The 115,343-nt window shown below is 52.4% G+C and carries 100 protein-coding genes, 1 tRNA gene and 4 pseudogenes (2 of these 105 cut by a window edge); 43 read left to right on the top strand and 62 right to left on the bottom strand.

Translation table 11 applies throughout. From position 1 onward, the window contains the following. On the bottom strand, positions 1-165 hold the 5' end (the start) of the coding sequence (locus GUC46_RS08095) for a cation diffusion facilitator family transporter (protein WP_032936644.1). 789 nt of this gene lie to the left of the window's left edge; the window shows 165 of its 954 coding nt (coding positions 1-165); the start codon lies at positions 163-165; the stop codon falls past the left edge of the window. Between the two features lie 556 nt (positions 166-721). On the opposite strand from GUC46_RS08095, the gene GUC46_RS08090 reads away from it, so the two are divergent. Further along, complete coding sequence (locus tag GUC46_RS08090) at positions 722-1,336, top strand: recombinase family protein (protein WP_032936643.1); 615 nt, start codon at positions 722-724, stop codon at positions 1,334-1,336. A 546-nt stretch (positions 1,337-1,882) separates the two neighbouring features. Here the strand turns inward: GUC46_RS08090 and GUC46_RS08085 are convergent. Together GUC46_RS08085 and GUC46_RS24030 are read right to left on the bottom strand one after the other, a co-directional pair. Next, positions 1,883-2,131 (bottom strand): hypothetical protein, encoded by a 249-nt coding sequence (locus GUC46_RS08085; RefSeq protein WP_032936641.1) that lies wholly within the window; start codon positions 2,129-2,131, stop codon positions 1,883-1,885. A gap of 972 nt (positions 2,132-3,103) precedes the next feature. Next, a pseudogene (locus GUC46_RS24030) lies at positions 3,104-3,543 on the bottom strand (hypothetical protein); the annotation flags it as partial. Positions 3,544-4,249: 706 nt separating this feature from the next. Here GUC46_RS24030 and GUC46_RS08080 point away from each other — a divergent pair. Continuing rightward, entirely contained in the window at positions 4,250-4,843 is a 594-nt protein-coding gene (locus GUC46_RS08080; protein WP_032936639.1) for a hypothetical protein, read from the top strand. A gap of 2 nt (positions 4,844-4,845) precedes the next feature. Here the strand turns inward: GUC46_RS08080 and GUC46_RS08075 are convergent, their stop codons facing one another. Continuing rightward, positions 4,846-5,124 carry a YkgJ family cysteine cluster protein gene (locus GUC46_RS08075; protein ID WP_071681929.1) on the bottom strand — a complete coding sequence of 93 codons (279 nt, stop codon included), beginning with the start codon at positions 5,122-5,124 and terminating at the stop codon, positions 4,846-4,848. Between the two features lie 235 nt (positions 5,125-5,359). On the opposite strand from GUC46_RS08075, the gene GUC46_RS08070 reads away from it, so the two are divergent. Continuing rightward, positions 5,360-6,451 carry a DUF4236 domain-containing protein gene (locus GUC46_RS08070; RefSeq protein WP_032936638.1) on the top strand — a complete coding sequence of 364 codons (1,092 nt, stop codon included), beginning with the start codon at positions 5,360-5,362 and terminating at the stop codon, positions 6,449-6,451. A gap of 35 nt (positions 6,452-6,486) precedes the next feature. Here the strand turns inward: GUC46_RS08070 and GUC46_RS08065 are convergent. Next, positions 6,487-6,570: pseudogene (locus GUC46_RS08065) on the bottom strand (YkgJ family cysteine cluster protein); the annotation flags it as partial. Positions 6,571-6,727: 157 nt separating this feature from the next. On the opposite strand from GUC46_RS08065, the gene yeiP reads away from it, so the two are divergent. After that, complete coding sequence (yeiP, locus tag GUC46_RS08060) at positions 6,728-7,300, top strand: elongation factor P-like protein YeiP (RefSeq protein WP_003027452.1); 573 nt, start codon at positions 6,728-6,730, stop codon at positions 7,298-7,300. Positions 7,301-8,015: 715 nt separating this feature from the next. Here yeiP and torD read toward each other — a convergent pair. Genes torD through torC form a run of 3 tightly spaced genes read right to left on the bottom strand, consistent with a single transcriptional unit; the run spans position 8,016 to position 12,279 of the window. After that, positions 8,016-8,648, bottom strand: coding sequence for a molecular chaperone TorD (torD, locus tag GUC46_RS08055; protein WP_044711469.1), 633 nt, complete (start codon positions 8,646-8,648; stop codon positions 8,016-8,018). Beyond that, complete coding sequence (gene torA / locus GUC46_RS08050; protein WP_102190540.1) at positions 8,638-11,136, bottom strand: trimethylamine-N-oxide reductase TorA; 2,499 nt, start codon at positions 11,134-11,136, stop codon at positions 8,638-8,640. Before torA ends, torD begins: the two co-directional genes overlap by 11 nt. Positions 11,137-11,145: 9 nt before the next feature. After that, positions 11,146-12,279: a pentaheme c-type cytochrome TorC gene (torC, locus tag GUC46_RS08045; protein ID WP_044711474.1), complete on the bottom strand. Its 1,134-nt coding sequence runs from the start codon at positions 12,277-12,279 to the stop codon at positions 11,146-11,148. Between the two features lie 164 nt (positions 12,280-12,443). Here torC and GUC46_RS08040 point away from each other — a divergent pair, with 164 nt between their 5' ends. Continuing rightward, positions 12,444-13,916 carry a PLP-dependent aminotransferase family protein gene (locus GUC46_RS08040; RefSeq protein ID WP_003845160.1) on the top strand — a complete coding sequence of 491 codons (1,473 nt, stop codon included), beginning with the start codon at positions 12,444-12,446 and terminating at the stop codon, positions 13,914-13,916. A 45-nt stretch (positions 13,917-13,961) separates the two neighbouring features. Here the strand turns inward: GUC46_RS08040 and uxuA are convergent, their stop codons facing one another. After that, entirely contained in the window at positions 13,962-15,152 is a 1,191-nt protein-coding gene (gene uxuA / locus GUC46_RS08035) for a mannonate dehydratase (RefSeq protein ID WP_003845159.1), read from the bottom strand. A 202-nt stretch (positions 15,153-15,354) separates the two neighbouring features. Between uxuA and GUC46_RS08030 the strand changes: the two genes are divergently transcribed. From GUC46_RS08030 to yejF, 9 genes are all read left to right on the top strand, one after another. Further along, a complete protein-coding gene (locus tag GUC46_RS08030; protein ID WP_044701134.1) occupies positions 15,355-16,821 on the top strand; it encodes a mannitol dehydrogenase family protein in 1,467 nt (488 codons plus the stop codon). 119 nt (positions 16,822-16,940) lie between these two features. Continuing rightward, positions 16,941-17,927: a GTP-binding protein gene (locus GUC46_RS08025; protein ID WP_016150669.1), complete on the top strand. Its 987-nt coding sequence runs from the start codon at positions 16,941-16,943 to the stop codon at positions 17,925-17,927. Between the two features lie 34 nt (positions 17,928-17,961). After that, positions 17,962-18,675 carry a phosphatase PAP2 family protein gene (locus tag GUC46_RS08020; RefSeq protein WP_003840063.1) on the top strand — a complete coding sequence of 238 codons (714 nt, stop codon included), beginning with the start codon at positions 17,962-17,964 and terminating at the stop codon, positions 18,673-18,675. Positions 18,676-19,088: 413 nt separating this feature from the next. Next, a complete protein-coding gene (mepS, locus tag GUC46_RS08015; protein WP_003027474.1) occupies positions 19,089-19,658 on the top strand; it encodes a bifunctional murein DD-endopeptidase/murein LD-carboxypeptidase in 570 nt (189 codons plus the stop codon). A 172-nt stretch (positions 19,659-19,830) separates the two neighbouring features. Beyond that, positions 19,831-21,390, top strand: a complete 1,560-nt coding sequence (locus GUC46_RS08010; protein ID WP_003840059.1) for a cyclic di-GMP phosphodiesterase — start codon at positions 19,831-19,833, stop codon at positions 21,388-21,390. Between the two features lie 100 nt (positions 21,391-21,490). Next, on the top strand, positions 21,491-23,305 hold the full coding sequence (locus GUC46_RS08005; protein ID WP_048232405.1) for an extracellular solute-binding protein: 1,815 nt from the start codon (positions 21,491-21,493) through the stop codon (positions 23,303-23,305). Beyond that, entirely contained in the window at positions 23,306-24,400 is a 1,095-nt protein-coding gene (locus GUC46_RS08000; protein WP_003834575.1) for a microcin C ABC transporter permease YejB, read from the top strand. It abuts the gene before it with no gap. After that, positions 24,400-25,425, top strand: coding sequence for an ABC transporter permease (locus tag GUC46_RS07995; protein WP_160180064.1), 1,026 nt, complete (start codon positions 24,400-24,402; stop codon positions 25,423-25,425). Before GUC46_RS08000 ends, GUC46_RS07995 begins: the two co-directional genes overlap by 1 nt. Before the next feature lies 1 nt (position 25,426). Next, positions 25,427-27,016: a microcin C ABC transporter ATP-binding protein YejF gene (gene yejF / locus GUC46_RS07990; RefSeq protein ID WP_044711482.1), complete on the top strand. Its 1,590-nt coding sequence runs from the start codon at positions 25,427-25,429 to the stop codon at positions 27,014-27,016. A gap of 3 nt (positions 27,017-27,019) precedes the next feature. On the opposite strand, the gene GUC46_RS07985 is transcribed toward yejF, so the two are convergent. From GUC46_RS07985 to rsuA, 3 genes are all read right to left on the bottom strand, one after another. Continuing rightward, entirely contained in the window at positions 27,020-27,364 is a 345-nt protein-coding gene (locus GUC46_RS07985; RefSeq protein ID WP_085951589.1) for a YejG family protein, read from the bottom strand. Between the two features lie 333 nt (positions 27,365-27,697). Continuing rightward, positions 27,698-28,888, bottom strand: a complete 1,191-nt coding sequence (locus GUC46_RS07980; RefSeq protein WP_003027494.1) for a Bcr/CflA family multidrug efflux MFS transporter — start codon at positions 28,886-28,888, stop codon at positions 27,698-27,700. 15 nt (positions 28,889-28,903) lie between these two features. Continuing rightward, entirely contained in the window at positions 28,904-29,611 is a 708-nt protein-coding gene (gene rsuA, locus GUC46_RS07975) for a 16S rRNA pseudouridine(516) synthase RsuA (protein ID WP_003027496.1), read from the bottom strand. A 150-nt stretch (positions 29,612-29,761) separates the two neighbouring features. Here rsuA and GUC46_RS07970 point away from each other — a divergent pair, with 150 nt between their 5' ends. After that, on the top strand, positions 29,762-31,522 hold the full coding sequence (locus GUC46_RS07970; RefSeq protein WP_044701147.1) for a DEAD/DEAH box helicase: 1,761 nt from the start codon (positions 29,762-29,764) through the stop codon (positions 31,520-31,522). Positions 31,523-31,646: 124 nt separating this feature from the next. Further along, positions 31,647-31,931: a 50S ribosomal protein L25 gene (rplY, locus tag GUC46_RS07965; protein WP_003027502.1), complete on the top strand. Its 285-nt coding sequence runs from the start codon at positions 31,647-31,649 to the stop codon at positions 31,929-31,931. Between the two features lie 120 nt (positions 31,932-32,051). Here the strand turns inward: rplY and yejK are convergent, their stop codons facing one another. Next, positions 32,052-33,059: a nucleoid-associated protein YejK gene (gene yejK, locus GUC46_RS07960; protein ID WP_003027504.1), complete on the bottom strand. Its 1,008-nt coding sequence runs from the start codon at positions 33,057-33,059 to the stop codon at positions 32,052-32,054. Between the two features lie 134 nt (positions 33,060-33,193). Here yejK and GUC46_RS07955 point away from each other — a divergent pair, with 134 nt between their 5' ends. The 4 genes from GUC46_RS07955 (at position 33,194) to narP (ending at position 36,219) form a co-directional block, all read left to right on the top strand. Continuing rightward, a complete protein-coding gene (locus tag GUC46_RS07955) occupies positions 33,194-33,421 on the top strand; it encodes a YejL family protein (protein WP_003027506.1) in 228 nt (75 codons plus the stop codon). Positions 33,422-33,452: 31 nt separating this feature from the next. Then, a complete protein-coding gene (gene yejM / locus GUC46_RS07950) occupies positions 33,453-35,213 on the top strand; it encodes an LPS biosynthesis-modulating metalloenzyme YejM (protein WP_003027509.1) in 1,761 nt (586 codons plus the stop codon). A gap of 74 nt (positions 35,214-35,287) precedes the next feature. Continuing rightward, a tRNA-Pro gene (locus tag GUC46_RS07945) sits at positions 35,288-35,364 on the top strand. Positions 35,365-35,571: 207 nt separating this feature from the next. Further along, positions 35,572-36,219: a nitrate/nitrite response regulator protein NarP gene (narP, locus tag GUC46_RS07940; protein ID WP_003027518.1), complete on the top strand. Its 648-nt coding sequence runs from the start codon at positions 35,572-35,574 to the stop codon at positions 36,217-36,219. A gap of 101 nt (positions 36,220-36,320) precedes the next feature. On the opposite strand, the gene GUC46_RS07935 is transcribed toward narP, so the two are convergent. From GUC46_RS07935 to GUC46_RS24225, 16 genes and pseudogenes are all read right to left on the bottom strand, one after another. Continuing rightward, positions 36,321-37,370: a cytochrome c-type biogenesis protein CcmH gene (locus tag GUC46_RS07935; RefSeq protein WP_160180062.1), complete on the bottom strand. Its 1,050-nt coding sequence runs from the start codon at positions 37,368-37,370 to the stop codon at positions 36,321-36,323. Further along, positions 37,367-37,924, bottom strand: coding sequence for a thiol:disulfide interchange protein DsbE (gene dsbE, locus GUC46_RS07930; RefSeq protein WP_003027524.1), 558 nt, complete (start codon positions 37,922-37,924; stop codon positions 37,367-37,369). Before dsbE ends, GUC46_RS07935 begins: the two co-directional genes overlap by 4 nt. After that, on the bottom strand, positions 37,921-39,876 hold the full coding sequence (locus GUC46_RS07925) for a heme lyase CcmF/NrfE family subunit (RefSeq protein WP_160180059.1): 1,956 nt from the start codon (positions 39,874-39,876) through the stop codon (positions 37,921-37,923). The genes dsbE and GUC46_RS07925 overlap by 4 nt, the downstream gene beginning before the upstream one ends. After that, positions 39,873-40,352 carry a cytochrome c maturation protein CcmE gene (gene ccmE, locus GUC46_RS07920; protein ID WP_032949674.1) on the bottom strand — a complete coding sequence of 160 codons (480 nt, stop codon included), beginning with the start codon at positions 40,350-40,352 and terminating at the stop codon, positions 39,873-39,875. Before ccmE ends, GUC46_RS07925 begins: the two co-directional genes overlap by 4 nt. Then, entirely contained in the window at positions 40,349-40,561 is a 213-nt protein-coding gene (ccmD, locus tag GUC46_RS07915; protein ID WP_003027536.1) for a heme exporter protein CcmD, read from the bottom strand. The genes ccmE and ccmD overlap by 4 nt, the downstream gene beginning before the upstream one ends. Beyond that, a complete protein-coding gene (locus GUC46_RS07910) occupies positions 40,558-41,295 on the bottom strand; it encodes a heme ABC transporter permease (protein ID WP_008785297.1) in 738 nt (245 codons plus the stop codon). Before GUC46_RS07910 ends, ccmD begins: the two co-directional genes overlap by 4 nt. A 76-nt stretch (positions 41,296-41,371) precedes the next feature. Then, positions 41,372-42,031 (bottom strand): heme exporter protein CcmB, encoded by a 660-nt coding sequence (gene ccmB, locus GUC46_RS07905; protein ID WP_003027542.1) that lies wholly within the window; start codon positions 42,029-42,031, stop codon positions 41,372-41,374. Further along, the gene (ccmA, locus tag GUC46_RS07900; protein ID WP_003027545.1) at positions 42,028-42,648 is read right to left on the bottom strand and encodes a cytochrome c biogenesis heme-transporting ATPase CcmA; all 621 of its coding nucleotides are present in this window, start codon (positions 42,646-42,648) and stop codon (positions 42,028-42,030) included. Before ccmA ends, ccmB begins: the two co-directional genes overlap by 4 nt. 20 nt (positions 42,649-42,668) lie before the next feature. Beyond that, positions 42,669-43,271 carry a cytochrome c-type protein NapC gene (napC, locus tag GUC46_RS07895; RefSeq protein ID WP_003027548.1) on the bottom strand — a complete coding sequence of 201 codons (603 nt, stop codon included), beginning with the start codon at positions 43,269-43,271 and terminating at the stop codon, positions 42,669-42,671. Positions 43,272-43,280: 9 nt separating this feature from the next. Continuing rightward, positions 43,281-43,730 (bottom strand): nitrate reductase cytochrome c-type subunit, encoded by a 450-nt coding sequence (gene napB / locus GUC46_RS07890; protein WP_003839442.1) that lies wholly within the window; start codon positions 43,728-43,730, stop codon positions 43,281-43,283. Beyond that, positions 43,727-44,590, bottom strand: a complete 864-nt coding sequence (napH, locus tag GUC46_RS07885; protein WP_003027552.1) for a quinol dehydrogenase ferredoxin subunit NapH — start codon at positions 44,588-44,590, stop codon at positions 43,727-43,729. Before napH ends, napB begins: the two co-directional genes overlap by 4 nt. Continuing rightward, positions 44,577-45,272, bottom strand: coding sequence for a ferredoxin-type protein NapG (gene napG / locus GUC46_RS07880; RefSeq protein ID WP_003027555.1), 696 nt, complete (start codon positions 45,270-45,272; stop codon positions 44,577-44,579). The genes napH and napG overlap by 14 nt, the downstream gene beginning before the upstream one ends. Before the next feature lie 6 nt (positions 45,273-45,278). Then, positions 45,279-47,765: a nitrate reductase catalytic subunit NapA gene (gene napA / locus GUC46_RS07875; RefSeq protein ID WP_003027558.1), complete on the bottom strand. Its 2,487-nt coding sequence runs from the start codon at positions 47,763-47,765 to the stop codon at positions 45,279-45,281. Next, a complete protein-coding gene (napD, locus tag GUC46_RS07870) occupies positions 47,762-48,025 on the bottom strand; it encodes a chaperone NapD (RefSeq protein WP_003027560.1) in 264 nt (87 codons plus the stop codon). Before napD ends, napA begins: the two co-directional genes overlap by 4 nt. Next, entirely contained in the window at positions 48,015-48,506 is a 492-nt protein-coding gene (gene napF, locus GUC46_RS07865) for a ferredoxin-type protein NapF (RefSeq protein ID WP_003027564.1), read from the bottom strand. Before napF ends, napD begins: the two co-directional genes overlap by 11 nt. Positions 48,507-48,880: 374 nt before the next feature. Then, positions 48,881-48,940: pseudogene (locus GUC46_RS24225) on the bottom strand (hypothetical protein); the annotation flags it as partial. Here GUC46_RS24225 and eco point away from each other — a divergent pair. After that, positions 48,919-49,416, top strand: a complete 498-nt coding sequence (gene eco / locus GUC46_RS07860) for a serine protease inhibitor ecotin (protein WP_044711545.1) — start codon at positions 48,919-48,921, stop codon at positions 49,414-49,416. The pseudogene GUC46_RS24225 and the gene eco sit on opposite strands and share 22 nt — an antisense overlap. A gap of 92 nt (positions 49,417-49,508) precedes the next feature. Here eco and mqo read toward each other — a convergent pair whose 3' ends face one another. Further along, positions 49,509-51,170 (bottom strand): malate dehydrogenase (quinone), encoded by a 1,662-nt coding sequence (gene mqo, locus GUC46_RS07855; RefSeq protein WP_121540258.1) that lies wholly within the window; start codon positions 51,168-51,170, stop codon positions 49,509-49,511. Between the two features lie 278 nt (positions 51,171-51,448). Here mqo and GUC46_RS07850 point away from each other — a divergent pair, with 278 nt between their 5' ends. Then, positions 51,449-52,696, top strand: coding sequence for a SulP family inorganic anion transporter (locus GUC46_RS07850; protein WP_121540780.1), 1,248 nt, complete (start codon positions 51,449-51,451; stop codon positions 52,694-52,696). Here the strand turns inward: GUC46_RS07850 and mgtE are convergent. The 6 genes from mgtE to GUC46_RS07820 all read right to left on the bottom strand — a co-directional run bounded on the left by mgtE (position 52,659) and on the right by GUC46_RS07820 (position 59,982). Then, positions 52,659-54,095, bottom strand: a complete 1,437-nt coding sequence (gene mgtE, locus GUC46_RS07845) for a magnesium transporter (RefSeq protein WP_003027576.1) — start codon at positions 54,093-54,095, stop codon at positions 52,659-52,661. The genes GUC46_RS07850 and mgtE overlap by 38 nt on opposite strands. A gap of 105 nt (positions 54,096-54,200) precedes the next feature. Beyond that, positions 54,201-55,844, bottom strand: a complete 1,644-nt coding sequence (locus GUC46_RS07840) for a multidrug ABC transporter permease/ATP-binding protein (protein WP_160180057.1) — start codon at positions 55,842-55,844, stop codon at positions 54,201-54,203. Between the two features lie 75 nt (positions 55,845-55,919). Continuing rightward, positions 55,920-56,570, bottom strand: coding sequence for a DNA oxidative demethylase AlkB (gene alkB, locus GUC46_RS07835; protein WP_160180055.1), 651 nt, complete (start codon positions 56,568-56,570; stop codon positions 55,920-55,922). Further along, positions 56,570-57,634, bottom strand: coding sequence for a bifunctional DNA-binding transcriptional regulator/O6-methylguanine-DNA methyltransferase Ada (ada, locus tag GUC46_RS07830; protein ID WP_160180006.1), 1,065 nt, complete (start codon positions 57,632-57,634; stop codon positions 56,570-56,572). The genes alkB and ada overlap by 1 nt, the downstream gene beginning before the upstream one ends. 79 nt (positions 57,635-57,713) lie before the next feature. Further along, a complete protein-coding gene (apbE, locus tag GUC46_RS07825; RefSeq protein WP_160180004.1) occupies positions 57,714-58,766 on the bottom strand; it encodes an FAD:protein FMN transferase ApbE in 1,053 nt (350 codons plus the stop codon). A 115-nt stretch (positions 58,767-58,881) separates the two neighbouring features. After that, the gene (locus GUC46_RS07820; protein WP_057101391.1) at positions 58,882-59,982 is read right to left on the bottom strand and encodes a porin OmpC; all 1,101 of its coding nucleotides are present in this window, start codon (positions 59,980-59,982) and stop codon (positions 58,882-58,884) included. A gap of 738 nt (positions 59,983-60,720) precedes the next feature. On the opposite strand from GUC46_RS07820, the gene rcsD reads away from it, so the two are divergent. Together rcsD and rcsB are read left to right on the top strand one after the other, a co-directional pair. Continuing rightward, entirely contained in the window at positions 60,721-63,390 is a 2,670-nt protein-coding gene (rcsD, locus tag GUC46_RS07815) for a phosphotransferase RcsD (RefSeq protein ID WP_003845134.1), read from the top strand. 16 nt (positions 63,391-63,406) lie between these two features. After that, entirely contained in the window at positions 63,407-64,057 is a 651-nt protein-coding gene (gene rcsB / locus GUC46_RS07810) for a response regulator transcription factor RcsB (RefSeq protein ID WP_003027592.1), read from the top strand. A gap of 112 nt (positions 64,058-64,169) precedes the next feature. Here the strand turns inward: rcsB and rcsC are convergent, their stop codons facing one another. Further along, on the bottom strand, positions 64,170-67,016 hold the full coding sequence (gene rcsC, locus GUC46_RS07805) for a two-component system sensor histidine kinase RcsC (RefSeq protein ID WP_160180001.1): 2,847 nt from the start codon (positions 67,014-67,016) through the stop codon (positions 64,170-64,172). A gap of 121 nt (positions 67,017-67,137) precedes the next feature. Further along, positions 67,138-69,774 carry a DNA topoisomerase (ATP-hydrolyzing) subunit A gene (gene gyrA / locus GUC46_RS07800; protein ID WP_003027598.1) on the bottom strand — a complete coding sequence of 879 codons (2,637 nt, stop codon included), beginning with the start codon at positions 69,772-69,774 and terminating at the stop codon, positions 67,138-67,140. A gap of 158 nt (positions 69,775-69,932) precedes the next feature. Here gyrA and ubiG point away from each other — a divergent pair, with 158 nt between their 5' ends. From ubiG to GUC46_RS24025, 5 genes and pseudogenes are all read left to right on the top strand, one after another. After that, a complete protein-coding gene (ubiG, locus tag GUC46_RS07795; protein ID WP_003027601.1) occupies positions 69,933-70,661 on the top strand; it encodes a bifunctional 2-polyprenyl-6-hydroxyphenol methylase/3-demethylubiquinol 3-O-methyltransferase UbiG in 729 nt (242 codons plus the stop codon). A 488-nt stretch (positions 70,662-71,149) separates the two neighbouring features. Further along, complete coding sequence (gene nrdA, locus GUC46_RS07790) at positions 71,150-73,435, top strand: class 1a ribonucleoside-diphosphate reductase subunit alpha (protein ID WP_048215880.1); 2,286 nt, start codon at positions 71,150-71,152, stop codon at positions 73,433-73,435. Between the two features lie 110 nt (positions 73,436-73,545). Next, positions 73,546-74,676, top strand: a complete 1,131-nt coding sequence (gene nrdB / locus GUC46_RS07785; protein WP_003027605.1) for a class Ia ribonucleoside-diphosphate reductase subunit beta — start codon at positions 73,546-73,548, stop codon at positions 74,674-74,676. After that, the gene (yfaE, locus tag GUC46_RS07780; RefSeq protein ID WP_003027609.1) at positions 74,676-74,930 is read left to right on the top strand and encodes a ferredoxin-like diferric-tyrosyl radical cofactor maintenance protein YfaE; all 255 of its coding nucleotides are present in this window, start codon (positions 74,676-74,678) and stop codon (positions 74,928-74,930) included. Before nrdB ends, yfaE begins: the two co-directional genes overlap by 1 nt. A gap of 21 nt (positions 74,931-74,951) precedes the next feature. Beyond that, positions 74,952-75,041, top strand: a pseudogene (locus tag GUC46_RS24025) (hypothetical protein); the annotation flags it as partial. Positions 75,042-75,103: 62 nt separating this feature from the next. Here GUC46_RS24025 and glpQ read toward each other — a convergent pair. After that, on the bottom strand, positions 75,104-76,171 hold the full coding sequence (gene glpQ, locus GUC46_RS07775) for a glycerophosphodiester phosphodiesterase (protein WP_003839410.1): 1,068 nt from the start codon (positions 76,169-76,171) through the stop codon (positions 75,104-75,106). Positions 76,172-76,174: 3 nt separating this feature from the next. Further along, complete coding sequence (glpT, locus tag GUC46_RS07770; RefSeq protein WP_003027615.1) at positions 76,175-77,533, bottom strand: glycerol-3-phosphate transporter; 1,359 nt, start codon at positions 77,531-77,533, stop codon at positions 76,175-76,177. 270 nt (positions 77,534-77,803) lie between these two features. On the opposite strand from glpT, the gene glpA reads away from it, so the two are divergent. The 4 genes from glpA to GUC46_RS07750 all read left to right on the top strand — a co-directional run bounded on the left by glpA (position 77,804) and on the right by GUC46_RS07750 (position 82,387). Next, a complete protein-coding gene (gene glpA / locus GUC46_RS07765) occupies positions 77,804-79,432 on the top strand; it encodes an anaerobic glycerol-3-phosphate dehydrogenase subunit A (protein ID WP_003845117.1) in 1,629 nt (542 codons plus the stop codon). After that, positions 79,422-80,681, top strand: coding sequence for a glycerol-3-phosphate dehydrogenase subunit GlpB (glpB, locus tag GUC46_RS07760; RefSeq protein ID WP_102190544.1), 1,260 nt, complete (start codon positions 79,422-79,424; stop codon positions 80,679-80,681). Before glpA ends, glpB begins: the two co-directional genes overlap by 11 nt. Next, positions 80,678-81,868 (top strand): anaerobic glycerol-3-phosphate dehydrogenase subunit GlpC, encoded by a 1,191-nt coding sequence (glpC, locus tag GUC46_RS07755; RefSeq protein ID WP_003027620.1) that lies wholly within the window; start codon positions 80,678-80,680, stop codon positions 81,866-81,868. Before glpB ends, glpC begins: the two co-directional genes overlap by 4 nt. Before the next feature lie 318 nt (positions 81,869-82,186). After that, positions 82,187-82,387 (top strand): hypothetical protein, encoded by a 201-nt coding sequence (locus GUC46_RS07750; protein ID WP_072324107.1) that lies wholly within the window; start codon positions 82,187-82,189, stop codon positions 82,385-82,387. A 38-nt stretch (positions 82,388-82,425) separates the two neighbouring features. On the opposite strand, the gene GUC46_RS07745 is transcribed toward GUC46_RS07750, so the two are convergent. Both GUC46_RS07745 and GUC46_RS07740 read right to left on the bottom strand, forming a co-directional pair. After that, positions 82,426-83,622, bottom strand: coding sequence for a nicotinamide mononucleotide deamidase-related protein YfaY (locus GUC46_RS07745; RefSeq protein WP_102190545.1), 1,197 nt, complete (start codon positions 83,620-83,622; stop codon positions 82,426-82,428). A 79-nt stretch (positions 83,623-83,701) separates the two neighbouring features. Further along, positions 83,702-84,244 carry a YfaZ family protein gene (locus tag GUC46_RS07740; RefSeq protein WP_016150689.1) on the bottom strand — a complete coding sequence of 181 codons (543 nt, stop codon included), beginning with the start codon at positions 84,242-84,244 and terminating at the stop codon, positions 83,702-83,704. A 317-nt stretch (positions 84,245-84,561) separates the two neighbouring features. Between GUC46_RS07740 and nudI the strand changes: the two genes are divergently transcribed. The 8 genes from nudI (at position 84,562) to arnF (ending at position 92,647) form a co-directional block, all read left to right on the top strand. Beyond that, complete coding sequence (nudI, locus tag GUC46_RS07735) at positions 84,562-84,987, top strand: nucleoside triphosphatase NudI (protein WP_003027643.1); 426 nt, start codon at positions 84,562-84,564, stop codon at positions 84,985-84,987. A gap of 283 nt (positions 84,988-85,270) precedes the next feature. Continuing rightward, positions 85,271-86,410, top strand: coding sequence for a UDP-4-amino-4-deoxy-L-arabinose aminotransferase (arnB, locus tag GUC46_RS07730; protein ID WP_102190546.1), 1,140 nt, complete (start codon positions 85,271-85,273; stop codon positions 86,408-86,410). A 2-nt stretch (positions 86,411-86,412) separates the two neighbouring features. Next, positions 86,413-87,396, top strand: a complete 984-nt coding sequence (arnC, locus tag GUC46_RS07725) for an undecaprenyl-phosphate 4-deoxy-4-formamido-L-arabinose transferase (protein WP_003027648.1) — start codon at positions 86,413-86,415, stop codon at positions 87,394-87,396. After that, the gene (arnA, locus tag GUC46_RS07720; RefSeq protein ID WP_049002879.1) at positions 87,393-89,375 is read left to right on the top strand and encodes a bifunctional UDP-4-amino-4-deoxy-L-arabinose formyltransferase/UDP-glucuronic acid oxidase ArnA; all 1,983 of its coding nucleotides are present in this window, start codon (positions 87,393-87,395) and stop codon (positions 89,373-89,375) included. The genes arnC and arnA overlap by 4 nt, the downstream gene beginning before the upstream one ends. Next, entirely contained in the window at positions 89,372-90,274 is a 903-nt protein-coding gene (gene arnD / locus GUC46_RS07715; protein ID WP_003027653.1) for a 4-deoxy-4-formamido-L-arabinose-phosphoundecaprenol deformylase, read from the top strand. The genes arnA and arnD overlap by 4 nt, the downstream gene beginning before the upstream one ends. Further along, positions 90,271-91,929 (top strand): lipid IV(A) 4-amino-4-deoxy-L-arabinosyltransferase, encoded by a 1,659-nt coding sequence (gene arnT, locus GUC46_RS07710; protein WP_106107090.1) that lies wholly within the window; start codon positions 90,271-90,273, stop codon positions 91,927-91,929. The genes arnD and arnT overlap by 4 nt, the downstream gene beginning before the upstream one ends. Continuing rightward, a complete protein-coding gene (arnE, locus tag GUC46_RS07705; RefSeq protein ID WP_130714488.1) occupies positions 91,926-92,261 on the top strand; it encodes a 4-amino-4-deoxy-L-arabinose-phosphoundecaprenol flippase subunit ArnE in 336 nt (111 codons plus the stop codon). Before arnT ends, arnE begins: the two co-directional genes overlap by 4 nt. Beyond that, complete coding sequence (arnF, locus tag GUC46_RS07700) at positions 92,261-92,647, top strand: 4-amino-4-deoxy-L-arabinose-phosphoundecaprenol flippase subunit ArnF (protein WP_057101400.1); 387 nt, start codon at positions 92,261-92,263, stop codon at positions 92,645-92,647. The genes arnE and arnF overlap by 1 nt, the downstream gene beginning before the upstream one ends. A 2-nt stretch (positions 92,648-92,649) precedes the next feature. Here the strand turns inward: arnF and pmrD are convergent, their stop codons facing one another. From pmrD to GUC46_RS07655, 9 genes are all read right to left on the bottom strand, one after another. Further along, the gene (gene pmrD, locus GUC46_RS07695; protein WP_003839377.1) at positions 92,650-92,913 is read right to left on the bottom strand and encodes a signal transduction protein PmrD; all 264 of its coding nucleotides are present in this window, start codon (positions 92,911-92,913) and stop codon (positions 92,650-92,652) included. 95 nt (positions 92,914-93,008) lie between these two features. After that, on the bottom strand, positions 93,009-94,433 hold the full coding sequence (gene menE / locus GUC46_RS07690; RefSeq protein WP_058842314.1) for an o-succinylbenzoate--CoA ligase: 1,425 nt from the start codon (positions 94,431-94,433) through the stop codon (positions 93,009-93,011). After that, positions 94,430-95,392 carry an o-succinylbenzoate synthase gene (gene menC / locus GUC46_RS07685; RefSeq protein WP_003027669.1) on the bottom strand — a complete coding sequence of 321 codons (963 nt, stop codon included), beginning with the start codon at positions 95,390-95,392 and terminating at the stop codon, positions 94,430-94,432. The genes menE and menC overlap by 4 nt, the downstream gene beginning before the upstream one ends. Then, positions 95,392-96,249 carry a 1,4-dihydroxy-2-naphthoyl-CoA synthase gene (menB, locus tag GUC46_RS07680; protein ID WP_003027671.1) on the bottom strand — a complete coding sequence of 286 codons (858 nt, stop codon included), beginning with the start codon at positions 96,247-96,249 and terminating at the stop codon, positions 95,392-95,394. Before menB ends, menC begins: the two co-directional genes overlap by 1 nt. Positions 96,250-96,263: 14 nt before the next feature. After that, positions 96,264-97,022: a 2-succinyl-6-hydroxy-2,4-cyclohexadiene-1-carboxylate synthase gene (menH, locus tag GUC46_RS07675; protein WP_088903242.1), complete on the bottom strand. Its 759-nt coding sequence runs from the start codon at positions 97,020-97,022 to the stop codon at positions 96,264-96,266. After that, the gene (gene menD, locus GUC46_RS07670) at positions 97,019-98,689 is read right to left on the bottom strand and encodes a 2-succinyl-5-enolpyruvyl-6-hydroxy-3-cyclohexene-1-carboxylic-acid synthase (protein ID WP_130714487.1); all 1,671 of its coding nucleotides are present in this window, start codon (positions 98,687-98,689) and stop codon (positions 97,019-97,021) included. Before menD ends, menH begins: the two co-directional genes overlap by 4 nt. 84 nt (positions 98,690-98,773) lie before the next feature. After that, positions 98,774-100,072 carry an isochorismate synthase MenF gene (gene menF, locus GUC46_RS07665; protein ID WP_160179999.1) on the bottom strand — a complete coding sequence of 433 codons (1,299 nt, stop codon included), beginning with the start codon at positions 100,070-100,072 and terminating at the stop codon, positions 98,774-98,776. A gap of 104 nt (positions 100,073-100,176) precedes the next feature. Beyond that, on the bottom strand, positions 100,177-100,482 hold the full coding sequence (gene elaB, locus GUC46_RS07660; protein ID WP_003027683.1) for a stress response protein ElaB: 306 nt from the start codon (positions 100,480-100,482) through the stop codon (positions 100,177-100,179). A 63-nt stretch (positions 100,483-100,545) separates the two neighbouring features. Beyond that, positions 100,546-101,007, bottom strand: a complete 462-nt coding sequence (locus GUC46_RS07655) for a GNAT family N-acetyltransferase (protein ID WP_003845092.1) — start codon at positions 101,005-101,007, stop codon at positions 100,546-100,548. Between the two features lie 67 nt (positions 101,008-101,074). Here GUC46_RS07655 and rbn point away from each other — a divergent pair, with 67 nt between their 5' ends. Continuing rightward, entirely contained in the window at positions 101,075-101,992 is a 918-nt protein-coding gene (gene rbn, locus GUC46_RS07650; RefSeq protein WP_032949697.1) for a ribonuclease BN, read from the top strand. Positions 101,993-102,056: 64 nt separating this feature from the next. Further along, positions 102,057-103,061 carry a chemotaxis protein gene (locus GUC46_RS07645; protein WP_003839364.1) on the top strand — a complete coding sequence of 335 codons (1,005 nt, stop codon included), beginning with the start codon at positions 102,057-102,059 and terminating at the stop codon, positions 103,059-103,061. A 60-nt stretch (positions 103,062-103,121) separates the two neighbouring features. On the opposite strand, the gene nuoN is transcribed toward GUC46_RS07645, so the two are convergent. The 11 genes from nuoN to nuoC all read right to left on the bottom strand — a co-directional run. Further along, positions 103,122-104,579, bottom strand: a complete 1,458-nt coding sequence (gene nuoN / locus GUC46_RS07640; protein WP_003027689.1) for an NADH-quinone oxidoreductase subunit NuoN — start codon at positions 104,577-104,579, stop codon at positions 103,122-103,124. Positions 104,580-104,585: 6 nt separating this feature from the next. Next, the gene (gene nuoM / locus GUC46_RS07635; protein ID WP_003027692.1) at positions 104,586-106,115 is read right to left on the bottom strand and encodes an NADH-quinone oxidoreductase subunit M; all 1,530 of its coding nucleotides are present in this window, start codon (positions 106,113-106,115) and stop codon (positions 104,586-104,588) included. 183 nt (positions 106,116-106,298) lie between these two features. Further along, a complete protein-coding gene (nuoL, locus tag GUC46_RS07630; RefSeq protein WP_003027695.1) occupies positions 106,299-108,140 on the bottom strand; it encodes an NADH-quinone oxidoreductase subunit L in 1,842 nt (613 codons plus the stop codon). Then, the gene (nuoK, locus tag GUC46_RS07625; RefSeq protein ID WP_000612644.1) at positions 108,137-108,439 is read right to left on the bottom strand and encodes an NADH-quinone oxidoreductase subunit NuoK; all 303 of its coding nucleotides are present in this window, start codon (positions 108,437-108,439) and stop codon (positions 108,137-108,139) included. The genes nuoL and nuoK overlap by 4 nt, the downstream gene beginning before the upstream one ends. Continuing rightward, entirely contained in the window at positions 108,436-108,990 is a 555-nt protein-coding gene (gene nuoJ, locus GUC46_RS07620; RefSeq protein ID WP_003028059.1) for an NADH-quinone oxidoreductase subunit J, read from the bottom strand. The genes nuoK and nuoJ overlap by 4 nt, the downstream gene beginning before the upstream one ends. 11 nt (positions 108,991-109,001) lie before the next feature. Beyond that, positions 109,002-109,544: an NADH-quinone oxidoreductase subunit NuoI gene (gene nuoI, locus GUC46_RS07615; RefSeq protein ID WP_003028062.1), complete on the bottom strand. Its 543-nt coding sequence runs from the start codon at positions 109,542-109,544 to the stop codon at positions 109,002-109,004. A gap of 14 nt (positions 109,545-109,558) precedes the next feature. After that, positions 109,559-110,536 (bottom strand): NADH-quinone oxidoreductase subunit NuoH, encoded by a 978-nt coding sequence (gene nuoH, locus GUC46_RS07610; RefSeq protein WP_003028063.1) that lies wholly within the window; start codon positions 110,534-110,536, stop codon positions 109,559-109,561. Continuing rightward, positions 110,533-113,259, bottom strand: a complete 2,727-nt coding sequence (gene nuoG / locus GUC46_RS07605; RefSeq protein ID WP_061550093.1) for an NADH-quinone oxidoreductase subunit NuoG — start codon at positions 113,257-113,259, stop codon at positions 110,533-110,535. The genes nuoH and nuoG overlap by 4 nt, the downstream gene beginning before the upstream one ends. An 80-nt stretch (positions 113,260-113,339) precedes the next feature. Beyond that, positions 113,340-114,677, bottom strand: a complete 1,338-nt coding sequence (gene nuoF, locus GUC46_RS07600) for an NADH-quinone oxidoreductase subunit NuoF (RefSeq protein WP_003839356.1) — start codon at positions 114,675-114,677, stop codon at positions 113,340-113,342. Beyond that, positions 114,674-115,174, bottom strand: coding sequence for an NADH-quinone oxidoreductase subunit NuoE (gene nuoE, locus GUC46_RS07595; protein ID WP_003028069.1), 501 nt, complete (start codon positions 115,172-115,174; stop codon positions 114,674-114,676). The genes nuoF and nuoE overlap by 4 nt, the downstream gene beginning before the upstream one ends. A 2-nt stretch (positions 115,175-115,176) precedes the next feature. Then, positions 115,177-115,343, bottom strand: the final stretch of a protein-coding gene (nuoC, locus tag GUC46_RS07590; RefSeq protein ID WP_003028072.1) for an NADH-quinone oxidoreductase subunit C/D. The gene runs 1,636 nt beyond the window's last position; 167 of the gene's 1,803 nt are visible here — the last part of the coding sequence; the start codon falls outside the window, past its right edge; its stop codon occupies positions 115,177-115,179.

Genomic DNA, 115,343 nt, shown 5'->3' with positions numbered 1-115,343 from the left:
ACCATCCGCGATAAGCCCCTGAGATCCGGAAAATACACCAGTAATCACTTGCCCGGATGTCAGAAAACAATTAACAAGCACACTAACCCATGTGCTTTTACGGGCAGCGAGGAAACGCTCATGAGAACTAATATCAATATCATCCGTAAGTTTGTTTACCTGCACCTGAAACTCCTTATAACAGCATCAACAGTTAATACTAAACAGACTATCCTTCCCGAACAGGTTCTGTGGTGAAAATATAATAATTGGTGAGATTTATTCCTGTAAAGGACGTGCCATGTTTGCGATGACATTCATTTATCATAATTTTTAAACATTAATTTATTCTTAACAGAATATGAAAAAATTGACAGTTACCACAACTATACGCTGACGTTCAGTGTATACGTATTCGGCAAACTAAAATTATTTTACAGGTTATTATGGCAGATGATAAAAACTGGTTATGTAGATGCTAGACTATTCAGGTCCCCAGTAGTGGCTCGCTGTAATTGATAAAGACCTACTGAAATGCAAACTGAGTGGTTCAGTTACAGGAACTGACTACATCGTATACCCCGAGCAAGATCTGAGAACATTCAGTACAATATCTCTTTTATGTATACCTGATAAAGACCATGATACATAGTATCAATAGGGTTAAATTTGACTCTATTGACAACAAAAGCACGCGCCGTATCATATGGGTATCGATTTAATATTTAAAAGAGAATCCATAATGAATGTCCGTATCTACTGCCGTGCATCTACTGAAGGCCAACATGCCGATCGTGCTTTGGTTAGTCTGCGTGAATTTGCACGAAGCAAAAACTGGCAGGTTGCCGGAGAATACATTGAGAATGCCAGCGGTGCGAAGCTGGAGCGTGTGGAACTAATGAATCTCCTTGCAGAAGCACAACCCGGCGATCTGCTTCTTATTGAAGCGATTGATCGTCTCAGTCGTCTTCAACATGAAGAATGGGCTGAACTCAAAGCCACGCTGAACAGTAAAGGACTGGTTATTGTATCAATGGATTTGCCAACAAGCTGGCAGATGGTTGAAATGTCCGGTAATGACCTGACCAGCGGCATTCTGCGAGCAGTCAATACCATGCTGATCGATATCCTCGCGACAATGGCACGACAAGATTATGAAACCCGGCGTAAACGCCAGGCACAAGGGATCGCAAAAGCAAAACAGGCAGGTTTGTATACGGGGAAAGAAAAAGATATGGAAGCCCGTGAGACGGTTCGAGAAATGCTGGCGCAGAACGTTAAACCAACCCACATTATGAAAGCGGCTGATATAAGTCGCGCAACGTACTACCGAATCAAGAAAGAGTTAGCAAGCTAATTATATTTGCATTAGCTCGGACTCGAGCTAACAGTTTCCGCAGACAGAATGCAATCGAATCTTGCCGTCCACTTTGAGCGAAAAGCGGATCTCCTGTGCAGCAGCCCTTCTGTGCTTGTGGTGAAATCATTTTACGTGCTCAATATTGAATCGCCTAATGTTGTATTTTTCTAACGAGTGTAAAACTTATAAGAGGATTTAAAGGTTGGATACTAAAAGAAGATTAAAGCGAGCATTAAGCGCTATCGATGATGCTATGTCAACATTACGACGTGCTCGTTCTAAAGTAGAAGAAGGTCGCTCAGATATATCACGAGCTTTAAATGAGTTAGATGACGCTGAGACGAATATACGTAAAGCCATTCGTGAACTACCGGATAATATATAGATATAGAATATATGGTCGCCACATTGCGACCATTCTGTTAATATTTTCACGTCTCTCCGCACTGGTGGTCAGAGTTATATAGCAATTCCGACCGACATAGCTAAGATCGACTGATGCCAAGAAGGTGTATACTTCTACACACCTTCTAATTTTCATTCCTATTTTGCATCAACTGCTCTTACCAGCAGCTTCCAGGTATTGTTTTTGTGACTTTTTTTCTCACAATTGCTGCATGGTGGAAGTTTGGTACATTGCCGATTAATTAAATCCTCGTAACCGCATGCTTGGCAGCGATAGATACCTGCCCAGTCAGGGTTTTCTCCTGGTTTCCAGATCTTCTCATATTTTGGATTTCCTTCTTTTCTTTCATTTTTCATGACGTGCTCACTATCAATGTACCATGCCATTCTGTTTCTCCTTGAGTTAGATGGGGTAGTTATCCATATACAATGTGTGTGTAAATGTATTGGTTTTCAATAGGAGTTCAGATCTTTTATTCGCTTCTGACCAATAGCAGACCTGCGGGGCTTTATTAGCACATACTCCATGCACGTTATCGATCAGCATAATTTTTATTGGTTTCCAAATTTAGATGAGTACGCTACAATTAAAAATTAATCAATAATCATACTCAGCATGCGTTACCAGAAGCTCTAAACACGATTCTCAGCGTTTTTTATTGCACGGGTAAGGGTTCTACTATCTGTAGGAGAAAAACGCTCTACGGGCTTCCTAAGCAGGATTCTGTTACTCAGCTTTGATGTTGAATAGGTCCGTGAACCTTTTCCTGTCTGAAACTCACTTTTTTCTTTTGCCAGATAGGATAACCAAAATATCGGGCCTGCAAGTGATTTGTTACCAACGGTGCGAATCTGAGCTAATACATTTTATTATTCGGTTCTGACCGTACAGTGATCATTGAACAAAACATTCTGCGGGTTGTGAATACATAACACACTCACTACGTTCGTATCCTTCGCTTCAAATGTTGAAGTGATATCGCGAATCACGAGCAAAGCGAGTTCCGTCAAGCGAAGCGAAGATGGATAGTTTACAACTGGTTAAAAACCAATCCCAAAACTACATTTTTCTCTATATATAAAATATAATAATATAATTATGTAGTTCTATAGTTTAGTTGCTAACACTCACTACGTTCGTGTCCCTCGCTTCGCTCGGAATTTTGAAGTGTAATGTATGATTCTATAGGCAAAGCAATTATCGTTCAGTCATCAAGCACATAACCGAAGCATAAAGTTAATCAGGTATTAATCATGCCCTAAAACGCTCTGAGATAGGCTGTAAGCGATTTTCAAAAAATTGGCAATGCGAATAATATCTTGCAAAGAAAACCGCTCTACGGGCTTCCTGTGCGATATTTACGAATTCAGTGCTTCACTACTCAATTTTGATGTTGAATACAAACGCGTTCCCTTCCCTGTTTGCGACTTCCCGCATTCTTTTGCCAGGTAAGAAAGCCAGAATACCGGGTCATCAAGTGATTCAGGAGTATCTCGATGAATGACGTAGTGATCGGGATAAGCTTTAGTGGCTTTAGACAAGTTACCAGCGTTGCTTCACCACCAGTCAGTTTGATCCAGATCTCAGTAATAACACCTGCAATCCCTCTTTCTGGCGTTCCAAACCATCTTACCAGTCGATGTGGAAGCGCAATCCAACAGTGGTAATGAGGCTGTGAAGCCTTTTCCTGTTCACATACCCAACCGTAAGCAAAGTCGATGATAGGTTCTGATAAACCGTTGTTTCCAGGCTCCAGGCGGGCACGTAATCGTTTGAACAGGTTGCGTATGTATTCGTTAAAGCGAAAAGGTTTATCCAGTCGAAGACTGTATCCTCTTTGAAACTGGGGAGCACAGCAATGAAACGATACAGGAAAACCGGTGTGTAAGACCTGGAAGGGTTATGAATCACGAACGAAGAACATTACATCTTTAAACAAACACAATTAACGTATATTCAGATCACTATCTTTTACCATACCAAATCTACCGACCTAATTATTACCCACGAGTCGCGTAGCGACGAAGTATCACGAGGCGAAGCCGAAGTGACACACAGCATTTTTGAATGTTAACAGTAAGACCATCACTTGTTCGCTTCGCTCACTGCGTGATACTTCGTCGCTACGCGACTCGTAGTAGTTATATTATGTTATTAAAAGATCTGATCAGGTGATCCCTGTCATCCGTTCGCTACGCTCACGTCTGAACTCGCTTCGCTCGAGTTCTTTCAGAATTATTGCTTGGGTATGATTTCAACGAGGCGCAGCCGAAGTTGCTATATATAATAACGCAAAATTAAAATACTAAAAAACAATAACATACAACAATAGATGTCCTTTGCATGTCTCATTCAAGGGTTTTAACGCAAATAAAAAACCATATATATCAACACGTTATAAATACATGTCTTTATATGTCACGACTTATGGGACATACAAATTTTGATTGTCCGTGAAAGACGATAAATAATGGCATCAACAACAAATCCAAGTGGATGTAACCATGAAATTGTACTTTACAATCTTTCCCAAAAGAACAGAAAGCGAATCTTATTTTCTTCGCGATTCCAACGTAAAACTGAACCGAGTTGACAATAAAGAAGTTGATTTACATCTCGATTTTGAGCGTTCTTTCTCAACCATAGCCCAAAGACGGGGACTCGATAAAAGCGAAGTAGATCGAGTAAGAAAGATTAAACAACGTCTTCCTCAGCACAAACACATAGGCGTTGCTCGCCTGAGCATAACTATATTAAAAAATCGCCAATTAGCGTTGTGCTACCTTTTCGTCTGTGAAGGCAACGTAGCATACCTGTCAGCACCTGAAATGGTTTTCTGTGGCGAGTCTATGTTCATAAGCTCAACAAAAAGATGCTCGGTTTATGAAACGACCTACAAGGTCACCAAACCCGATTCGAAGCATAGTTACGTTAACCTGCGTTTTGATTCTGAATATAAACTTGTCACGAAAAGACGCGGGCCATCGAAGATTAAAAAATCGTCGCTAACTGCAGCTTCCGACGCCTCCTTATTAGAGGAAGTTCAAACTTTGCGCAAAGAAAATGAGAGGTTAAAAAAACAAAACAATGTCACATAAAATTATAGGTGGACGCCGTTCTCATCCGAAGGTGCTGTTGCCTCTTCCAACTGTATAAGGTAAATCATAGCCTCATCGCGGTTCGTAGCACACATTTCTATTGATGGTTTAAGACTACTGCATATTTTTGGGCGTAGGGGCGACCCAAAGATGCTACACAGGTTATCTTCAGATAACTGAACACATCTTACATTAGCAGGCTTACCCTGCGACATTCCTGGGATTGGGCTTGAAATCGATGGGGCAGTACAACAAGCCCCACAATCGGTACGACATTTCATTACTGATTCCTTGCTCATCGTCCATTGGTCATTGACAGTAACAGAATGTCTTACTGGCTGATAGTCTGCCGTATATATCCAAATTTTAAAGTAATGTGACTATTCATTTTCAATGTATTGAAAATATGGGAATAGAAGCATAAATACCCCCATATGCTTTTCTTAACCTCTTCATTTTTTCAGTGTAAAATCTTGCTCAGATGCATTTTCATGCAACTTATTACATGGAGTTACTATGGGCTTTTATGTTAAGAAGAGCATTCGCGTTGGACCGATGAGATTCAACCTATCCAAATCAGGAGTCGGTGCATCTATTGGTATAAAAGGACTGAGGTTTGGTACTGGCCCAAGAGGAAATTACATCCACATCGGTGCTGGCGGGGTCTATTATCGTGCTTCGCTTTCACCAAGTATGATCCCACAGGACGGTAAGAAGGTTCAACGTTTACCTGATGAATCCCCTGTAGAACATGACAATACGCATGCACCTCTTGAGGAAATCGAGTCATCTCATATCTCGGAAATCGTTGATTCCAGTTCCCGAGAACTGCTTGAAGAGTTGAATAACAAACGTAAGAAGTTACAAATATGGCCCTTCGCTATTTTCCTTTCGATTGCAATTGTACTTTACGGTTTTTCACAGGCATGGCCTGAGTGGTGCCTGGCAATAGGATTTATCGCAGGGGGAGCTGTTTCCGTTTTTGCTTACATGTACGATCAGCTAAGAAAGACCACTGTTCTTTTTTATGACTTTGATGACGAAATGATGGCATGTTACCAGCAACTTCATGATAGTGGGGCTATGCTTGCAAGCTGCTCAAAGGTATGGCATGTAGAAGCTTCTGGAGCTGTTTATGACCCTAAATATCATGCCGGAGCAAGTAACTTGCTACGTAGAAAAACAACCTCTATCAGCAAATCAAAGCCTCCCTTCGTTAAAACAAATATTGAGACGATTGCCATCAAAGTAGGTCGTCAAACATTACATTTCTTTCCAGATAGAGTACTCGTTTTTGACCGTGACGGTGTCGGTGCTGTTAGTTATGACCAACTATTCATTAACGTTGGTAATAGTCAGTTCATTGAAAGCGAAAGTGTGCCCGGAGATGCCTTAGTCGTTGGCAGGACATGGAAATATGTTAACAAATCGGGTGGTCCTGACAGACGATTTAAAGACAATACAGAAATTCCTATATGTCTATATGAAAATCTTTCGTTCACAAGTCATTCTGGACTAAATGAGTTATTACAGCTGTCTAAAATTGGGTATGGTGAATGTTTTTCACACGCAATTGAAACACTTAGCAAGAAAGTCATATCTTCTTAGTTAAGCCGTTTTTATACTGTGAATAATTGACTGTTGGGCTTGCCATCAGGCATGCCAGGGATGGGACTGGAGATTGAAGGCGCGGTGCAGCATGCACCACAATCCGGACGGCATTCCATACAGTACTCTCTTTATCGTAAACCATCGGATTGTGCGGGAAGCGCACAGTACCACCTTTTTGGCACCAGCAAAAGCATCAATTCCGCTTGCCTGAATGCCCCGGCGCGAGTAGTTTTACGCGATATTTTAGACACTCCTCACTACAGGATTTATTCGATGCCAAGAGCGAACGAAATTAAAAAAGGTATGGTACTGAACTACAACGGCAAGTTGCTGATTGTAAAAGATATCGATATTCAATCACCGTCCGCACGTGGTGCAGCTACGCTGTACAAAATGCGTTTTTCTGATGTGCGTACCGGTCTGAAAGTTGAAGAGCGCTTCAAAGGCGACGATATCGTGGATACCGTCACCCTGAGCCGCCGCGGGGTTGATTTCTCCTACGTCGATGGCAACGAATACATCTTTATGGATAAAGAAGACTATACCCCGTATACCTTCACCAAAGACCAGATTGAAGAAGAGCTGCTGTTCATGCCGGAAGGCGGTATGCCGGATATGCAGGTACTGACCTGGGACGGCCAACTGCTGGCGCTTGAACTGCCGCAGACCGTAGACCTGGAAATCGTTGAAACCTCACCGGGTATTAAAGGTGCTTCAGCGAGTGCGCGCAACAAGCCAGCAACCCTGAGCACCGGTCTGGTGATCCAGGTTCCTGAGTATTTGAGTGCGGGTGAAAAAATCCGTATTCATATCGAAGAGCGTCGCTATATGGGCCGTGCAGATTAATCTCCTGTCGTTACAGGTGAACCAAAGATAATGGCATGTTATCTCTGGCAAAATGTTCCGTTCACTTTAGTGGTATCACTTCTCTGAAACCATACTGCCTGTGAACGTGTTAAGGGTACTATCGCCGTACCCTTAACAATCCCGGCTCCCGGCGGGAAAATTGCCACTTCGTGGTTCCCTCCGCTTATTCCTCCAGGCTACCGGGCCGGGCGCGAGGTAGCGTCCCTGCAAAACGCGCCCTGAACCCGCATCCATGCGGGTTCTCCCGGCCTTACGGAAACACGTCGGCAATTTTCAGCCGGACCAGCCCACACCTGACCACCTGCGTTTTTTGTTTAAACAGCAAAACAGATTTAGCTGGAAGCCAGAGCGTTAAAGCGATGACCCCGGTCCGGCTGAAAATCGATGAGGCGTTGACGGCTGACCGGGGCTGCCCGCAGGGATGCGGGCAGAGGGGACGGCCTGCAAGGATGCAGGCTCGGCACCGACCCGACAGGCAGACGGCATAAGACGAATAACTCGCGCAGCGACGATTTTCCCGCCGGGAGCCTGGGATGCAAGGGAGGCGGCGGTGAGCCTCCCTTGCACGTTCACGGGTAACGGCGTTTCAGAGAAATGACTCCACTGAGGTGAACGGAACCCTATGCCGCAATCAAATATTCTCCATAATGCTTTACTGACTGGCATTACAGCGCAGGCTGTCCCTTTGTCATTTTCAGCGCTGACTGCTGAAATAAAAATCATCCATCAGCAGCGACTCCAGATACTGTTCATCCTCTTGCATAAAACGCACTATCAGATTAACCGCCTGAGGATAAAACCCCTCGTTATCCCGCACCAGACAAGCGTCGCGAAATAACGGTGCCCAGCACAGAATATGATGATGCAAAAAGTAATACTGCGCGGAGAATTTCTCCTCTTTAGCAACCATCCTCGCCATTAATGCCAACTGTACGGCAATATGATCGGAGGGTTCATTCTCCCGAGCCGCCAGCCCTTGCTCAACCAGCAGCACATTCATTTGCCGACGTTCTTCTGCCGCTGTCGTGTGTGGATAGTGCCCCGCATAGGGAGAAACACTAGCCGGCGGGGCCAGCAGAAACAACGAGGCAAAATCTGCGGCCAGCTCCAGCTGTCGGGAGTCGCGCCGCAGAACCCGGCCCAGGCTACGCTCAAAACGTTTAACATTGGCAGATAATCCGGGGATCGCCTCGAGTGAGGCAATCCATGCCTGGCTATTACCATTTTCCAGACTGGCGAGCTGTTTTTCATCCAGCTCACGAAATAACAGTTGCGAAAACCACTGGTACACAGCCGCCCGCTGCTGATGAATTTGATTATGCTGCACTGGTCCCCTCCTCTTTCACAATCTGCGGACCACCGAAAGCCGTCACCTGCGGGGCTTTCTGCTGATAACGCTCGACCTCCACCAGCACGGTATGTGCTGAAGGCCCCTGGGCCAGCTGTGAAGTACCGATATCCGCACTCAGCACGTTCGGGTCGCCATAGGTGCATAATGTCCCGGCTTTCCCCCCTTCCTGCGGGGAGTACCACGCGCCTTCATGAATACGGACCACGCCAGGGGTAAAATCCGGACTGATTACCACGCCAGCCAGTACCTGACCACGAGCGTTAAAAACGCGGGCGATATCACCGGCTTTTAAGCCACGAGTGGTGGCATCCTGTTCGCTGATATAAAGCGGCTCTCTTCCGGCAACTGCATAGGTGTTGCGAAACGCCTCGCTTGAGCACAACTGGGAATGTAGACGTTTATCCGGATGGCAGGATTGCAAATGCAGCGGGTATTTATCTTTTTTGCCGCTATGGGTACGCTCAAAGGGTTCCATCCACACCGGATGCCCCGGACAATCCTCATAGGCAAAGCCTGCGATGGTTTTGCTGTAGATTTCAATAAGACCTGACGGCGTTCCCAGCGGATTCAGGTCTGGCTGCTCACGAAACTCGCCGTGACGTACCCACGGCTGACCCGGCGGATATTCAATATATCCGTCACCCTGCCAGAACGTTGTGAAGTCCGGTAAGGTAACACCGAGCGACGCCCCCATCTTCACACCTTCGTCATAAAGCGCCTGTATCCACTGCATTTCATTCCGGTTTTCACGGTACACCGCTTCCTTATCAAATCGCTTACACAGCCCGGCAAAGATGTCAAAATCATGCCGCGCTTCGTATTGCGGTTTAACAATCTGATGCAGCGCCATCAGCCCTTTATTCGAATGCGTGCCGAACTGCTCAATATCGTTACGTTCAAAACGGGTGGTCACAGGCAGAACGATATCGGCAAAACGGCACGACGCGGTCCATTGGTGATCTAACACCACCACGGTTTCCAGCTTTTTCCACGCGTCGATCATGCGGTTCCTGTCCTGCTGCGCATGGAAGGGATTGGCCGCACTGTAGATCGCCATTTTGATGTCAGGATACGTTAACGTCTCACCGTTGAAGGCAATCTTGTTGCCTGGCGCAAGCAGGCAGTCAACGATACGCGAAGTGGGGATATGCTCCGATGCGCCGCGAAAATCCGCTTTGTACTTCGCCTGCGGGGGATTAGTAATACTCCCCAGCCCGGAGAGCACTGGCCCGGTCGATGTTACCGTCCCACCCCCGTTATAGTGCCAGCCAAATCCGACCCCGCCGCCGGGCAAACCAATTTGACCGACCATGCTGGCCAGTACCACCAGCATCCACGGATACTGCTCACCGTGGTGCATGCGTTGTACGCACCAACCGCCCATAAACTGTGTCCGGCCTTTCACCAACAGGCGGGCGAAGTCTCGGATCTGCTCTGCTGTCAGCCCGCAGATTTCTGCCGCCCATTCGGCATTTTTCGGCTGTTTATCACTCTCGCCCAGCAGGTACGGTAAAAACTGTTCAAAGCCGACGGTGTAATCGGTAATAAACGCCGTGTCATACAGTTTTTCTTCGTACAGGGTATGCGCCAGTGCCAGCATTAACGCGACATCGGTTTGTGGCCGCAACGCCAATTGCTCGCAGCCAAGATAGTTTTGAGATTTGCTACGCACTGGATCAACGCTGATAACGCGCATCTTATTCTGCGCTACCGCCTCTTTAATCTGCTGCCAGTAGCCAAACGCATCGTGATCGGGAACCAAAAACTCGATCTGCAAGTTCTTGATCGGATCGCAGCCCCACAACACGATGGTATTGCTGTTTTGAATCACCAGCGGGAGTGACGTCTGCTGCTCATAAACTTCCAGTGAACCAATCACATGCGGTAAAATGACCTGGGCCGCTGCCGCAGAATAGTCGCCGACAGTTGTCACATAGCTACCATGCAGACCAAGTCCCCGGTCCATTGCCCCGCCCGCTTTATGGTATTTGCCTACCATTTGCCAGTCAGCAAGCCCGGTAAATACGCCTGATGAACCATAAGTTTTTTGCACCCGCTCCAGCTCTTCGTACAACAAATCCAGCGCCTGATCCCAACTGACCCGTACAAAACGGTTATCTCCGCGCTGGCTGCGATCCGACTCCTCACGTTTAAGCAGCCAGTCCAGACGCACCATCGGGTAGCGCACCCGCGACGGGTTGTAGACCACTTCACGCACCGCGTTCAGCATATCGCAGGGATATTTGTCATGTTTGAACGGACGGGTTTCGGTCCACTCACCGTTGACCACTTTGGCTTCAAAAGCGCCATAGTGCGAACCTGATTGAATCCACTGTTCGGGATTTTCCCCCGCTGCCCACACTTTTGATATCAGCGGATTAGGCGCCAGTACGCTGGCAGCACCCACCGCCAACATACCGCTGAGAAAACGGCGGCGGGACGGATTAAAGTCATGAATATCCATACATTATCCTTACTTTTTGTTGGTGTCAGACACATCGCTGGCGTGGGTCTGGAGGTATTTCAACAACGTACGTTCCTCCACCGGATTAAGCCGGTAATAGGTCGACATGGCTTTCAATCCAGCGATCCAGCCATTAGCGGTATATCGGGTCGTAGGAGGAGTGCTATGACAGGCGCTACAGGTGGATTGCAGCATTTGATCTGAGTACTCCCAGATTGGCGCAAGTGTGCTGATAAAGTCCTGATCGGTGGTCCAGGCGGTGACGCTCACCTGCTGCCATTCCTGATGTGAATCAGGATCGACCTGGGTTTGTAGCACTTTTACGTTCGCCATCAGGGGCTCATCGAGCACGGCGGAGAAAACGCGTTTCCCCATATACTGGGTGATCACCCGTCCACGCCCTTTGCTTTCACGCCAGCCCGTAATTTCGAGCTGGACGTTACTGCCTTCTTTTTTCAGCACCTTGGCCTCGGTGGCGGGAAATAACAGCGCCTTCCCTGCCGGACTCTCTGCCGTTGCCGCCAATGATTTTTCGCTTAATGAGAACAGTGTGGACGCATCCGTTGGCGTATATCCCTGACGCTGTAGCTGCTTAAAGCGATCGCGAAAACCGCTGCTCATATCGGGTTTGTGATGGGCTATTCCTTTGTGGCAATCGATACAGTTACTGTCTTTTGCTGCCGCCGCGCTCATTTGCGCCGCCGCATTTGCCGATTGCTTGCCATGATCCATTGCCTCATAGCTATGGCAGGATTTACACGCCGCTGAATTATTCGCGCTCATGCGCGCCCACTCCCGTTGGGCCAGCTCCGAGCGTTTGGCAGCAAACTTTTCCGGAGTGTCGATAGAAGGAGAAATAAAGGTGTGATAGAGATCGTTTAAGGCTTCAGTTTTACGAATAAGCGTTGGCACAACGCCCGGTGGAATATGACAATCCTTACACTCAGCCCGCACGCCAGACGCGTTGCGAAAATGCACGCTGGTTTTATATTCCTCTCCAGCCGTGCGCATCGAGTGACACGATAAACAAAATTCGGTGGTACTGGTGTAATGAACGCCTTGCCACGTTCCCCAAATAGCCAAGGCCATTACTACCGCCCCGACGAATGCGCACCACAATGCGTTCTTTCTTATCCACGACATGCTTGCCTCCATTTTTTAATAGCGACACGCTAAGGGATAATAAAAATCAAAAATAGAGACAGCGAACGCAGATTATAGGAACAGCATCCACTCTATGAGGTGAGTCAAATAGTAAAGATCAGAAATTCGTAATATAGTGACCATCTGTAAATAAGGAATTTCTTATGCTAACACTGACGCTCAATAGAGAAAGCCGTACTCCGCTGCAACTGCAGATATTTCAATTTTATTTCCAGGCAATTCAGCAGGGTGATTTGCTTTGTGGAGACAAACTCCCCTCTATTCGTGAGCAGGCTCAGGTATTGCACGTTGCTAAAATAACGGTAGTGATGGCCTATGATAAGCTGATGGCGGCTGGGTTAATCAAGAGCCGACACGGCATTGGCTATGAAGTGATATTCACCACGCCTGTACGTATAACCCCAACTCATGTGCCCGTAACCCAAGGCTCCCCACCGGTAAAACCTAAAGCTGCCGGGGTCTCTACCGATGTTTACGCCGAGCCTGGACGAGAGTGCTACTGCCGGATGGGCGTCCCCGACCCCAACGCTTTTCCCTGGTCAAGCTGGCGGAAATGGAATAATGCTCCAAGCATACTTAAAGAACAATTATTTACCCGGTACCATTCACCAAATGGATTATTTTCACTACGTGAGCAACTGGTCAGATACCTTAATTTATCCCGCGGAATTAATACCCGAGCAGAGAACATCATCATTACCAACGGGATTCAGGAAGGATTATCACTGCTCAGCCAAATATTTATTATTCATCATGCTGTCAGTCAGCAAAAAAAGTGCCATATTGTGACCGAATCCCCTTGTTATTCTGGCGCATGGCATCTTTTTAATTATTACGGTGCAGACATTACGTCAATTGCCGTAGATAACCACGGGCTGCAAACAGATAATTTACCCGAGTATGAAACCCAGCTTTGTTATGTTACTCCAGCTCATCAGTATCCGATGGGAAGTGTGCTTTCGCTGGAGCGCCGTCAGTCATTATTAACGTGGGCGCAACGCGTCGGCGCTTACATCATAGAAGACGATTACGATGCCGTTTTTACCTATGGGGACAATCCCCTTCCCGCGCTGAAAGCCATGGATTATCACAACCGGGTTATCTATATGGGGACATTTTCTAAAACGCTGGGGCCAGGCGCACGGCTTGGCTATCTTATTTGCCCTGATGAACTGCTTCCGGCGGTACAGAATATGAAAGCGCTCAATAACAACGGCAGTCAGTGGTTGTTGCAGCAATTTTTAGCCGAACTGATGCAAAATCAGGTTTTTTATACGCATATCAGCAAGCTGGCCTGCAGCTATGCGACGCGCCTCACTCTGTTACGCGATGGCCTGTCCACTCTGTTTCCCGAAGGGAAAATCGCTGGCGCAACGGCAGGTCTGCACCTCTCGTTACGCATTGCCAGACATACCGAATTCATCGCCAGGTTGCAACAAAGCTGCCTGTTGGCTGGGATCCGTTTCGACACTCTGTCGGATATAGAAAATGGATCAGAAGCCGCATGGCGCAAAGAAAACAGCGATGCTGTTATGTTTTTTGGATTTGGTGGATTGCAGATACAGCAGATCAATAAAGTGCTGACAGTGCTGGAGCAGGCGCTCGCGCAGCCTTGATGAACAACAGGGATTGCACCTGTAGCGCAATCCCTGTTGTTAGACTTACAGCAGGTCGCGGAACTGCGTTTGTTTCAGCGCCAGCTCAACGCCGCGGACTTCTGCCAGTCCTTTCAGGCGACCAATCGCCGAGTAGCCCGGATTGGTTTTCTTGTGCAGATCGTCAAGCATCTGGTGTCCATGATCCGGACGCATCGGGATAGGACGCAGGTCGCCCGCCTTTTTACGCCGCTGCTCTTCGCTCAAAATGGCAGCCACCACCGATACCATATCCACATCACCCTGCAGGTGCGCACCTTCATGGAACGTTTTCGGGTTATCTTCACGACAGGTCGAGCGCAGGTGCGTGAAGTGGATACGATCGCCAAAGGTTTCGATCATTTTCACCAGATCGTTATCAGCGCGCACGCCGTAAGAACCGGTACACATGGTGAAACCATTATTAATACTGTCGACGGTTTCTTTCAGCCACTGCATATCTTCGATAGTCGAAACGATACGCGGCAGACCGAGGATCGGGCGCGGCGGATCGTCAGGATGCACGGCCAGACGCACGCCGACTTCTTCTGCCACTGGCACAATCGCCCGCAGGAATACCGCCATATTTTCGCGCAGATCGTCTTTACTGATGCCGTCATATTCAGCAAGGCGCGCACGAAACTGATCCAGCGTATAGCCCTCTTCTGCACCAGGCAGGCCAGCAATGATATTGCGTGTCAGCTTTTCAATTTCTGCATCGCTCATAGCATTGAAGTAGTCCAGCGCCTGGCGTTGTTCTTCGTCGGTATAATCCGCTTCAGCTCCCGGGCGTTGCAGAATGTGCAGCTCGAAAGCCGCAAAGGCAATCTGGTCAAAACGCAGCGCTTTGGAACCATCCGGCAGCTGATATTCGAGGTCGGTACGCGTCCAGTCGAGGATCGGCATGAAGTTATAGCACACGGTATCGATGCCGCAGGTCGCAAGATTACGGATACTCTGCTGATAGTTGGCAATCCACGTTTGATATTGACCTGAACGCGTTTTGATATCTTCGTGGACAGGGATACTTTCCACCACCGACCAGGTCAGCCCTTTTTCAGCCAGAATGGCCTGACGCTGTTGAATTTCTTCTACCGGCCACACTTCACCGTTAGGAATATGGTGCAAGGCGGTTACAACACCCGTTGCGCCAGCCTGACGCACATCATCAAGCGATACCGGATCGTTAGGTCCGTACCAACGCCAGGTTTGTTCCATTGTTTTACCCCACAAGTTGTTATACCAAATTAAATCACCTTAATGACGACTACCATACAGGCATCCGTTAGATGATCAACACATTGCCGGTGATTGGTTGATCAAGCTCACATTCCCCGGATAAATGAGGCACACCAATTCAATTTGCTGTCATATAACTTTATACTGCCATTGTTAATTAATGGTTAATCAGGTGTATTTAATGAAAACTATTGCCTCAGCGCCACTGGCGGAAAATGTCATGATGCCGCAGTACGACCGCCAGCAATTAAAAACGCGGATTGTACATTTTGGTTTCGGTGCTTTTCACCGCGCCCATCAGGCGTTACTCACCGACAGGGTGCTGAATGCGCAGGGTGGAGACTGGGGTATTTGTGAGATCAGTCTGTTCAGCGGCGATCGACTGATGAGCCAACTGCGCGAACAGGATCATTTATTTACCGTGCTGGAGAAAGGGGCCAACGGCAACCAACCGATTGTTATCGGCTCCGTCAACGAATGTCTCAACGCCAGGCTGGATTCACTGGCGGCTATTATTGAAAAATTCTGCGAGCCTCAGGTGGCTATTGTCTCGTTAACCATTACGGAAAAAGGCTACTGCATCGATCCGGCTACAGGCTCGTTAGACCTCAGTAATCCACGTATTGCTCACGATCTGCAAACACCGACTGAACCGCACTCTGTCCCAGGAATTATTGTTGAAGCGCTACACCGCCGACGTGAACGCGGGCTACAGCCGTTTACCGTCCTCTCTTGCGATAATATCCCGGACAATGGTCATGTGGTAAAAAACGCCGTACTGGGAATGGCGGAAAAACGTTCACCAGAACTGGCAACCTGGATTCAGGAGCATGTCAGCTTTCCGGGTACCATGGTGGATCGCATTGTTCCTGCCGCTACCGAAGAGTCACTGGCTGAAATCGCACGCGAGCTGGGCGTTGCCGATCCTTGCGCAATCAGCTGCGAACCGTTTATCCAGTGGGTGATTGAAGATAATTTTGTGTGTGGCCGCCCAGAATGGGAAACGGCGGGCGTCCAGATGGTCGAAAACGTCTTGCCGTGGGAACAAATGAAACTGCGGATGCTGAACGGCAGTCATTCGTTTCTGGCTTATCTCGGTTATCTGGCCGGGTTCCAGCACATCAGCGACTGCATGCAGGACAGCGCATTTCGTGAAGCCGCCTACCGTCTGATGCTCAACGAACAGGCGCCTACGCTGCAAATTATCGACGTTGATTTAGACCAGTATGCCCTTAGCCTGTTGGAGCGTTTTGCCAACCCAGCGTTGAAACATAAAACCTGGCAAATTGCGATGGACGGTAGCCAGAAATTACCCCAGCGCATGTTGGAAGGGATCCGCGTACATTTAGCCCGCCAAAGCGAATGGCCGCTGCTGGCGCTCGGTGTCGCAGGCTGGATGCGTTATGTGAGCGGCGTGGATGACTCAGGCGCAGCAATTGATATTCGTGACCCACTAAGTGAGAAAATTGCCGCTCTGGTTAAACAGAGTACTGAATCAGAACGTGTCAGCGCCCTGCTTTCGCTGCGCGAAATTTTCGCTACCGATCTCGTCCAGAATCCGCAGTTTGTCGCGGCCATTCAGCAGGCCTGGCAACGCATTGCCCAATACGGTGCGCATCAGGCTGTCATTGATACGTTAAAAAGTTAACGATTTCTGCCATTAAACAGGACGAAGCGCGTCTTCGTCCTCTCACCCCTTCTCTTTTTCACCGTTTTTCGCCAGGATTGTTAAATGCCATTACGGTAATTTATGATTCTGGAGTAAATGTGACTAAAACCAATCTCATCACCGGTTTTCTCGGCAGTGGCAAAACCACCTCTATTCTTCATTTATTGGCAAACAAAGATCCTGCTGAGAAGTGGGCCGTGCTGGTTAATGAGTTTGGCGAAGTTGGCATTGATGGCGCGCTACTGGCTAACAGCGGTGCGCTGTTAAAAGAGATCCCCGGCGGCTGTATGTGCTGCGTTAACGGTCTGCCGATGCAGGTTGGTCTCAATACGCTGCTGCGTCAGGGAAAACCTGACCGTCTGCTCATTGAACCCACTGGCCTCGGCCACCCTAAACAGATTCTGGATTTACTCACCGCACCGGTTTACGAACCGTGGATCGATCTGCGTGCGACCCTCTGTATTCTTGACCCGCGGCTGTTACTGGATGAAAAAAGCGTCGCCAATGACAATTTCCGCGACCAGCTGGCCGCCGCAGATATCATTGTTGCCAACAAAACCGACCGTGCCACGACGGAAAGCGAAGACGCCCTGCAAAGCTGGTGGCAACACTATGGAGGTAATCGCCAGTTAGTTCATGCCGACCATGGACAAATTGACGGACAGCTACTGGATTTGCCCCGACTAAACCTGGCAGAGCTTCCTGCAAGCGCGGAGCACGCCCATAGTCATGCCGACAAAAAGGGGCTAGCAGCGTTGAGTCTACCCGCACAGCAGCGCTGGCGTCGTAGCCTGAACAGCGGACAGGGCCATCAGGCCTGCGGTTGGATTTTTGACGCCGATACTGTGTTCGATACTATCGGTCTGCTGGAATGGTCGCGTCTTGCTCCTGTTGGACGAGTGAAGGGGGTAATGCGTATTAAAGAAGGACTGGTACGCATTAACCGCCAGGGAGACGACTGGCATATAGAGACGCAAAACGTCGCGCCACCAGATAGTCGTATTGAACTCATCGCCGATACCGAGACCGACTGGAATGCGCTACAGAGCGCATTGTTGAGACTTCGTTTAGGCGCTAGCGCGTAAGGTTGCCTTCGTTTTTTAGCAATGGTAAACGACGATGAAAACCCGATACCCTCTAATCCTCCTGCTTAATATTGTGGGCCTGGCACTGTTTCTGTCCTGGTATATTCCAGCCGGGCATGGGTTCTGGTCTTCACTGGATACGGGCGTTTTCCGCTTCTTTAACCATAAACTGGTGGAAAGCCCGCTGTTCTTATGGGTTGTTGCTATAACCAATAACCGGGCATTTGATGGCTGCTCATTGCTGGCAATGGGCGCATTGATGCTGCACTTTTGGCTCAAAGAGACATCGGAAGGTCGCCGACGCATTGTGGCTATCGGTTTGGTTATGCTGCTTACCGCAGTGATATTAAATCAGCTGGGCCAGGCGCTTATTCCCGTTAAACGTGCCAGCCCAACCCTGATGCTGGATAATATTTATCGCGTCAGCGAACTGCTGCATATTCCGACCAAAGATGCGTCGAAAGACAGTTTTCCTGGCGATCACGGCATGATGTTGCTTATTTTTTCCGCATTCATGCTGCGTTATTTCGGAAAAGTCGCAGGAATAATCGGCCTTATTATCGCTGTGGTTTTTGCCTTCCCACGCGTAATGATTGGCGCCCACTGGCTCACCGATATCGTGGTTGGTTCCATGACGGTGGTCTTGATTGGCCTCCCCTGGTGGCTAATGACGCCATTAAGCGACCGATTAGTCACTCTGTTCGTGAATTATCTACCCGGCAAAAACAAACAATTTTTAAACAAATAACGCAGAGTAATTAACATCATCAGGGATACTTCTGATTCCCTGATGATGCCTGGCAATATTTCATCATTCTGATTGTCATTCTCCTGTCATCTTATTCATGTTTAAAATGAGTAAGTTGCGTGTTTTTTACCCTGATTGTTCTTAATTTAGACAATGCCGTTTATTCACTTTCTGTATCAATTTTTCTTATAAGAAATCACGTAAAATCACTCGCATTGACCGGAACGATCGGGTAATCTCGAACACGTTTTGCCTCGCGGGATAATTATTCCCTTTCAGAATAAATTTGTGCGTTCTGCCACAGATTTGACCTTAAGGAATTGTCTCATCGTGCGATGGTAATTAGTCTCGTCACGTTTGGCATTTTTTATAACGATATTTATCGTTAAGGACTTCAAGGGAAAACAAACAAAATGGTCAAATCTCAACCGATTTTGAGATATATCTTGCGGGGCATACCCGCGATAGCAGTTGCGGTTCTGCTTTCTGCATGTAGCACAACGAACACCGCCAGGAATATGCATTCTGAGACGCATGCTGTGGGCAATGGAGATAACTCTTCACTGCAAGCCTCTCAGGATGAATTTGAAAATATGGTACGTAATATCGATGTTAAATCACGTATTATGGACCAATATGCTGACTGGAAAGGCGTGCGTTACCGCCTTGGCGGCAGCACCAAAAAAGGCATTGATTGTTCAAGCTTCGTACAGCGTACGTTTCGTGAGCAATTTGGTTTAGAGCTTCCTCGCTCAACCTATGAACAACAGGAAACGGGTAAATCCGTTTCGCGCACTAATCTGCGTACAGGCGATCTGGTTCTGTTCCGTGCTGGCTCTACTGGCCGACACGTCGGTATTTATATCGGCAACAACCAGTTCGTACATGCCTCGACCAGCAGTGGCGTTATCATTTCCAGCATGAACGAGCCTTACTGGAAAAAACGTTACAACGAAGCTCGCCGGGTTCTGAGCCGCAGTTAATTTCGTTTGGCAGCTATCCCTTGGCTATCCTGATGAGACATATAAAAAAGCACTGCTGCGGCGGTGTTTTTTTTTGCTTTGCCCTTGTGACTAAGAAAAATCTCACAACATGAGTCATTTCAGGTTATATTCATACAGGATAAGTGGTTACTTCAGGTAAACATAAGGAACTATGTTAAGGCGCTCCTCTTCTTCCGATCGGAAACTCCTGCTCACCTGTGTTATAACGGGGATAGTCGTCGCGTTACTCGTCAGCTCACTGCAGTTTTTTATGTCATGGCATCAACGAAACGCAAAGTACGACACGCTAACGTCTAACATACAAAACTATATTGAAAGTTTCTTCGCTGACCTTGAAACCACCACCAACACACTGCAACCTCTGGTAAAAGACACCTGCTCGCAAGCTTCAGCTCAACTCACTTCCAGCGCCGCGTTTAGCCTGAATGTGCGGGCCTTTTTGCTGGTAAAAGACGGTATCGCTTTCTGCTCTTCAGCAACCGGTTCAATGAATACGCCTCTTCAGCAATTGGTTCCCGTGCTGGACATGACGAAAGATATCGATATGGATCTCCAGCCCGGTACGCCAATGATGCCGAATAAACCGGCAATACTCATTTGGTATCGCAATCATTCATTACAGAACAGCGGCGTTTTTGCCACCCTGAATGTTAACCTGGCACCCTATCTTCTCTATAACGCCCGGCAAGATGATTTCAACGGTGTGGCACTCATCGTCGGGAAGACGGCTATCACCACGTTTTCCAAACAATTAATCCCCGTGTCTGAACTCCCTGCTCTCCCATCATATAATGCAGCCTTGTCTACATTCCCGTTGGAGGTGCGTTTTTACGCGGATCGGTGGACGTATAAAGATGTTGGATACGCCATCATGCTCGGATGCATGGCCGGGATCATGACCGCTCTCCTTCTCTGGTACTACATCTATGCCGTCCGTTTACGCCCGGGGAAAGATATCCTTAACGCCATCAAACACAATCAGTTTTATGTGGTGTACCAGCCCGTGGTAGAGGTGCAAACGCTGGAGGTGAAAGGCGTTGAGGTACTATTACGCTGGCATCACCCGACCACCGGTGAGATCCCCCCGGATGCCTTTATTCATTACGCAGAATCACAGAAAATGATTGTGCCGCTAACCCAGCACCTCTTTAAGCTGATAGCCCAGGACGCGCCGATGCTGCAAAAAGTGTTACCCGCTGGCGCAAAATTGGGGATCAATATCGCGCCAACGCACTTACACGGCGAGACGTTTAAAGATGATATTCAACGCCTGTACGCCTGCCTTCCCGCGAACTATTTTCAACTGGTGCTGGAAATCACCGAGCGGGATATGCTGCATCAAAACAAGGCAATCGAGCTATTTGAATGGCTGCATTCAGCAGGTTTTGAGATTGCCATTGATGATTTTGGCACCGGTCATAGCGCACTTATTTATCTGGAACGCTTTACCGTTGACTACCTGAAAATCGATCGCGGCTTTATTAACGCCATTGGGACGGAAACCCTGACCTCTCCGGTTCTGGACGCCGTGTTGACACTCTCTAAACGTCTTAATATGCTGACGGTTGCTGAAGGGGTAGAAACACCTGAGCAAGCCCGTTGGCTGCGCGAACGTGGAGTACATTTTTTCCAGGGATACTGGATTAGCCGCCCATTAAAGCTTGCTGATTTCGTGCGTTGGATGGCGCAGCCCAATAAGCCGACGTGGTGATCGCAGTATGCGATTCATATATTCTCACTCGCCGCTACATCCCTTATCTTTCAGGCATGATGCCCGTCGGGTTGTGGCAGGAAAAGGAAATCGCTTTTACATGATCCCTCGCGTATTGCTTCTGTTTATCACCCTCATCGGGTTTAGCGCCCAGGCGCAATCCATCAAAGAAAGCTATGCTTTTGCCGTGCTGGGTGAACCGAAGTACGCGTTTAACTTTAATCACTTCGATTATGTTAATCCCGCAGCCCCTAAAGGTGGTCAAATCACCCTCTCCGCCATTGGCACATTTGACAACTTTAACCGCTATGCAATGCGAGGTAATCCCGGTGCACGTACCGAAACGCTTTACGATACGCTGTTTACAACCTCTGACGATGAGCCTGGTAGCTATTACCCGCTCATTGCCGACAGCGCACGCTATGCTGACGACTATTCCTGGGTAGAAATTGCCATTAATCCACGAGCGCGTTTTCACGATGGATCACCCATTACCGCCCGCGACGTCGCATTCACCTTCCACAAATTTATGACTGAAGGCGTGCCGCAGTTTCGTCTGGTCTACAAGGGAACAACGGTAAAAGCCATCGCGCCATTAACCGTACGCATTGAATTAGCCAAACCGAGTAAAGAGGACATGCTCAGCCTGTTTTCATTACCTGTGATGCCAGAGAAGTACTGGAAAGATCATAAGCTCAGCGATCCCTTATCATCGCCACCGCTCGCCAGCGGCCCTTATCGCATTACCAAATGGAAGATGGGCCAGTATATTGTCTATTCGCGCGTCAAAGATTATTGGGCTGCTAATCTGCCCGTCAATCGTGGACGCTGGAACTTCGATACCATCCGCTACGACTATTATCTGGATGATAACGTCGCCTTTGAAGCGTTTAAGGCCGGTGCGTTTGATCTGCGTCTTGAAAATGATGCCAAAAACTGGGCGACGCGTTATACCGGGAAAAATTTCGCGAATCATTACATCATCAAAGATGAACAAAAAAATGAATCCGCCCAGGATACGCGCTGGCTGGCCTTTAATATTCAGCGTCCGGTGTTCAGTGACCGACGGGTGCGGGAAGCCATCACGCTGGCCTTTGATTTTGAATGGATGAATAAAGCCCTGTTCTATAACGCCTGGAGCCGGACCAACAGCTATTTTCAGAATACCGAATATGCTGCGACAAATTACCCCGATGCAGATGAGCTGGTGATACTCGCGCCCTTGAAAAAAGATCTCCCTCCTGAGGTCTTCAGCCAAATCTATCAGCCGCCAAAATCAAAAGGCGATGGCTACGATCGTGAGAACTTGCTGAAAGCCGATACCTTACTGGAACAAGCCGGATGGGTACTCAAGGGGCAGCAGCGCGTAAACAGCGTCAGCGGTAAACCTCTGAGCTTTGAACTATTGCTCCCGGCGGGCAGCAACAGTCAGTGGGTGTTGCCGTTCCAGCACAACCTGCAACGCTTAGGCATTACCATGAACATTCGCCAGGTTGATAACTCACAAATCACCAACCGCTTACGCAGTCGCGACTATGACATGATGCCAAGGTTGTATCGCGCAATGCCGTGGCCGAGTTCAGACCTGCAAATTCTGTGGGCTTCTCAATATATTGACTCCAGCTATAACGCCCCCGGTGTGCAAAGCCCGGTTATCGATAAGCTGATCGGTCAAATCATTGCCGCGCAAGGTGATAAAGCCAAACTGATCCCACTCGGCCGGGCACTGGACAGAGTTTTAACCTGGAATTACTACATGTTGCCGATGTGGTTTATGGCCGAGGATCGTATCGCCTGGTGGGACAAATTTTCGCATCCGGCTATTCGCCCAATTTATACCATTGGCCTCGACAACTGGTGGTATGACGTCAACAAAGCGGCGAAACTGCCCGCAGCCAGACGGCAGGGAGAATAGATGGGCGCTTATCTGATTCGACGTCTGCTGCTGGTGATCCCAACGCTTTGGGCCATCATCACCATCAACTTTTTTATCGTGCAAATTGCCCCCGGCGGTCCGGTTGAACAGGCCGTCGCCGCCATTGAGTTCGGGCAAAGCGGGGCATTACCTGGCGCGGGTAGCGAAGGCGTTCGCGCCAGCCATGCGCAAACCGGCGTTGGTAACATCAGCGACAGTAATTATCGCGGCGGCCGGGGTCTGGACCCGGAAGTCATCGCGGAAATCACTCGGCGCTACGGGTTCGATAAGCCCATTCATGAGCGTTATTTCAAAATGCTTTGGGACTATATTCGTTTCGATTTCGGCGACAGCCTGTTTCGTAGCGCCTCTGTGCTGACGCTTATCAAAGACAGCCTGCCGGTTTCCGTTACGCTGGGCCTATGGAGTACGCTCATCATCTATCTGGTGTCGATACCCCTTGGGATCCGCAAAGCGGTTCACAACGGCAGCCGGTTTGATGTCTGGAGTAGCGCATTTATTATTATTGGCTATGCCATTCCGGCCTTTCTGTTTGCCATTTTGCTGATCGTCTTTTTTGCCGGGGGCAGCTACTACGACCTGTTCCCGCTGCGCGGGCTGGTTTCCGCCAATTTTGACTCCCTGCCCTGGTATCAGAAAGTGACCGACTACCTTTGGCATATTACCCTGCCGGTGCTGGCGACGGTAGTTGGTGGGTTTGCCGCGCTGACTATGCTGACCAAGAACTCATTTCTGGATGAGGTGCGCAAACAGTATGTCGTCACCGCACGCGCTAAAGGGGTCAGCGAGAAAAATATTCTGTGGAAACATGTGTTTCGCAATGCCATGTTGCTGGTGATCGCCGGCTTCCCGGCGACGTTTATCAGCATGTTTTTTACCGGTTCGCTGCTGATTGAGGTGATGTTCTCGCTTAACGGTCTGGGACTACTGGGGTATGAATCCACCGTATCGCGCGACTATCCGGTAATGTTTGGCACACTCTATATCTTCACCCTGATCGGTCTGCTGCTGAATATCCTCAGCGACATCAGCTATACGCTGGTCGATCCCCGTATTGATTTTGAGGGACGCTAATGTCGCGATTAAGCCCCGTCAATCAGGCCCGCTGGGCGCGCTTTCGCCACAACCGTCGCGGCTACTGGTCGCTGTGGATTTTTCTGGTGCTGTTCGGTCTTAGTCTGTGTTCAGAACTGATTGCCAATGATAAGCCGTTACTGGTGCGCTACGACAATAGCTGGTATTTCCCCCTGTTCAAAAACTACAGTGAAAGCGACTTCGGCGGACCGCTGGCGACCCGGGCTGATTATCAGGATCCGTGGCTACAGCAGCGCCTGGAAAACCAGGGCTGGATCCTGTGGGCACCAATACGCTTCGGGGCGACCAGCATTAACTTTGCCACCGATAAGCCCTTCCCTTCCCCGCCTTCTGCACAAAACTGGCTGGGAACAGACGCCAACGGCGGTGATGTACTGGCACGGATCCTCTACGGCACACGTATTTCTGTCTTATTTGGCTTAATGCTCACCCTGTGTTCGAGCGTGATGGGCATTATGGCTGGCGCAATGCAGGGCTATTATGGCGGCAAGGTGGACCTGTGGGGGCAACGATTCATTGAAGTTTGGTCCGGTATGCCAACGCTGTTTCTCATCATTCTACTGTCGAGCGTTGTCCAGCCTAACTTCTGGTGGCTGCTGGGTATTACCGTGCTGTTTGGCTGGATGAGCCTGGTTGGCGTGGTGCGCGCGGAGTTTTTACGTACCCGAAACTTTGATTATATTCGTGCCGCTCAGGCGCTCGGCGTGGGCGATAGCAGTATTATTCTGCGCCATATGCTACCCAATGCGATGGTTGCCGCTCTGACCTTTTTACCGTTTATTTTGTGCGCCTCGATAACCACTCTAACCTCGCTGGATTTTCTTGGGTTTGGCTTACCGCTTGGCTCGCCATCGCTCGGAGAACTTCTGTTACAGGGTAAAAACAACCTGCAGGCGCCGTGGCTTGGCATCACCGCGTTCATCTCCATTGCCCTGCTCTTATCGCTTCTGATCTTTATTGGTGAAGCGGTACGCGACGCGTTCGATCCCAACAAGGCGATTTAAGATGACACAACCTCTGTTAGCTATTGACAATTTATCGGTAGGTTTTCGTCAACAAGAGACCGTGCGCACCGTGGTCAACAATCTGTCACTGCGCGTTGATGCCGGACAAACGCTGGCGCTGGTGGGGGAGTCCGGCTCAGGTAAAAGCGTGACCGCGCTATCTATTTTACGGTTATTGCCCTCCCCTCCGGTTGTCTACCTTTCCGGCGACATCCGTTTTCATGGTGAATCATTACTTCACGCCGATGAGCAAACGCTTCGCGGCGTGCGGGGGAATAAAATCGCCATGATTTTCCAGGAACCAATGGTGTCACTGAACCCGCTCCACAATCTGGAAAAACAGCTTTATGAAGTGCTGTCGCTGCATAGGGGAATGCGTCGGGAGGCCGCGCGAGCAGAAATCCTGACCTGTCTGGATCGCGTCGGCATCCGTCAGGCGGCCAAACGTCTCGCAGACTACCCGCACCAACTGTCCGGCGGGGAACGCCAGCGCGTGATGATTGCCATGGCATTGCTAACACGACCGGAGCTGCTGATTGCCGATGAACCGACTACCGCGCTGGACGTTTCCGTTCAGGCACAGATCCTGCAACTGCTGAGGGAATTACAGCGCGAGCTGAACATGGGATTACTGTTCATCACCCACAACCTCAGTATTGTGAAAAAGCTGGCCGATACCGTGGCGGTCATGCAAAACGGTCAGTGCGTTGAGCAAAATAAAGCAGCACAGTTGCTCACTGCGCCCACGCATCCCTACACGCAGAAATTGCTAAACAGTGAACCTTCCGGCGACCCGGTACCTTTACCGGCCGGACAAGCCCCGCTGCTGGAAGTGGAAAAACTGCACGTCGCCTTCCCCATCCGCAAAGGTATCCTGAAGCGTGTGGTGGACCACAACGTCGTGGTTAACAATATCAGTTTCTCTCTGCGGCCCGGTGAAACGCTGGGGTTGGTAGGTGAGTCTGGGTCGGGGAAAAGCACTACCGGACTGGCGCTCCTGAGGTTAATCTCCTCACAGGGAAGTATTGTGTTCGATGGTCAGGCGCTGCATACCTTAAATCGTCGCCAGCTGTTGCCGGTCCGTCACCGTATTCAGGTGGTATTTCAGGATCCCAACTCCTCGCTTAACCCACGCCTGAGCGTGCTACAGATTATCGAGGAGGGGTTACGCGTTCATCAGCCAACCCTGTCAGCCGAACAACGCGAGGCGCAGGTGAAAGCGGTGATGACGGAAGTGGGACTGGATAGCGAAACGCGGCATCGTTACCCGGCTGAGTTTTCCGGCGGTCAGCGTCAACGTATTGCCATCGCCAGAGCATTGATTCTCAAACCTTCCTTGATTATCCTGGATGAGCCAACATCATCGCTAGACAGAACCGTACAGGCGCAAATCCTGACGTTGTTAAAGTCCTTACAGGAAAAGCATCGGCTGGCTTATATTTTTATCAGCCATGATTTGCACGTAGTACGCGCGTTATGCCATCAGGTTATTGTGCTACGTCAGGGAGAGGTTGTGGAGCAAGGGCAATGCGAGCACGTATTTAACGCGCCACAGCAAGCCTATACGCGTCAGCTGCTTGCGCTAAGCTGACGCTCAAAACGGATTGTTATTTGAAAACGGCTCTGCGATGGCCACGCCGAAGTTTTTCAGTCTGCAGGTCGCGGCAAATTCATCCTGGCGATTCACAAACAGGCACGGCTCCCCTTCACATTCCAGTACGGAACAAGGAACCTCAATGTCGCTGAGGGCCTGGCTGAGCTTATGCATGACTGACCATGCGCTGTCACCATCAGGGCTGAGCAATTTGAGCGCCACCAGACTGTTCTCATTGCTCTGACCGTTTTGCGGAATCGGTTCAACCTTTGAACCTGCGAAACCCACCGACCAACGATAGCTCTGCGGCAGACGATGAACGATTGAGAGTTGTAATGTCATCACTTTCTTTCCCTGGAAGCACAATCACTTCACAATTATTTTACATCAATATTAACACATCATTGACAATACGTCTTCAGACAGTTGGTAAACGTTTACACCCTGTCTTTATGCCGCTTTCCGAACCAGGTAATTAAAATTATTCAATGGTTCTGGCATATTTCCGGGCTATATGTACTCGTTTCTGCGATCTAACTCAACCTTTTTAACTACAATGATGTGACTTTTTACATAAATTGATTTTACATAAAATAAACATAACCAGGGGAAATGATAGATTTGCGGTTGATGTATATCAACTCTGGAGGCCTTAAGGCCCCCAGGATGTGTAATAGATCACCGTTTTTGGGCGCGACTGGCGTAAAGACAGAAGAGAATTGAACAGGTAGCGCAAAATGCGATCGACCATATCATTGGCCAGGCCGAGTTAAAGGTCGCCAGAGACAACAGCGCCCCAACGATGGCGCCAATGCCGAAGCGGAATGTCCCTGCCAGCGATGACGCCGTTCCTGCCATATGTGGAAATTCATCCAGAATAACCGCCATGGCGTTAGATGACACCATCGACACACAGCCAACAAACGCCGCAACGCCCACGACCAGGGCCCAGAACCCCAACCCAAACAGTGTGCTAAAGACCATCCAGCCAGCCATCACGAACTGGATCCACAGACCGGTACGGAACATATTCAATGCCCCAACCCGACGCACAAAGCGGCTGTTGATGATAGTCATCACGAACAGGAATACGATGTTCAGTGCGAAGTAATAACCGAAATGTTGCGGTGAAACGTGGTTGATCTCAATGTAGACAAAGGGTCCGGCGCTCAGAAACGAGAACATCCCGGCAAAACTGAATCCGCTGGCCAGCATATAGCTCAGCACACGTTTATGACGAAACAGCGAGGCAAAGTTGCCAATAGTAGTACGCAGGCGAAACGGCTGGCGACGCTCTACCGGCAGAGTCTCTTTGATCAGTGTAAGGATCATCACCGACGCCAGAATAGCTGCCATGGCGAGGATCCAAAAGATATAGTGCCAGCTCAGCCATACCAGCACCCAGCCACCGATAATCGGTGCCATTAATGGCGCAATTGTCGTGACCAGCATGACGAATGACATCATGCGCGAAAACTCTTCTTTCGGATAGATATCACGCATCAGGGCGTTGATAACCACGCTCGCCGCCGCCGCAGCCAGGCCGTGGAAGAAACGCATCACGATCAGTTGATCGATGGTTTGCGCCAGTGCGCAGGCCACTGCCGCCGCCGCAAACACCAGCGTCCCGCCCAGGATCACTGGCTTGCGTCCAAGGCTGTCTGCCATTGGCCCATAGAACAGTTGCCCCACTGCGAACCCCAGAATATAGGTACTGAGGGTCATCTGCGCGCTACCTGCTGGCACACCAAACTGTTCAGAGATAACAGGCAGCGCCGGAAGATACATATCAATCGACAACGGCATCAACATGGCTAACAAGCCAAGGATAAAGACAATGGCAATTGACGAGTTCTGCCGGGTGGTCACATTTATCTCCTGAAATTAACGCGGGGTTAAGTTAACGCTGGCGATTTCTTCTTCAGTCAAAGGACGGTATTCACCTGGCGCCAGATCCTCATCAAGCCTGATGTCACCAATCCGTTCACGGTGCAGTTCCACAACGTGGTTACCCACCGCGGCAAACATACGTTTAACCTGATGATAGCGCCCTTCGCTGATGGTCAAACGCACCTGAGTTGGCGTAATCACTTCCAGCACGGCCGGTTTGGTCAGGTCTTTCTCATTGTGCAACTGTACGCCATGGGCAAACTGTTCGGCGGTATCATCTGCCACTGGCGACTCCAGCGTCACCAGATAGGTTTTCTCACAATGGTGACGAGGAGAGGTGATGCGATGCGACCACTGTCCGTCATCGGTCATCAGCACCAGTCCAGTGGTGTCGATATCCAGACGCCCTGCCGCATGCAGTTTGTAGGCAACCGGTTCATCAAGGAAATAGAGCACCGTCGGGTGATCGGGATCATCCGTTGAGCAAACATAACCCTGAGGCTTATTCAGCATAAAATAGCGCGGGCCATTTTGTTGAACCAGGGAATTACCGTCATATTCTACGTCGTGTTCTGGCAGCAGCTTAAAAGCGCTATTTCTGACGATTTCACCGTCGACGGTAACGCGGTTAGCACGGATCTCACGCCCGGCAATAGCGCGGCTGACGCCGAGTTGCTGAGCGATAAATTTATCAAGTCGCATGTGTGTGATTTTGCCTGTAAAAATACGAGAATCGGGTTTACGCCCGAAAAGTGGGACCGTTATCCGCCCAGTATAGCTGCGTTATACCATCCCTCAAGAGAAATGATTCATGGCATACTACTCCTTGTTATTGTTTATCATAGTGAGCCCATGATTTTTACTCTTCGCCCGTACCAAAAAGAAGCCGTGGACGCCACGCTCAACCATTTTCGCCACCACCGCACCCCGGCGGTTATCGTCCTGCCAACCGGCGCGGGCAAAAGTCTGGTGATTGCCGAGCTGGCCCGCGTGGCGCGTGGTCGCGTACTGGTACTGGCGCACGTCAAAGAACTGGTCGCACAAAACCATGCGAAATATTGTGCGCTGGGGCTGGAAGCCGATATTTTTGCCGCAGGCCTGAAGCGTAAAGAGAGCCACGGGAAAGTGGTATTTGGCAGCGTACAGTCGGTAGCGCGTAATCTGGACGCCTTTCAGGGAGAATTCTCCCTGCTTATCGTCGATGAATGCCATCGCATTGGCGATGATGAAGAGAGTCAGTATCAGCAAATCCTCACTCACCTGACCAAAGTAAATCCTCACTTACGCCTGCTCGGACTTACCGCCACACCTTTTCGTTTGGGCAAAGGCTGGATTTATCATTTTCATTATCACGGAATGGTGCGCGGCGATGAAAAAGCACTGTTTCGCGACTGCATTTATGAATTACCGCTGCGCTACATGATTAAACACGGCTACCTGACACCGCCAGAACGCCTCGACATGCCGGTAGTGCAATATGACTTCAGCCGCCTGCAGGCGCAAAGTAACGGCCTGTTTAGCGAAGCGGACCTGAATCAGGAACTGAAAAAGCAGCAGCGAATAACGCCGCATATCATCAGCCAGATTGTCGAGTTTGCCCAGACGCGTAAAGGGGTGATGATTTTCGCCGCCACAGTTGAACACGCCAAAGAAATTCTGGGTCTGCTGCCTGCTGACGACGCCGCACTTATCACCGGAGACACGCCTGGCGCCGAACGCGACGTGCTGATTGAAGAGTTCAAAGCCCAACGTTTTCGCTATCTGGTGAATGTGTCGGTCCTGACCACTGGCTTCGATGCCCCGCACGTCGACCTTATCGCCATTCTGCGCCCGACCGAGTCAGTTAGCCTTTACCAACAAATTGTCGGTCGTGGGCTGCGCCTGGCGCCGGGTAAAACCGACTGTCTGATCCTCGATTACGCTGGTAACCCGCACGACCTGTACGCGCCGGAAGTTGGTGCGCCGAAAGGGAAAAGCGACAACGTTCCAGTACAGGTGTTCTGTCCTGCCTGCGGCTTTGCCAACACCTTCTGGGGCAAAACAACGGCCGACGGCACGCTGATTGAGCACTTTGGCCGCCGCTGTCAGGGATGGTTTGAAGATGATGACGGCCATCGCGAACAGTGCGATTTTCGTTTCCGTTTTAAAAACTGCCCGCAATGCAACGCGGAAAATGACATCGCCGCCCGCCGTTGTAGGGAGTGCGACGCGGTACTGGTTGACCCAGATGACATGCTGAAAGCCGCGCTCAGGCTTAAAGATGCGCTGGTTCTGCGCTGCAGCGGGATGGCGCTACAAAATGGGCAGGATGAAAAAGGCGAATGGCTGAAAATTACCTATTACGATGAAGATGGCGCCGACGTCAGCGAACGCTTTCGCCTGCATACTCCCGCGCAGCGAACGGCCTTCGAGCAACTGTTTATTCGCCCGCACACCCGAACGCCCGGCATTCCCTTACGCTGGATAACCGCCGCCGATATCCTCGCCCAGCAGGCGCTGTTACGTCATCCTGATTTCGTGGTCGCGCGCATGAAAGGTCAGTACTGGCAGGTCCGTGAAAAGGTCTTCGATTATGAAGGACGCTTTCGTCGGGCACATGAATTACGCGGTTAATCGTACTTTTGATTGATGTACCAGCCGTTTGAGTATAGAATCTCGCCCGCTTTTGCATACGCAAAGCAGATCACTTACCTGTTGCTGGGTCGCCTGTAGCAGGAATTATTAAAGAGAGATTTAAATGTTTACTATCAACGCTGAAGTACGTAAAGAGCAGGGTAAGGGTGCGAGCCGCCGCCTGCGTGCCGCTAACAAGTTCCCGGCAATCATCTACGGTGGCGCAGAAGCCCCGATTGCTATCGAACTGGATCACGATGCAGTTATGAACATGCAAGCTAAAGCTGAATTCTACAGCGAAGTTCTGACCATCGTTGTTGACGGTAAAGAAGTTAAAGTTAAAGCTCAGGCTGTACAGCGTCACCCGTTCAAGCCGAAGCTGTCTCACATCGACTTCGTTCGCGCGTAATCGCAAACAAGTTGAAGAAAAACCCCGCCAAGGCGGGGTTTTTTTATGGGATTTTGTAATCGATATTGATGGTTCTCGTCGACCGGATAAGGCGTTTACGCTCTCACCCGGCAAACGGTTTTATTTCCCGCCCGACGTGCGACGCTGCAGCTGGTCGCGCAGGTTCGGCGGCGTACCTTTGATGGTCAAAGTATCTGTAGCCGGATCCCAGAAAATACGTTCACCCAGTAGCATGGCGTCGAAGTTGATGGTTAACCCACCGCCGCTTCCGGCAAATTTGGTTAACTGACGCAGCGTACTGCGATCTGCCGGGAAGCTCTCTTCCAGCTCGTAGCCTTTATCAGCGGTAAATTCGCTGAAGCTAACTTCACTGACGCCGGAAAGCTCTTTGGACAGCGACTCCAGCTCGATCTCTTCACCGGCTTGTAGCTGTTCGTTGCAGTAGCTGTACACCTGCTGACGCACATTCTGGCGTTCAGCTTTATCGAGCTGCGCCTCGGCAGTAAAGTCATCGACCGCCTGCAGCAGGCCACGGTTTTGCGCTTTGGCATTCAAACCTTCGCTGGCACCGAGGAAATCCATAAAGAAATCGGCGACTTTGCGCCCTACCCGCCCTTTCAGGAACGTCAGATAGCGCGTGGACTCCGGATTGGTTTCCCATTCGGTTAAATCAATACGCGCCACGATATCCGCATGATTGATGTCCAGATAGTGCGTCGGATTGATATCCAGATTTTCATTGACGCGCATGCTGCTTAAATTGTTCAGCACGGCGACCAACAGATACTCTACCGCCAGATAGCGGTAATGGCAGAACAGGACAATGCCGCCGTCGGCAAAAGGATATTTCGCCAGCTCGTCCCGCAAGCGTCCGGTCGCGGCACGACTAAATGCCAGAAAATCCTCTTCGCCCTGACGCTGTAAACGCAGCGTTTGTGCCAGTTCACTCTCTTCGCTAAACAGGCCATAAGCTTTATTCTTGGCGCTATATACCCGATGCAGCTCAGCCATCATATCGACAACCGTCGCTGTCGGTTCCAGTAATGAATCGCGCAAGACCAGCTCAAGGTTCTGCTCGTCACGTTTGATAAGCTGGTGCAGGGCAATCTGGTTGATATCCAGACTCATGATAAACTCTCCTTTTAGACCGGGCGGTATTCAACCACCTGCCGGGCAGTGACGCAATAGAAGATAAAAAAGCAGAAAAAAAACTGTCTGTACGGTAATATGTTGCCCTTTCATGAACAGACTGATTTCGATTTATGCCACAAATTTCCCGCTATAGTGACGAACACGTTGAACAACTGCTGAATGAGATGCTCAACGTACTGGAAAAACATAAGGCGCCGACCGACCTTTCCCTGATGGTACTGGGAAATATGGTGACTAACCTTATCAATACAAGCATCGCACCGGCCCAGCGCCAGGCGATTGCCAACTCTTTTGCCCGCGCATTACAGTCTTCGGTAAACGACGACCAAGCGCATTAAGAGCCTGCTCTGGGGAAACGAACAACAGTTTATGGTAACTCATCGTCAGCGCTACCGTGAGAAAGTCTCCCAGATGGTTAGCTGGGGGCACTGGTTTGCCTTGTTCAACATTCTGTTGGCCGTGGTACTCGGTAGCCGTTACCTGTTTGTCGCCGACTGGCCGACAACGCTTGCAGGTCGTATTTATTCCTATGTAAGCCTGGTCGGACATTTTAGTTTTCTGGTGTTTGCCACCTATCTGCTAATCCTGTTTCCCCTGACGTTTATCGTCATGTCCCAGAGGCTGATGCGATTCTTATCAGCTATTCTGGCGACGGTGGGCATGACGCTGTTGCTAATCGACAGCGAAGTTTTCACCCGCTTCCATTTGCACCTCAACCCGATCGTCTGGGAACTGGTCATCAATCCTGACCAGAATGAAGCGGCGCGTGACTGGCAACTGATGTTTATCAGCGTGCCAGTGATTTTGTTAATTGAAATGCTGTTTGCGACCTGGAGCTGGCAAAAGCTGCGTAGCCTGACGCGTCGTCGCCACTTCGCCAAACCATTAGCCGCATTCTTCTTCATTTGCTTTATCGCCTCGCACGTGGTGTATATCTGGGCGGATGCCAATTTCTATCGCCCGATTACCATGCAGCGCGCGAACCTGCCGCTCTCCTACCCGATGACGGCGCGTAAGTTCCTGGAAAAACATGGTCTGCTGGATGCGCAAGAGTATCAGCGTCGCCTGATCGAGCAGGGGAATCCGGAAGCAGTTTCCGTGCAGTACCCGCTGAGCGAACTGCGCTATCGCGATATGGGCACCGGCCAGAACGTCCTGCTAATCACCGTCGACGGCCTGAACTATTCACGCTTTGAAAAGCAGATGCCTGCGCTGGCTGAATTCGCCGGGCAGAATATCTCCTTTACGCGTCACATGAGCACTGGCAACACCACGGATAACGGGATTTTTGGCCTGTTCTACGGTGTCTCACCAAGCTACATGGATGGGATTTTATCGACCCGAACGCCTGCGGCGTTGATTTCCGCGCTGAACCAGCAGGGCTATCAGTTAGGGCTATTCTCCTCGGATGGCTTTACCAGCCCGCTTTATCGCCAGGCGCTGCTATCAGATTTCTCCATGCCAAGCGTGCAAACGCAATCTGACGAGCAAACTGCAAGCCAGTGGATTAACTGGCTGGGACGCTACGCGCAGGAAGATAACCGCTGGTTCTCGTGGGTCTCCTTTAACGGGACCAACCTTGATGAGAGTAACCAGAAGAATTTTGCCAAACGCTATGCCAGCGCCGCTCAGGATGTGGATGCCAACATCAACCGCGTTATTAGCGCCCTGCGCGACTCCGGCAAACTGAACAACACGGTGGTGATTATTACCGCTGGTCGGGGCGTGCCGCTGACTCAGGAAGAGAACAACTTTGCCTGGTCGCGAGGCCATCTGCAGGTTCCTCTGGTTATTCACTGGCCGGGAACGCCTGCTCAGCGCATCAATAGCCTGACCGATCATACGGACCTGATGACAACGCTGATGCAGCGCCTGCTGCACGTCAGTACACCTGCTAACGAATACTCGCAGGGGCAGGATCTGTTCAATGCAACCCGCCGCCATTACTGGGTTACTGCCGCTGACGGCAGCACGATGGCCGTTACCACACCCGAGATGACGCTGGTGCTGAACAACAACGGTAATTATCAGACCTATAATTTGCGCGGCGAGAAAATAAAAGATCAGAAACCGCAGCTAAGTCTGCTGTTACAGGTTCTGACGGATGAGAAGCGATTTATTGCTAACTGATTAATTATAAATCAGTTAGCGAGACATGCTCTTGCATTCGTAGCGGAAAGCAGTAGTATTAGCAGCCATAGCGTCGGCACGTAGCGCAGCCTGGTAGCGCACCGTCATGGGGTGTCGGGGGTCGGAGGTTCAAATCCTCTCGTGCCGACCAAAAATCCCCAAAAAAACCAACCTTAGGGTTGGTTTTTTTATGTCTGAGATTCATCATTCCTGAGTATTACTACGGCTTTCAGTACAGGTTTTACTACTTACCCATGCACAAATTGGGGTAAAATTTATCCTCTCATCAGCGTGATGAATCTGGACGATTGATGCGCTGAAAACAATAATGATACTAATAAAAACTCAGGAGAATAGTATGCCTGAAGCAACGCCTTTTCGGGTGCTGATTGTTGACGACCACCCACTGATGCGGCGAGGAATTAGTCAATTATTGCAACTTGATCCCGCCTTTAACGTAGTCGCGGAAGCGGGTGATGGTGCCAGCGCTATCGACCTGGCAAACCGCCTGGACCTTGATGTGATCCTACTGGATCTCAATATGAAAGGGATGAGCGGACTGGATACCCTGAATGCGCTGCGTCGGGACGGCGTCACCGCGCAAATTATTATTCTTACCGTATCGGATGCCGCCAACGATGTGTACGCTCTAATTGATGCCGGCGCGGATGGTTATTTGCTTAAAGACAGCGATCCTGAAGTCCTGCTGGAGGCTATTCGCAGTGGTGCCAAAGGTGGTAAAGCCTTTAGTACCCGCGTCAGCGAATATTTGCGCGAGCGCGACCTGTTTGGCGCCCAGGAAGACCCATTCAGCGTTCTCACCGAACGCGAACTGGATGTGTTACATGAACTTGCTCAGGGGCTATCGAACAAACAGATTGCATCAGTGCTGAATATTTCTGAACAGACGGTGAAGGTGCATATTCGCAATCTGCTGCGCAAACTCAACGTGCGTTCTCGTGTAGCTGCCACCATTCTATTTTTACAAACACGCGGCATGCAGTAATCAGATATTGCCCGATGGCGCTACGCTTATCGGGCCTACAAGCCACGTGCATCAGTAGGCCGGATAAGACGCTTTGCGTCGCCATCCGGCATCTTCCACTCTTACTTCTCCTGCGGCGTTAGCTGCTCCATCGCCTGCTTAATGCTGCGTTCTATCACCGCCCGACGGGTATCATTGGCCGGTAATAATTTCAGCATCATCTCCCACGCCGCAACCGCCTCGCCAAAGCGCTGCTGTTCAAAAGCGTTAAACGCATACATGCTGAGAACCCGCACGTTGGCATGTTCGCCGCGTACCAACTGGCGTAGCAGCTCCCCTCCCCGACGGTTATCATCAGGATCGGAAGAACGGGTCAGCGCTTCCGCATAGCCCAGCGCAGCATCGCTGTTTTTCGGATCCAGTCGATAAGCATTGGCATAGGCTTCAGTGGCCGTACTGGCGTTACCAAGTACCATGCCAATGCGCCCAAGCATGATCCAACCTTCAACGTTGGCAGGATCGGCTTGTAAGCGAGTGCGCAGACCCAACGCCAGACGCGTCATATCTTCTTCATTGAGCGGATCAGCTTTTGGATCCAACGCCCGCTCCAGCAGCGCCGGAGCCTGAGCGGTGGCCTGTTGCCAGACCTGAACCTGCTTATAGTTGCCGGTTTCATAATAGCTCACCGCACCCACGACCAGCGCCACCACGATGCCGGGCACAAACAACCCGAATCCACCGCGCTTGCCATCCGGGATAACGTCATCAGGAAACTCTTCCTGTTTCACCCGGACACGTCGGCGAGTACGGGCGAAAATAATCCAGCCACCCAGACCAATCGCGACCACCGGCATCACCCACAAAAGCACAGTAAGCGGCGTCAACGGCGGATCGTAAGTGACGAAGTTGCCGTAGCGCGCCACCATGTAGTCGACAATCTCTTTCTGACTTTTTCCTTCCTGCATCAGTTCGTACACTTTCTGACGCAGGTCGGTGGCAATCATCGAGTTAGAATCGGCAATACTGTTGTTCTGACATTTAGGACAGCGCAACTGCTCGGTAAGCTGACGGAACTGCTGCTCCTGCGCTTCATCCTTAAACTGCATCACATCGATGGTCGCAAGCGCGGATCCCGAGATAACCAGCATCAGCAGGCCCAGTAAAAATCTCATTGCGCAGCCTCCTTACTGTACTTATCCCACAACGGTTTGATCTCGCTCTCCCACACCCTGGCATTCAAATCACCGGCATGGCGATAGCGAATAATACCGTTACCGTCGATCAGGAACGTCTCCGGCGCGCCGTACACGCCAAGATCCAGACCAAGCATACCGTCGCCGTCAAACAGGCTTAATGAGTAAGGATTGCCCAGCTCCTTCAACCAGACAATGGCTTTCTGACGATCGTCTTTATAGTTCAGACCCACTACCCGCACGCCCTGCGCAGACAGCTGATTCAGGTACTGATGTTCGGCGCGACAGGTCGGACACCAGGTCGCCCAGACGTTCAGCAGTACCGGTTTGCCCTGGGTCAGCACATCGGCCTGATAATGTTGACCCGGATTTTCCAGCGATTCGAGGCGGAATGTCGGAACGGGTTTGCCGATCAGCGCCGACTCCAGATTAGTGGGATCGTCCCCTTGAGCGTTACGCGCCAGCTGCCACAGCAGCGCCGCCGCAATGATCAGAAAAATAATAAACGGAATTAACAGTGCGTTGCGCTTCATACAGCCTCCGACGCATTTTTTTGCACCGCGGCACGAGGACGCGTGCGCTGACGATAGCGTGGATCAAACAGGCAGAACAATCCGCCCAGCGCCATCAGCAATCCTCCGGCCCAAATCCAGCGAATAAACGGTTTGTAGTACAGACGCACAGCCCATGCGCCGTTATCCAGTTCTTCACCCAGCGCAGCGTACAGATCGCGTGTGAATCCGCCGTCAATTGCCGCTTCAGTCATCATCGAACTGGTGCTGTTATAGAAGCGTTTTTCCGCATGCAGCGTGGCTTCTGGTTTACCATCTCGGGTAACGCCAATAATGGCGACACCGCCCCGGTAGTTAGGTCCGGTAATATCTTTCACTTCGCGGAACGTGAACTGATAGTTATGGATACTGACGCTATCGCCCGCCTTCATACGCACATCACGTTCAACGCTGTAATTCTGGCTAAAGGCAATACCGACAATGGTGATCGCCAACCCTACGTGACCCAACACCATGCCCCAGTAACTTGGCGTCAGCTTCGTCCCACGAGAAATACGCAGGAACGCTTCGGACATCGCCAGTACAAAAATCCAGCACGCCATCGCCAGGCCCACGACGGTCATCGCCGCAATGCGATCCTCAAACAGCCACGGCAACAGCAGCGACAGGACAAGCGTGGTGACAAACGCGACAAGCAATAGTGTTTTCAGCTTACGCGGTCGGTCACGACCCCAGCGCACTAATGGTCCAATCCCCAGCAACAGAGCGAACGGCGCCATTAGCCAGGTGAACATCGTGTTGAAGAACGGCTCGCCAATCGAAATACTGCCCAACCCGAGCTGTTTGTGCACCAGCGGCAGCAACGTGCCCAGTAGCACCACCAGCATGGCGGCAATCAGCAGAACGTTGTTGCCCAACAGCAGAGATTCACGCGACCACAGCGCGTTGTTTACCCGTGAGCGGACCTTGTGACCGCGAACCGCAAACAGCAGCAGGGAGCCGCCAATCACTAATACCATAAAGGCCAGAATAAACATCCCGCGCGACGGATCGGAGGCAAAAGCATGCACCGATACCAGCACGCCGGAGCGCACCAGGAAAGTCCCCAACAGGCAAAGCGAGAATGCGCAGATTGAAAGCAGCAGCGTCCAGGCTTTAAAGCTGGCACGCTGTTCGGTGACCGACAACGAGTGCATCAGCGCCGTTCCCACCAGCCATGGCATAAACGAGGCATTTTCAACTGGATCCCAGAACCACCAGCCGCCCCAGCCCAGCTCGTAATAGGCCCAGGCGGAACCGAGCACAATACCCAGCGTCAGGAACACCCACGCCGCCAGCGTCCACGGACGCGAAAAACGGGCGAAGGTACTGTCCAGTCGGCCACTCATCAACGCGGCAATCGCAAACGCAAAGGCCACGGAGAAACCGACATACCCCATGTACAGCAACGGCGGATGGAAAATCAGCCCCGGATCCTGCAACAGCGGGTTCAGGTCGCGCCCTTCAATAGGGAAGTTGGGCAACGTACGGGCAAATGGATTGGAGGTAAACAGAATAAACAGCAGAAAGCCAACGCTGACCATCCCCATCACCGCCAGCACGCGGGCGACGATGTCCAGCGGCATACGCTGGCTGAATGCCGCAACGGCGAACGTCCAGCCGCTCATCAGCAGCACCCACAGCAGAAGAGAGCCTTCATGCGCGCCCCAGGTTGCTGCCACCCGATACCAGACCGGAAGCTGGGTATTGGAATTGCTGGCGACGTAGGTGACGGTAAAGTCATTAACCACGAAGGCGTTGACCAGAATCAGGAACGCGCCCATCACACAGATAAACAACACCCAGGCAAAGGGCCGCGCGGAAGCCATCATCCGTACATCGCCGCGCGCTACGCCCCACAGCGGATAGACCGACAGCAGTAACGCCACGCCTAGCGCAAGGCACAACAGCGCATTGCCAATTTCAGGCATCATGACGTTTTATCCTTATACACGCTTTCCGGACGACGATGGTTTTCCTGCATCGCTTTTTCAACTTCCGGCGGGGTGTAATTTTCATCATGTTTGGCCAGAACCTCTTTGGCCTGTACATGATTTCCCCCGTCCAGTTCGCCCTGAACAACAACACCCTGCCCTTCGCGGAACAGATCCGGCAGAATACCTTCATAGGTTACATCCACCACACCTTCGGCGTCATAGATGCTGAAATTCACTTTCAATGACTGCGGATCGCGCTTTACGCTACCGGGCATCACCATACCGCCCACGCGCAGGCGCTGACCGACTTCAGGCATCTGCTGCGTTTCGCGCTTACCGTAGAGTATCTCTCCCGGCGTATAGAACAGGTCAATATTGGAACGCAGCGCATAAAGCACCAGCGTAATGGTCAAAGCCAGACCCGCCAGTACCGCACAGGCTATCCATAACCGATTTTTACGTCGAATATTCACGCCGCCTCCCGTTGCACTTGCGCCGCACGCATACGTGCTTCTCTCGCCCGCTGCTGCGCTACACCGCGTAAAATTGCGCGATGCTGTAACGTGGAATGCACTACCAGCACCACCAGCGGGATAACGCTCATCGCTACGGCAAGCCAGACATACAAGGCGTAGCCGCCCATCGCGAAAAAATCACTCCATGATGCAAATGCAGGGGTCATTGGCGGCCTCTTTTTAAGATCAGTTCGCTCACCCACGGGCGGCGTTTTTCCATCATCAAAATCAGGTTACGCATGCGCATCAGCGCCAGCGTGACAAACAGTAACAGGTAGCCGACGATCGCCAGACGCAGCGGCGTACGCATCGCCGGATCGATGCTTTGCTGCATGCGGGTAGAACCCTGATGCAGCGTATTCCACCACTCAACCGAGTAGTGGATAATCGGTAAGTTGACCACGCCAATCAGCACCAGAATACCGGCGGCACGACCTGCCAGACGGCGGTCATCAAAGGCATGCCACAGCGCAATGGCGCCAACGTAGAGAAACAGCAGCACCAGTTCAGAGGTGAGTCGGGCATCCCAAACCCACCAGGTTCCCCACATCGGTTTGCCCCATGCGGAACCTGTCACCAGCGCAATAAAGGTAAACACTGCACCAATCGGCGCCATCGCAGCCAGCGCCAGATTGGCCATTTTCATCTGCCAGACCAGGCCGATAAACGCGGCAACGGCCATCGAGGCGTAAATGCCCATCGACCAGATTGCCGCCGGAACGTGCAGATAAATAATGCGATAGCTCTGCCCCTGCTGATAGTCTGCAGGCGCAAAACCAAAGCCCCAGCCCCATCCCGTTATCAGTACCACCGCGCTGGCAATCGCCAGCCACGGGATAAACCAGCCACAGATCTGATAGAGCCGAGGGGGCATCGCCAATTGATGAAGTGTTTTCCACATAGTTCAGTCACCAGACTCCATAAATTAAAATCCGTTGTGCCGGAGCGCCTTGCCCGGCCTGCACATCTAATTCTCGTTACTGCACGCTTATCCGTAACGCCGCGGCTGTGGCAAACGGGCTTAACGTGGCGCTGCCGACCAGCAACGCACCCAGAATCGCCATGTACCCTTCAACCGGTAAGTGCATAGAAGCCGCATCCATCGCGGCGGTCGCAAAAATCAGTAAGGGTATGGTGAGCGGGAGTACCAGCACGCTTAACAGCACGCCGCCGCGCTTTAAGCCCACCGTCAACCCCACGCCCGGCGCGCCGAGAAAACCCAGCGTCGGCGTTCCGAGTAACAAGGTCAGCGCCATAATTTTCCAGCCGTACATATCCATGCCCAGCAACAGCGCCACCAGCGGCGAGAGGATCAGCAGCGGCAGACCTGTCACGACCCAGTGCGCCATCACTTTCGCCAGCACCACGGCCGGTAGCGGTAACGGCAGCAGCATCAGTTGCTCAAGGCTGCCATCCTGTAAGTCATCACGAAATAGCCGTTCCAGCGCCAGCAATGACGCCAGTAGCGCCGCAACCCAGATGATGCCCGGCGCTATGCGCGCCAGCAGCTGTGGCTCCGGCCCAATACTCAGGGGGAACAGCGTAATAACAATCAGGAAGAACCATAAAGGATTAGCAATTTCCGCACTATGACGAAACGCAACTCGCAGTTCTAAACGAAAGATTCGCCACATCATTGCGTTGCCCTCTCACTGGTCAGCGCAATGCGTCGCACTTTATCGGTCTCGACATTGAGCGGTTGGTGGGTGGTGAGAATAACAATACCGCCCTGCTCCGTATGCTGCGCCATACGCTGAGTCAGTCGCTCAACGCCGTTCACATCAATGGCGGTAAAGGGTTCATCGAGGATCCACAGTCGGGCGCGGGTCAACCACAAACGGGCCAGCGCCACGCGCCGCTGTTGTCCGGCGGAAAGTTGGTTCACTGGGATATCTTCATATCCGGCAAGTCCCGCCTGCGCCAGCGCAGCCAGACACTGCGCGATGTCGCCGTCATGATGGAAGAAACGCAGGTTCTCCAACGCCGAAAGCCGGGTTTTTATCCCCGGCTGATGTCCAATCCACAGTAGTTGCTGATGGTAGCTGTCCCGCACGTGATGCAGCGGTTGCTCTTGCCAGCAAACCTCCCCTGCGTCGGGACGCGCCAGCCCGGTAAGCAACCGCAGCAGAGTGGTTTTCCCTGCGCCGTTGCTGCCGGTAATTTGTACCCATTCCCCTGCGTTGACGCGAAATGACAACTCGCTGAACAGTATTCTGTCATCCCGCTCGCAAAGTAATTCTCTGGCTTCAAGCATACCTGGTTATCTACATCCTGTTAAAAGCCCGGTTTGACTTCGCGCATATCAGGCAGTTTGTGCGCTATCCCTTTATGGCAGTCAATACAGGTTTGCCCGTCTTTCACGGCCTGGTCGTGCATTTTGGCCGCGACGCCTTTCTGGGCGGTTAAATCCATAAACTCGAAGTTGTGACAGTTTCGACACTCTTGCGAATTGTTATCTTTCATACGCCGCCACTCATTTTGCGCCATCGTTAAACGATGATCTTCAAATTTCTGCGGTGTATCTATTAACCCCAGTGCTTTCGCGTACAGCTCTTTACTGGCCTTGATCTTACGGATCATTTTCGGGCCCCACTCGTGTGGGACGTGGCAATCAGGGCAAGTCGCTCGCACACCACTGCGGTTGTTGTAGTGTACGGTTTCCATGTATTCCTGGTACACCGTATTGCGCATTTCGTGACAGCTAATGCAGAACTCTTCTGTATTGGCCTTTTCCATACCGGTATTAAAGCCGCCCCAGAAAATAATGCCGCCCACAAAGCCGATTAACAACAGCGTGCCGAGCGCCAGACGGCTGGGGCGACGCCACCATTGCCAGACGCGCTTAATCCAGCCTGGTTTACGGTTAGAATTTTCCATAATGACCTCTTATTTCCCGTAACCTTTCGAGGGGGTGAAGGTATTTTCAACAATCGGCGCGGCGTCAGCCTGCGGAACGTGACATTGCAGACAGAAATAACGACGCGGCGCGACTTCAGCCAATACCTTGCCGTCGCTATCCATAAAGTGCGTCGGACTGATGCGCGGCGCACCGGTGGTACGATAGCTTTCCACACCGTGGCATTGCAGGCAGCGGTTGGTGTTAGTCGTCACCTGATATCCTTCAACGCTGTGCGGAACCATCGGCGGCTGATTCACATAGTTCAGCGGCATACGCACTTGCTCTTTCGGCATGCGAATCGCCCCTTCCTGTGTTCCTGAGACTTCAGGTGACTGGCTCAGATCCACTCCGTTTGCAGCCCAAACTGCCCCACTGACTAGCAAGGCCAGCGCGGCCATCCATTGACTCAGCGCTTTAATCAGGTCATGGCTTTTCATGATTTCGCTCCCGAACTCCATCGTGTTGTTATTGTAAAAACATCCTCAGAACAGACATCCACACAGCGACCGCAGGCCATGCAATCGCGACTGGTTACCTGCACCGGACTTTGCTCATCCAGCACCGGCGCACGTAGCACATGCGGTTCCGGGCAAACATGAAAACAATCCATACAGCGGTTACATCTGTTACGTTCTTTTGCCGAAACGGTTAATGCACCTTTGCTTCCCACCACGCTATACAGCGCACCCAGTGGGCAGAGATGCCCGCACCAGCCATGCTCAACGACCAGTAAATCAAATAAAAACAGCGCGAGGATCAGCAACGCTCCGCTACCGAATCCCATTACCAGGCTACGTCCCAGCAAAGAAACCGGGTTTATCCACTCCCACAGCAGCGTACCAGTCAGCGCTGAACCGACCAGAATGACCACCAGCAGGACGTACCGTATATGGCGCGGCAGGGTCGCAGACTGATTCAGGTCAAACCTTCTGCGCAGCCAGCTGGCTAAATCGGTGACCGGGTTCATAGGACAAACCCAACTGCAAAACAGTCGCTTACCGGCCAGCGCATACAGCACCGTAATGATGGCTGCCCCCGTTAACGCCACCGTCGCTGGCAGATGCCCGCTGGCCAGGCTTTGCAGAGTAATCAGCGGATCGGTGAACGGGATAGCGTCCAGCAACAGGCTGCTACTGTAGTTGCCATGCAGAATCCAAACACCAAGCCACGGGCCGCTAAGGAACATCGCCAGTATCAGAAACTGACTCAGACGACGCAGCAGCAGCCAACGATGGCTCTTCCACCATCCTTTTTTTGCCTGCGCTTCACGCCCGGCATCACGTTTACGATTTGCCATTGTTCCCCTCCAGCCAACCGAAGCGGTAATGGTGTCCTAACTCCCCTTTCGCCAGCGACAACGGCAGCACTTTTATTGCTGGCTGCTCCAGTACGCAGACTTTTTCGCATTTCCCACAGCCGGTACAGGCATCGCTGTGCACGGTAGGAATAAACCGCGCATGCTTGCCGGTACGCATGTTACGGTCCAGCTCCAGGGTGATCGCCTCATCGATTTTCGGGCACTCGCGATAGCAAACGTCACAGCGTAATCCCTGATAGTTGAGGCAGTTTTCGTGATCCAGCAGTACCGCCAGCCCCATACGCGAATCGTCAATGGATTCAATTTCTCTGTCCAACGCGCCGCTGGGGCAGACTTTGGCGCACGGAATGTCCTCACACATTTCGCAGGGAATATCACGGGCGATAAAATATGGCGTACCAGCCGCCAGCCCGGAGGCCAGCGTCGCTAGCTTCAGCGTGTCATACGGACATGCCTGAACGCACTGACCGCAACGTACGCAAGCGCTGGCAAATGCCTCCTCGCTTAGTGCACCTGGCGGGCGCAACCGCACGCCGGTTGCGCGTGCGGTTTGTTGTTGCAACCCCAGCGCCACGCCAACGACGGCCAGCCCGCCCGCTGCGCGAACCATATCGCGCAGAAAGCGGCGGCGGCCATTTTGGGGTTTTGCTGACCGGGACATAACGCGTTACACCTTCGCCAGTTTCACGGCGCACTTCTTGAAATCCGTCTCTTTGGAGAGCGGATCCGTCGCATCCAGCGTCAGGTTGTTTACCAGCTGTGCGGCGTCGAAGAACGGCATGTACACCAGCCCCTGCGGCGGACGGTTACGACCGCGTGTTTCAACAATCGAAATCACTTCGCCACGACGGGAAATCACTTTGACCTTATCGCCACGACGCAGATCGCGTGCTTTTGCATCCAGCGGGTGGATAAACAGCACGGCTTCCGGGAAAGCGCGGTGCAGTTCAGGCACACGACGCGTCATACTGCCGGTATGCCAGTGTTCCAGAACACGTCCGGTGGATAGCCACAGGTCATATTCTTTATCCGGCGCTTCAGCAGCAGGCTCAAACGGCAACGCGAAGATAACCGCTTTACCGTCCGGTTTACCGTAGAACTTGTAGCTTTCACCTGCTTTCACGTAAGGGTCGTTGCCTTCGCTGTAGCGCCACTGGGTCTCTTTGCCTTCAACGACCGGCCAGCGTAAACCGCGGGCTTTGTGGTAATCGTCAAATGGCGCAAGGTCATGCCCGTGACCGCGACCAAACCAGGCGTACTCTTCGAACAACCCTTTTTGCAGATAGAAGCCCAGCTCGCGGGATTCATCATTCAGTTGATCTTCAGCCAGTTCAGTCACCGGGAATTTTGTCACTGCTGGCGTGGCAAACAGCACGTCATACAGCGTTTTGCCACGCAACTCCGGTTTTTGTGCCAGCAGTTCTTCGGGCCACACTTCTTCTGTTTTGAAGCGACGAGAGAACTGCACCAGTTGCCACAGATCCGACTTCGATTCGCCCGGTGCTTTAATCTGCTGACGCCAGAACTGTGTACGGCGTTCAGCGTTACCGTAGGCACCTTCTTTCTCTACCCACATCGCAGTCGGCAGGATCAGGTCAGCAGACAAGGCGCTGACCGTCGGGTACGGATCGGAGACAATGATGAAGTTGCGCGGATCGCGCCAGCCCGGCATACGCTCCTCATTGATGTTCGGACCAGCCTGCATGTTGTTGGTACACATCGCCCAGTAGACATTGAGCTTGCCATCTTTCAGCGCGCGGTCTTGCGCCACGGCGTGCAGACCGATTTTTGCCGGAATGGTCCCTGACGGAATATTCCAGTGCTTCTCGCAGATATCGCGGTGTTTTTCGTTTGTCACCACCATGTCCGCAGGCAGACGATGGGAGAATGTACCGACTTCACGCGCGGTGCCGCAGGCGGAAGGCTGGCCGGTCAGAGAGAACGGGCCGCAGCCTGGCTGGGAGATTTTGCCAGTCAGCAAGTGCAGGTTATAGACCAGGTTGTTGGCCCATACACCGCGGGTGTGCTGGTTAAAGCCCATCGTCCAGTAGGAGATGACTTTTTTCTTCGGATCGGCATACAGCTGCGCCAGCTGTTCCAGCTGATCTTTTGGTACGCCGGTCATTTCGGCGGTTTTATCCAGCGTGTACTCAGCAACGAAGGCTTTGTAATCCTCAAAGCTCATCGGTTCAGAGGCATCGGATCCCGGGTTTTTCGCCGCTTTTTCCAGCGGATGGGTCGGACGCAGACCGTAGCCGATGTCCGTCACGCCTTTACGCAGGTTGACGTGCTTGCTAAAGAAATCCTGGTTAATCGCATTGTTTTGAATGATGTAGTTCGCGATGTAGTTGAGGATCACCAGATCGGTTTGCGGCGTGAAGACCATACCGTTATCCGCCAGCTCAAAGCTGCGGTGCTGGAAAGTGGAGAGAACTGCGACGTTGACGTTAGGATCGGACAGACGACGGTTGGTGATGCGCGACCACAGGATCGGGTGCATCTCTGCCATATTCGCGCCCCACAGGACGAAGGCGTCTGCATGTTCGATATCGTCATAGCAGCCCATCGGTTCATCCATACCGAAGGTACGCATAAAGCCGACTACCGCTGAGGCCATGCAGTGACGTGCGTTCGGGTCGATGTTATTGGAACGGAAACCCGCTTTAAACAATTTGGCAGCGGCATAACCTTCCCAAATCGTCCACTGGCCAGAGCCGAACATGCCGATAGATTCCGGGCCTTTCTCTTTCATCGACGTTTTGAATTTCTCTTCCATCACGTCAAAAGCCTGGTCCCAGCTAATCGGGGTGAACTCGCCTTCTTTGTGATATTTGCCGTCTTTCATGCGCAGCATCGGCTGCGTTAAACGGTCTTTCCCGTACATGATTTTCGGCAGGAAGTAACCTTTGATGCAGTTAAGCCCACGGTTAACCGGCGCATCCGGATCGCCCTGGCATGCCACAACACGCCCTTGCTGCGTTCCGACCAATACGCCGCAGCCCGTCCCGCAAAAACGGCACGGGGCTTTGTCCCATTTGATGGCTTCTTGCTGACCGACTACCGCGCGGGCAACGCCCGGCACGCTTAACCCGGCAGCCGCCGCAGCGGCCGCAACGGCGTTAGCTTTCATAAAGCTACGACGACTGAGTTTCATGGTGTTTCCTCACCTTGCTCATCCTGCTGGTGATAAACCAGCGACACCGCCAGCACGCCCGCAACGTTGCGCACTGACTCAATTGTTTTCATTAGTGTTTCACTTTGCTCAGCTTCCACCACCACAATCAACTGACCACTTTCCACATCGCTGAGGGCAACTTCGCAACCGGGAAAGGAACGCAACTGCGTGGCGATATCGTTGATATGCTGGCTTTTGGCCTGAACGACCAGGCTGCAGACCTGCCAGTTATTGTCCATGGTTGTACTCCGCGTTAATGGCTGATACCGGGCAGATAGCGACACAGGCGCCACATCCGTTACAGTCCTGATTGTCGAGCTGCGGCTGATAAATGCCGGACAGCGTGGGGCGAAAGGTTATTGCCATGGGCTCACAGCTATCCTGACAGCGGTGACATTCAACGGACTGATGTGCGAGACAGTTTTCCCCAATCGTAAAGTTCAGATCCCATGCCCTGGTGTGGCGCGGAAGAAAAAGTGATTCGGGACAGGCTTCTGCGCAGGCATAGCAAAAGCTGCACTCGCCGTGTTTGAAATTTACGCTCGGGTAACCACCCTGGCCTCGCTGCAGGATGTCGGTTTCGCACGCCTGAATGCAGGCGTCACAACGGAGGCAATGGGCCAGAAAGTGAGAGTCTTCCTTGCTCCACGGCGGACGGATCCCTGCGCTGGCGTTTCGCCAACTGCCTGTCAACATGCCTCGACGGGATAAATCAACCATGACATTGTCCTTCCATAATGACGCCCTCCCTCGGCGGGTTGAACGACATAAAAAACTGCACTATTTATGAGTAGTTATTTTTAGCCGTAAGATATTTCAGGATGTGTTAGAGGTGCATACCCCAATTGGGGTAAATGCTGTTGCCGGATCAAAGGAGTGTTGAGTTGGCGGGAAAAAATGCGCTTTTGCTCACATTTCAATGAGTTATATAGCCACGTATATAGCGATTCAATATTAAGATAATAATCTCATGTTTAAGATGATTCTTAGAATATATCGCTACATTGAACGTAAACTATTGCTGGATACACTTAAAATATAAGTAAATACAGATTAATTGATGATGCAAATATGTTAACCTGCCCCTGACTCGTTCAAAAGACAGAAGAAAGGAAACACTGTGAACAATAAGATGAAGACAATTGTCCCTGCCGTACTTTTCGCCGCCTTTGCCAGCACCTCTGCATGGGCTGCCAGTAACGATACCGCCGCTCAGCCGCTGGAAAAAGTCGCCCCTTATCCTAAGGCGGAAAAGGGTATGAAGCGCCAGGTTATCCAGCTTACCCCTGAGAAAGATGAATCTACTCTGAAAGTAGAACTGCTGATCGGACAAACGCTGGAAGTTGACTGCAACCAACACCGCCTGGGTGGCGAACTGGACAGCAAAACGCTGGAAGGTTGGGGATATGACTACTACGTCTTCGACAAAGTCACATCTCCGGTTTCAACCATGATGGCCTGCCCGGACGGTAAGAAAGAGAAGAAATTCATTACTGCGTATCTGGGTGATGACGGCATGCTCCGTTACAACAGCAAGCTGCCGATTGTGGTCTACACCCCGGAAAACGTGGACGTTAAATACCGTATCTGGAAAGCAGAAGATAAAATTCAGGACGCAGTCGCGCGCTAAGTCAGGATGTGCCGGATGGCGGCGTACCGCCTTATCCGGCCTACAGACGCATAAAACAGGCCGGATAAGCGCAGCGCCATCCGGCATTGTATTTACAGTGCGATATCCGCGACGGCTTTCTGTTCAGGCTGCGGTTGTGCCTGAGGTTTCAGCTGTGGTTTCGGTGCTTCATCAGCAAACTGCGGCTTGTCATATTTCAGACCCAGAACCTCACTGGTGTACTGCAACTCTTGTTCCGTAGCCTCAACGTTACCGTTCAGCTTAGTACCATAAGACGGAATGATGGTTTTCAGCTTCGCCTGCCACTCGGGGCTGGCCACTTTATCTTTAAACACTTTTTCCATCAGATGCAGCATGATCGGTGCCGCGGTTGATGCGCCCGGAGAAGCTCCCAGCAGCGCAGCAATCGTGCCTTCTTTATCGCTGACGACTTCAGTACCCAGACGCAACACGCCGCCCTTCTCCGCATCGCTTTTGATGATCTGCACACGCTGGCCCGCCTGCCATAAACGCCAGTCTTCTTTTTTCGCCTGCGGATAGTACTCTTGCAGCGCAGCAAAACGGTCGTCGTCGCTGAGCATCACCTGGCTCACCAGATATTTCACCAGATCGAAGTTATCCAGACCCACGTTGACCATCGGCATAAAGTTCGACGTGGTGGTCGAGCTGAGCAGATCCCACAATGAACCGTTTTTCAGGAACTTGGTGGAGAATGTCGCGAATGGCCCAAACAGCACAACGCGCTTGCCATCAAGGATACGCGTGTCGATGTGCGGTACGGACATCGGCGGCGCGCCAACGGAGGCCTGACCGTACACTTTCGCCAGGTGGCGGTTGACTACGTCCGGATTGTCCGCAACCAGGAACTGCCCGCCCACCGGGAATCCGGCATAGCCTTTCGCTTCCGGAATGTGGGTTTCCTGCAACAGCTTCAGCGCAGCGCCACCGGCACCGATAAAGACAAACTTCGCCTTGATATCATGTTCCGCTTCGTTATTTTTCAGATCGGCGACCGTGACCGTCCAGCTATTGTCGGCATTACGCTTAAAACCGCGCACTTCGGTGCTCAACTGCAGCGCAAAGTTGGGCTTTTTCTGCAATGAGGTAATCAACTGGCGCGTGATTTCGCCGTAGTTCACGTCAGTACCAATCTCGGTACGCGTTGCTGCGACTTTCTGTTTTGGATCACGACCTTCCATGACCAGCGGCGCCCACTCTTTAATCTGCGCGTGATCTTCAGAATAACGCATACCGCGGAATAACGTGCTCTGTTGCAATGCGGCGTAACGGGCACGCAGGAAGTTGACGTTCTCGTCACCCCAGACAAAACTCATGTGCGGAACGGTAGTGATAAACGAGCGTGGTTCATGCATCACGCCATTATTAACCTGATATGCCCAAAACTGGCGGGAAATCTGGAAGGCTTCGTTAATTTCGACTGCCTTTTCAATGCTGATGCTACCGTCGGCCTTTTTAGGCGTGTAGTTCAGCTCCATCAGTGCGGAGTGTCCCGTTCCGGCGTTATTCCAGCCATTTGAGCTTTCCTGCGCTACACCATCCAGTCGCTCAACCATGGTCATTGACCATTGCGGCTCCAGCTCCTGTAAATAGGTTCCCAGCGTGGCGCTCATGATGCCGCCGCCAATCAACAGTACATCCGTTTCCTGCTCTTCCGCCGCTTTCGCTTTTGCCGCCATCGAGACAACATTCAGCCCTACAGCCATGGTGAAGAGCATGGCAGTCACTTTTTTCATAATGTTAATGCCTTACTTTTAGTATCGCTTTTTTGCTTTTAATGCAGGTGAAAATCGAGCGGCATCAACGGTAACACTTAAGTAAAAATAATTAAATATTGTTTATAAATTATATTTAATTTTTAAAAATGTTATTAATACGTTGATGGTTTATACGGTTATTGACAATCATTTCTGGAAACCAGTCCGTCAGACGGGTACTATGCTGCGCTTTGCTATTCACCGCACGGATGCCTGTCGGTCTGCTGTATCAGGCCATTTTTGACCTGAGTGTAATTATGTCTGCAACTCAACATTCCTCTGTCGCAGTCGCGGAAAACGCGACCTGTGCCGTGCTGCGCCAACCCCGTCTGCTGGTTCGCGAAACACTGGCAGGTGTGGTAACCGCCCTGGCGCTGATCCCGGAAGTGATCTCGTTTTCCGTTATCGCAGGCGTTGATCCTAAAGTCAGCCTGATCGCCTCCGTCGTACTGTGCCTGGCGATGTCCTTTTTAGGTGGTCGTCCCGCAATGGTTACCGCCGCTGCAGGATCGGTTGCGCTGGTGATTGGTCCGATGGTGCATCAACACGGCGTGCAATACATCCTGCCTGCAGTGGTGCTGGCCGGGATGATTCAGATCCTGTTTGGTGTATTGGGAATGGCACGTCTGATGCGATTCATCCCTACGGCCGTGATGACCGGATTTGTCAACGCACTAGGTGTTTTGATTTTCTTTGCCCAGGTCCCTCATTTCTGGGGGAAAAGCCCGCTCATCTGGGGGCTGTTTGTCCTGACGCTGCTGATTGTGCTGTGGGTTCCGCGGTTTATTAAAGCTATCCCCGCACCGCTTATCGCCATCGTGCTGCTGACCGTGTTCACTGTCACCAGCGGGCAACTGTTACCGACCGTCGGTGACGAAGGTTCGATGAGCGGCGGCCTGCCGGGTTTCACCCAGTTGTTGGTTCCGCTCAACCTGCAAACGCTGGCGATTATCTGGCCCTGCGCGCTGAGCATCGCTTTTGTTGGTTTGATGGAGTCGCTGTTAACTGCCCGTCTGGTGGATGACCTGACGGTGACGCCGTCGAATAAGAATCGCGAGAGTGCTGGGCTGGGGATAGCCAATATTCTGGCCGGATTTTATGGCGGCATCGCCGGGTGCGCGATGATTGGTCAAACCATCGTTAACGTCGAGATGGGCAAAGGACGCAGCCGCGTCTCGACGGTTGCCGCCGGACTGGTATTACTACTGTTAGTCACTGGGTTAAGCGAAGTGATGGCAGAAATACCCATGTCGGTGCTGGCGGGAATTATGGTGATTGTGGCGGTAAAAACCTTCAGTTGGCACAGCATCCAGCCCACCACACTGAGGAAACTCCCCGTCACTGAAACGCTGGTGATGCTGGTGACCGTCGCTGCCACGGTATCCACCGGCAACCTGGCGATTGGCGTGGTTGCCGGGGTGATGGCAATGCTCATTCTGCCACGTATCGTCAGAAGCAAACGCACGGCTACATCAGAAACAGCGTTGCCAGACCGAGAAAAATAAAGAAACCGCCGGTATCGGTAATAGCCGTAATCATGACGCTCGAGCCAACCGCCGGGTCGCGCCCGAGCTTCACCATCGTCATCGGAATGATGACCCCCATTAATGCTGCCATCAACAAATTAAGCATCATCGCCAGGGTCATTACTCCGCCGAGCGCCATGTCATCGTACAACCACCAGGTAATACCGCCCATAATTCCGCCCCATACGAGGCCATTAATCACTGCAACGCCCATTTCGCGCAGGATCAAAAACGTCAGGTTCCCCGGCTGAATATTTTGTAGCGCCAGCGCGCGGACGATCATGGTGATGGTTTGATTCCCGGTATTGCCGCCAATTCCCGCCACAATTGGCATCAGCGAGGCCAGCGCCACCAGTTGCGAAATCGTATGTTCAAAACCGTCGATCACCCGCGAGGCGATAAAGGCGGTACAGAGGTTAACGGCCAGCCACGCCCAACGGGTTTTTACCGCTTTGGTAACGGGCGCAAACACATCCTCTCCGGCGCTTAAGCCCCCCATTCGACGCAAATCGGTATCAGTTTCTTCATAGACCACATCGACGATCTCATCGATAGTTAAGCGGCCCATCAGCTTGCCTGAAGGGTCAACGACTGCAGCACTGACCAGGTCGTCACGTTCGAAGGTACGTGCAGCGTTTTCAGCGATATCGTCCGGAGAAAAGGTGAGCGGGTCATCTTCCATCACCTCGCTGACTTTGCGTTGCACATCATTGAGCAGAATGCAGGTTAGCGTCAGTTCTCCAACCAGCACTTTATTGCGATCGGTCACGAAGAGTTTATCGGTGTTCTCCGGCATTTTGCCCAACCGTCGCAGGTAGCGTTGCACCACTTCCAGCGTCACGTCCGGACGCACGGTGATGACTTCGAACTCCATAATCGCGCCGACGCGATTCTTCTCGTAATGCATTACCTGGCGGACACGCGCCCGCTCTTCGGCTGGTAACGTCGCCAGCAACCGTCCAGTGAGGTTACGCGGGAGATGCTGCACCAGATAAATCTGTTCATCGATATCGAGATATTGCAGCGCATCCAGTATTTCGCGGTCGCTCATCTCATCGATCAGGTCGTCCCAGACGTTTTCAGACGCCTCAAGCAGGACGTTACCACGCTTTTCACTTTCGACCAGTCGCCACAGGGCGTGACGCTCTTCTGAAGGTAATGCTTCGAGGGTATCGGCTAAATCGGGAGGCGGCAGGTGGGCGACCAGCGCCCCTACCTCAGCAATATCGTCGGCTAACGTACCGACGTCATATTGCTCAGCCAGGGTAAGCTTGCCCAACAGTGTTGAAATAATGGCTTTATCAGTGGTCAGCAGCCAGATAAGGCGCGCACGCTCTTCATCACGCAGCCTGGCGCTGTTTTTGTTTATTACGGACATTAATCATAAATCCATGATATGAAATATCATTAATCATGATGCTGATTTATGTAAATAACAATAAACAGTGCCGCCGGGTGGCTAAAAAACCGGCGGCACGTAGGATCAGGCTGTGCGAGCCACCGCGTCACGCGAGGCGGCTTCACGTTCATCGCCCAGCAGTTCACTCAACTGTCCGTTACGCATTTCCAGCAGCCTGTCGGCATGAATAAAATAGTGATCGTCGTGGCTAATGGCGAAAATGGTTTTGCCCATTTCCTGCATCAAAGGCAATAGCACCTGATAGAACTCCCGGCGGAAATGGGGATCCTGATCGGCAGCCCATTCGTCCAACAGAATGATGTCGCGCTCCTCCGCCAGGGCCAGCAGCAGCGCCACGCGTTTCTTCTGCCCTTTCGACAGTTTCAGATTGAGGATACGGCCATCGCTCAGCTCCAGCTTGTGCCCCATCTTCAGATGTTCCAGCCACTTCGCGACCAGCTGCGGATTAGCCTCTTTACCTTCCGGCCCCAGCAGTTTGTCGAACAGCCAGACGTCGGTAAACACGGCGGAGAATAGCTTGCGGTAGTCTTCCGGTTTTTCAACGGCAACGGCCTTACCATCAAGCAATATTTCGCCTGACTGCGGCTGGTATAGACCAGTCAGTAACATCGCCAGCGTAGATTTCCCGCTACCGTTACCGCCAATCAGAAAGATCAGTTCACCGCGATGAATCGTCAGATTCACGGGTCCAACGGAGAAGGCGTTATCCTGATAGTGGAAAACCACGTTACGTAACTCCAACGTCTGCCAGTTCGGAAACGCATTTGGACGTGGGAATTCGGCCTTAAAGGGCGCAAGGGCAAACCTGTTCAGCTTGTTGAACGCTACCTGCGCGGTGAGCAGCGTCGGTAGCGCGCCAACGGCAGAGAGCAGCGGCGTGCGCAAAAATAGCAGCGTCAGCGAATAGGTCGCCGCCACGGCGGTATCCGCCCAGCCCAGACTGTTGGCCATCCAGAACACCAAACCAATGGCGCCCAGCATCATAATGTTCGACCAGTTGACTGCGCTCAGGTGGAAAGTATCGGCGCGAATAATATGGTGACGGTACTCTTTGGCATCCGGGACGTACATCTGATTAAAGATATGCTCGGCACGCTCACGGTTGAGCGTCAGCTCTTTGCGCCCTTCCAGCACCGTTTGATAATCGTTGTACAACTTATCTTCAGTTTCGCGCAAGGTGGCCATGTGTTTATACACCCGCGCCACCAGCACAAATCCGCCCCAGATGGTGATTGCCATCCAGATTGCTGTCACCAGCAGCATTTTAGTCGACAGCATCGCCAGATACGCCGCCGATCCGAATGTCAGGATAATCCCCTGTACCAGCTCAGGCAGACGAACAAAGGCGATGGTGATGTTGCGGATATCACTGGTTAAACCCGCCAGCAACGAGGCGCTGCCAAGCTGTTCGATGCGCTCGACGTGGGTGTCCAGAATCCGTTTGATAAATTCGCTACGCAGTCGGTAGACAAAGTGGTGTCCCAGCGTGGTGAGCGCCAGTTGTGAACCGAGGGTGACGGCCATCAATAACAGCAGCAGGCCAAGAAACTCCGGTAGCACCATCAGCGTGGTGTCGACCGTTTCAATCAGTCGCTGGTTGATAAACGCAATCAGCCCAATCCCCAACGCGGCGCTGGCGAGGCTGAGCGCCATCACGCTGATAAATGGCCAGCGATACTGCCGCCAGACAAGAAGTAAAAGTTCCATGCACACAACCCGGACAAGTAATAACAGCCCGCAGTTTAAACATCTCTTCGCTGACAGCAATAATAATTCTTATTTTTATTCTTTTTTACCTGCCTGACGAAACGTCAGATTGTAACGACAGTCTCCGGTCAACGGATGATACCCCGTTTTAAGCGGCTGGATCCCATGATAAAACAGCCGCGAATTACCGCCCCACACCACGACATCGCCATGTTCCAGCAGCAAACGCTTTAAAGGGTCATTACGGCGCAATCCGCCAAATTGAAAGATGACCGGTAGCCCCAGCGATACAGAGACAATCGGCGCCCGCAGGTCGGGCTCGTCTTTATCCTGATGTAAGGACAGTTTTGCCCCTGGCGTGTAGCGGTTAATCAGGCAGGCATCGGGTTGAAAATCAGCATAGCCCGCCGCCGTCGCCGCCTGTTGACACAGGTCAGCAAATGCATCCGGCAGCGGCGGCCAGTGCACGCCGGTGAGTGGATCAAACGGAGAATAAAGATAGCCATGCTGATCCGTCGTCCAGCCCAGATGGCCACAGTTGGTCATTGCCACCGACATCGTATAGCCGCCGGGCGTTACCATCTGACGAAACGGCGACTGTCTGGCGACAGCCGCTATCGCCTGCAGTAAAGTGGGTGCAGAGTCAAAAGCGAAACGTCGCAGAATAACCGCACCTGAAGCCAGCGGCTCCTGCCAGGGTTTAGCATCCGCAAAAAGATCGAGCATTATGTTTCCTCGCCAGTAGTTTCCCGTTGCAGTAACTGCGCCTTGCGCGCAATACCCCATCGGTAGCCCGAAAGTGCGCCATCACCACGGATCACCCGGTGACACGGAATAACAACCGCCAGTTTGTTAGCCCCACAGGCACTGGCCACCGCGCGTACCGCCTTCGGTTTGCCGATGGCGCTGGCCAGCTGTTGGTAGCTCATTGTTTCGCCGCACGGAATTGCGCGCAGCGCCTGCCACACCTGCTGCTGAAATGCGGTGCCCCGGATATCCAGGGGTAGCGATAGCGACGCGTCACGCGAGTTGATCGCGGCGATCACTTCGCGCACGCGCTGCTGAAAATCGGCATCTGCAGGAACATCCTGCGCGGCGGGAAACAGCTCATGCAGATCCGCAACTAACGTGGCGTCATCATCACCAAGTAAGATCGCACAGATACCCCGCTCGCTTTCTGCCACCAGACAACGACCCAGAGCGCAATCTGCGAGGGTATAGCGTACAGAAACGTTGTCGCCACCTTTACGAAATTGCTTTGCGGTCATGCCTAATGTCTGATCCGCTTTGCGGTAATAGCTGCTGCTGTCGGGGAATCCGGCGTTGAGAATCGCCTGCGTAACCGGAACACCTTTCGCCAGAGCATCGCGCAGACGGCGGGCACGCCAGGACTGCTGCCACGCTTTCGGGGTCATGCCTGTCGTAGCTTTGAACAAGCGATGTAAGTGATACGGGCTCATTGCCACCTGTTGTGCCAACTCGTCCAGCGTAAGAGGTGACTCTTGCTCCAACAACTGGCAGGCGCGGGCAATTTTGTCCAGCCGATGCTGCTGCGCGCTGTTTTTATCCGGCTGGCAGCGCTTACAGGGGCGAAACCCGGCAGCCTGCGCCTGCTGAGCATCAGAGAAAAAGCGGACATTTTTGCGCAGCGCATGTTTTGCCCGACAGGACGGACGGCAGAAAATACCGGTGGTCTGGACGGCAAAAACAAACTGACCGTCGGCGTCGGTGTCACGAGCCAAAACGGACTGCCAACGGTCATCGTCAGTGATGCGTAAACGATTTTTCATTTCGGACTCCTTTGTTAAGCATAGCGCTTAGCGTCAGTGTGTCCCCATAGCCGGATACAAAAACCCGCAATCTTGCTTTTTAATTTTTTCCGCTGACCAGAAAGCTTTTGAACTGCGGCGACATCCAGGTGTTAAACCCCTCGCCCTCTTTCATAATCATATAGACCGCCAGCCCTTCACGACGCACAACTTCTTTGGCCTTTTCCGGGCCGAGCACCATCAATCCTGTATCCCAGCCATCGGCCTCCAGCGCCGTTGGGGCAATGACCGTTACGGACATCAGGTTGTGTTCAATCGGACGACCGGTTTGCGGATCGATAACATGGGAAAGACGCTTGCCATCCAGCTCATAATAGTTACGGTAGCTGCCGGAGGTGCTAATGCCATGCCCGTTAATGTCTACAATCGCCTGCACCGCGTTTTCACGATCGGTCGGTTTCTGAATTGCGACTCGCCACGGATGCCCTTCAGCATTCATACCGCGGCTGTTTAGCGCACCACCAACGGAAACCAGATAACGGGCGATCCCTTCCTGCTCCATTAATCGTGCCAGATGATCGGCGGCGTACCCTTCGCCAACGGTAGAGAGATCCACATACAGATCCGGCAAGTCTTTTTGCAGGTAATTCTGATGCGCTTCATTCACGACCTTTAGATGTGAAAGTCCGGTTTGCGCTTTTGCAGCGTCAATTTGCTCTTGGGTGGGAATATGCAACGGTTGCTGATCCGGGCCAAAGCCCCACAGATTGACTAACGGCCCCACGGTGATATCCATAGCCCCATCGGTTTTTGCACCAATGCGTAGCGCCGAGGTCACGATATCCGCCATGGCATCACTAACCGGCCATGGTGACAAACTATTCGATAAGTTAAAGCGCATCAATGCAGAGTCATTTTTATAGGTGGAGAGCAGTTGATCATCGGCATCAAGCTGAGTCTGGATCTTCACCTGTAGTTCTGCGGCGCGTTTTGCATCGACGCCCACGACACTGACCCGCCAGAAAGTGCCCATGGTTTTACCTTCCAGAACGGTGGCTGGCGTTGTGGTCTGAGCAGGTTTCGGGGCTTCATCGCACCCGACAAAAAAAATCGTCACCGCCAGCAGCGCTGCGCGATAAAATTTCATTTCCATACGTAATTATCCTCATGCGAACGCGCGCAAGAGTACACCAAAAATCGTTGTTTGTACGGCGGAAAAACAGCATTAAAAAAGGCCCCGCAGGGCCTTTGATAACAATAAATGTAGATTAGAACTGGTAAACCAGACCCAGCGCTACGATATCATCGGTACCGATACCTGCGTCACGGGTGAACTGATTGTCATCCAGCAGGTTGATTTTGTAATCAACATAGGTGGACATGTTTTTGTTGAAGTAGTAAGTCGCACCAACATCAACATATTTCACGATGTCTTCGTCGCCATAGCCACGGCCCAGGTCTTTACCTTTAGACTGCAGGTAAGCCACGGACGGACGCAGACCGAAGTCGAACTGGTACTGAGCAACCGCTTCGAAATTCTGTGCTTTGTTAGCCCAACCCATGGAGCCTGCACGCGTTGCGTTGTAGGTCTGAGTGTACTGAGTTGCAAAGTAGAAGTTGTTCGCGTCGTATTTAATACCACCGGTATAGGTTTCAGCACGGTCGCCGGTACCGAAGTTCAAACGGTTCTGTTCGTCGGTACGTTTGGAACTGGTGACTGCAGTACCCAGAGAGAAGCCTTCGCCGATATCATAAGTGATAGATCCGCCAACGCCGTCGCCATTCTGACGCAGTGCTTCACGACCGTTGTTGGTCACGCCGGTCATGCCTTCGCCTTCCGGGCTACCGTTTTTACCCTGATACTGCAGGGCAAAGTTCAGGCCATCAACCAGACCGAAGAAGTCGGTGTTACGGTAGGTCGCGAAACCGTTACCACGCTGCTGCATGAAGTTGTCAGAACCGTAGGTGTCGCCGCCGAATTCCGGCAGAACGTCGGTCCAGGACGTTACATCGTAAACTACGCCGTAGTTACGACCGTAGTCGAAAGAACCAACATCAGCGAATTTCAGACCCGCAAACGCCACACGCGTCCAGGAGTTGTTCTGAGATTCAGGCGCGTTACCCTGAATCTGGTATTCCCACTGGCCGTAACCGGTCAGTTGGTCATTAACCTGAGTTTCGCCTTTGAAGCCGATACGCATATAGGTTTGGTCACCGTCAGCGCTTTTGTCATCGGAGAAATAGTGCAGACCGTCGACTTTGCCGTACAGGTCTAATTTGTTGCCGTCTTTGTTATAAATTTCAGCCGCATTCGCTGCGCCTGCTACCAGCAGTGCTGGTACCAGGAGGGACAGTACTTTAACTTTCATGTTATTAACCCTCTGTTATATGCCTTTATTGCTTTTTTATGCCACTGCATACTGATTAAGGTCATTAACCAGTCGGCAACTTCATTCTCCGCAAAAACACAGAATAATCCAACACGAATATGATACTAAAACTTTTAAGGTGTTTCATTTATCTGCATAGATGTTTCAAAACATTAATACAAGGGAACTTTTTTAAAATCAAAAAATAGGCAAAATAAGCACAAATAATCAAGAATCATATTTATAATCTTTAAAATCAATTAATTACACGAAAAAATCTTATAGCACTGAATGACAAAAAAAAATCTTCACTCGCAACTAAAATAGACCCGCTATCATCATTAACTTTATTTATTACCGTCATTCATTTATGAATGTCTGTTTACCCCTATTTCAGCCGAATGCTCAGCGTTCGGTTTTTTTTTACCCTTCTTTACACAAAACTTACCTTTCTGTGCTACCGATGCAAAACTATAACGACTATTAACTATCTCATAGCACTGCGCTCAGATATAAGCCTGACAAATAATTGATTGTTATTTAATGCTAAATGTATACTTTCCGTACGAATATTTGTACCCGCCGTTATCCACTGTACACCTTTGCACCGTCACGGGTGCAACCAAATGAGGCGTAAAAAATGCAACCTCTGCCGCGCGGTGTAAGTGTGGTAATTCATACATTACCCTTTATACTGCCCCTTCATCTTTCGCGTCGTTTAACAGGTCATAAACACGAATGAGTCAGTCTGACACAACGGTTTCCACCCGATTCTCCCTGTTGCCAGGAAGTATTACCCGTTTCTTCTTATTACTGATCGTTGTGCTGTTGGTGATGATGGGTGTTATGGTCCAGAGCGCCGTCAACACCTGGTTAAAAGATAAGAGCTATCAGATCGTCGATATTACCCATGCCATTCATAAAAGGGTCGATACCTGGCGATACGTGACCTGGCAAATCTATGACAACATTGCCGCCTCAACCAGTTCGCCGGGTGCAGAAGGGCTGCAGGAAACGCGTCTGAAACAAGACGTCTATTATCTTGAGAAGCCGCGCAGAAAGACCGAGGCGCTGATTTTCGGCTCGCATGACAGTTCTACATTGGAAATGACCCAGCGCATTTCAACATATCTGGATACGTTGTGGGGCGCAGAGAATGTCCCATGGTCAATGTATTACCTGAATGGTCAGGACAACAGCCTGATCCTAATCTCGACGTTACCGCTGAAAGATCTTACCTCCGGTTTTAAAGAATCGACGATTGGGAATATTGTCGATTCCCGGCGCGCTGAGATGCTGCAACAGGCTAATGCGCTAGATGAACGTGAAAGTTTCTCTTCACTGCGCCGTCTGGCCTGGCAGAACGGGCATTACTTCACGCTACGCACGACCTTTAATCAGCCAGGACATCTGGCAACGGTTGTCGCCTTTGACCTGCCGATTAATGACTTGATCCCGCCCGGTATGCCGCTGGACAGTTTCTATCTGGAACCTGATGCCACCTCAACGACCGAGCACCTGAATGAAAAAGAGTCGCCTGACAGCGTCAGCATTAATTTCAACAACAGTAAAATTGAGATCTCTTCGGCGCTAAACTCAACGGATATGCGGCTGGTATGGCAGGTTCCGTTTGGCTCATTGCTGCTCGACACATTGCAAAGCATTCTGCTACCGCTTTTGCTGAACATTGCGTTGCTGGCCCTGGCGCTATTTGGCTATACCACTTTTCGCCACCTCCCAGTCCGTTCCACCCAAGTGGCGCCAAACCTTGCGGCAAATAATGAACTGCGCGTTCTTCGCGCAATCAATGAAGAGATTGTTTCCCTTCTGCCACTGGGATTACTGGTACACGATCAGGAAGCAAATCGTACGGTTATCAGCAACAAAATTGCCGATCACCTGCTGCCGCATTTAAATCTGCAAAACATTACCAACATGGCAGAGCAGCATCAGGGAATCATTCAGGCCACCATCAATAATGAACTGTATGAAATCAGACTGTTTCGCAGCCAGATCTCCCCGAGAACGCAGATCTTTATCATTCGTGACCAGGACCGCGAAGTGCTGGTCAATAAGAAGCTGAAACAAGCGCAGCGGCTGTATGAGAAAAATCAGCAGGCCCGCGCGGCCTTTATGCAGAATATTGGCAGCGCGCTGAAAGACCCCGCGAAAACGTTGGCTGCCAATGCCGCCGCGCTCAATACACCGGACAGCCAGAAACTGGCAAATCAGGCCGACGTTTTGGTGCGAATGGTGGACGAAATCCAGCTAGCCAACCTGCTGGAGAACGATGCCTGGAAAGGTGAATCCACACTGTTTTCCGTGCAGGCATTAATTGACGACGTAGTTCCGGAGGTTCTGCCAGCCATTAAGCGTAAGGGGCTGCAGCTACTGATTAAAAATCACCTTAGCGCCCATGATGAACGCCGTGGCGATCGCGATGCCTTGCGCCGTATTTTGCTGCTATTGATCCAATATGCGGTAACCACCACGCAGATTGGTAAAATCACGCTGGAAGTCGACCAGGATGAGTCAGAGGCTGAACGCCTGACCTTCCGCATTCTGGATACCGGGCAAGGCGTCACATTGAATGAAGTTGATAATCTCCATTTCCCGTTCATCAATGACACGCAGGGCGATCGGTATGGCAAAGCCAACCCTCTGACGTTCTGGTTGTGCGATCAGTTAGCCCGTAAGCTTGGCGGACACCTGAATATCAAAGCGCGGGAAGAACTTGGAACACGTTATATAGTCCATGTTAAAATGCCACTGCACGATCAACATGCTGATAGTGAAGAGCGCCTGTTGGATGACGTCTGCGTAATGGTTGATGTCACCTCAAATGACGTACGTAGCATTGTATTACGTCAGCTGGAAAACTGGGGGGCAACCTGCATCACGCCCGATGAACGGTTGAATAGTCAAGAATATGATCTCTTTTTAACGGATAATCCGTCTAATCTTACTGCTTCAGGCCTACTTTTAAGCGATGATGAGTCTGGCGTGCGGAAAATTGGCCCTGGCCAACTGCGCGTTAACTTTAATATGAGCAATGCTATGCAGGAAGCTGTCCTTGAGCTGATTGAAGAGCAACTGGCGCAAGAAGGGTTCCAGGAACTCCCCCTCGGCGGAGATGAAAACGCCGAACTTCATGCCAGTGGTTACTACGCTCTCTTTGTAGACACAGTACCGGATGATGTTAAGAGGTTGTATACTGAGGCGGCTATCAGCGATTTCGCTGCGTTAGCCCAAACGGCCCATCGCCTGAAAGGCGTGTTTGCCATGCTTAATCTGGTACCCGGCAAGCAGTTATGTGAAGCGCTGGAACATCTTATTCAAGAGAAAGATGCTCCAGGTATAGAAAAATACATCAGCGACATTGACGTTTACGTCAAGAGCTTGCTGTAGCAAGGTAGCCCAATACATGAACACTATGAACGTAATTATTGCCGATGACCACCCGATTGTACTGTTCGGTATTCGTAAATCACTTGAGCAAATCGAGTGGGTAAATGTTGTCGGCGAATTTGAAGACTCCACTGCACTGATCAACAATTTGCCTAAGTTGGATGCGCATGTGTTGATTACCGACCTCTCCATGCCGGGAGATAAATACGGTGATGGGATCACGTTAATTAAATATATCAAGCGTCATTTCCCGAGCCTGTCGATTATCGTCCTGACCATGAACAACAATCCGGCTATTCTGAGCGCGGTACTGGATCTCGATATTGAAGGGATTGTACTGAAGCAAGGTGCGCCAACCGATCTGCCGAAAGCGCTTGCCGCACTACAGAAAGGTAAGAAATTCACCCCGGAAAGCGTGTCTCGTCTGCTGGAAAAAATCAGCGCCAGCGGCTATGGCGACAAACGTCTGTCACCGAAAGAGAGTGAAGTTCTGCGTCTGTTTGCCGAAGGTTTCCTGGTTACTGAAATCGCGAAAAAACTCAACCGCAGTATTAAAACCATCAGTAGCCAGAAAAAGTCGGCAATGATGAAACTCGGTGTGGAAAACGATATCGCCCTGTTGAATTACCTCTCTTCCGTAACGCTGAGTCCCTCAGACAAAGAGTAATTCTTTTAACACCAAAGTGCCTAATGGCACGCCGTTTATCAGGCCTACGAATGACACTGCGTGGTGCGTGTTCCGTAGGCCGGATAAGGCAAGCGCCGCCATCCGGCATCTGTTATTCCCGCGCCTTCCTCACCCTTTCCGCATAGACCGTCAGAGTTTGCTTCAATACATCCAATGTCACTGGCTTAGACAGACAGCTATCCATACCCGATTCCAGGCAACGCTGCTTCTCTTCGGCCAGCGCGTTGGCCGTCACGCCGACAACTGGCAGCGTTAACCCTAACTGGCGGATACGCTGGGTCAGGCGATAACCATCCATGTTTGGCATGTTGACGTCACTCAGCACAATGTCGATATGATTTTTGCTGAGCACATTGAGCGCATCCACACCGTCATTCGCGGTTTTACACTGATATCCCAACGATCCCAATTGATCGGCCAGTAAGCGCCGGTTTATAGGGTGATCGTCAACAACCAGGATCATCATGTCATCGTTCGTCGCACCGCCTTTATCCGGGGTTGGCAGCGCCGTGGAGAGCTCTTCACTCCCCAACTCTACACTGTAGATATGTGCCAACAGCGCAGGCAGTTCATGCGGTGACGCCACGCTGTGTACCCATTCTCCAGGCTCTCTTTCCAGCGGAATGCCAATATGTCGGCGGCAGAAAATCACCGCTGCTCGCCCCTGCCAGGCCTGTTCCAGCACATCGTCGGCCACCAACAGGTCATCCGCATCGGACTGTTGTCCCTCATATCGCAACACCGTCATCCCAGTACGCGTCAGGCTGGATTCGAGAAAGTGGTACAGTGACGCATTACGTACTGCCAGCCAGCAACGTGTGCCAGCCAATCCTTCAACACCCTTTTTCAGCGGATACTGTGCGCCATAAAGCGGAATACGCAGCGTAAACTGGCTCCCCATTCCCGGCTCGGAATCGACGGAAATATCCCCATCCATCATGCTGATCAGTTTTTCACAGATCGCCAAACCAAGTCCCGTTCCCTGGAAATTACGCTGTACGCCAGTCCCCACCTGGAAGAAAGGATCGAACAACCGAACCACCTCTTTGGCTGGGATCCCTACACCGGTATCACGCACTCGAATGCTCAGGTAGTCGCCGCTGCACTGCACGTGCAACACAATACAACCGGTATCGGTAAACTTGATTGCGTTACTCAGTAGATTAGAAATCACCTGTTGTAAACGCATCGGATCGCCATTCAGCGCCACAGGCACATCCGGATCGATAAAGCAGTACAACCCCAACTGCTTGCGGACCACCAGCGGCAAATAGTTAGCCGTAATATGGTTCATGACTTCACGCGGTGAAAACTCTCGCGGTTCAATCTTCAGCTGTTCAGATTCAATCTTTGAGAAGTCGAGAATATCGCTGATAATTTTCAGCAGCAGGCTGGAAGAGTTATTCATCGCCGTTACCAGACGATCCACCCCACTCGGTAACTCTTTGGTTTGCAACAAATCAAGGTTACCGATAATGCCATACAGCGGTGTACGTAGCTCATGGCTCACCGTCGCAAGGAACATCGATTTTGACTGGCTAGCCTGTTCCGCCGCCTGTGCCATCTCCTGCAACGACTCTTCCATTTTAACGCGCGCACTGACATCAACAAGGACACAAATTGCCACGTTTTCATTACGATAGCGCGAGTGCACAAAGCTGATTTGCAGATTGGTATTGTTGCTGGTCAGCACATCAACAAAATTGACCTGTTGGCCGCAAATAATTTGCGTTAACCGCTGACGGTCTTCATGCGTCAGCATGTTCAGATAGGTGTGCGCCAGTTCGTTACTCAGGATATTAATGCCATCCATCGTGCGCAGAATACAAATACCCACCGGCGCAGAAGCCACGATTTTACGGTTAAACTGCTCATGTTCTTCCAGCCGCTGAGCATCACTTTCCGCTGGAATAAAAATGCGCCGTTCATACATGCGCGTGAGCATAAACAATGCCGCCCCGACCAGCACGTTCAGCAATATAGCGTTCAGGATCATCATGCGGATCCGCTCCAGCACCAGGTCGACAGGAACGGAGTACACGATGCTCAGGGAGGACGGAGGCAGATTTTTCTTCAGTACCAGCTCGCGGAAACCTGGCGTGTAACCAAACCAGGAGCGCTCCTGCATCCAGTGGGGCTCAGCCTTAATATTCCCTTCAGGGCCGGTGAGAGAAATTAGCGCATGGCCATTTTCGTCGAGGATGGTCACGCCCATCGGTAAACTACCCGGTGTGAAGAAATTCTCCATGCGAATAGGCTGCTCTACGCCCAACAGCGCCTGGAGACGATTGGCGAGGTAAACCGGCGTCAGTGCATAGAAATACCCTACTCCCGGACGCGGCCCCTGGCTAATCCAGAACAAGTTGTTGCCGTTTTCTTCTTGCGTAGCATTGCGATACTTAATAATGCGCTCATGCAGAGCCTTCAGGGCCTCGTCTCGTTCGACGGGCATATCACGCAAACCGAAATTGGCCATACAGAGGTTGTCGCTGCCGATCAGGAACACTCGATTTAAATCATAAGCGGCGGAAAAGTTGTCGCGCCAGTAGCGCATAAACCATGCCAGTGATTCCAGGGAACCTCGCCAGGCGTTGCCCATTACGGAACAATCGGAGTCGGCAAACAGCGGCTCAAAATTAGGCACGACGGTTTTATCATCTCGCGCCCGCAACGACATCACGCCGTTTTCCGCTGTTAAGCGATTTTCGGCAATATATTTCAGCTCTTTAATCACATCAGAGGTGCGCTGAATGTAACGTTGGGCCTGATCGGAGCTGAGATTAAGCTCCTGATGGATTTCAGACTCTCGCTGGTGCAGCGCATTCACAATGTAAAACACGGAGGCAAACGCAATCAGACACCAGATAACGAGCGCCAGCGCTCTGAACAGGTAGCGTGAGACTTTTAGGGTTGAATGAACGGAAGCAAGGTATTTCAAAGGGGCGAAGCTCCGCCTCAGGGCATTAATAGAGTGTGGTTAAGGTAGCGGTAAATGTCTTTTGTCGCAATGCCATTAAAAAAAGGGCCGGAGTTCTCCGGCCCTTCTTATTACGTTTTAATTACTCTTCAGCGTCATCCGCTGCATCATCATCGCTTTCCGCTTCAGGCGCGATATCCTCGTCACCTTCAGCTGCACTTCCGTCGATGGAGTCGAGCTCTTCATCATCAACCGGTTCAGCAACGCGTTGCAGACCCACAACGTTTTCGTCTTCCGCAGTACGGATAAGGATAACACCCTGGGTATTACGCCCTACCACGCTGATTTCCGACACGCGAGTACGTACCAGCGTACCTGCATCGGTGATCATCATGATCTGGTCGGTATCTTCAACCTGTACTGCGCCAACAACGGAGCCATTACGCTCGGTGACTTTGATGGAGATAACACCCTGCGTGCCACGAGACTTGGTTGGGTATTCGCTTTCCGCTGTACGCTTACCGTAACCGTTCTGCGTGACGGTCAGGATTGCCCCTTCACCGCGTGGAACGATCAGGGAAACAACGGAGTCTTCACCTGCCAGTTTGATCCCGCGAACACCGGTCGCCGTACGACCCATCGCGCGAACTGCGTTCTCTTTAAAACGCACCACTTTACCGGCAGCAGAGAACAGCATAACTTCGTCATTACCGGACGTCAGATCAACGCCAATCAGTTCGTCGCCTTCGTTCAGGTTGACGGCGATAATACCGGCAGAACGCGGACGGCTGAATTCGGTCAATGCCGTTTTCTTCACGGTACCGCTGGCGGTTGCCATGAAGACGTTGACGCCCTCTTCGTACTCGCGTACCGGCAGAATTGCGGTGATACGTTCGTTCGCTTCCAGCGGCAGCAGGTTAACGATTGGACGTCCACGCGCACCACGGCTCGCTTCCGGCAGTTGATAAACCTTCATCCAGTACAGACGACCACGGCTGGAGAAGCAGAGGATCGTGTCATGGGTGTTGGCCACCAGCAGGCGGTCGATAAAGTCTTCTTCTTTAATGCGTGCTGCAGATTTGCCTTTACCGCCACGACGCTGCGCTTCGTAATCGGTTAACGGCTGATATTTCACGTAGCCCTGATGAGACAAGGTCACGACAACATCTTCCTGGTTAATCAGATCTTCGATGTTGATGTCAGCGCTGTTCGCGGTAATTTCGGTCCGACGCGCGTCGCCGAACTGTTCACGAATCAGCTCCATCTCTTCACGGATAACTTCCATCAGACGATCTGCGCTGCCCAGAATGTGCAGCAGTTCAGCGATCTGTTCCAGCAGCTCTTTGTATTCGTCGAGCAGTTTTTCGTGCTCAAGGCCGGTCAGTTTCTGCAAACGCAGATCCAGAATAGCCTGAGCCTGCTGTTCAGTCAGGTAGTACTGACCGTCACGCACGCCAAATTCCGGCTCCAGCCATTCAGGACGCGCGGCGTCATCACCAGCACGTTCCAGCATGGCGGAAACGTTGCCCAGTTCCCACGAACGCGCAACCAACGCGGCTTTCGCTTCTGCCGGGGTCGGCGCACGGCGGATCAGTTCAATGATCGGATCGATGTTCGCCAGCGCAATCGCCAGCGCTTCAAGGATGTGCGCACGGTCGCGGGCTTTACGCAGTTCAAAGATAGTACGACGAGTTACGACTTCACGGCGGTGACGTACGAACGCGGCAATAATATCTTTCAGGTTCATGATCTTCGGCTGGCCATGGTGCAATGCAACCATGTTGATACCGAAGGAAACCTGCAATTGGGTCTGGGAGTAAAGGTTGTTCAGAACCACTTCCCCGACCGCATCGCGTTTCACTTCAATCACGATGCGCATACCGTCTTTGTCAGACTCGTCACGCAGCGCGCTGATGCCTTCTACGCGTTTGTCTTTTACCAGTTCGGCGATTTTCTCAATCAGGCGCGCTTTGTTTACCTGATACGGAATTTCGTGGACGATGATGGTTTCACGACCCGTTTTGGCATCCGCTTCGACTTCCGCGCGTGCGCGAATGTACACTTTGCCACGGCCGGTACGGTAGGCTTCTTCGATACCACGACGACCGTTGATGATCGCTGCAGTCGGGAAGTCCGGACCCGGAATATGTTCCATCAGCCCTTCAATGCTGATGTCTTCATCGTCAATATATGCCAGACAGCCGTTGATCACTTCAGTCAGGTTGTGCGGCGGAATGTTGGTCGCCATACCTACCGCGATACCGGACGAACCGTTCACCAGCAGGTTAGGAATTTTGGTCGGCATGACGTCAGGAATTTGTTCGGTGCCGTCGTAGTTATCGACGAAATCAACCGTTTCTTTTTCCAGGTCAGCCATCAGCTCATGGGCGATTTTCGACATACGGATTTCCGTATAACGCATCGCCGCTGCGGAGTCGCCATCGACAGAACCAAAGTTACCCTGACCATCTACAAGCATGTAACGCAAGGAGAATGGCTGCGCCATACGAACAATGGTGTCGTAAACGGCGGTATCACCATGAGGGTGGTATTTACCGATTACGTCACCAACGACACGGGCAGATTTTTTATAGGCTTTATTCCAGTCGTTGCCCAATACGTTCATGGCGTAAAGTACGCGACGGTGAACCGGCTTCAGGCCATCTCGGACGTCTGGCAGCGCACGGCCAACAATGACCGACATCGCATAATCCAGATAGGAGCTCTTCAGCTCTTCCTCAATGTTGACCGGTGTAATTTCTCTCGCAAGGTCGCTCATCTAACCGCTATCCCTCTACTGTATCCCGGATTCAAAGGTCGCAAATTATAACACATACGTGAAGATTCAGGTAAATGGATTCCCCCTGACAGAGGCTTTATTCATCCCGTCAGGCTGATATACTCATTTGCATCGCAAATTTAGGAGTAGAAGCCCCAATGAATGCCGAAAAACCCCCGGTTACTCACAACGTTGACCATGAAGAAATTGCCAAGTTTGAAGCAGTCGCATCACGCTGGTGGGATCTTGAGGGTGAATTTAAGCCACTGCACCGTATTAACCCGCTGCGTCTGGGCTACATTACTGAGCGCTCAGGTGGCCTGTTTGGTAAAAAGGTTCTCGACGTCGGCTGCGGCGGCGGCATTCTGGCGGAAAGCATGGCGCGCGAAGGCGCAACCGTCACCGGGCTGGACATGGGCTTTGAACCGTTACAAGTCGCAAAACTGCATGCGCTGGAGAGCGGCATCCAGGTGGAGTACGTACAAGAAACTGTCGAAGAACATGCGGATAAGCATGCGCATCAGTATGACGTTGTGACCTGCATGGAAATGCTGGAGCACGTACCAGATCCGCAGTCGGTGGTCAGGGCCTGCGCCAGACTGGTTAAACCGGGCGGCGAAGTCTTTTTTTCCACGCTTAACCGCAACGGCAAATCCTGGCTGATGGCGGTGGTCGGAGCGGAATATATTCTGCGGATGGTGCCGAAAGGCACGCATGATGTGAAAAAATTCATTAAGCCCGCTGAACTGTTAGAGTGGGTTGACCAGACCGTGCTGAAAGAGCGTCATATGACCGGCCTGCACTACAACCCCATCACCAACACCTTCAAACTCGGTCCGGGCGTTGATGTGAACTATATGGTGCATACCACCGCCAAAAGCGAATAAACCAGCGTTCATGGCCTTATGACGCTGGATTGTAGGCCGGATAAAGCGCGCCAGCGCCGCCATCCGGCACGACTCCGGGCTTTAACGCCTGATGGCGCTTCGCTTATCAGGCCTACGTTATTACGCATCGCCTACCAATCCTGAGTAGTACCGGTACAGCAATTTTTGCGCCAGATCATAAGAACTTTCCTTACCTTAGATGAAGAAATCAGCACTCGATCAAAATTTCTATTTTTTTTCTCAATTATTGACATCCCCGCCAGGCCTTATAAGACGCGCACTTAGCGATTCTCACCCTTTTGCAACCTCAATTTAACCTCAAAATCAACTCTTGTGCTGAAAAGAATCCCTACTAGAATACTCACCATATAGCGTCTATTTTATCAAACAACCCCTACATATAGTATTTATCCACAGACTTAGTCACAACATGACTCTGTGGATAATATGGGGGATATTTTTTCTTTCACGGACAGGTAAAAAACCACATGAATCAGAGTCTGCTGGTGACAAAGCGTGATGGTAGTACAGAGCGCATCAATCTCGACAAAATCCACCGAGTTCTGGATTGGGCGGCAGAAGGACTGAATAACGTATCGATCTCTCAGGTCGAGCTGCGCTCCCACATTCAGTTTTATGACGGTATCAAGACCTCCGATATCCATGAAACAATCATCAAAGCTGCCGCCGACCTGATCTCCCGCGAAGCGCCGGATTATCAGTATCTGGCCGCCCGTCTGGCGATTTTCCATCTGCGCAAAAAAGCCTACGGCGAGTTTGAACCGCCAAAACTGTTTGACCATGTCGTGAAAATGGTTGAAATGGGCAAATACGACAATCATCTGCTGGAAGACTACACGGAAGAAGAGTTCAAGCAGATGGACTCGTTCATCGTACACGATCGTGATATGACCTTCTCCTACGCTGCGGTGAAGCAGTTAGAAGGCAAATATCTGGTGCAAAACCGTGTTACCGGTGAGATCTATGAAAGCGCACAGTTCCTCTACATTCTGGTAGCAGCCTGCCTGTTTTCTAACTATCCGCGTGAAACACGTCTGCAATATGTGAAACGTTTCTACGACGCTGTTTCTACATTCAAAATCTCGCTGCCGACGCCGATTATGTCCGGCGTGCGTACCCCAACGCGTCAGTTCAGCTCCTGCGTTCTGATCGAGTGCGGCGACAGCCTTGACTCCATCAACGCAACCTCCAGCGCGATTGTGAAATACGTTTCTCAGCGTGCCGGTATCGGCATTAACGCCGGTCGCATCCGTGCGCTGGGTAGCCCGATTCGCGGCGGTGAAGCGTTCCACACCGGTTGTATTCCGTTCTACAAGCATTTCCAGACTGCGGTTAAATCCTGCTCTCAGGGTGGCGTACGCGGCGGTGCAGCCACGCTGTTCTACCCAATGTGGCACCTGGAAGTTGAAAGCTTGCTGGTCCTGAAAAACAACCGTGGCGTCGAAGGCAACCGCGTTCGTCACATGGACTACGGCGTACAGATCAACAAACTGATGTACACCCGTTTGCTGAAAGGCGGCGACATCACCCTGTTTAGCCCGTCCGACGTCCCGGGTCTGTATGACGCGTTCTTCGCCGATCAGGATGAGTTCGAACGTCTGTACACCCAATATGAAAACGACGACAGCATCCGCAAACAGCGCGTGAAAGCGGTTGAGCTGTTCTCACTGATGATGCAGGAACGTGCCTCTACTGGTCGTATCTATATTCAGAACGTTGACCACTGCAACACCCATAGCCCGTTTGATCCGGTTGTCGCGCCGGTACGCCAGTCCAACCTGTGCCTGGAAATCGCCCTGCCGACCAAACCGCTGACCGACGTTAACGATGAAAACGGCGAAATTGCGCTGTGTACGCTGTCCGCATTTAACCTGGGCGCTATCGAAAGTCTGGACGAACTGGAAGAACTGGCCGTACTGGCGGTACGTGCGTTGGATGCGTTGCTCGATTACCAGGATTATCCGATTCCGGCCGCCAAACGCGGTGCGATGGGGCGTCGTACGCTGGGTATTGGCGTTATCAACTATGCCTACTGGCTGGCGAAAAACGGTAAACGCTACTCTGACGGCAGCGCCAATAACCTGACTCACAAAACCTTTGAAGCGATTCAGTATTACCTGCTGAAAGCGTCTAACGAGCTGGCGAAAGAGCAAGGCGCATGCCCGTGGTTTAACGAAACCACCTATGCGAAAGGCATTCTGCCGATCGATACCTATAAAAAAGACCTGGATGCTATCGTCAGCGAATCCCTGCATTACGACTGGGAAAGCCTGCGCGAATCAATTAAAACTCACGGTCTGCGTAACTCCACGCTCTCCGCTCTGATGCCGTCCGAGACCTCTTCGCAGATCTCCAACGCCACCAACGGTATTGAACCACCACGCGGTTACGTGAGCATCAAAGCATCGAAAGATGGAATTCTGCGTCAGGTCGTGCCGGACTACGAACACCTGCACGACGCATACGAACTGCTGTGGGAAATGCCGAACAACGACGGCTATCTGCAGCTGGTAGGTATCATGCAGAAATTTATTGATCAGTCGATTTCTGCCAACACCAACTACGATCCGTCGCGCTTCCCGTCCGGAAAAGTACCGATGCAGCAGTTGCTGAAAGACCTGCTCACCGCCTACAAATTTGGTGTCAAAACGCTGTATTATCAGAACACCCGTGACGGTGCGGAAGACTCTCAGGACGATCTGGTACCGTCCATTCAGGACGATGGCTGCGAAAGCGGCGCATGTAAGATTTAATCTTTTGCCGGGTGGCGTAGCGCTTACCCGGCCTACAAATTAATTCGCGGTATTGTAGGCCGGATAAGCAAAGCGCATCCGGCAGTACATTCCAGACAGGATTCACATCAATGGCATACACCACTTTTTCACAGACGAAAAATGATCAGCTTCTGGAACCGATGTTCTTCGGCCAGCCGGTGAACGTCGCCCGCTACGATCAGCAAAAATATGACATCTTTGAAAAACTGATCGAAAAGCAGCTCTCTTTCTTCTGGCGTCCGGAAGAGGTCGATGTTTCTCGCGATCGTATCGATTTCCAGGCATTGCCGGAACATGAAAAACATATCTTCATCAGCAACCTGAAGTATCAGACGCTGCTGGACTCCATTCAGGGACGTAGTCCAAACGTCGCGCTGCTGCCGTTAATCTCGATCCCTGAACTGGAAACCTGGGTGGAAACGTGGGCGTTTTCTGAAACAATCCATTCCCGCTCCTACACTCATATTATTCGCAATATCGTTAACGATCCGGCGGTGGTGTTTGACGATATCGTCACTAATGAGCAAATCCAGAAACGCGCAGAAGGTATTTCCAGCTACTACGACGAACTGATCGAGATGACCAGCTACTGGCATTTGCTCGGTGAAGGTACGCATACCGTTAATGGCAAAACGGTTGTCGTAAACCTGCGTGAGCTGAAGAAGAAGCTGTATCTGTGCCTGATGAGCGTCAACGCGCTGGAAGCGATCCGCTTTTATGTCAGCTTCGCCTGCTCCTTCGCATTCGCCGAACGTGAACTGATGGAAGGCAACGCGAAAATTATTCGTCTGATCGCCCGCGACGAAGCCCTGCATCTGACCGGTACTCAGCATATGCTGAACCTTCTGCGCAGCGGTGTGGACGATCCGGAGATGGCGGAAATCGCTGAAGAGTGCAAACAAGAATGCTACGACCTGTTTGTACAGGCCGCGCTGCAGGAAAAAGAGTGGGCGGACTATCTGTTCCGTGATGGCTCAATGATTGGCCTTAACAAAGACATTCTGTGCCAGTACGTTGAGTACATCACCAACATCCGTATGCAGGCTGTCGGACTCGATCTGCCATTCCAGACACGCTCTAACCCGATCCCTTGGATCAATACCTGGCTGGTGTCTGACAACGTCCAGGTCGCACCGCAGGAAGTGGAAGTCAGCTCTTATCTGGTCGGTCAGATCGATTCGGAAGTTGATACTGACGATCTGAGTAACTTCCAGCTCTGATGGGCCGCGTGACTTTGCGCATCTCTGGCACACAACTGCTGTGCCAGGATGAACATCCTTCCCTACTTGCCGCACTCGAGTCGCACGATGTTGAAGTCGAATATCAGTGTCGTGAAGGCTACTGCGGCTCCTGTCGTACCCGCCTGGTGGCGGGACAGGTTGACTGGATTGCAGAACCTCTGGCCTTCATTCAACCGGGTGAAATATTGCCCTGCTGTTGCCGGGCAAAAGGCGATATTGAAATAGAGCTGTAACGCAAGGCGGGATAAAAATTGTTACTGGCAAAAGAGCCGCCGATGAACGGCAGCCCTTTATTTCTCCTGCAGGCATGTAGGAAAACGTTAACAGCAGACGGCCTTATCTAGCAGTTAATCACGTTTCGTCCAATAAGGCCTGTGACCGGAGGTGCATCACAGGCCTTATGCCATTACTCTTTATTCAGGAATTTCACTGCTTTGTCGGGGAAGTCGGTGAACAGCCCGTCAACACCCGCTTTGTTATAAAGAATGTCATACAGCTGGTTTACGTCAGTGGTGTAATCCGGCAACTGATCGGCGCGAACGGTATAAGGATGCACCACCATCTTATTCTGATGTGCGTCCTGCACCATGCCAGTTAACGAGATATTGCCCTTCTTCGACTTCTCATCAATCAGCATGTGGTAGTCCGGCCCAATGCCGTCCGCATACTGCGCAACCTGCTTCATGGCACCCGGTTTAAACATCCAGTCGTAGTTGTAATTAACCCAACTGCCGTCTGGCTTTTTCTCCTGAGTTTCATTCCAGTCAGTGTACGCAATCAACTGTACCAGATTGAGATCCATCCCCATCTTCGGTTCCAGTTCATTCTTAATGCGCTTTAACTCTGCGACATCAAAACACTGCAGATAGACCTTGTCGTTCTTGTCGGTGTACCCGTACTTTTTCAGTACTTCCAGCGTTTTAGCCGCAATGTCCTTCCCTTCCTGATGATGGAACCACGGCGCTTTCATTTCCGGGTAAATGCCGATGTTTTTACCGGTTGAATGATTTAATCCCTGAACGAACTCAATCTCTTCTTCGAAAGTGTGCACACGGAAATCAGATTTACCCATCGGGAAACGCCCCGGGTAGGTCTGGACCTTTTTGCCATTTTCGATATCAAAGCCTTCAGTAAACTTCAGCGACTTGATCTCATCCAGCGTAAAGTCGATAGCATAGTAACGCCCATCTTTACGCGCGCGATCCGGGAAACGCTCGGCAACATCGGTGACGCGGTCAAGATAGTGGTCATGCAGGACGACCAGATGGTCGTCCTTAGTCATCACCAAATCCTGTTCCAGGTAATCCGCTCCCTGAGCATAGGCCATCGCTTTCGCAGGTAACGTATGCTCCGGTAGATAACCGCTGGCGCCACGGTGCGCAATCACGACTTTATCTGCGGCAACCGCCGCGCTGCTCACAACCATACCTGCCAGCATCAGCGCCACGCTGAGACTTTTCAATGTGGTTTTCATCTATTAGCCCCCGTTACGCTTGAGCTGCATCTCTTCGTGATGGCGTTTTTCGCCAATCATGACGACTACCAGCAGAATAACCGCCAGCACGCTACCGCCAATCATCACCATAAAGCCGCCGTCCCAACCGAAGAAGTCAACGGTGTAGCCGACAATGGCGCTCGCAGCCACAGAACCGCCGAGATAACCGAACAGACCAGTAAAGCCAGCCGCCGTACCTGCCGCTTTTTTCGGTGCCAGTTCCAGCGCATGCAGACCAATCAACATGACCGGGCCGTAGATCAGGAAGCCGATGATAATCATACAAGCCATATCTACGTTCGGGTTGCCTGCCGGGTTCATCCAGTAAACGATAGTCGCAATCGTCACCAGCGTCATAAAGAACACGCCGGTCGCGCCACGGTTTCCACGGAAGACTTTATCCGACATCCAGCCACACAGCAGCGTGCCCGGAATACCCGCATATTCATACAGGAAGTAGGCCCAGGATGATTTATCCAGTGCAAAATGCTTCACTTCTTTCAGGTAAGTCGGCGACCAGTCCAGGATGCCGTAGCGCAGCAGATAAACAAACACGTTGGCGATAGCGATGTACCACAACAGTTTGTTCGGCAGTACGTACTGCATGAAGATCTGCTTCGCAGTCAGCTCTTCTTCCGCTTTCTCGTTGTAATCGTCCGGATAATCGTTCTTGTACTCTTCGATTGGCGGCAGACCACAGGACTGTGGCGTATCACGCATCAAAGCAAAAGCAAACAGCGCGACAACGATCGCACCGAAAGCAGGCATGTACAGCGCCGCTTTCCAGTCATTGAACCAGGCCATACCCAGCAGGAACAACAGAGGAGGCAGACCGCCACCCACGTTATGCGCACAGTTCCAAACGGAAACGATGCCGCCACGCTCTTTCTGCGACCACCAGTGCACCATGGTACGACCACACGGCGGCCAGCCCATCCCCTGGAACCATCCGCAGAGGAACAGCAGCACAAACATTACCGCGATGCTCGATGTCGCCCACGGCACAAAGCCCATAAACAACATCACTGCCGCAGCCAGTATCAGACCCGCTGGCAGGAAAACGCGCGGATTCGAGCGATCCGAAACGGACCCCATGATGAATTTCGAAAATCCGTAAGCAATGGAGATACCGGACAACGCAAAACCCAGATCTCCACGCGAGAACCCCTGCTCAACCAGATACGGCATCGCAAGGGCAAAGTTCTTACGTACCAGATAGTACGCGGCATAACCAAAGAAAATCCCCAGAAAAATCTGCCAACGTAATCGACGATATGTCGGGTCGATCTCCGCTGCAGGCAAACGCGCCGTGTGTGACGCTGGTTTAAAAATGCTCAACATAGTGTAGCCTCCGTGGCCGTCTTTCATTCGAAGTAAACACTGCAGTTCGTCATTACTACCCTACCGCTCCCAGTGTGGCCGCGATGTTAAGGAAAGATACATAACAAAAATGTGAAACGCAGCACATATTGTTACAGATTTATGACAAATGTTCATAAAGGCGCACGAAATCACGTTTCATTTTCGAATAATGAGCGATTATGCGCGAAATCAAACAATCCATGTTTTTTATGTGGCTAAATGATAAAAAACGAACTGTGAGGAAAAACAATGAAAACTCGCGACTCGCAAACAAGTGACGTGATTATCATTGGTGGAGGAGCAACAGGTGCAGGGATCGCACGCGATTGTGCGCTGCGCGGGTTGCGCGTCATCTTAGTGGAACGCCACGATATCGCCACAGGTGCGACCGGGCGCAACCACGGCCTGCTGCACAGCGGTGCACGCTACGCCGTCACCGATGCTGAATCTGCCCGTGAGTGCATCAGCGAAAACCAAATTCTGAAACGTATCGCCCGCCATTGCGTTGAGCCAACGGACGGTCTGTTTATTACCCTGCCGGAGGATGAGCTCTCCTTTCAGGCGACCTTTATTCGCGCCTGTGAAGAAGCAGGGATTCGCGCAGAAGCGATTGACCCTCAGCAGGCACGTATTATCGAACCTTCCGTGAATCCACAGCTGATTGGTGCGGTAAAAGTGCCGGACGGCACGGTTGATCCTTTCCGCTTAACCGCCGCCAACATGCTGGATGCGCGTGAGCATGGCGCGGTTATCTTAACGGCGCATGAAGTGACAGGACTGATTCGCGAAGGCGCGACGGTTTGCGGCGTTAACGTGCGCAATCATCTGACGGGCGAAATGCAGTCCCTGCATGCACCGGTTGTCGTTAACGCCGCCGGGATCTGGGGTCAACGCATTGCGGAATATGCCGATCTGAGCATCCGTATGTTCCCGGCCAAAGGTTCGTTGCTGATTATGGATCATCGCATTAACCAGCATGTCATCAACCGCTGCCGTAAACCGTCTGACGCCGATATTCTGGTGCCAGGCGATACCATCTCATTGATCGGTACCACCTCGCAGCACATTGATTACGATGATATCGACAGCAACCGCGTCACCGCAGAAGAAGTCGACATTCTGCTGCGTGAAGGCGAGAAACTGGCGCCGATTATGGCGAAAACACGCATTTTACGCGCCTACTCCGGCGTGCGTCCGCTGGTGGCCAGCGACGACGATCCCACCGGTCGTAACGTCAGCCGTGGGATTGTACTGTTCGATCACGCAGAGCGTGACGGACTGGAAGGGTTTATCACCATTACCGGCGGCAAACTGATGACTTACCGCCTGATGGCGGAATGGGCTACCGATGCTGTTTGCCGTAAGCTGGGCAATACCCAGCCTTGCACAACCGCAGACACCGCGTTGCCTGGCTCACAGGAATCTACCGAGCATACGCTTAAACGCGTTATTTCGTTACCTGCGCCGCTACGCGGTTCGGCAGTCTATCGCCATGGGGATCGTACCCCAGCGTGGCTGAGCGAAGGCCGTCAACATCGCAGCCTGGTCTGTGAATGCGAAGCGGTCACCGCAGGCGAAGTGCAATACGCCGTCGAGAATCTAACCGTCAACAGTCTGCTCGATTTACGTCGCCGTACCCGCGTCGGAATGGGGACCTGCCAGGGCGAATTGTGTGCCTGTCGCGCTGCAGGTTTGCTGCAACGTTTTAATGTCACTACCGCGGCACAATCCATTACTCAGCTTTCCGACTTCCTCAACGAACGCTGGAAAGGTGTGCAGCCTATCGCCTGGGGAGATGCACTGCGCGAAAGCGAATTCACTCGCTGGGTTTATCAAGGGTTGTGTGGTCTGGAAAAGGAGCACCAGGATGAAATTTGATACCGTCATTATCGGCGGCGGCCTCGCTGGACTGCTATGCGGCCTGCAACTGCAAAAAAGCGGACTGCGCTGCACGATTGTTACCCGCGGCCAAAGCGCCCTGCATTTTTCCTCCGGCTCACTGGATTTGCTCAGCAGCTTACCCGATGGTCAACCGGTGACGGATATAGAAGCGGGTTTGAATGCGCTGCACACTCAGGCACCCGCACATCCGTATAGCACCATCGGAACGCAGAACGTTCTGGAACTGGCCCAGCAGGCGCAAAATTTACTGGAAGAATGCGGAACGCATTTGCAAGGCAACGTGCATCAGGCACATCAACGTGTTACCCCGCTGGGCACCCTGCGCTCAACCTGGTTAAGTTCCCCGGAAGTGCCGGTCTGGCCGCTGTCCGCGCAGCGTATATGCGTTGTAGGGATTAGCGGGTTACTGGATTTTCAGGCGCATCTCGCCGCGGCGTCATTACGCCAACGTAATCTCAGCGTCGAGACGGCAGAAATCGAACTGCCGGAACTGGATGTCCTGCGTGATAACCCAACCGAGTTTCGCGCCGTCAATATTGCGCGCCTGCTGGATAACGAAGATAAATGGTCGCTGCTCTATGACGCATTGCTGCCAATGGCAAAAGCCTGCGACATGATAATCATGCCGGCCTGCTTTGGTCTGGCAGATGAGCGGCTCTGGCAGTGGCTTAACGAGCGCCTCCCCTGCTCGCTGACACTGTTACCGACCCTACCTCCTTCGGTACTGGGCATGCGTTTACACAACAAATTGCAGCGCCAGTTTGTGCGCCAGGGCGGTGTGTGGATGCCGGGTGATGAAGTGAAGAAAATCACCTGTCAGGACGGCGTAGTCAGTGAAATCTGGACCCGTAACCATGCCGATATCCCGTTGCGTCCACGCTTCGCCGTACTCGCCAGCGGCAGCTTTTTCAGCAGCGGTCTGGTCGCCACGCGCGAGGCCATCCACGAACCGATCCTCGGACTGGATGTACAGCAAACCGCCACCCGCGCCGAGTGGTATCAACGCGACGTCTTCGATCCGCAACCGTGGCAAAAGTTTGGCGTCACAACCGACGCTACGCTGCGCCCGTCACTGGCGGGTAAAACGGTAGAAAATATGTATGCCATCGGTTCTGTTCTCGGTGGTTTCGACCCTATTGCCGAGGGTTGCGGAGGCGGCGTATGCGCAGTCAGCGCCTTACACGCCGCACATCATATTGCGAAACGTGCAGGAGGACAGCAATGAGCGACACACGTTTTGAAAGTTGTATCAAATGCACGGTGTGCACCACCGCCTGCCCGGTAAGCCGCGTCAACCCTAGCTACCCGGGCCCTAAGCAGGCCGGCCCGGACGGTGAGCGTCTGCGCCTGAAAGATGGCGCGCTATATGACGATGCGCTGAAATACTGCATCAACTGTAAACGCTGCGAAGTGGCCTGTCCGTCAGACGTGAAAATCGGCGATATCATCCAGCGCGCGCGCGCCAAATACGACACGACGCGCCCATCGCTGCGTAACTTCGTCTTAAGCCATACCGATTTAATGGGTAGCGTTTCCACCCCCTTTGCCCCAATAGTGAATACCGCCACCTCACTAAAACCGGTACGTCAGTTGCTGGATTACGCGCTAAAAATCGATCATCGCCGTACGCTGCCGAAGTACTCCTTTGGCACCTTCCGCCGCTGGTATCGCAGCATTGCCGCACAGCAGGCGCAGTATCAGGATCAGGTCGCCTTTTTCCACGGCTGTTTTGTGAATTACAACCATCCCCAGCTTGGCAAAGACCTGATCAAGGTGTTGAATGCGATGGGAACCGGCGTGCAACTGCTGAGTAAAGAGAAATGCTGTGGCGTGCCGCTGATTGCTAACGGATTTACAGATAAAGCGCGTAAGCAGGCGGTCAGCAACGTGGCCTCACTCCGGGAAGCGATTGATGGCAAAGGCATTCCGGTGATCGCCACCTCATCAACCTGTACCTTTGCGCTACGTGATGAATATCCGGAAGTGCTGGATGTCGACAACTCAGGCCTGCGAGAACACATTGAACTGGCAACCCGCTGGCTGTGGCGCAAGCTGGATGAAGGTAAAACGCTGCCGCTGAAAACGCTGCCACTGAAGGTGGTCTATCACACGCCATGTCATATGGAGAAAATGGGCTGGACGCTTTACACGCTGGAGCTACTGCGACAAATTCCGGGGCTGGAGCTGACAGTGCTGGATTCTCAGTGTTGTGGGATTGCCGGGACTTACGGCTTTAAAAAGGAAAACTATCCGACTTCACAGTCTATTGGCGCACCGTTATTCCGCCAAATTGAAGAAAGCGGCGCTGATATCGTCGTCACCGACTGCGAAACCTGTAAATGGCAGATTGAGATGTCTACCAGTAAGCGTTGCGAACATCCCATCACCCTGCTTGCCAAAGCGTTGGGTTAAACCTGTTGCCCGGTGGTATTTGCTGCCGGGCATTTTTTGCGTAGCCCATTCCGCTTAATTGAATACGTTGCAATCGGACATATTTTTCTCTGATTCATCCACGCAAAGACCCCATTTCCCGCATGCAGCGCATATTAAAAGTGGATACCGTCACGCCATCTTCTCTATCAGTTACAAGCACCATTAGTTACAAGCACCGCTAATGACAGCCAGCTACAAACGCTATTTAATTACCTGCTACGGTACGGTGACGTTTCTCACGTCAGCGAATTTATTCATGAAGTTGCCGAACGTTCCCCCCATCATAAGAAGAGGTTGATGACAATCGCAGAGAGGCTAAAACAAGAAGGTCACCACAATGGGCTACAACAAGGGATAAAACAAGGGTTAGAGCAAGGGGTGCAAAAAGGAACGCAAGAAGAAGCCTTACGTATCGCGCGCATGATGCTGGAAAATGGAATTGATCGTGATTTGGTTCGGTTAATTACTGGGCTATTGCCTGACGATGTCACAGAATGAGTCAGATTGGGAAGGTTTGTAACCTTCCCTGTTAATAATTAAATCGTGAGCGACTCAACCACTTCGATCCAGCCGTGCTCGCTGGCAAGATCCTGATTGTTAAGCCAACGGCGCAGCATATTTAGCGCCATCATTGCGCACACTTCCTGACGAATCGACAAGCTGTAGCGATTAGCGTTCAGCCGAACGCGCAAACCATATGTCCCATTGGGGGTGGCCAGCGCAAAGTTAATATGTTCGTTTTCGAAAGCTGATATCGCCAAAGCCAGCCCGGCATAATGTTTGCTACGTCGCTCGGTTACCCAATGCGCCGTTTGCGCCAGCGTTTCTTCCTGGGGCGGAACAACTTCGCTCGCCAACAACGGAGCATTAGCGCGAGAAAGCTGCAACGCGACCAGACCACCGGTAAATTGTTCGCTCAGCGTCAGACTGTATTGTCGTTCCTGTAACGTGCGGGCAATTTGTGCAGGCAAACCTTCCGTACCTTCAAAAATCATGTTTTGCCCGGCAACCTTTTTCACCTCAGGCCACAGCGCCAGCATCGCTTCGCGTTGGGAATCCGGCCCGGTCAGCTTCAGCTCAATAATCGGCATTGAGGAGCGATATCCCATTGTTACACCCGGTGGCAAAGTTAGCGGATCCAGGCTTTGTGCCAGCTCGCTTTCAGAACGGCCAAAGGTGGTTAATCGCAGGCATAACGGGGGCTGAGCCAAAGAGAAACGCTCACGCAAACGCGGCAGAATCTCATGCTCAACCATGACTTTGAATTCTGACGGTACACCCGGTGTAAAAAACATCAGGCAGCGGTTAAGCTTCAGGGCGAACCCACACGCGGTACCCACCGGATTATTGATAAACTCCGCGCTGGCGGGAAGTTCAGCCTGTTTGCGGTTGCTCGGCGCCATCACGCGGCCACGATCGCGGAAATATCGCTCCATCTCGGCGAGCCATGCTTCATGCAGCACCAGCCCTTCGCCTTTTGCCGTTGCCGCTGCCAGCGCGCTCAAATCATCGCTGGTTGGCCCCAAACCGCCATTAACGATCAGTATATCGGCGTGTTCGCTACGCTCACGCAAAACGGCGACTAAATCGTTAAGATTGTCACCTACCGTGTTGCGGCGTGTTAGCGGTAAACCCTGATTAAAGAAAAAATCGGCCAGCCAGGCGGCATTGGTGTCGACGATTTGTCCGTGCAACACTTCATCCCCGGTGGATAGCATCTCCACGTTTAACATCGTGTTCTCCTGCTTTTATGATGAAAACACTATAACGCATGGAGGGGGGAAGGCGCGACTGAACGCCGCGCCAGAAATGTTAGAAGCTGGCGTTAACCCCAACGTACGGGCCATCAGCAATTGCGTTATCACGGTTACCGTCTTTACCTGCCAGGTTCAGGTAACGATAACCGGCTTCGATGCTCAGCGGACGCATAATAGTCAAACGTGCACCAGCATTTGCTTCTTCATAGCTGTCGATACCGCTGGAAAGCGAATCAGGAGAGTAATAGTACTCACCAAACAGACGAATGCTGTCGCCGATCGGCCACTGTAAACCACCACCGACAGCCGCAGCATAACCTTCATCGCCATCGTTTGGATTGGTATAAACACCTTTACCACCAACGGTCGCCAACAGTGGACCCAGCGGGATATTCAGCCCCAGGCCCAGCCCAGCAACATCGCCGTCGTCATCATTATGCATCCAGTTGCCGCTGACGGCCAGACCGGTGGTCTCAGTACCCATACCGAATCCAAGGTTGGTGTAGTCTTCGCCAGCCTGACCGTTGATGCTAATCGCGTTTGCCGAAGCAGAAACAAACAGTATTCCGGCAAAACCCAACAGTAAACTTTTTTTCATTTTCTATCCTTTCCTGCAAGAATCAAAACATAGCCCCAAAACCGGTGAATTGTACTGTCAGATGACGAGGAATCAATGAGCTAAAAAAGCGATGCAAGACCATATTGTAACTAAATACTACTTAATGAGATTAGATAAGGTTAAATTTTTGTATGTAATCTATCGTTCGCACCCCTGAACGCCATTTTCAACAACAATCAATTTTTCCTCGCCCGTACGGACTTAATCGTCGATGAAGCGTTTTTTCTCCAGCCAGCAAAAGGTAAGATAGGTGGATGATGGAATTCTTAATACCCGCCCCTGGAAGGACTTGACCTATGCGCCAAAGAACAATTGTTTGCCCATTAATTCAAAACGATGGCTGCTATTTACTCTGCAAAATGGCTGACGACCGCGGCGTGTTTCCCGGTCAGTGGGCGCTGTCTGGCGGTGGCGTTGAGCCGGGTGAGCGCATCGAAGAAGCTTTGCGTCGGGAAGTGAGAGAGGAGCTGGGCGAGCAGCTGGTGTTATCAGAAATTACGCCATGGACATTCAGTGACGATATTCGTACTAAAACGTACGCGGATGGCAGCCAGGAAGAGATTTATATGATTTATCTCATCTTCGATTGTGTGGCAGCTAATCGTGAAGTGAACATTAACGAAGAGTTCCAGGCGTTCGCCTGGGTTAAAGCGGAAGATCTCGGCACCTACGACTTAAATATCGCCACACGTAAAACGTTAACCTTGAAAGGGTTACTGTAAGTCCCCCGAGTTTAAACGTAATATAAACAATGATCACATTAGCGGTATTGCTCTCAGCATTCAGCAACAGAGAACAATACCGCCATAATGACAAAAAACTCTTTATATTCAAACAAATAAATCACTCCCACTGTCTTTGTTATTATCTCCCAAACCTTAAACCCTTAAGGATAAATTAACCTTCGGCCATTAACCTTTGTAGCCTGATGAAATAATTAACGACGCCCCTGTTTAGTCCCAAAAATAAAACTTCGGTAGCGTTAAATGGCTTGAAGGAATAATGATGTCTGACTTTTTGCCTTTCTCTCGCCCGGCAATGGGTGCTGAAGAGCTTGCCGCTGTAAAAGCGGTGCTGGACTCTGGATGGATAACCACTGGCCCGAAGAACCAACAGTTGGAAGAAGCCTTCTGCCAGCTCACAGGAAATCAACACGCCGTCGCCGTCTGCTCTGCCACGGCGGGTATGCACATCACACTGATGGCGTTGGGCATAGGTGCAGGCGATGAGGTCATTACGCCTTCAATGACGTGGGTTTCCACCCTCAACATGATTGTCCTGCTGGGTGCGACGCCAGTCATGGTCGACGTCGACCGCGATACACTTATGGTCACACCTGAGCAAATTGAAGCCGCTATTACCCCACGAACTAAAGCCATTGTTCCAGTACATTACGCAGGCGCCCCCGTCGATCTTGACGCGATTTATGCCATTGGCGAGCGGTATGGTATTCCGGTCGTAGAAGATGCAGCCCATGCCGTAGGAACGCAGTATAAAGGCCGCCATGTCGGCGCGCGCGGCACGGCAATCTTCTCATTTCACGCCATCAAAAATATCACCTGCGCAGAAGGTGGACTGATTGTTACCGACGACAGCCAGCTTGCCCAGCGGCTTCGCAGCCTGAAGTTTCACGGTCTGGGCGTTGATGCTTTTGATCGACAAACCTATGGCCGGGCACCGCAGGCCGAAGTGCTTGCGCCAGGATACAAATACAACCTGACGGATATCAATGCCGCTATTGCGTTGGTACAGCTGAATAAGCTGGAGCAACTGAATTCACGCCGGGCGCAAATTGCCCAGCAATATCAGCAGGCGCTGGCTGATACGCCATTTCAACCGCTGGACCTGCCCCGGTGGCCGCACGTTCATGCCTGGCACTTATTCATCATTCGTGTTGACGAAACCCGCTGCGGGCTGAGCAGAGATGCCCTGATGGAAGCGCTGAAGACTAAAGATATCGGCACCGGTCTGCATTTTCGTGCAGCCCATACGCAAAAATATTATCGCGAACGCTTCACTACCCTTTCGCTCCCAAATACTGAATGGAACAGCGCGCGCATCTGCTCGCTGCCGTTATTCCCAGACATGACCGAAGCGGATACCCAGCGGGTCATTACGGCACTTCGCGAGATTGCAGGACAATAATCATGTTTGAAGCAGCACCAATCAAAAAAGTCTCGGTGGTCATTCCCGTTTTTAATGAACAGGAAAGCCTGCCAGAGTTAATCAGACGCACCAGCGCCGCCTGCGAGAAATTGGGTAAAGACTATGAAATTCTGCTGATCGACGACGGTAGCAGTGACAATTCCGCTCAGTTGATGATGAACGCCTCCCAGGCACCAAACAGCCATATTGTTTCTATTTTGCTGAATCGCAATTACGGGCAACACTCGGCGATTATGGCCGGTTTCAGCCATGTCACTGGCGACTTGATCATCACACTGGATGCCGATTTGCAGAACCCGCCGGAGGAGATCCCACGGCTGGTTGCCACCGCAGATGAAGGCTTCGATGTGGTGGGAACGGTACGTCAGAATCGTCAGGACAGCGTATTTCGTAAGACCGCCTCACGCATGATCAACCATCTGATTCAGCGCACCACCGGAAAAGCGATGGGTGACTACGGTTGCATGCTACGCGCCTATCGCCGTCACATCGTCGATGCCATGCTGCATTGCCAGGAGCGCAGCACCTTTATCCCGATTCTGGCCAACATTTTTGCCCGTCGCGCGACGGAGATCCCGGTACATCATGCAGAGCGCGAATTTGGTGATTCCAAATACAGCTTCATGCGTCTGATCAACCTGATGTATGACCTGGTGACTTGCCTTACCACAACACCGCTTCGCATGCTGAGTCTGTTGGGCAGCGTGATCGCCGCCACGGGCTTTACCTTATCAGTCTTGCTTGTTGTTCTGCGCCTGACGCTCGGCCCACAGTGGGCCGCGGAAGGGGTATTCATGCTGTTTGCCGTCCTGTTTACCTTTATCGGCGCACAGTTTATTGGCATGGGTTTACTCGGCGAATATATCGGTCGCATCTATAACGATGTCCGCGCCCGCCCCCGCTATTTTGTTCAACACGTTATCCGCCCACAAACCACGCAGTCAACCGAGGAAAACCGCGCATGAAAGCCGTCGTATTTGCCTATCACGATATGGGATGTCAGGGTGTCCAGGCCTTGTTGGATGCAGGTTATGAAATCGCTGCCATTTTTACGCACACCGACAATCCGGGTGAAAAAGCGTTTTTTGGATCTGTTTCCCGCCTCGCGGCCAGCGCCGGTATTCCGGTTTACGCCCCTGACGAGGTTAATCATCCCCTGTGGATTGAGCGCATTAGCCAACTGGCACCTGATGTTATCTTCTCGTTCTACTATCGCCATTTACTGAGTGATGAGATCCTCAGCCTTGCCCCTAAGGGTGCATTTAATCTGCACGGCTCGCTGCTGCCGAAATACCGTGGCCGCGCGCCGCTGAACTGGGTACTGGTCAATGGTGAAACCGAAACCGGCGTCACGCTTCACCGGATGGTCAAACGCGCGGATGCCGGTGCCATTGTTGCCCAGCAGCGGGTTGCTATTTCGCCCGATGATGTGGCGTTAACGCTGCACCATAAATTGTGCCAGGCAGCGCGTCAGTTACTCGAAGAGGCGCTGCCCGCGATTAAAACGGGAGATTATGCAGAACACCCCCAACAGGAAGCAGAGGCGACCTGTTTTGGTCGCCGCACGCCGGAAGATAGCTTCCTCGACTGGAACAAACCAGCCGCAGAGTTGCATAACCAGGTACGCGCCGTCAGCGATCCATGGCCGGGCGCATTTAGCTATGTTGGTACGCAAAAATTCACCGTCTGGTCGTCACGTGTTTGCAAAAATGACCGCGCAGCCCAGCCAGGAACCGTCATCTCCGTTTCTCCTTTGCTGATCGCCTGCGCTGATGGCGCACTGGAGATTATTACCGGGCAAGCTGGCGATGGTATTGCCATGCAGGGGTCACAGCTGGCGCAGGTTCTGGGCCTGGTACCAGGTTCTCGCCTGAACAGCCAGTCAGTTACTACCGCTAAACGCCGTACTCGCGTGCTGATCCTTGGCGTCAATGGCTTCATTGGTAACCATCTGACCGAACGCCTGTTGCAAGAAGACAATTACGAAGTGTATGGACTCGACATTGGCAGCGACGCCATTAGTCGTTTTCTGCAGCATCCACGATTCCATTTCGTCGAAGGCGATATCAGCATTCACTCCGAATGGATTGAATATCATGTGAAAAAATGCGACGTCGTGCTGCCGCTGGTAGCGATCGCCACGCCAATCGAATATACCCGCAACCCGCTGCGCGTGTTTGAGCTCGATTTTGAAGAGAACCTGAAAATCATTCGCTACTGCGTGAAATACCGTAAGCGCATCATTTTCCCGTCAACCTCCGAAGTCTACGGCATGTGTACCGACAAAGTTTTTGATGAAGACAGCTCGAACCTGATCGTCGGTCCGGTCAATAAACCACGCTGGATCTACTCCGTTTCCAAGCAGTTGCTGGACCGCGTAATCTGGGCATACGGCGAAAAAGAGGGATTGCGCTTCACCCTGTTCCGTCCGTTTAACTGGATGGGACCGCGTCTGGACAGCCTTAACGCCGCGCGTATCGGCAGCTCACGCGCCATTACCCAACTGATCCTCAATCTGGTGGAAGGTTCACCGATTAAGCTGATTGAAGGCGGTAAGCAAAAACGCTGCTTTACTGATATTCGCGATGGTATCGAAGCCCTGTACCGCATCATTGAAAACGAAGGCGGACGCTGCGATGGCGAAATTATCAACATCGGTAACCCGGAGAATGAGGCCAGTATTCAGGAACTGGCAGAAATGCTGCTTACTTGCTTTGAAAAACACCCATTACGCAACCACTTCCCGCCGTTTGCCGGTTTCCGTGACGTCGAAAGTAGTAGCTACTATGGTAAAGGTTATCAGGACGTTGAGCATCGTAAACCCAACATTCGTAATGCAAAACGCTGCCTGAACTGGGAGCCCACCATTGAGATGCAGGAAACGGTAGAAGAGACGCTGGACTTCTTCTTACGCAGTGTGGATATCACGGAACACACATCATGACCAAAGTAGGCTTGCGCATTGATGTCGATACTTTCCGGGGGACGCGCGAAGGTGTGCCCCGCCTGTTGGAGACATTGAACCGGCATAACGTTCGGGCAAGTTTTTTCTTTAGCGTTGGACCTGACAACATGGGGCGCCATCTCTGGCGTCTTGTGAAGCCACAATTTCTGTGGAAGATGCTGCGTTCAAACGCAGCATCGCTCTACGGATGGGATATATTGCTCGCGGGAACCGCGTGGCCGGGAAAAGAGATTGGCCAGGCCAATGCGGCGATCATTGCCCAAACCGCCCTGATTCATGAAACCGGTTTGCATGCCTGGGATCACCATGCCTGGCAAGCGCGAAGCGGAAACTGGAATGATAAACAGCTGATTGATGATATTTCACGAGGCATTACCGCCCTTGAAGCCATCATCGGACAACCGGTTACCTGTTCTGCGGTTGCCGGATGGCGTGCCGACAACCGCGTCGTCGAGGCAAAAGAAACGTTCCATTTACGCTATAACAGCGACTGTCGGGGAACGTCGCTGTTTCGCCCTGTACTGGCGTCCGGGAAAACAGGTACGCCGCAAATTCCCGTCACGTTACCAACATGGGATGAAGTGGTTGGTCAGGAGGTGCAGGCGGTGGACTTCAACGCTTATATTCTCTCCCACATCCAGATGAGCAGAGGAACACCGGTGTACACCATTCATGCGGAAGTTGAAGGCATCGCCTTTCATCAGAATTTTGACGAGCTGCTTACTCGCGCCGCGGACATGGGGATGACATTTTGCCCGCTTGGCGAGCTGTTACCAGACGATATCAGCACCCTGCCAACAGGGCAGATCGTGCGGGGAAAAATACCGGGCAGAGAGGGATGGCTCGGCTGCCAACAACCGGTGAGTGCGACACAATGAAACCTGTTGCCCGCTACACTCTGGCCTGTATCGCGTTTATTGCGCTGTATTTTATTCTCCCCATCAACAGTCGCCTGCTCTGGCAGCCTGATGAAACGCGCTATGCCGAAATCAGTCGGGAAATGCTGACGTCCGGCGACTGGATCGTGCCGCACTTTTTAGGGCTTCGTTACTTTGAAAAACCGATTGCCGGATACTGGTTAAACAGCATCGGGCAATGGTTATTTGGCGCTAATAATTTTGGCGTCAGAGCGGGGGCTATATTTGCCACCTTGCTGACGGCGCTACTGGTAGCCTGGCTTGCCATGCGGTTATGGCAGGATAAGCGTACCGCCGTACTCTCTTCTGCTATCTTTTTAACGTTTTTCTCGGTTTACAGCATCGGCACCTACGCGGTACTTGATCCCATAATTGCGCTTTGGCTGATGGCGGGCATGTGCTGCTTTTGGGAAGGCATGCAGGCCACCACCAGAACGCGTAAAATCATCGCTTTTTTGCTGTTAGGGTTAACCTGCGGCATGGGCGTGATGACCAAGGGCTTCCTGGCGCTTGCCGTTCCTGTGCTCAGCGTACTGCCGTGGGTTTTCGCGCAAAAGCGCTGGAAAGATCTCATACTCTACGGTCTGCTGGCGGTTATCGGCTGCGTCGTGATTGTGCTGCCGTGGGGAATAGCGATTGCCCAGCGTGAGCCGGATTTCTGGCATTACTTCTTCTGGGTTGAACATATTCAACGCTTCGCACAGGATGATGCCCAACACAAGGCTCCCATCTGGTACTACATTCCGGTATTCGTGGCTGGCGCATTACCATGGCTCGGGCTGCTTCCTGGCGCGCTGCGTACGGGCTGGCGTGAGCGGGATGTTCCGCGCAGCGCACTGTACCTGTTAAGCTGGATTGTCATGCCAATCCTGTTTTTCAGCATCGCCAAAGGAAAACTGCCGACCTATATTCTTTCTTGCTTCGCCCCGCTGGCGATATTAACGGCGCGTTTCGGCCTACAGGCCGCGGAAAAAGGCTCCGCCGCACTGCGCGTGAATGGCTGGATCAACGTGCTGTTCGGCGTGACCGGCATTGTCGCCACATTTATTGTTTCCACATTGGGTCCGTTAAAGACGCCGGTCTGGTCGCATATCGAAACGTATAAGGTGTTTTGCGCGTGGGGTATTTTTATCACCTGGGCACTGTTCGGCTGGTATACGCTAAATAACCGCGAGAAGAACTGGAAATTCGCCGCGCTGTGTCCGCTGGGACTCGCGCTGTTGTTTGGTTTCTCAGTCCCTGACCGGGTGATGGAGTCTAAACAGCCGCAGTTTTTTGTCGAGATGACTAAAGAGTCGCTGGAGTCGAGCCGTTACATTCTCACCGACAACGTTGGCGTTGCCGCAGGGCTGGCCTGGAGCCTGAAGCGTGACGACATCATGATGTACGGCCAAACGGGAGAGTTAAAATATGGCCTCAACTACCCGGATGCTCAGGGGCGCTTTGTTAGTCGGGAAGACTTTGCCGACTGGTTAGCGCAACATCGTCAGCAAGGAAATATTACGCTCGTGCTCACGATTGATAAGGATGAAGATATTAATCAACTCGCTCTCCCTCCCGCTGATTACATTGATAATCAGGGGCGACTGGTCCTGATTCAGTATCGGCCAAAATGATCTGGATAGCCTTAGTTCTCGCCAGCCTGCTCAGCGTCTGCGGCCAGCTATTCCAGAAGCAGGCGACCCGACCGGTGTCCGTTCGTGCGCGAAAACGCCACGTCACGCAATGGATTGGGCTTGCTCTGGCAAGCCTCGGTCTGGCCATGCTGCTATGGCTGGCGGTACTGCAGAACATTCCTGTCGGCATCGCCTACCCCATGCTGAGTCTTAACTTTGTATGGGTGACGCTGGCCGCGTGGAAAATCTGGCGCGAACCCGTCACTACACGCCACTGGCTGGGGGTTGGGCTGATCATTACCGGCATCTTTATTCTTGGGAGCGCAGTGTAATGGGCATCTTTTGGGGATTATGTAGCGTTATTATCACCTCCGCAGCCCAGTTGAGCCTCGGCTTCGCAATGGATAATCTGCCGCCAATGATGCAGCCGCTGGCGTTCATCTCCGCCGTATTATCTCTCAGTATTGGAGCGTTTGCTTTATCTGCCGGGCTGGCAGGCTATTTGCTGTCGGTTATTTGCTGGCATAAAGCCCTGCACCAGCTCGCGCTGAGCAAAGCTTATGCCCTGCTCAGCCTGAGCTATGTGCTGGTTTGGGTTGCATCAATGATTCTGCCCGGCTGGCAGGGAACATTTTCAGTAAAGGCGCTGGTTGGGGTACTGTGCATCATGGCGGGTTTAATGACGATTTTTCTGCCTGCAGACAAGCACCGGCGCTGAGCTCATTTATCTGCCGACAGTCGTAACAGGCGCTCCCATTCGTCACATATGTACTGTCTGGCATCGATTATTTTAATCACGCGGGATACATCGCGATTAACACAATACTGCGCATCTTTCAGCGGTGAAAGAAGATCGCCAGGTTTAACCCGCTCGAAAGATTGCGCCTCAGCGAGCATCTTAAGCGAACCACCACTATCGCAAAGTACGATATAGAGCCTCTCTGCTTTCTTGTGACAGCAAGACTTCTTCACATGCCATTCCATAGCGCACCTTTTGTTAAAAAATTTCACAATAGGTTACACTTCAGCAGATAAACAAAAGGACAATAGCTGCGGAATGACAAAAATGAGAAATGTAATTAATGCTTTCTTAATGTTAATGATGAAGCACTTACCCAATCCGACAACGCACGACGCGAGATTTTAATCCCTCCGGCTTTAAGCTCGGGTGGCAATGTCAACCAACATACCGGTTGCTGAAAGCGTGCCAGCTTATCTTTTACCCACTCTGCCAGATTAGTTTCTCCAGCATTAGCGTCATACTCAACGACCGCCACCGGGCGATGGCCAAATTCTTTGTCTTCTATCGGCACAATAAAGGCCTGCAGAACATGTGGATGTGCGGCAATCACGCGTTCCACCTCTTCCGGCTGTATGCCTTCCCCGCCGCTAAAGAACAGATTGTCCATACGACCGACAATGGTTAACTTGCCGTCCTTCAACACGCCGCGATCGCGGGTTGCAAACCAGCCTTCCGCGTTCACTAAAGGCATAAGCTGTCCGTTACGCCAGTAACCTTGCGCCATGCTGGCGGCCCGTAGCCAAACTTCGTCATTAACGATCCTGACTTCCCGCCCCGGTAAAGCAGAGCCCACATCCGCCAGGCCATCTGCCTCTTTCGCACAAACCGTAGAAGCAAACTCCGTCAATCCGTAACCGCACCAGCAACGAATCCCCTGTTCACGCGCCTGTTCCGTCAACTCAACAGGAATTGCCGCACCGCCCAGCAGCACCGCTTTTAGCGTGACTGGCGTGTTATTAACAAGTAAGCGCCACAGTTGCGTGGGCACCAGTGAAGCGTGAGTGCATCCAGCCAGCATTTGATCCAGCGGCTGTTTGTCGCGCACGGTCATTCGCGCCCCGGCGAACAACCATCGCCACAAAATGCCTTGCCCGGAAACATGAAACAGCGGCAGTGAGAGCAGCCAGTCATCCTCAGCACCAAACGGCATTAATGACAGTACGCCCTGCGCGCTTGCCAGATGCGCCTGACAGGTATGCACCGCCGCCTTTGGTAATCCGGTAGAACCTGAGGTTAACGTCATCGTGCTCAAACGCTCGGGCAACCATGCGGCGGCGTGATCGCCCGGCAACGACTGCATCTGTAACGGACTGAGTTCCGGGAGTGCGATAGCAGCCTCCAGATCCAGCGCAAAACGTAGCGTTAAGTCCGGGACCAGCGCATCAAGCAGCGACTGAGGCAACTGTGGGTTCACAGGTAAAACCCGCGCCCCACACTGCAGCAGCGCGAGCCAGGCCAGCAAAGCGCGCGGATGATTCCAGGCGCGAAGCAGGACGCCATCGCCTTCTTCCACGCCCTGAGCGGCAAAACCGCTGGCCAGATGGTCGATGCGCGCGCAGAGCTCGCTCCAGCTTAATGCCTCATCGTTGAGGCGTAAGGCTGGCGCCTTCGCACGAACCTGTCGCCAGTGACGCCACGGCCAGTCACTGGGTTGTATCAGGCCCGATAAGCTCACGCTATCGGGCCTTTCCTGCTGGGTCATAGCAGACGTTCCAGCGCATCAACGTCGATACACGGCAACGCGCTACCCGGCCAGGTGCGTACCTGCTGGCACTGCATCAGGCTCAGGGTATCCAGACCCGGGATGGTTTGCGGCGTCAACCAGGCGGCAATTCGCGCCAGCTGGGTTAAGCCCAGACTCGACTCGATTGACGAACTGATAACGGCAGTAAGACCAAGCGCATGCGCCGCTGCCACCTGTTCACGGACTTTATCGAGACTGCCGGTCAGCGTAGGTTTGATAACCACAGCCTTGACGCCCTCTTCGGCTTCGAAGGTGAAATCCGCTTCACGCAAACTTTCATCCCAGGCGATGGCAATGCCGGTTTCACGCGCGAAGGCACGAGAATCATCACGGGTTTTGCACGGTTCTTCGAGGAAGGCAATGCGTCCGCGATACTCCGGATTAACGTATTTCGCGAACTGCTGAGCTTTCAACGGCGTCCAGGCCCGGTTGGCGTCAAGTCGTAAATGCAGCTCCGGGATCGCCTCAAGTAACAGATTGGCTACCATGCCGTCGCGAACCGCTTCATACAGACCGACCTTAATCTTCGCCACTTTTTCGCCCGGCATGTCCGCCAGTTGCAGTACCAGATCGTCAGGATCGCCCGTACACAGCGGTGCAGCACGATAGTCTGCGTCCTGTGGCAATACGCCAGCCAGTTCGGCCAGCGCACAGCTTACGCCAAAGGCGACTGAAGGCAGTTGCGGTAAGGAGGCATCCCCTTGCAGCCAGCCTTTCACCCAAGCCAGCAACTCGGTTTGCGCTTCTTCCCAGCTTTCCTGACTGAAGCCCGGCAGCGGGGAGATTTCTCCCCACCCTTCACGCTCACCGTCACGAAGACATACGTATAACCCGTCACGCGTTTTTAACCGCCTGTCGCGCAGAATCACCCCCGCGTCCATGGGGATCTGCCAGCGGTATACCTGCGCGCTACGCATTACGGATTCCGTTTGAATTTGCTGAAATCAGGCTGACGTTTCTGGTTAAAGGCGTTACGGCCTTCCTGACCTTCTTCCGTCATGTAGAACAGCATAGTGGCGTTACCTGCCAGCTCCTGCAGACCTGCCTGACCATCACAGTCGGCGTTCAGTGCAGCTTTCAGGCAGCGCAGCGCCATTGGGCTGTTTTGCAGCATTTCGCGACACCAGCGTACTGTCTCTTTTTCCAGATCCGCCAGCGGAACCACGGTGTTGACCAGCCCCATATCCAGCGCCTGTTTCGCATCGTACTGACGGCACAGGAACCAGATTTCACGCGCTTTTTTCTGACCGACGATGCGCGCCATATAGGAAGCGCCCCAACCGCCGTCGAAGGAACCGACTTTTGGACCGGTCTGACCGAAGATGGCGTTTTCAGCCGCAATGGTCAGGTCACACATCATGTGCAGCACATGACCGCCGCCAATGGAGAAACCTGCAACCATCGCTACTACCGGTTTCGGACAGGTACGAATCTGACGCTGGAAGTCCAGTACGTTCAGGTGATGCACACCGGAGTCATCCTGGTATCCGCCGTAGTCGCCACGTACCTTCTGATCGCCGCCTGCACAGAACGCTTTATCGCCCGCACCGGTCAGAATAATTACGCCGATGTTGTCATCATAGCGAGCATCCGCCAGCGCCTGGATCATCTCTTTCACGGTGACCGGACGGAAGGCATTGCGTACCTGCGGACGATTAATGGTGATTTTTGCGATACCGTCGGTGGATTTCTCGTAAAGAATGTCGGTATAGCCTTCAGAGCAATCGTGCCATTCTACCGGTGCGTAAAGCATTGTTTCATCAGGATAGATCATAAAATGTCCTATAGTCAGCGACGCAGAATCTGAGCCAGACAGTCCACTACACCCGCGGGGTTGTCCCGATGCGCGTTGTGTCCGGCATTACGAATCACATGGTTTGGTACTGATATTTCCGCCGCCAGAGCGCGGAATTTATCGTCACGTTCACCACATAAATAATAAAACGGAAATGTGCGCGTCGTGAGTTGCGCACGTAAATCAGGTTGTACGGCAAGCGAGGTGGCCTCCAGCATTGCCGCCAGCGTTTGCCCATTATTCTGGCTACGCAGAGCGACCAGCGCCTCTCTTTGTGCCGTGTTCAGCGAGGAAAAAACGGGCTGTAGATACCAGTCATTAAACACCTCACGTAGCGGCTCTGCGCGAAAACGCGCAGCCCAGCGGCCATCCGAGAGACGACGCTGAACGCGCGCCTCTTCGCCTTGCAAGCCTGGATGTCCACCTTCAACCACCAGACCACAAAGCCCTGGCATCTCCTGACAGGCCGCCATCATCGCGACTCTGCCACCAAGAGAGTATCCCACCAGCCAGTATTTGAGTATGTTGTAACTAAATAGAGTGTTACGCAGCAAAACGTTTACGTCATCGAATCCGCTCACGCTGATGTCAGCGGAGCCACCGTGTCCCGGCAGATCAATGTATAGCCGCGAATAATCCTGAAACGCTTCGCCGACCGTCTGCCATTCCCGACAATCGCCAGAAAAACCGTGCAGGAAAACCAGCCAGGGAAATCCCGTCTGGCCCTCTTTCGCCTGCGCATGCAGGATCATAGATGACTTACCTGCGCCAGCAGTTGCTGCAAGGTTTGCGCGCCGTCAGTTTCATTCACCACCAGCTCAATCACCGTGGCCGCAGGAGTACGCCAGGCGTTAGTCAACGCGCTCTCCAGTTGCTCCCAGTTTTCCGGGCGCTGGTATTTAAGGTTAAACATGGCGGCAGCATGCTCGAAATGTACGTTCTGCGGCATCAGATAGAACCGTTCGCGTTCGCTCGCTGGCGTCGGCAGCAGAGAAAAAATCTGTCCGCCGTTATTGTTGACCACTATCAGGACAAACGGTGCAGAAACCTGGCGCAATAACGCCAGCGCATTCAGGTCATACAATGCAGATAAATCGCCAACAATCGCCAGCGTCGATTTCGCGCTGGCACGCTGTACACCTGCTGCCGTTGACAGCAGGCCGTCAATACCGCTCGCGCCACGGTTGCTATAGACCGGGTAACCAGCCGGAAGCTGCGACAGCGCATCAATCAGGCGTACCACCAGACTGTTACCCACGAACAGCTGCCCCTGCTCCGGCAAGTATTCGCGAATACGGTGGGCTAATTGCGCTTCACCAAACGCCTCACGACGGGCTTCTACCGCCTGCCAGGCCAGTTGTGCCAGGCGAGGGATTTCCACGTACCAGGGCTGACGTTTCTCCGCCGGATGCAGCTCCAGCCAGTCGCCAACTTTCGCCACCAGCCTGCGGCCACGATGGTGAGCCGGATCGAGGCGGCCTTCGATATTATCGACAATCCAGTATTCCTGCGGATCGCAGTTAGCCTGCCATTGCAGGAGTCGTTTTCCGGTCAGGCTGCTACCAAGCTGCACCACAATCTGCGCCTGCTGTAACTCAGCTACCGCTTTCGCATTTCCCAGCCACAGGTCGGCGCACGGCAGCGGTTGTCCGGTTTGCGACAGAACATCACCAATCAGCGGCCAGCCTAACGTCTGCGCCCACTGCGCAACCTTCTTACCTTCTTCTGCGCTCATGCGGCCCGCAATGACTACGCCGCGTTTTTGTCGCCAGAAAAACCAGTCGCGCTGTTTGTCGCTTTCCAGCCGACGCGCTTCTCGCAGCCAGGGTTTATCGTCCTGCCACCAGTCGCCGAGGCGCTGCTGCCAGGCAATCCCCGTTTCGTCCATATCGCCATACAGCGGTTCCGCAAACGGGCAATTGATATGAGCCGCCCCGCTATGCAGGGTTGCTAACGCATTATCAATAGTGGACACCAGCCAGCTTGCCGGAATGTCCTGAGTCGGACGCGGTAAAGAGAGCGTTTGCGATGGATGCGAGGCAAACATTCCGGCCTGACGAATCGCCTGGTTCGCGCCACAGTCGATAAGCTCTGGCGGTCGGTCTGCCGTAAGTAAAATTAGTTTTTCACCGGTCAGGCCCGCTTCAATCAACGCGGGATATAAATTCGCCACCGCGGTACCGGACGTCACAATCACGGCGACAGGCTGACGGCTAACTTTTGCCAGACCTAAGGCCAGATGCCCAAGACCACGCTCGTCAAAATGGGTGTGGTGGATGAATGCGGGGTTTTCCGCTGCCGCCAGCGTCAACGGTGTAGAACGAGAGCCAGGGGCAATGCAGACATGCCTGACGCCGTGGCGAGTGAGTGCTTCCAGAATGACCGCCGCCCAGCGTCGGTTAAATGCGCTTACTGACATGAGATTGTCCGGTATCAATATTGCGACACAGTATAAAGAATCGAATAAATGGATTTTTGATATGAGTCGGTAATGTGTGACTCATTAGGCTTCCATCTGTAATAAAGTACGTAAACCCGCCGCTTTGTTGTCTATTTCTTGCCATTCCTGCTCAGGATCTGAACCACGTACGATCCCTGCCCCGGCATACAGGCGCACCACGTTTGCGCTAATTTTCGCCGAACGTAGTGACACGCAAAACTCACTTTGGTGCCGTGAAAGATAACCCGCAGAACCGGCATACCACTCACGTTCAAAGGGTTCATTTTGTTGGATGAATTCACGCGCCAGCTCTCGCGGAATACCGGCGACAGCCGCCGTGGGCTGGAGTTGCATCAGGCAAAGCATATCGTCGGCCTGATTCAGTTCCGTCCAGATGCAACGGCGCAGGTGCTGCACTTTACGCAGTCTCAGCACCTGTGGCGGCAGCACGTCGAGAGTTTGCGTACAGCCTTGCAGGCGCTGGCAAATATCTTCAACCACCAGCATATTCTCACGCTGGTTTTTATCATCTTTCATTAGCCATTCACCCAACTGCCAGGCGCGATGATCCTCAGGGTGGTTAGCAACGGTTCCGGCCAGCGCCTCGGTGCGCAGCGCCGTGTCTCGCCGCCGATACAGACGCTCAGGGGAAGAGCCAAGAAAAGCGGAGTCGGCAGAGAATGCCATAAAGAAATGGTAGCAGTTCAGGTTTAAGCGACGGCTGGAAGCCATCACGGCCGCGGCATTAACCGACTGAGAAAACTGTAAGTCGGTCGCCCGTGCCAGCACAACCTTATCGAGTTCTTCCCTATTGATCGTTTGCGTGGCGAGTTTTATCAGATTTGTCCAGCCCGCTTTATCTGGCCAGTTCTGTTCTCCCGTCAAACTGAGACGCAATGCGGGTAGCGGCTTAACGTTGGCAAGCGAGGTGATAAACGCCACCGCCTGCGTGGCGTCGTCACGCAGCGATACGTCGCTATAGAGATGTAAGCGTAAGCTCGCCACCCCGGCACAACGTCGCCACTCCAGCCGCGGCAGCAGCAAATTGCCGCGCTGAGGCTCAAAGGCATTCAGGCCCCAGATACGCAGGTCGGGATGATTATCATGCTGGCGTAAAAACTGCTGAGCTGATTCCAGCGAGGAAAATGCGGCGACGGCTCCCAGTACGGCAGCCTCTTCGTCGCCGTTACGCTGCTGCCAGTAAAACTGGGGCCAGACGGGTTGGCTAGCCAGCCATCCTAAAGCGTCAAACGCATCATTCAGTGGGAAAGGTATGTCGTAAATACGAATTCCAGGTGCGGCTGGTAACTCTTGCGACAAATGACGCATCAGACTTTCCAGCGCAGTAGTGATTGAATGCACGCGGACCTCTCCCTGTTAAAAACCTCACATTATACGGGGTACTGAGCAGAAAAAGCAGTACCCCCAGTTAGGGAGTACGTACAAATGCGATGACAGAACGGAATTTATCGCCGTGCTAACAATAATCCCATCACTAAACCGACTGTGGCGCCAACACCGATCCCGCGCCAGGGTTTTTCGTGCACATAGTCATCCGCCCGACAAACAGCTTTTTTCGCACGGTAATAGTAGCTATCAGAAGCATGGCTGACGCGATTTCTCACCTCTTCTAACGCCCGCTCTGCCCGCGCTTTTAACTCAAGGTATTTTTGATCTGCTGGGTCGCCAGAAGAACGCAGCACCTCTTCCAGCGTTTCACTCAATAATTCCAGATCATCATCGATACGTGATTCATAAGAATGAAAAGACATTATATTCTCCCTTTCAATTGACGTACCCGCTAACTATAGACAACCTGGACTGTTTGTGCCTGTTTACGCCTGATGTGCTTCCCGCGCCATTCCGACGTGTGGAATACCGTCTTCGTCATAGATATCCGTTACCGGAACAAAGCCAAAGCGCGCATAGAACGATTGCAGATGCGCCTGCGCGCCCAGATATAACGCCTTGTGTGGCCAGTGTTGCGCGCAGGATGCCAGCGTCTGGGCCATCAGCTGTTGCCCCAGTTTTTCACCACGCAGCGCTTCGCTTACAATCACCCGACCAATCACCACCGGCTCCAGCTCGTCATCGCTTTTCAGAATCCTCGCATACGCCACCAGCTCATCGTTATGCCAGCCCAGAATATGGCGATTCTCTCCAACCAGGTCATCGCCATCCACATCCAGGTACGGACACTGTTGCTCAACTACAAACACCGCGCATCGCAACTGAAGTAGTGCGTACAGTTGTTGGGTACTCAGCTTTGCATGGTGGAGATCTTGCCAGTGAATCATTGTCTGCCCCTATGTTGTGATAACCTGAACACCCTGCCTTATTGATGGCGAAAAGTGTAACGCGAAGATGGAATTACTATTTTTAGGCACGTCAGCGGGAGTCCCCACTCGCTCACGCAATGTAACGGCAATTTTACTGAATCTGCAACACCCGACTCAGGCGGGGCTGTGGCTTTTTGATTGCGGTGAAGGGACGCAGCATCAGATGCTGACCACCCCTTTCAATCCAGGAAAACTCGATCGTATTTTTATCAGCCATCTGCACGGCGATCACCTGTTTGGTTTACCGGGACTACTGTGCAGTCGCTCAATGGCCGGCAATGTCCAGCCTCTGACGCTTTACGGGCCAAAAGGGTTGCGAGAGTTTACCGAAACCGCATTACGTCTGAGCGGCTCCTGGACCGATTATCCGATGGAAATTGTGGAAATCACCGCAGGTGAGATTGTCGATGACGGCCTGCGTAAAGTCACGGCGTACCCGCTGGCGCATCCGCTGGAGTGCTACGGTTTTCGTATTCAAGAGCATGACAAACCCGGTGCGCTTGACGCTAACGCCCTGAAGGCGGCAGGTGTTAAAGCGGGCCCGTGGTTTCAGGATTTGAAAGCCGGGAAAACTATCGTGCTGGAGGATGGACGTACGATCCACGGCGCCGACTTCCTCGCCCCGGCCACCAGGGGAAAATCAGTCGCTATTTTCGGTGACACAGGACCCTGCGCGTCCGCCATTGAACTGGCTCGAGGTGTAGATGTCATGGTACACGAAACCACGCTGGATGCCTCAATGGAGGAGAAAGCGAACAGTCGCGGGCACAGCTCAACCCGACAAGCCGCACAGTTGGCGCTGGATGCCGGAGTGGGACGCCTGATCATGACCCACGTTAGCTCACGCTATGATGAAAAAGGCTGTCAGCGTTTGCTTGAAGAGTGCAAAGCGATTTTTCCAGACACGGAACTGGCACACGATTTCGCCATTTTCAGCGTTTAACGCTTTATTTTTCCGCCTCAGTGCCGATAACAGTGGAAAGGCTGGCTTTCACACTGAGGACAGGATGAACAATTTCCAGAAAGATATTGATGACAGGACAAACCTAACCCTGTCTAACCGTTTTGAACTGCTGCTATTTCGCCTCGGCAAATCTGTTGAGGAGCAGAAATCAGAGCTATTTGGCATCAACGTATTCAAGCTGCGTGAAATCGTGCCGATGCCGACCTTTACGCGTCCGGCTGGTATGAAGGCCCCGCTGCTGGGTATGGTTAATATTCGCGATCAGGTGATCCCGGTGATTGACCTGCCCGCCGTCGCGGGCTGTAAACCAGAGACCGGACTCAACATCCTGTTGATCACAGAATATGCCCGCAGCGTCCAGGCATTTGCGGTGGAGTCAGTGGAAAACATTATGCGCCTGGACTGGCAACAGGTGCATACCGCCGAGAAAGCCGTCAATGGTCGCTATATCACCAGTATCGCTTGCCTGGACGACAACAAAGAGACCAACAACCTGGCGCTGGTGCTCGACGTTGAGCAGATCTTGTATGACATAGTACCGGCGAACCACGACCTGCGTGCAACCGATCTGAAAACCAATAAATTCAACATCACGCCGGGTGCGGTGGCGATTGTGGCAGATGATTCAAAAGTGGCCCGCGCAATGCTGGAAAAAGGGCTTAACGCCATGGAAATCCCGCATCTGATGCATGTAACGGGCCAGGATGCGTGGGAAAAAATACAGCAGCTTTCCGCAGAAGCGCTGGCGGAGGGCAAGCCTATTAGCGAGAAGATCGCCCTGGTACTCACCGATCTTGAAATGCCGGAGATGGACGGTTTTACGCTTACCCGCAAAATAAAAACCGACGAACGCCTGAAGAAGATCCCGGTCGTTATCCACTCTTCGCTTTCCGGTAGTGCGAACGAAGATCACGTTCGCCGAGTAAAAGCGGATGGCTACGTGGCCAAATTCGAAGTCAATGAGCTTTCTTCAGTGATCCAGGAAGTGATGGATCGCACAGCAAAAGGCATCAGCGGTCCGCTGGTAAGCCGTCAGCTATTGAACTGACCCGTATTTCACGCATAAAAAAACCCGCCGAGGCGGGTTTTTTCGTTACTGCATGTAGCCTTACATCAGCGGAGTCGCTAACTGCACAATGCTGATCAGCGGTTGCGGGTAAATACCCAGCACCAGTACCAGCAGGGCAGAAATCAGCACTACGATACCGCCCGCGCTGTACTGCCAGTTAGACGGCGCATCGCGGTTCAGCTGTTGCGGTGCGCTCAGGTACAGGCTCACGGCAACACGCAGGTAGTAGTACAAACCAATCGCCGAACCGACCACCACAGCGGCAACCAGCCACCACAGGTTAGCCTGCACACCGACTGCCAGTACGTAGAACTTACCGATAAAGCCCAGCGTCATCGGGATACCGGCCAGAGACAGCATCATTACCGTCATCACTGCCGCGAGGATCGGACGATGCCAGAACAGACCACGGTAGGAGAACAGGGAATCCGCATCCGGGCCACGGTACGGGCTGGACATCAGGCTGACCACACCGAACGCGCCGAGGCTGCTGAACAGGTAACCGGCCAGGTAAACGCCAACCGCTTCCATCGACATCTCGCCGCTCTGCAGAGCAATCAGCGCCACCAGCAGGTAACCGAGATGAGAGATAGAAGAGTAACCGAGCAGACGTTTAATATTGGTCTGGCTCAGCGCCATCAGGTTACCGAAGATGATGGAAGCAAAGGCAATCACGCCCAGTACGATACGTACCGCTTCGCTATCCCCTACCGGTGCGTACAGGAACAGACGCATCACCACGCCGAAGATAGCGATTTTGCTCGCCGTCGCCAGGAAGGTGGAAACCGGAGCCGGAGCGCCCTGGTAAACGTCTGGCGTCCACAGGTGGAACGGAACCAGCGAAAGTTTAAAGCCGAGGCCAACAATCATCAGACCGAAGCCCGCCAGCAGCAGCGGTTCGTGCAGCATGCCGTCGCCGAGGCTCTTACCAAGCGCAACAAACGACAGATTGCCAGACTGCGCGTACACCAGCGCCATACCGAACAGCAGGAAGGAAGACGCTGCGGCAGACAGAATGGTGTATTTGATACTGGCTTCCAGCGAACGTTTCTGACGGAACGCATAGCCAACCAGACCAAACAGCGGCAGAGAGATCAGCTCAATACCAAGGAACAGCGCCGCCAGATGGTTAGCGTTAGCCAGCAGAATACCGCCGAGTGCGGCAATCAGCACCAACAGGTAGAACTCTTCCCGGTTGTCGTCGTAGCCTTCCAGCCACGGGTAAGCAAAGGTACAGGTGGCAAGACTGGCCAGCAGCACCAGTCCGGTGTAGAGCATGGCGAAACCGTCAACCCGCATCAGCGGGGTAACGTCCATGGCGCCCGCCTGGCCAACAAACCAGAGCGAAACCAGCGCGGCGTTAAGCCCAATGACCGATAACGTGGCATTGAGGAAGTGATTGCGTCGCCACGCAATGGAGAGCATCACAACCACCACCGTCAAGCCGACGATCAGCAGCGGTAGCAGCGCAATCAGGTGTTGTGGAGTTATTGTCATGGCGATTTACGGCCTTGTAGTAGTAACGGAATTAACAAACCACTGCTGGATGTTGCTCATCGCAGAATGCGAGGTATCCAGAATCGGCTGCGGATAGAAGCCAAGCAGTACCAGAAGCACGACCAGCAACAGGATGATAAACAGCTCACGCAGCGACATCCCTGGCAGTTCAACACTGGCAATCTGGCTCTTCGCTTTACCGAAGTAAGCGCGATGCAACATCGCCAGCGAGTAAACAGAGGCAAACACCAGACCAAAGGTCGAGATCACGGTAATGACCGGAACCACCTGGTAGCTGCCGAACAGAATCATAAATTCGCCAACGAAGTTACCTGTACCAGGCATACCCAGCGTACACACGGCGAAGAACATTGACAGCGCAGGCAACCATTTCATTTTGCCCCACAGGCCGCCCATCATACGCATATCACGCGTGTGCAGACGTTCGTACAGCTGACCACACAGAATGAACAGACCGGCTGCGGACAGACCGTGCGCGATCATCTGAATAACCGCACCCTGGTAAGCCAACTGGCTGCCGGTGTAGATAGCAATCAGTACGAAGCCCATGTGCGATACGGAGGTGTAAGCGATCAGGCGTTTGATATCGTACTGATTAAAGGCCATCCACGCGCCGTAGAAGATACCGATAACGCCCAGCCACATTGCGATAGGTGCAAACTCCGCCGACGCGTTCGGGAACAGCGGCAGGGAGAAGCGCAGCAGACCGTAGGCTGCGGTTTTCAGCAAAATCCCCGCCAGGTCAACGGAACCTGCGGTCGGCGCCTGGGAGTGTGCATCCGGCAACCAGCCGTGCAGCGGAACCACCGGCATTTTCACCGCGAAGGCGATGAAGAAGCCCAGCATCAGCAGATATTCCACACCGTGGGACATCGGGGTATTCAGCAACTCTTCATAGTTGAAGGTCCACACACCGGTCGCTTTATAGTGCACAAACACCAGCGCCAGGATGGCAATCAACATCACCAGACCACTCGCCTGGGTATAAATGAAGAACTTGGTCGCCGCCGTGATACGCGTTTTACCGTCAGAGGCTTTATGCCCCCACAACGCGATCAGGAAGTACATCGGCACCAGCATCATTTCCCAGAAGAAGAAGAACAGGAACATGTCGATGGCAAGGAACACGCCGATCACGCCGCCTAAGATCCACATCAGGTTCAGATGGAAGAAGCCCTGGTATTTTTCGATTTCATTCCAGGAGCAAAGTACCGCCAGAACACCGAGCAGACCGGTCAGCACTACCATCAGCAGCGACAGACCGTCGATAGCCAGATGAATAGAGATGCCAAAACGTGGGATCCACGGCAGGACAAACTCAGACTGCCACTGCGGAATGCCAGCGGATTGCGTCAGTGAATAGCCGCCCTGCAACCACAGTTGCAGGCCAAGCGCCAGCGTCAATCCCATGGTAATCAGCGCGATCCAGCGCGGCACCTTCACGCCAAAGCGTTCGGTCTGCCAGCACAGGAAGCCACCGATAAAGGGAATTAATATTAGCCAGGGTAGTAACATGGCGATCTTTATTCCTTGTTAAAGTCCCATCAGGACCTGATTTTCAACGAATTCTCAAACAGAAAATTCACTTCGGATTGCGGCTTTTTTTGCCCGGTGGCGCGAACGCTTACCGGGCCTACAGATTCCCGTAGGTCGGATAAGCACCAGCGCCATCCGACATCAACCCCACAATCCTCAAACTCAACGCAGTACCATCAACAGTGCCAGCACAACGACGGCGCCGATGCTCATTGATGCCACATACCAGCGCAGATAACCGTTCTCGCTCAACAGCAGGCCTTTACCTGCAAAGCGGGAAAGGATCGCCGGAATGTTCATCATTGAGTTGAGCGGATCGCGTTTCAGCAACCAGGCAACACCCAGGAACGGCTTGACGAACACTTTGTCGTACAGCCAGTCGAAGCCCCAGGCGTTATACCACCAGGTACCCAGCAGGCGGCCCGGCGCACTGTTGGCAATCGATGTCACAAGCTGGCGTTTACCCAGCCACAGCCATGCTGCGATCAGGATGCCCGCAATCGCTACGATACCGGAGGTAATTTCCAGCGTCATGACGCGACCATGCTCAAGCTCGGTCGTCGCAGGCAGTACACCCTGCAGCGGCGGCACAATCAGCGCGCCAACGAAGGTGGACAGGATCATCAGCACAATCAGCGGCAGATGATGGGTAATCCCCTTCCCTGCATGAGCGTGAATTTGTTCTTTACCGTGGAACACGATGAAAATCATACGGAAGGTGTACAGAGAGGTCATGAACGCACCGACCAGACCTGCAACCATCAGATTAATATGACCATTCGCCATTGCACCGGCCAGAATCTCATCCTTACTGAAGAAGCCAGCGGTAATCAGCGGCAGAGCCGACAGCGCCGCGCCACCGATCAGGAAGCAGAGATACACCAGCGGAATTGACTTACGCAGTCCGCCCATCTTGAAGATGTTCTGTTCGTGGTGGCAAGCCAGGATAACCGAGCCGGATGCCAGGAACAGCAGCGCTTTAAAGAAGGCGTGTGTCATCAGGTGGAAAATCGCCGCATCCCACGCCTGTACACCGAGAGCCAGGAACATATAACCAATCTGGCTCATGGTGGAGTACGCAAGAACGCGTTTGATGTCGGTCTGTACCAGCGCAGCAAAACCCGCCAGCACCAGAGTGATGGCACCGATAATCCCCACCAGGTGCAGGATTTCTGGGGTCATCAGGAACAGGCCGTGCGTACGTGCAATCAGGTAGACACCGGCGGTAACCATCGTCGCAGCGTGGATAAGCGCAGAGACAGGCGTCGGGCCGGCCATCGCATCAGCAAGCCATGTTTGCAACGGCAACTGCGCAGATTTACCGACCGCACCGCCCAGCAGCATCAGGGTTGCCCACATCAGCATGTTGTTACCATCTGCAAAGTGCGCAGGCGCCAGTTCCACCATTTCGCGGAAGTTCAGCGTGCCCAGCTCGTTGTAGAGGATGAACAGCGCGAACGCCAGGAATACGTCACCAACACGGGTTACCACGAAGGCTTTCATTGCCGCAGCGCCATTCTTCGGATCGGTATAGTAGAAACCAATCAGCAGATAGGAGCACAGGCCCACGCCTTCCCAGCCGAGGTACATCAGCAGCAGGTTATCCGCCAGCACCAGAACCACCATGCTGGCGATAAACAGGTTGGTGTAGGCGAAGAAACGAGAATAGCCCTCTTCTCCGCGCATATACCAGGAGGCGAACATGTGGATCAGGAAACCAACGCCGGTCACCACGGAGAGCATAGTCAGCGACAGGCCATCCAGCACCAGGTTAAAACCGATGTTGAAGTCGCCGACTGACATCCAGGTCCACAGCGGCTGGCTGTAAGCCTGCTGGCCATTGGCAAAGAAATCAACGCCAACAAACGCAGTCACCAGCGCGGCCAGACCAATCGACCCGACACCCACGGTAGCGGACAGATTTTCTGACCAACGACCACGGGAAAACGCCAGTAATACAAAGCCAATAAATGGCAGAATAATGGTTAAGGCAAGCATGTTCATCCACGCATCTCACTTACTGAATCGATGTTCAGGTTCTGGCGACGGCGATGAAGTTGCAGCAACAGCGCAAGTCCAATGCTCGCTTCCGCAGCCGCAAGGCTGATGGCGAGAATGTACATCACCTGACCATCGGTCTGGCCCCAGTAGCTTCCGGCGACCACAAAGGCCAGCGCGGAGGCGTTAATCATGATTTCCAGCCCGATCAGCATAAACAGCAGATTGCGACGGATAACCAGACCGGTCAAACCCAGGACGAATAAAATCGCAGCGAGGATCAGTCCATGTTGTAAGGGGATCATGCGTGCTCCTCCGTTTTTCTTTTCGCGCGGTCATCAGTGCGATTGCTCAGCACTTCACCTGAACGCTCTTCGCGCCCCACGTGGAAGGCCACAACCAGGCCCGCCAGCAGCAGCATCGAAGCCAGTTCGACCGCCAGTACATACGGTCCGAACAGGGAAATACCGACTGCTTTCGCGCTAATTGGCGTCCCGTCGATGCCCTGATCGTTTACGCCCAGAATGGCGTAAACAATGACCACCAGCATGATGGCCGACAGAATCGCCGGACCAATCCACACCTGAGGTTTCAGCCACTGGCGTTCCTGTTCAATTTCAGAACCACCGAGGTTGAGCATCATTACCACGAATACGAACAGCACCATGATAGCGCCCGCGTAGACGATAATTTCCAGCGCACCGGCGAAGTAAGCGCCTAACGAGAAGAACACCCCGGAAATCGCCAGCAGCGAAATAATCAGATACAGCAGCGCGTGTACCGGATTGGTGTGGGTGATCACCCGCAAGGTTGCGAGAATGGCTATCAGGCCACAGATATAAAAAGCGAACTCCATTGCCCCTCTCCTTACGGTAACAGGCTCTTGACGTCGATAGGCTTGGCTTCGTTCTCTGCTTCGCCCTTATCTTTGCCGTCGATTGCCATACCTGCCATCCGGTAGAAGTTATATTCCGGGTATTTGCCCGGACCGGAGATCAGCAGATCCTCTTTCTCGTAAACCAGGTCCTGGCGCTTGTACTCACCCAGCTCGAAATCTGGAGTCAGCTGAATAGCCGTTGTCGGACAGGCTTCTTCGCACAGGCCGCAGAAAATGCAGCGTGAGAAGTTAATGCGGAAAAACTCCGGATACCAGCGGCCATCTTTAGTCTCTGCTTTTTGCAAAGAGATACAGCCTACCGGACACGCTACCGCACACAGGTTACAGGCAACGCAGCGCTCTTCACCGTCTGGATCACGAGTCAGAACGATACGACCACGAAAACGGGGCGGTAGATAGACCGGCTCTTCCGGGTACATCTGCGTTTCGCGTTTCGCGAACGCATGCAGGCCGATCATCCAGATACTGCGTACCTGGGTGCCGAAACCTACGAACAATTCTTTTAAGGTCATGGTCTTTGTGTCCCTTATTGCGCCTGCCAGAGAATGACAGCCGCCGTTACCAGCAAGTTGACGAGCGTCAGCGGCAGACAGACTTTCCAGCCGAAGGACATTACCTGGTCATAACGAGGACGCGGTAACGACGCACGAATCAAAATGAACATCATCATGAAGAACGCGGTTTTCAGCGCGAACCAGACGAATGGCGGTAAGAACGGGCCATGCCAGCCACCGAAGAACAGGGTAACCATCAGTGCAGAAATGGTGACGATACCGATGTATTCACCCACGAAGAACAGACCGAATTTCATACCGGAATATTCAATGTGGTAACCGTCGGCCAGTTCCTGCTCGGCTTCTGGTTGGTCAAACGGGTGACGGTGACACACCGCCACGCCCGCGATGGCAAAGGTGACAAAACCAAAGAACTGCGGAATAACGTTCCAGATATCAGCCTGGTTGTTGACGATGTCGGTCATGTTAAATGAACCGGCCTGCGCCACCACGCCCATCAGGGAAAGTCCGAGGAACACCTCGTAGCTCAGGGTCTGCGCAGACGCACGCATCGCACCGAGCAGGGAGTATTTGTTGTTACTGGACCAGCCGGCGAACAGCACCGCGTATACCGCGAGGCCCGCCATCATCAGGAAGAACAGGATCCCGATGTTCAGGTCAGCAACCACCCAGTTCGGACTCACCGGCACGATGGCGAAAGCCAGCAGCAGCGAGGTGAAGGCGATCATCGGTGCCAGGGTAAAGATGACGCGATCCGAGAATTTCGGGATCCAGTCTTCTTTAAAGAACATCTTGATCATGTCCGCAACCAGCTGGAGCGAACCGCCCCAGCCAACACGGTTCGGTCCGTAACGGTTCTGGAACAGACCCAGCAGACGACGTTCGCCAAAGCTCATGAATGCCCCGCAGGTGACCACCACCAGCAGGATCACCACCGCTTTGAGAATGCTCAGCAGGATCTCAATCAGATCGGGTGTAATCCAACTCATTGTTGTGCCTCCTGCAGATCCTCAAGACGCGCACCTGCCAGAACCGGCGCGATGCCAGGCATGCCCATCGGTAAACCAACCTGCCCTGCCGTTAATCCTTCAGAGATTTCAACCGGCAGCGTAACCGTGTTGCCATCGTAGCTGAAAGAAACGCGCGTACCGGCATTAACACCCAACTTCGCGGCATCAGCCGGGTTGAGTTTGATGTACGGCTGCGGCATACGGGTCTGGAAGACCGGCGCACGCTGGGACATTTCGTCACTACCAAACAGATGGTAGTACGGCGCGACACGCCACTGACCATCCTGAGCCTGGAAGCTCGCCGGAACGGTAGTGAAGTAATCCATACCATCCGCAGAAGCTTCGATCAGGCGCACGCCCGGGTCGCCATGACGCAGTTTACCGCCCACTTCATCCTGGAACTTGTTCCACGCCTGTGGGGAGTTCCAGCCCGGAGCCCAGGCAAACGGAATTTGTGAACGCGGTGCAGACGGCTGGTTGTTCCCTTCCATAGAGAAAGCGAACATGGTGTCTTTGTCCTGCGGTTGACGCGGTTCGTGTACGCTGATGTTGGCGCGCATTGCGGTACGCCCACTGTAGCGGTGCGGTTCACGCGCCAGCTTCTGTCCACGGATACGGAAGCTTGCGTCCGGCGCGGCATCTTTAATGCCCGTCAGCTGCGGCAACTTCTCAACGACTGCGTCGATAACGTGGTCGAGCTGCGTCCAGTCCACTTCACGGCTCTGCACGGTGCTGTGCAGCGAGTGCAGCCAGCGCCAGCTTTCCAGCATTACGGTGTTGCTGTCGTAGTAGGATGGATCATAGACCTGGAAGAAACGCTGGGCGCGGCCTTCGTTGTTAATCACCGTACCATCGCTTTCGGCGAAGCTTGCAGCGGAAAGCACCAGATGGGCGTTTTCCATAATTGCCGTACGCTGATGGTCAACGACCAGTACCAGCGGCGCTTTCGCCAGCGCGGCATCAACGCGAGCGGCTGAAGCATGGCGATGCAGGTCATTTTCCAGCACCACAACGGCGTCAGCGCGGCCTGTTTCCAGCTCGGTCAGCGCATCGTCAAGGGAACCACCGCCAATCATGCCGAGGCCCATGCTGTTAACCGAGCGAGCAATCATGGTGATGCCGACTTCTGCGCCACGGCCTTTCAGCGCCTTCGCCACGTTGGCAGCCGCCTGAATCACTTCGGCGCTACCGGCGTTGGTGCCGGAAATAATCAGTGGTTTCTTCGCCCCGGCTAGTGCCTGAACGATAACGTCAATTTTGTTCTGCAGGTCACGGTCGATACCGTCAACCGCCGGCGCGTTGTTATCCAGCGCGTGGGCGATAGCGAAACCTAAACGCGCCTGATCTTCAACCGGTGCACGATAGGTCCAAGCGGCGATATCGTCCAGACGGGTGTTATCGACGTTGGTAACGAATAGCGGATGCTTAGCACGCTGGCCGATATTAAGGATTGCTGCGATCTGCCAGTCAGCCACTTTCTGTGCCGCCGCCATTTCACGCGCTTTACCTTTCACCGCCTGACGCACCGCCAGCGCAACGCGTGCGCCGGTCTGGGTGACATCTTCGCCCAGCACCAGAACCGCATCATAAGATTCGATTTCGCGCAGTGCCGGAGTATGAATCCCGCCGTCACGCAGTACGCTCAACGCCAGTTGCAGACGATCCAGTTCGCCCTGAGCGATACCGGTATAGAAGTTATCCGCACCGACCAGTTCACGCAGCGCGAAGTTACTTTCAACGCTGGCGCGCGGGGAGCCGATACCAATCACTTTCTTCGACTGACGCAGAATATCTGCCGCGCCCTGCATCGCCTGCTCGGCGTTCAGCGTGATCAGGTCATCGCCACGACGCTGTACCGGCTGACGCGGACGGTCTTTCAGGTTCACGTAACCATAGCCGAAACGACCACGGTCGCAGAGGAAGTAGTGGTTAACGGTACCGTTATAACGGTTTTCGATACGACGCAGTTCACCGTAGCGCTCGCCCGGGCTGGTGTTACAGCCGATGGAACACTGCTGGCAGATGCTCGGCGCAAACTGCATGTCCCATTTACGGTTATAACGCTCGGAGTGCGTTTTATCGGTGAAGACGCCGGTTGGACAAATTTCAACCAGGTTGCCAGAGAATTCGCTTTCGAGCGTACCGTCTTCCGGACGACCGAAGTAGACGTTGTCATGTGCGCCATACACGCCCAGATCCGCACCATCGGCGTAATCTTTGTAGTAACGTACACAGCGATAGCAGGCGATGCAGCGGTTCATTTCGTGAGAGATGAACGGCCCCAGGTCCTGGTTACGGTGAGTACGCTTCGTGAAGCGGTAGCGACGGAAGCTGTGACCGGTCATGACGGTCATATCCTGCAGGTGGCAGTTGCCGCCCTCTTCACAGACCGGACAGTCGTGCGGGTGGTTAGTCATCAACCACTCCACGACGCTTTCGCGGAACTGCTTCGCTTCTTCGTCATCAATAGAAATAAAGGTGCCTTCGGTGGCCGGTGTCATACAAGACATCACCAGGCGACCACGCGTGTCTTCCGCGTTCTGATATTGCTTCACCGCACACTGGCGGCAAGCACCGACGCTTCCCAGCGCCGGGTGCCAGCAAAAGTACGGAATATCAAGGCCAAGAGACAGACAAGCTTCCAGCAGGTTGTCCGCTCCGTTGACCTCATATTCTTTGCCGTCTACATGAATCGTAGCCATAGTCAGCATGCTTCCAGTTGGCTCGGTCGTAACCGAGCGTTAATCGAATTTCTTATCGCGACACAGGGCTAACCCTGTGATCACCAGCGCTCTTTCAGCAGGTTCGGCTGAATACCACCAATAGCGTGGGTATTGCTGAAGGTCTGCTTGATGCCAGCTTCGAATTCTTCGCGGAAATATTTAATGGCGCTCTGCAGCGGTTCCACTGCACCCGGTGCGTGTGCACAGAAGGTTTTACCCGGGCCGAGGAAACGACACAGTTGCTCAAGTGTCTCGATATCCCCAGGCTGGCCTTCGCCACGCTCAAGCGCGCGCAGAATTTTCACACTCCACGGCAGACCATCACGGCACGGCGTACACCAGCCACAGGACTCGCGGGCAAAGAACTCTTCGAGGTTACGCACCAGAGGAACCATGCCAATCTCGTGATCGACAGCCATTGCCAGCGCGGTGCCCAGACGGCTACCTGCTTTACCAATGCTTTCGAATTCCATCGGCAGATCGAGGTGTGCTTCGGTCAGGAAGTCAGTCCCCGCGCCGCCAGGTTGCCAGGCTTTGAACTTCAGGCCATCGCGCATGCCACCCGCGTAATCTTCGAGGATCTCACGCGCGGTAGTACCGAAAGGCAGTTCCCACAGGCCAGGGTTCTTCACACGACCGGAGAAGCCCATCAGCTTGGTGCCCGCGTCTTTGCTCTTCGAAATGTTCTGGTACCACTCCACGCCGTTCGCGAGGATAGCCGGTACGTTACACAGGGTTTCGACGTTGTTTACGCAGGTCGGCTTACCCCATGCGCCAGAGCTTGCCGGGAACGGCGGCTTGGAGCGTGGGTTAGCACGGCGACCTTCGAGGGAGTTGATCAGCGCGGTTTCTTCACCGCAGATGTAACGCCCTGCCCCAGTGTGGACAAACAGTTCGAAGTCGAAACCGGTGCCCATAATGTTTTTGCCTAGCAGACCGGCTTCGGTCGCTTCGGCGATCGCGCGACGCAGATGCACGGCTGCTTCGATATATTCACCGCGCAGGAAGATATAACCACGGTACGCTTTCAGCGCAAACGCGGAAATCAGCATGCCTTCCACCAGCAGGTGCGGCAGCTGTTCCATCAGCAGACGGTCTTTATAGGTGCCCGGCTCCATTTCATCGGCGTTACACAGCAGGTAACGGATGTTCATGGATTCGTCTTTCGGCATCAGGCTCCACTTCAGACCGGTGGAAAAGCCCGCGCCGCCGCGCCCTTTCAGGCCAGCGTCTTTTACCTGATTAACGATTTCGTCCGGTGACAGCCCGGTCAGGGCCTTACGCGCACCTTCGTAGCCGTTCTTGCTACGGTATTCGTCCAGCCAGACCGGCTGTTTGTCATCACGCAGACGCCAGGTCAGCGGATGGGTTTCGGGAGTACGGATAATGTCTTTCATTTATACCGCTCCAGCAGTTCGGGAATGCCTTCCGGGGTCAGATGAGCGTGAGTATCCTCATCGATCATCATGTTTGGCCCTTTGTCGCAGTTCCCCAGGCAACAGGTCGGCAGCAGCGTAAAGCGACCATCAAAAGTCGTCTGCCCCGGCTTGATGTTGAGTTTTTTCTCAAGCGCGGCCTGGATCCCCTGGTAGCCGTTGATATGGCACACCACGCTGTCGCAATAGCGGATCACGTGGCGACCTACCGGCTGGCGGAAGATCTGGCTATAAAACGTAGCAACACCTTCTACGTCGCTTGCCGGAATACCCAGCACATCAGCGATCGCATAGATCGCCCCATCCGGCACCCAGCCACGCTGTTTCTGAACGATTTTCAGCGCTTCAATGGACGCCGCACGCGGGTCTTCGTAGTGGTGCTTCTCGTGCTCAATCGCTTCACGCTCAGCCGCACTCAGCTCAAAAGCCTCGGTTTGTGGTTGTTGATTCTCGTGCATAATTAGCGGTCCACATCTGACATAACAAAATCGATACTACCCAGATGGACGATCAGGTCGGACACCAGGCTGCCACGTACCGCTACCGGGATCTGCTGCAGGTGCGCATAGCTCGGGGTACGGATACGGGTACGGTAACTCATGGTGCTGCCATCGCTGGTCAGGTAGT

This window comes from Citrobacter sp. LUTT5, assembly GCF_009905315.1.
GTDB lineage: Bacteria > Pseudomonadota > Gammaproteobacteria > Enterobacterales > Enterobacteriaceae > Citrobacter > Citrobacter freundii.
The sequence above is the reverse complement of the archived record's forward strand: the minus strand, read 5'-3'. Positions and strand labels throughout refer to the sequence as shown.

Bases quoted from the DNA above. Each gene is read 5' to 3' on its own strand.
- GUC46_RS08090 (WP_032936643.1), top strand. From the start codon at position 722: ATGAATGTCCGTATCTACTGCCGTGCATCTACTGAAGGCCAACATGCC.
- GUC46_RS08085 (WP_032936641.1), bottom strand. From the start codon at position 2,131: ATGGCATGGTACATTGATAGTGAGCACGTCATGAAAAATGAAAGAAAA.
- GUC46_RS08080 (WP_032936639.1), top strand. From the start codon at position 4,250: ATGAAATTGTACTTTACAATCTTTCCCAAAAGAACAGAAAGCGAATCT.
- GUC46_RS08075 (WP_071681929.1), bottom strand. From the start codon at position 5,124: ATGAAATGTCGTACCGATTGTGGGGCTTGTTGTACTGCCCCATCGATT.
- GUC46_RS08070 (WP_032936638.1), top strand. From the start codon at position 5,360: ATGGGCTTTTATGTTAAGAAGAGCATTCGCGTTGGACCGATGAGATTC.
- yeiP (WP_003027452.1), top strand. From the start codon at position 6,728: ATGCCAAGAGCGAACGAAATTAAAAAAGGTATGGTACTGAACTACAAC.
- torA (WP_102190540.1), bottom strand. From the start codon at position 11,136: ATGGATATTCATGACTTTAATCCGTCCCGCCGCCGTTTTCTCAGCGGT.
- torC (WP_044711474.1), bottom strand. From the start codon at position 12,279: ATGTCGTGGATAAGAAAGAACGCATTGTGGTGCGCATTCGTCGGGGCG.
- GUC46_RS08040 (WP_003845160.1), top strand. From the start codon at position 12,444: ATGCTAACACTGACGCTCAATAGAGAAAGCCGTACTCCGCTGCAACTG.
- uxuA (WP_003845159.1), bottom strand. From the start codon at position 15,152: ATGGAACAAACCTGGCGTTGGTACGGACCTAACGATCCGGTATCGCTT.
- GUC46_RS08030 (WP_044701134.1), top strand. From the start codon at position 15,355: ATGAAAACTATTGCCTCAGCGCCACTGGCGGAAAATGTCATGATGCCG.
- GUC46_RS08020 (WP_003840063.1), top strand. From the start codon at position 17,962: ATGAAAACCCGATACCCTCTAATCCTCCTGCTTAATATTGTGGGCCTG.
- mepS (WP_003027474.1), top strand. From the start codon at position 19,089: ATGGTCAAATCTCAACCGATTTTGAGATATATCTTGCGGGGCATACCC.
- GUC46_RS08010 (WP_003840059.1), top strand. From the start codon at position 19,831: ATGTTAAGGCGCTCCTCTTCTTCCGATCGGAAACTCCTGCTCACCTGT.
- GUC46_RS08005 (WP_048232405.1), top strand. From the start codon at position 21,491: ATGATCCCTCGCGTATTGCTTCTGTTTATCACCCTCATCGGGTTTAGC.
- GUC46_RS08000 (WP_003834575.1), top strand. From the start codon at position 23,306: ATGGGCGCTTATCTGATTCGACGTCTGCTGCTGGTGATCCCAACGCTT.
- GUC46_RS07995 (WP_160180064.1), top strand. From the start codon at position 24,400: ATGTCGCGATTAAGCCCCGTCAATCAGGCCCGCTGGGCGCGCTTTCGC.
- yejF (WP_044711482.1), top strand. From the start codon at position 25,427: ATGACACAACCTCTGTTAGCTATTGACAATTTATCGGTAGGTTTTCGT.
- rsuA (WP_003027496.1), bottom strand. From the start codon at position 29,611: ATGCGACTTGATAAATTTATCGCTCAGCAACTCGGCGTCAGCCGCGCT.
- GUC46_RS07970 (WP_044701147.1), top strand. From the start codon at position 29,762: ATGATTTTTACTCTTCGCCCGTACCAAAAAGAAGCCGTGGACGCCACG.
- rplY (WP_003027502.1), top strand. From the start codon at position 31,647: ATGTTTACTATCAACGCTGAAGTACGTAAAGAGCAGGGTAAGGGTGCG.
- yejK (WP_003027504.1), bottom strand. From the start codon at position 33,059: ATGAGTCTGGATATCAACCAGATTGCCCTGCACCAGCTTATCAAACGT.
- GUC46_RS07955 (WP_003027506.1), top strand. From the start codon at position 33,194: ATGCCACAAATTTCCCGCTATAGTGACGAACACGTTGAACAACTGCTG.
- yejM (WP_003027509.1), top strand. From the start codon at position 33,453: ATGGTAACTCATCGTCAGCGCTACCGTGAGAAAGTCTCCCAGATGGTT.
- narP (WP_003027518.1), top strand. From the start codon at position 35,572: ATGCCTGAAGCAACGCCTTTTCGGGTGCTGATTGTTGACGACCACCCA.
- GUC46_RS07935 (WP_160180062.1), bottom strand. From the start codon at position 37,370: ATGAGATTTTTACTGGGCCTGCTGATGCTGGTTATCTCGGGATCCGCG.
- dsbE (WP_003027524.1), bottom strand. From the start codon at position 37,924: ATGAAGCGCAACGCACTGTTAATTCCGTTTATTATTTTTCTGATCATT.
- GUC46_RS07925 (WP_160180059.1), bottom strand. From the start codon at position 39,876: ATGATGCCTGAAATTGGCAATGCGCTGTTGTGCCTTGCGCTAGGCGTG.
- ccmD (WP_003027536.1), bottom strand. From the start codon at position 40,561: ATGACCCCTGCATTTGCATCATGGAGTGATTTTTTCGCGATGGGCGGC.
- GUC46_RS07910 (WP_008785297.1), bottom strand. From the start codon at position 41,295: ATGTGGAAAACACTTCATCAATTGGCGATGCCCCCTCGGCTCTATCAG.
- ccmB (WP_003027542.1), bottom strand. From the start codon at position 42,031: ATGATGTGGCGAATCTTTCGTTTAGAACTGCGAGTTGCGTTTCGTCAT.
- ccmA (WP_003027545.1), bottom strand. From the start codon at position 42,648: ATGCTTGAAGCCAGAGAATTACTTTGCGAGCGGGATGACAGAATACTG.
- napC (WP_003027548.1), bottom strand. From the start codon at position 43,271: ATGGAAAATTCTAACCGTAAACCAGGCTGGATTAAGCGCGTCTGGCAA.
- napB (WP_003839442.1), bottom strand. From the start codon at position 43,730: ATGAAAAGCCATGACCTGATTAAAGCGCTGAGTCAATGGATGGCCGCG.
- napH (WP_003027552.1), bottom strand. From the start codon at position 44,590: ATGGCAAATCGTAAACGTGATGCCGGGCGTGAAGCGCAGGCAAAAAAA.
- napG (WP_003027555.1), bottom strand. From the start codon at position 45,272: ATGTCCCGGTCAGCAAAACCCCAAAATGGCCGCCGCCGCTTTCTGCGC.
- napA (WP_003027558.1), bottom strand. From the start codon at position 47,765: ATGAAACTCAGTCGTCGTAGCTTTATGAAAGCTAACGCCGTTGCGGCC.
- napD (WP_003027560.1), bottom strand. From the start codon at position 48,025: ATGGACAATAACTGGCAGGTCTGCAGCCTGGTCGTTCAGGCCAAAAGC.
- napF (WP_003027564.1), bottom strand. From the start codon at position 48,506: ATGGTTGATTTATCCCGTCGAGGCATGTTGACAGGCAGTTGGCGAAAC.
- eco (WP_044711545.1), top strand. From the start codon at position 48,919: ATGAAGACAATTGTCCCTGCCGTACTTTTCGCCGCCTTTGCCAGCACC.
- mqo (WP_121540258.1), bottom strand. From the start codon at position 51,170: ATGAAAAAAGTGACTGCCATGCTCTTCACCATGGCTGTAGGGCTGAAT.
- GUC46_RS07850 (WP_121540780.1), top strand. From the start codon at position 51,449: ATGTCTGCAACTCAACATTCCTCTGTCGCAGTCGCGGAAAACGCGACC.
- mgtE (WP_003027576.1), bottom strand. From the start codon at position 54,095: ATGTCCGTAATAAACAAAAACAGCGCCAGGCTGCGTGATGAAGAGCGT.
- GUC46_RS07840 (WP_160180057.1), bottom strand. From the start codon at position 55,844: ATGGAACTTTTACTTCTTGTCTGGCGGCAGTATCGCTGGCCATTTATC.
- alkB (WP_160180055.1), bottom strand. From the start codon at position 56,570: ATGCTCGATCTTTTTGCGGATGCTAAACCCTGGCAGGAGCCGCTGGCT.
- ada (WP_160180006.1), bottom strand. From the start codon at position 57,634: ATGAAAAATCGTTTACGCATCACTGACGATGACCGTTGGCAGTCCGTT.
- apbE (WP_160180004.1), bottom strand. From the start codon at position 58,766: ATGGAAATGAAATTTTATCGCGCAGCGCTGCTGGCGGTGACGATTTTT.
- GUC46_RS07820 (WP_057101391.1), bottom strand. From the start codon at position 59,982: ATGAAAGTTAAAGTACTGTCCCTCCTGGTACCAGCACTGCTGGTAGCA.
- rcsD (WP_003845134.1), top strand. From the start codon at position 60,721: ATGAGTCAGTCTGACACAACGGTTTCCACCCGATTCTCCCTGTTGCCA.
- rcsB (WP_003027592.1), top strand. From the start codon at position 63,407: ATGAACACTATGAACGTAATTATTGCCGATGACCACCCGATTGTACTG.
- gyrA (WP_003027598.1), bottom strand. From the start codon at position 69,774: ATGAGCGACCTTGCGAGAGAAATTACACCGGTCAACATTGAGGAAGAG.
- ubiG (WP_003027601.1), top strand. From the start codon at position 69,933: ATGAATGCCGAAAAACCCCCGGTTACTCACAACGTTGACCATGAAGAA.
- nrdA (WP_048215880.1), top strand. From the start codon at position 71,150: ATGAATCAGAGTCTGCTGGTGACAAAGCGTGATGGTAGTACAGAGCGC.
- nrdB (WP_003027605.1), top strand. From the start codon at position 73,546: ATGGCATACACCACTTTTTCACAGACGAAAAATGATCAGCTTCTGGAA.
- yfaE (WP_003027609.1), top strand. From the start codon at position 74,676: ATGGGCCGCGTGACTTTGCGCATCTCTGGCACACAACTGCTGTGCCAG.
- glpQ (WP_003839410.1), bottom strand. From the start codon at position 76,171: ATGAAAACCACATTGAAAAGTCTCAGCGTGGCGCTGATGCTGGCAGGT.
- glpT (WP_003027615.1), bottom strand. From the start codon at position 77,533: ATGTTGAGCATTTTTAAACCAGCGTCACACACGGCGCGTTTGCCTGCA.
- glpA (WP_003845117.1), top strand. From the start codon at position 77,804: ATGAAAACTCGCGACTCGCAAACAAGTGACGTGATTATCATTGGTGGA.
- glpB (WP_102190544.1), top strand. From the start codon at position 79,422: ATGAAATTTGATACCGTCATTATCGGCGGCGGCCTCGCTGGACTGCTA.
- glpC (WP_003027620.1), top strand. From the start codon at position 80,678: ATGAGCGACACACGTTTTGAAAGTTGTATCAAATGCACGGTGTGCACC.
- GUC46_RS07750 (WP_072324107.1), top strand. From the start codon at position 82,187: ATGACAATCGCAGAGAGGCTAAAACAAGAAGGTCACCACAATGGGCTA.
- GUC46_RS07745 (WP_102190545.1), bottom strand. From the start codon at position 83,622: ATGTTAAACGTGGAGATGCTATCCACCGGGGATGAAGTGTTGCACGGA.
- GUC46_RS07740 (WP_016150689.1), bottom strand. From the start codon at position 84,244: ATGAAAAAAAGTTTACTGTTGGGTTTTGCCGGAATACTGTTTGTTTCT.
- nudI (WP_003027643.1), top strand. From the start codon at position 84,562: ATGCGCCAAAGAACAATTGTTTGCCCATTAATTCAAAACGATGGCTGC.
- arnB (WP_102190546.1), top strand. From the start codon at position 85,271: ATGTCTGACTTTTTGCCTTTCTCTCGCCCGGCAATGGGTGCTGAAGAG.
- arnC (WP_003027648.1), top strand. From the start codon at position 86,413: ATGTTTGAAGCAGCACCAATCAAAAAAGTCTCGGTGGTCATTCCCGTT.
- arnA (WP_049002879.1), top strand. From the start codon at position 87,393: ATGAAAGCCGTCGTATTTGCCTATCACGATATGGGATGTCAGGGTGTC.
- arnD (WP_003027653.1), top strand. From the start codon at position 89,372: ATGACCAAAGTAGGCTTGCGCATTGATGTCGATACTTTCCGGGGGACG.
- arnT (WP_106107090.1), top strand. From the start codon at position 90,271: ATGAAACCTGTTGCCCGCTACACTCTGGCCTGTATCGCGTTTATTGCG.
- arnE (WP_130714488.1), top strand. From the start codon at position 91,926: ATGATCTGGATAGCCTTAGTTCTCGCCAGCCTGCTCAGCGTCTGCGGC.
- arnF (WP_057101400.1), top strand. From the start codon at position 92,261: ATGGGCATCTTTTGGGGATTATGTAGCGTTATTATCACCTCCGCAGCC.
- pmrD (WP_003839377.1), bottom strand. From the start codon at position 92,913: ATGGAATGGCATGTGAAGAAGTCTTGCTGTCACAAGAAAGCAGAGAGG.
- menE (WP_058842314.1), bottom strand. From the start codon at position 94,433: ATGACCCAGCAGGAAAGGCCCGATAGCGTGAGCTTATCGGGCCTGATA.
- menC (WP_003027669.1), bottom strand. From the start codon at position 95,392: ATGCGTAGCGCGCAGGTATACCGCTGGCAGATCCCCATGGACGCGGGG.
- menB (WP_003027671.1), bottom strand. From the start codon at position 96,249: ATGATCTATCCTGATGAAACAATGCTTTACGCACCGGTAGAATGGCAC.
- menH (WP_088903242.1), bottom strand. From the start codon at position 97,022: ATGATCCTGCATGCGCAGGCGAAAGAGGGCCAGACGGGATTTCCCTGG.
- menD (WP_130714487.1), bottom strand. From the start codon at position 98,689: ATGTCAGTAAGCGCATTTAACCGACGCTGGGCGGCGGTCATTCTGGAA.
- elaB (WP_003027683.1), bottom strand. From the start codon at position 100,482: ATGTCTTTTCATTCTTATGAATCACGTATCGATGATGATCTGGAATTA.
- GUC46_RS07655 (WP_003845092.1), bottom strand. From the start codon at position 101,007: ATGATTCACTGGCAAGATCTCCACCATGCAAAGCTGAGTACCCAACAA.
- rbn (WP_032949697.1), top strand. From the start codon at position 101,075: ATGGAATTACTATTTTTAGGCACGTCAGCGGGAGTCCCCACTCGCTCA.
- GUC46_RS07645 (WP_003839364.1), top strand. From the start codon at position 102,057: ATGAACAATTTCCAGAAAGATATTGATGACAGGACAAACCTAACCCTG.
- nuoN (WP_003027689.1), bottom strand. From the start codon at position 104,579: ATGACAATAACTCCACAACACCTGATTGCGCTGCTACCGCTGCTGATC.
- nuoM (WP_003027692.1), bottom strand. From the start codon at position 106,115: ATGTTACTACCCTGGCTAATATTAATTCCCTTTATCGGTGGCTTCCTG.
- nuoL (WP_003027695.1), bottom strand. From the start codon at position 108,140: ATGAACATGCTTGCCTTAACCATTATTCTGCCATTTATTGGCTTTGTA.
- nuoK (WP_000612644.1), bottom strand. From the start codon at position 108,439: ATGATCCCCTTACAACATGGACTGATCCTCGCTGCGATTTTATTCGTC.
- nuoJ (WP_003028059.1), bottom strand. From the start codon at position 108,990: ATGGAGTTCGCTTTTTATATCTGTGGCCTGATAGCCATTCTCGCAACC.
- nuoI (WP_003028062.1), bottom strand. From the start codon at position 109,544: ATGACCTTAAAAGAATTGTTCGTAGGTTTCGGCACCCAGGTACGCAGT.
- nuoH (WP_003028063.1), bottom strand. From the start codon at position 110,536: ATGAGTTGGATTACACCCGATCTGATTGAGATCCTGCTGAGCATTCTC.
- nuoG (WP_061550093.1), bottom strand. From the start codon at position 113,259: ATGGCTACGATTCATGTAGACGGCAAAGAATATGAGGTCAACGGAGCG.
- nuoF (WP_003839356.1), bottom strand. From the start codon at position 114,677: ATGAAAGACATTATCCGTACTCCCGAAACCCATCCGCTGACCTGGCGT.
- nuoE (WP_003028069.1), bottom strand. From the start codon at position 115,174: ATGCACGAGAATCAACAACCACAAACCGAGGCTTTTGAGCTGAGTGCG.